Genomic DNA, 113,429 nt, shown 5'->3' with positions numbered 1-113,429 from the left:
GGAGCTCTGTGCTGGCCGGTAGTGCAATTGCCCTGGTGACCTACCTGGTGCTCAGCGTGCTGGGCACGGCCATCGGCGCGAGCGCGGTCGACCCGATGCAAGCCGGTAACCCGTTGCGTGGCTTCGGCACGGGCGCCGGGATCTGGCTGTTCGTGTCGACGCTGGTCGCCATTGCCGTCGGTGCGTTTGTGGCGGGGCGTACCGCGCCGGATCGCGGCGGCTTGCATGGCGTGCTGACCTGGACGCTGACCACGCTCTTCACCACCTGGCTGCTGGCGGCGCTGGCCTCAAGCGTGGTGGGCACGGCAGGCAATGTTGTCGGCAAAGGCCTGTCGGCTGCCGGCAGCGGCATCGCCGCCGCAGCGCCAGGCATCAGCGACAGCGTCAAGCAGCAGCTGGACGAGCAGGGCATCCACCTGGATTGGAACAGCCTGCAAGGCCAACTCGACACCTTGCTCAAGCAAAGTGGCAAGCCTGAACTGGACCCGGCCAACGTCGAGCAGAAAACCGACCAGGCTGCCGCCGATGGCAAGCAGACGGCCACGGATGCCGCGACCAACCCGGCCCAGGCCGGTGATCAGCTCAAGCAATGGTTCGAGCGCGTGAAAGCCTCCGGTGAACCTGCGTTGAATGCGGCGGATAAAGACGCGCTGGTCAACATCGTTGCGGCCCGTACCGGCAAGAGCAAAGAGCAAGCCACGCAAATCGTCGACAACTATGCGCAGGCTTATCAGCAAGCCATGCAAAAGGTCGATGAGCTCAAGCAACAGGCCGAGCAGAAGGCCCGTGAAGCAGGCGAAGTCGCCGCCAAACAGCTCTCGCGTGCAGCCTGGAGCACCCTGGCCATGCTGCTGTTGGGCGCGGCACTGAGCTTCTTCGTCGGCCGCACGGCGTTGACCACACGCCGCGTACCTTTGGCTTAACCGTGTCAGCGGCAGGGACGCCGCCTTCCACTGACACCAAACATGCGAGTGTCAGCGCTCCATTCCCGTGCAGTGCCTGAGCATGGCGTGTTGGGCTTCAAGGACGAAGACAGCGGGCGCAGCACGTCGGTGCTCGACCGCCAGTTCGTGTGCGTGCCGCCGCAACGCAGCCATTCCTCCTCGTCACTCACTGCTGCGGCATACGCGCACGTCGGTTCTGGAGATCGCCAACAGCGTCGGCTATGAATCACCGTCGCACCTGGCCCATGTGTTTCAGTGTGTGCTGGGTAGGTCGCCGGATGAGTGGCGGCGCTGCTGACATGCCTGGGTCACACTCGCCCCCACAGTTGATTGGGTTCCTTCAGTTCGATTGCCAATCTTTCATGGCCCGATTCCGCGCATGATCCGGCCGTCGCAGATTTCCCTGCGGTTTCGCCGGGACGCGGCGGGGCAGGTTCAAGGGGGCTGGCTGGGTGGGTCGGTGGGATTTGCCGAGGCGCATTTGTGAACATTCGCGACGACATCACTGCTGTGGGCCAGGTGTAGTCCGCTCCCACAGGTTAAAGGGCGAAGCCGATAACCTATGTGCCTGAATGAATGCGTAAAATAGCGGCCTTTTACGCGAATCACGCAAAGGTGCCCCTTGAGCGCAGGCAAAGCCGTCGGACTGTTACTCCTCACCTCAATGCTGGCGGCGTGCGGCACCTCGCCGCCACGCACGCCGAATGACCTGTGCGGCATCTTCCGCGAAAAGGACGACTGGTACGACGCCGCCAAAGTCACGCAAAAGCGTTGGGGTGTGCCGATCCAGGTGCCGTTCGCGATCATGTACCAGGAGTCCGGTTTCCATCAGGACGCCCTGGCGCCGCGCAAATACCTGTTGTGGATCATCCCCTGGGGCCGCGTCTCTACTGCCGCCGGCTATGCCCAGGCCAAGGATGAAGTGTGGAACGACTACCGCAAAAGCACGGGCCGCAGCGGCGCCAGTCGCCAGGACTTCGACGACGCTATCGATTTTGTCGGTTGGTACATGGACAAGACCTACACCATCAACGGCGTGTACAAATACGACGCCTACGGCCAGTACCTGAACTATCACGAAGGCTGGGGCGGTTACCGCCAGCGCACTTACGCCGCCAAAGCCTGGCTGCCGCCGGTGGCCAGCAAAGTGCAGGCGCGCTCGCAGATGTATGCGGCGCAATATGCAGGCTGCAAGGATGATTTGGGGCGGGGCTTCTGGAGCCGGTTCTGGCATTGGCTGTAAAGCACGCCGCGGCCCTGCCACTCAGATAAGGTTCAACGATATCGCCGTGGCGCGGGAACACGCGCCCTCGCCACTATCTATCTAACACCGCGCGTACCGGCCGTTCTCCATGCTGATGCCTCTTTCATCGCATGGAGCCACGACCAATGAGCACCGCCATTTCTGCCACACCCGTTCCTTCTTTCAGCGAGATCAAGGGTTACCTCAACCAGATCGGCCACCACGTGTTCGAGCAGCCGGCGCCGCTGTTGCCCGAGCAACCTGTCGGCGCCGAGCAGGCGTATTTGCAGCGTATGCACCGCATGCTACGAAGCCACTGCGAGGCGCTCGCCGCCACGCTGCGTGCGCTGTATCAGCCCTTGGAAACCGCCGACCTGCAGCATGCCGACGGCAAGGCATTGCTGGCGCGTCTGCGGCGCGAGTTGAACGCTCAAGTGCAAGCGATGCAAGGGCACAGCGTGATCAACGGCAAGGGGCTGCGCAGTTTCCTCAGCAACGAGGCGGGCATTACCGCGTTGGAACAGGAGGCACAGCGTGACCTCAACGACCGGCTGCTGCACCCGGAGATGGCGCGCCAGATCACGCAAATCTCGCTGGGTCCGGCGTTTCGTCCCGGCCTGTATGCGCTGACTTTTACCTACCAGGCGCGGCGCATTGAGTTCGCCGGGGCGTTTGTGCTGACCACGCTCAAGCATCCGCGCGTGAACACGCTGACCGGCGGCGAATCGGTGGGCAGCGTGCTGATGTTCAACCCGCTGCGCGGGATCGAATCCTTCAACTCGCTGGAAGAACTCGACCGTTACCTGCTGAACGCCATGGACAACGCGGCGTGGCGCAGCGAAATCATGGCGTTGCTGCCCAGACGCTACCAAGCCCTGGGCCCGGCCGGCATCTGGCCGCTGGCGCTGGAACCGATCGACGCTGAGCCGCTGTTCGAGCACACGGTTGACGCGTTGACGGCCAAGCGTGAGCAGGATATCGACTGGGCGCTCGACCTGGTGGGGAACCCGGGGCGCACGGCACGCGAGGTGGTCGCTGACCTTGATCTGGCGATCCAGACGACGCTGCCCGACCTCGGCCCGTGCCTGGCATTGCACGCCCAGCGCTTGCTTGACCGCTGCTTGCGCTACAGCGCCCCGGATTGGTATCGCAGCGCCAATACTGCGCAACGAACCCTGCTGGCCCAATTGCTGGCCAGCTATAACCAGGCGCGCGCGACGATGCTCGACCTGCTGGGCCCGGCCGCCACGCCGTCGGCGCTGGCGCGTTATCAGGTGGTCGAGCACTTGGCCGACGAGCTGCAAATCCACGACCTGGACCCCGATCTGCTGCAGGTCAGCACCGGGCGTAGCGTAGCGGGTGTGGGCGACTACGAGCAGCAACAAAGCCTGACCCTGCTGGCCTTGCGCGGGTTGCACAAGGGCGATGAGGCGCCGGGGTCGGACTTCCTGACCAGAACCACGCTGACCTATGACCAGACGCCGCTGGATGCTGAGTATCAGGACCTGACGCCGGCCTACCTGGCGAGCTTGCTGGGCCGCCTGCAACCGCGCCTGGCATTTGCCACGGTGCTAAAAGAAAGCCACAGCAGCCCGGTGGTCAAGCAGGCGATCGAATCGATGTTCGACCACCGGCTCAACGCCCTGGCGTACACGGCAGTGTTGCAACACCATTTGAGCGAGGCCGACTACGCATTGATTCAAGCTCTGCGTGAGGGCCGCGGCGAAAACCTCAGCGCCGCTACCGTGTCGCTGCATGAGGCACAGCTCAATGGGTTGTGGCTGCTGCGTCAGACGGACGCCAAGGGTGAAGTCAAACGCCTGTTGCTGTGCACGCCCGAGGCCCCCAGCGCGACGCAGTTCCAGGCGTTTGACACCGAGGCCAGCTGCAAGGCGCACCTGCTTGGCTGGTGCACTCAGCCCGCCATGAAGGGGTATGTCCTCAGTACACTGTCGCTGCGTTTTCGCCCCGCCATGCAACGGATTCTCACGGGCCTGAGCCTCAAACCGCATGCACAGGAGTACCACGAGGTCAGGTTCACCTTTGTTGCCGATTACGCCGCCGGTCTCAAAGCCCTGGCGCAACACATGCTGGCTACGATGGGCGACGATCTCACGTTCGCCACGCCGCTGTGGTTCAGTTCGGCCAGCCAGGCGCAGCGCCAGACGCTCACCGGCCTGGCGCAGGACACCGAGGGCGCCTTGCGCACTTACCATGCCGATCCGCACGGCCAGGCGCTGTTCCCGACCTTTGCGAGCTTTGTGCATGAACAGGCCAAAATTCGCCTGAACGCGCTGCTCGGGCGTGCCGCGCAGGACGTCGACCCCAACACGGTCCACGTCCATTACCCCCAGGCGTTTCCCGGGCTTACGACGCCGGACTCCGTCACGTACACCCGATTGTTGCGCGACGGTTATCACGACAGCGTAGGGTTTTTGGACCCCAAGTTTGAAACCTCGGCGACCTTTATCGGCCCAGCCGGCGTCGACCTCAGCCGCTTGACGCCTGAAGCGGTGTCGCGCTCGGTGCGGGGCGTGTGGATCGGCCAGCGCTATGTCGACCACGTGCGCAACACCCTGCAAAGCCCCAGCAGCCCCGGCTATGTGTTCCGACGTAACGCAACGCTGGCCATCAGCCAATTGCAGATGCGCAACGCTGCCCTCGAATCACGCTTGCAAGGCCACATCTCCCAGGCTGACCTGGACTGGCTGGACACCTGCCTGCAGAGCCTGGGCAATACCTCCGACCAGGTGCGCGAAAGTTACCAGGTGCACCGGCTGTTTGTGGACGGCGAATGGGTGATCGACACCTTCCTGTTCAAGCGCGGGCATGACCCGGTGCTGCTCTACACGCCGAATGCGCCGGATGGCGTCACCTTTCGCCACGCGCGGCTGTTCAACTATGTGTTGAAACACGTGGATGGCATGGTCGGTTACCTCGCCGAGCGGGTGGGCGCGCAGGCAAAGGCCCGCGTGCATGGGTTTCTGGAGAACGCCAGAAAGCAACTGCCGCAGACCCTAAACCGCAGCCATCCCAGCCCTGGCCGGTATGACCCGATCAGTCGCGAGACGGTAGTGCTCAACCTGCGCCAGGCGCTGTACGACGCCAAGCTGCAGCGCAAGATAGACGACGTCGAGGCAACCTCCGTCAACCGTGCGCACATGATCATGGACCTGGTGTGGAGCGTTATCGAACCCCTCGTTGCCATCGCCACCGCGCCTTACCCGGTGCTGAGCCTGAGCCTGGGCATGTCGCTGGCTTTCAAGGATGGGATGCTCGCCCTGCACGCGTACAACCAGGGGCAGATGGGTGAAGCCTTCGGGCACTACCTTGGCTACCTGCTCAATAGCGCCGGCGCGGTATTCACTGATTTGCGCCCGGCGCTGATCAGCCCGTTGGGCAAGCCGATACGTCCGCTGCTGCATACCGCGCCGCAGGAACAAGCGTTGTCGTTGATCAAACAACTGGAGGCGCCAACGCCGGCCTTCGATGATCTGCAAGCGGTGATGTTCCAAGGCCAGGCGTTATGGACCCGCAAAACGCCCGACGCTCTGGGGCGTTTCCTGCTGCTCAGGCAGGATGCTGCAACCGGGAAATTGCAGTCCACCGGCCGGCTGGTCCATCGTAATACTCAAGGCCAGTGGATGCGTGCCGGTGTTGCGGGTGGCGCACCCAAATATGAAAAACTGCCCGTCGCCGTCAGCCCGCTGGAGCGTTACGAAACCCCGCAGGCGTTGTTGAAAGACCTGGAGCATGTGGTGACCCCTGGCGCCGTGGAGGCGGCCTTCGCGCGCATCGCCGACCCGTATGGCGAGCAGATCGCCAGGGACATCATGGGCAAGCAGCTGTTCCACCTGCGCGCGCCGTATGGCACGGCAGTGGACAACCTGACCCGTGACGCCAACGCTTACTTTGATGCCTTGGCCCCGATTGTTCCCCGGGCCGATGTACTGAGTGTTGAGCCTGACGCCCTGCATGAAGTCATCCTGCAAAAACTGCTCAGTGAAAGCAAAGGGCTGGTGATCGGCGCGAGCGTGGATTCGATTGCCAGCAAGCAGTTCCTGATCGACACCCTGCAAGCCTTGCACGACCACGGCGTGCGGCGTCTGTACATCGAGTACCTGCCCGCCGATGTGTTTCGGGCCAAGCTGGAAACACGCCACGCCGCCAAGGCGTCGAAGAGCATCGACACGCACCTCAAGAGCGTCGATAAAGCGTTGGGCATGCCCAAGGACAGCGCCTATTCCTATCAGGCGCTGGTGCAGGCGGCGTCTGACCACGGCATCGAGGTGAAGGCGCTGGATGCGTCCACCTCCTACTATCTGGACGATGCATTGGCGGGGGGCACCACCTCGGTGCTCACGCCTCGCGAGAACCGTCTGCGCAACTTCTACTCCCACAAGGTGATCGCCGCCGACGTGGCGGCCAACCCTGACGACGCTTGGGTGGCGCTGGTGGATCACCGACGCATGAATACCCATGAGCAAGTCCCCGGCCTGGCCGACCTGCACGGCGCCGTGAGCCTGCGTGTCGAGGATGTCAGCGTCGGCACGCCGGTCGGGGTGTGGAAAGACACGCCCGGCTCGATTCCCGACGATGCGTTGGCCAAGGCTGATTTCAAGATCACCCTGCAGACCGCTTACACCCAACCCCAGGCGCAGGCGTTGCCGCCCCCGGCGCAGCACCGCTACAGCGTGTTCGAAATGCCCTCTGCGCTGCGTGAAGCATTGCGCACGCTGAAAGATTCGCCAAAGGGTCTGGATTCGCGGTATTTCCCCGGCAACCCGGCGCTTCGACCGGCCTACACGGCCTTCCAGCGGACTCGCGAACGTCTCGACGCGGCGGCCGGCGCGCATTTCAAAGACCACGTGCCACCCGCTGCGCCGCCGCAGCCACAGCTGTCGCCCGGCCTCACCGCGCGTGAGTTCTTCGAGCGCGCCTATGCCCATTCAAACGGGGTATTGATCGGCGAGGCGCACAGCATGCAATCGAGCAAGGCGCTGTTGATCAAGGAACTGAAGACCATGAAGGTCAAGACGCTCTATGTTGAGCACCTGCTGACGGACCTGCATCAGGCGGACCTTGATGCCTTGTACCAAGGCAGTCCGATGTCCAAGGCGCTCAAGGACTATCTGCGGATACAGGACCGTGGGCACATGTTGGGCTATAAAGGGCCGCACACTTACACCGCGGTGATCGAAACTGCCGCCAAGTATAAGATTCGCGTGCGTGCGCTGGATTGCTTCGCCAGTTACTGCGTCGATGGCATGCCGGATAAAGGAACGTCGCGCACGGCGATGTTCAGCTATTTTGCCAATGAGGTCATCACCCAGGATCAAGCTGCACATGGCCCGCATCGCTGGGTGGCGTTGATGGGCAACACCCACACCGACACGTTCCTGGGCGTGCCTGGCCTGGCAAGGTTGCAGGGCGCCATCAGCCTGCATGTCAACGATGTGGCGCCCGGCCAGCCTGTTGGCTTGCGGGCGGGAAAATGGGAGGCGGCCAACAGGCCCCTGCGCCCTGATGAATGGGTGGCCATGCGCAGTGACTTTGCCCTTGATGTGGCGGTGGCCGGCCGCAAGCCGCCGGAGGCGTTCAAGCCCGCCGACCGCTCACGCCTCACGCACGCCGGGCATTTTTTGATCGAGCGCCCGGCGCCCGACCAGACGCTGCTGGTGCATCGTTCGCGCAGCGGCGACATTGTCACCACGCCGATTCAAGTGGACGAGCGCGGGCACTTCTTTATTGATCGGTGGGAGCCGCTCCAGCACGAGCGCTATCTTTATCAATTTCATTTGATCGAGGCGCTGCAACTCCACATGGGCTTGCGCCCGGCGCCTTGAATGGCTGCGAGCGGGCAGGGGGGCATTGCTGTCCGCACTCCGTTGGGCCGTGCGCAGGTGCTTGCCAAACGCCGGTGATTCTGGGAAAACGCCCACCTTCTGGTATTCAACGAGCATCCCATGAGCAACCAAGACCTTCAGATCACTGACATCCGCGTGGGCGACGGTAAAACCGTGGTCAAGGGCGCACTGATCACCACTCAATACACCGGCACCCTGGAAGACGGTACGGTGTTCGATTCGTCCTGGGAACGCGGCAAGCCGTTTCAGTGTGTGATCGGCACCGGGCGCGTGATCAAAGGCTGGGACCAGGGCTTGATGGGCATGCGCGTCGGCGGTGTACGCACATTGTGTGTACCGGCGCACCTGGCGTATGGCGAGCGTTCGATGGGCGCGCACATCAAACCCAACAGCAACCTGCGCTTTGAAATCGAGTTGCTGGAAGTGCTGACGCGCGATGACTGAAGGAAAGTGAACATGGACGTTGATGTTGGGGCGTTGCCGGGCTGCTCCGTCGCGGGCATCCGGGTGGTTGGGTTGCATGGCAGCGATGCGGCTGAGCTGCAGCATTTTTTCGAACAGGCGCCGGCCTATTTCATCGCGGTCAATGGCGAGCCGGCCGGGCCGACTGAAGCGCGCGAAGAACTGCAGGGCTATTTGCCGGCAGGGTGGCGCTGCAGCCGGATGTACTGGCTGGGTTACCGCGATGCGCAGGATCAGTTGGTCGCTGTGGTGAACATTGCCGCGGATTTGCTCGCTGCCGGGGTTTGGCATATCGGATTGCTGCTGGTGCATACGCGTTTGCACGGCACCGGGCTTGCGCGACAGTTGCATGCCGATCTCGAATCCTGGGCTGCGAGCAAAGGCGCCCAATGGCTGCGGCTGACGGTGGTGGTCGGCAACACCAGGGCCGAGCGGTTCTGGCCCAAGCTTGGGTATGTGCCGGTGCGCACCCGCGAGGGAATTACGATGGGGCGGCAGGTGAATACGGTGTCGATTCAGCTCAAGGCGTTGGCGGGTGGGCGGATGGATGAGTACCTGGAAAAGGTCGAGCGTGATCGGCCGGGTACGCCGTCATAACCGATGTACATAGACCTGATCTGCAGTGACCATTTCCCTCCCACCTTTGATCGGGATGACGCCTCGAAAACGCTTCCTGAACTCGCGCTGAAGAAGCGGCCTGTTGGTCTTCGGTAAACTTTCCTACGGTTTACTCACGCGAAAACGCGGCGTAAACTCCGCGCGTTTTCATCAATAGCGGAGACCCTCAGTGGGTACTTGTTCGAGTGACAGTTGTCGGCCGGTTTCAGTAACCGGCACATCCTTGGCAAGATAACGCGCATTCTTCCTGTGCCGTTGTCTCGCCTGAAAAAAGCGAGAAGCGGCATCCCGGCAGCGGCCAGTCCTGGCACCTGCCTGCATCCCTCTCATCGACGCTGACCAGCACCTGAAAGCATTCAGGCTGCTACGGACGCGCCTGCCTTTTACGGTGGGCGGGCCAAGGGTATCTGTATCCGTCAGTTTGGCTGGCAATAAACAGGGAGGATTTCCTATGCAAGCAATCAACAACATCAACCTCAATTCTTTGGTCGATACTGTCGTCAGCCTCAGCGCGGCGTTTATCCTCGGTGGCTTGATCGGCTTCGAGCGTCAGTACCGCCAGCGTACGGCGGGTTTGCGCACCAATGTGCTGGTGGCCGTGGGCGCGGCGATTTTTGTCGACATGGCCAACCGGCTGGGCGGCGCGGAAGGCGCGGTTAGGGTGGTCGCGTACGTGGTCTCGGGCATCGGCTTTCTGGGGGCTGGCGTGATCATGCGCGAAGAGGGCAACGTGCGCGGGCTCAACACTGCCGCCACCCTGTGGGCCTCGGCAGCCGTGGGCGCTTGTGCGGGCGCCGACCTGATCCTCGAAGCGCTGCTGGGCACGCTGTTTGTACTGGCGGCCAACACGCTGCTGCGGCCGATCGTCAACAACATCAACCGCCAGCCTCTGGACGTGGTGTCGGCGGAGGTGACCAACATCCTCTATGTCATCGCGCGGCGCAGCCAGCAACAGGCGGTGATGGTGTTGCTCGAAGCCGAGCTGGCGCGCTGCAACTACCCGGCGAGCGACGTTGACGTCCGGCCGTTTGGCAGTGAAGAGGTGGAGATCGAGGCCACCCTGGTCGCGACCTCGGTAGACGGCGACGAACTGGATGCGCTGGTAGCGCGTATTTCCACATCTACCCTGGTGGTGCAGGCCTTCTGGAGCCCGAGCACCACTGATTAACCGGCGCGCCTCACGCATGACCAAGCGCTGGCTTGGTCATGTTTCGTGAGGAAAAGTCCTACATACGCTTGGGACTATCCCTTCGGATGAAACGTCATTTCGTTGCTAAGGTTGCGCGCTTGCAGCTAGCCGGCGGCATTGGTTTGGCTGTACGTGTTCGGCCGGTTTCAATCGAAGGGACCAGGAACAGCCTGGTTATTGTCCTGAGTAGGTGCAGCACCGCTGGTCGGCACTGTCATTTCTCACAGGTACCTGTGTCCCGTGTGATGTGTAAGGGTACTTATCCTCTCAGGGGAGTTTTATGACTAAAGCGCTAATAGTTGATGATCATCCGTTTATCCGTAAAACCGTCCGGCATCTGCTGACGCTGGAAGGTTTCACCGAAATCGATGAAGCGGGCAACGGTGCGGACGCTGTGCAGAAGGCCAGAGAGGGGCGTCCGGCGTTGATCATTCTTGATTTGGCGATCCCGAAGCTGGGGGGGCTTGAGGTGATCAGCCGGGTCAAGGCGTTGGGCCTGCCGTGCAAGATTCTGGTACTGACCTCGTACCTGCCGGAGTTTTTTTCGGCGCGTTGCATGCGTGCCGGCGCCATGGGGTTCGTGGCCAAGACCGGTGAGCTGGATGAGCTGCAAAAGGCTATCAAAGCGGTGATGTCCAACTACAGTTGCTTCCCCAGTTTGCCGAGCAGTTCGGTGCGCCGTGACGATCTGCAGTCCACGGAGCAGGAACTGGTGCAAGCCCTGTCAGATCGCGAGTTGGCGGTGTTGCAGATGCTGGCCCTGGGCTTGGGCAATAACGAAATTGCCAATCAGATGTTACTCAGCCACAAGACCATCAGCACCTACAAGACGCGACTCAAGGAGAAGCTGCGCATGTCGTCTGTGGTCCACATGGCCAAGTTTGCACAGCGTAATCATCTGATCTGATCAGACATGATCCTTGCGCCGATGCGACGGTTCATCATCACGCTGTTGATGGGCTTGCTGCCGATGATGGCCAGTGCCCTTGATCAGCCGCAAAATCTGCGCCTGCTGGGGCACTCCAGCCTCAATGGCCACTCCGTAACGCTGGGCGAGGCTGACTGGCAGTGGTTGCGGGGGCGGCGTGTGTTGTTGATGGGGGTTTCCGCGCCCGACTACGGGCCCTTCGAACTGACCAACAACAACGACGAAATCGAAGGTATCACGGCGGACTATGCCGGGTTGCTCGCCCAGGCGCTGAACATCAGCGTTGAGGTGCGGCGCTACGATACCCGCGATGAAGTGCTCGAAGCCCTCAAGCAAGGCGCCATTGACCTGCTTGGGACGTCCAATGGTTTTGAGGCGGGCGACCCGCAATTGGTGCTTTCGCGTTCCTACGCCAATGACCAGCCGGTGCTGGTTACCCGCACCGGCGACAGCCAATCCTTGAGTGTCGGCCTCGCAGGCAAGCGCATCGCGATGCTCTATCACTACATGCCGCCCGACGTGGTAGAGGCTTTTTACCCCAAGGCCCACGTGGAGCTGTTTCCATCTATTTTCGAAGCCATCGGCGCCGTCGCGTTCGGTCGCGCCGATGTCTACCTGGGCGATGCCATCTCTGCCAATTACCAGATCAACCGCAACCACTTGAACAATGTGCAAATGGCGGATTTTTCCACGTTGGAATCCAATTCCTTCGCCTTTGCCGTGCTCAGGGACAACACCCGCTTGCTGCGCATCATCAACACTGCGCTGAGGGCGATCCCGGCGAACGAACAGATGGAAATATTGCGTCGTTGGAACGGTGACAACCTGGGCCTGCTCGGTGCCGAGCGGTTGCACTTGAGCACCAGTGAGCAGCGTTGGCTGGAGAAACACCCGCGGGTCAGGGTGGTGGCGTCCGAGCAGATGCTGCCGTTGGCGTCCTTTACGGCGCAAGGGCGACTGGAGGGCTTGAGTGCCGATGTTCTGTCGCGGATCAGCCTGCGTACCGGCTTGAAGTTCGATGTTGTTTCCGGCGGCTCGATGCCTCAGCAGATTGACGCGGTCAGTACAGGCCGCGCCGACATGATGGCGGTGGTGACGCCCAGTATCGAAGGCTCTGATCAGGTGCGCTTTACCCGGCCTTACCTGACCAACCCGGTGGTGCTGGTCACCCGCAATGACGACCCCGGCACGATGACCCTGGAGGACATGGTCGGCAAGCGCCTCGCGATCAGCAGTGGCAATGCCGTGCGCGACGTCATCCACCGCGATTACCCAGGGATTAACTTTGTGGCGGCGCGCAACCCCACCGAAGCCATGGCGCTGGTGGCCAGCGGGGCTGCCGAAGGGGCAGTCAACTCATTGATCAATGCGCGTTACCTGATCGCCCAGCAGTACCGCGACCGCTTGCGCGTGACCAGTACTGTCGGCGCCGAGCCGGCACGCATGACGTTCGGGGTCAATCGCGGCCAGTTGGAGTTGTACTCGATACTCGACAAAGCGTTGCTGAGTATCCCTCCGCAGGAGATGGATGAGCTGGTCAGCCAATGGCGCACGGATGTGATCATTGAGGACCATTGGTTGCGTCACCGCAGTGCGATCATTCAGGGCTTTGGCCTGGCGGCGTTGTTGCTGCTGATCACTTCCGGCTGGGCTATTTACCTGCGCAGCCTGATCCGCAAACGCGCGCAGGCGGAACGGGCCTTGAGCGACCAGATGCGTTTTATGGGTGTATTGATCGACGGCACGCCGTATCCGATTTACGTGCGCGACCGCCAGGGCCGGCTGATGGCGTGCAACAGCGCTTATCTGGACGTGTTCGGCTTCAAGTCCGACGCAGTGATCGGCAAGACGGTGATAGAAGCCGACAGCGGCAACCCTGCGCAGTCGCGGTCCTTCCATGAAGATTACCTGCGGTTGATGGAACGCGGCGAGCCGCAGATCAATGACCGGCTACTCACGTTGCCGGGTGGCAAGGTGCTGACCATTTACCACTGGATGCTGCCGTACCGCGATGGGGACGAAAACGTGGTGGGCATGATTGCCGGCTGGGTGGATGTGAGCGAACGCCAACGGCTATTGGGCCAGTTGCAGGAAGCCAAGGAAGACGCCGATGCCGCCAACCGCGCCAAGACCACGTTTCTGGCCACCATGAGCCATGAGATTCGCACGCCGATGAACGCGGTGATCGGCATGATTGAATTGGCGCTTGCCAATGCCGAGCAGGGGCGCGTCGACCGCGATGCCCTGGAGGTCGCCTCGGTTGCGTCGCGCGGCATGCTCGAGCTGATTGGCGATATTCTGGATATTTCCCGGATCGAATCCGGTCACTTGTCGCTGACCCTGGCGCCGGCCAATCTGCATGAATTGCTCACCTCGGTGGCGCGGGTGTTCGAGGGGCTGGCGCGGACCAAAGGCCTGGCGTTGCAGGTGGAACTCGACCCGCTGATTGATTATCCGGTGCTGATCGACTCCTTGCGGTTCAAGCAGGTGGTGTCCAACCTGCTGAGCAACGCGATCAAGTTCACGGCCCAGGGCCAGGTACGTCTGGGCGGGCGCAGTGCACCGGGGTCTGACACTGGCCATCTGGAACTGGTGTTGTGGGTGGAAGACACCGGCATCGGCATCAGCAGTGAAGACCAGCAGCGTCTGTTTAACCCGTTTTTCCAGGGCAGCAACACCGAACAATCAGCGCGCAGCGGCTCGGGGCTGGGGCTGGTGATCAGCCGCAGTCTGTGTGAAATGCTGGGCGGCACGCTGCAGTTGAGCAGTGCGCCCGGGCAGGGCACGCGAGTGGACATGACGTTGACGTTGGCCAGGGCCACCGCAGTGCCGGTCGAGCGTGCTGGGCCGGCGCCTGTGGTCCGGCCGGGCCGTGTATTGAGCATTTTGGTGGTGGACGACTACCCGGCCAATCGCTTGCTGCTGGCGCGCCAACTGCGCTTTCTGGGGCATCGCATCACCCTGGCCGAAGACGGTGTGCAAGGGCTTGAATGCTGGCAAGCCGAGCAACCGGATGTGGTGATCACCGATTGCAACATGCCCCTCAAGAATGGCTACGCCCTGGCGCGTGATATCCGCGCGCAGGAGCGTGCGCAAGGCTTGGTACCGTGCTTGCTGCTGGGCTTTACCGCTAACGCGCAACCGGAGGAAACCGAGCGCTGCCGACAGGCAGGCATGGATACCTGTTTGTTCAAACCTGCCGGTCTTGAGGACTTGCGCTCGGCACTGGCCGCGCTCGCGACCAGCCCTGGGGTATCTGAGGTTGAGCAGACATTTGATGTGAGCGCCCTGATCACGCTGACGGGTGACGATGACGCGGCGCTCAATGAACTGTTGATACCGTTGCTTGAAAGCCTTGAGGCAGACCGCGCGCTGCTGCCGGTGCTGCACCGCCAGTTGAATTTTCACGAGCTGCATGACCTCGCCCACCGCGCCAAGGGCGGCGCACGGCTGGTCAAGGCGCAGACGCTGATAACCTGTTGCGAAAGGCTTGAGGAGGTGTGTCAGCGCCAGGAGCGCGACGCACTGGGCATGGCGATTGAAGCGGTAAGCGAAGCCCTCGACGATCTGCATCGGCGCTTGAGCAGCTTTACGCTCGGCGCTGAGCGCGGTTGAGCGCCGTTCAGTGGATTTGGGAGAACTCCTACATGAAGGAGGAACATACCTGATTTTGTCTTCGGGATATGTCTGGAAAATGGGCCACGCTCACTGACGAGCACAGCCTGCCCAGGGGTTTGCCATGCCGAACAAAGCACTGACCATCCTGATTGCCGATGAACAGCACCTGCAGCGGCTGTACATCGAAAAAATGCTCAACCAGCTGGGGTACCACCGGATTGTTCCGGTGCAAACCCTTGAAGAAGTCCAGATTCTTACCGCCATCCCGGCCGAGCCATTCGACGTACTGATCATTAATGCGGGGTTGACCGCCCAGGCCGACGGGCCGCAGCCCCAGGTGCATCATGTACTGGTCTATGACCACCAGGACCTGGATATTCAAGGCGGTGTACCGCCGACGTTGCTGGTCCGGCTGCCGGGCATGCCGGACACCGTCAACCTCGAGCACTTCATGGACATCATCGACCCACCCGAGGCCCACCGGGGCCTGCGGGTATTGCCGTGGCTGCGGGAGTTATCCCGCACGCCGGCGGCCGGGGTTTAGTCCCACTTCGGGGCGATGCCTTTAGGGCTGGTCAGGCGATGGCCGCGCTCCAGGCCGGCGATCTGTGCCATGTCGGCAGCGCTCAAAGTGAGTTGCAGGGCCTTGAGGTTGCTGTCCAGATTGGCACGTTTGGTGGACGACGGAATCACCGCATAGCCCAATTGCATGGCCCACGCGAGGGTCACTTGCGCCGCCGTGGCTTGGTGGCGTTCGGCGATCTGCTGGATTACCGGGTCTTTGAGCACTTCGCCGTAGGCCAGGGTCATGTACGACGTAATCTGAATACCGTGGGCGGTGGCGAAATCCACCACCTTCTGGTTTTGCAGGTAGGGGTGCAGTTCGACCTGGTTGGTGGCGATGTTTTCGGCGCCCACCGCGGCAATCGCCTGCTTCATCAGGTCGATGGTGAAGTTGGAAATACCGATCTGGCGCGTCAGGCCCAGGCGCTTGGCTTCCAGCAACTGGCCCATGAATTGGGCGACGGGCACCTGGTCTTCCGGCGACGGCCAGTGGATCAGGGTCAGGTCCAGGTAGTCGGTCTTCAGTTTGCGCAGGCTTTCACGCAGGCTGGGAATCAACTGGCCTTCGGCGAAATTGGCAATCCAGATTTTGCTGGTGATGAACAGTTCGTCACGCGGCACGCCGCTGTCGGCAATGGCTTGGCCGACATCCGCTTCGTTCTCGTAGATCTGCGCGGTATCGATGACGCGGTAGCCCAGTTCCAGGCCCGTGCTCACAGAGTCGATTACCACTTGGCCTTGCAGGCGGAAGGTGCCAAGTCCGAAGGCGGGAACGTTTTGCATAGGGATAGACATCTGTAACTCCTGAAGGGGTGTGAACAGTGGAGTCGAGTATCCCCTCGACGTTCCTTCGGAAAAACCGTCGAACCCGAAAAGGACTCTTTACCAGAAGTCACGAGTCTCGCCCGCCATAAAAAATGCGGCTTCACTTGCCACAGACAGCTGCCGCACGGTATTCCAGAACACCCACTGTCAGCCCGGAACATGCCATGACCCAACACTTGACCGAATACGCCGACGCCAGCCCCGAGGTGCGCGCGGTGTATGACGACATCATGCAGACGCGCAAGGTTGACCAGGTGAATAACTTCTGGAAATGCCTGGCCGCCCACCCGCCGACCCTGCGCCGCACCTGGGAAAGCCTCAAGGAAATCATGGCCCCCGGCGCACTGGATCCGCTGACCAAGGAGTTGCTCTACGTGGCCGTCAGCGTGACCAACAATTGCCCGTATTGCATCGCCTCCCACACGGCCGCCGCGCGCAAGGCCGGTATGACTGACGCGATGTTCGGCGAGTTGCAGGCGGTGGTCGGCATGGCCAATCAAACCAACCGCCTGGCCACCGGTTATCGCGTGCCGGTCGATGAGGTATTCAAGTGGCCGTGAGATCGCTCAGCGGTCGAACCACGCCATCCACCGGCGCAAGCGGCTCAAAAGGTTGGCGGCGTAATCACCCAGATGACTCGCGTCTCTACCTTGCCCGGGTTCGGGCAAGTCGATGTGATCGATAAAGTCGACCTGAAAACCGTGGCGTTGCTCAAGCGCAACCCAGGTTTGGTTATTGAAGAAACCAAGGGCGCCCAGCACTACACCTTCCCGATGCTGTGCGACAGCAACGAATTCAACAACAACGACATTCGCATGGCCATGAAGCACGCGATCAACCGCGAAACCCTGCTGGCGTCGGTGCTGCACGGTTATGGCCTGGTGGGCAACGACCACCCTATCCAGCCGGGCAGCCGCTTTATCAACGCCGCGCTGGAGCAGCGCCGCTACGACCCGGACAAGTCGCGCTTCTACTTGCGCGAGGCCGGGGTGGAGTCGTTCAAGGTGCGCCTGCAAGCTTGCGACGCTGCTTACACCGGCGCGGTGGACGCCTCGGTACTGTTCAAGGAACAGGCGTGCCAGGCCGGTATCGACATTGACGTGGTGCGCGAGCCGGCCGACGGCTACTTCTCCAATGTGTGGATAAAGCAGCCGTTCACCACCTCGTTCTGGTACAGCAGCCTGACCGCCGACCGCATGTTCAGCATCGGCTACGCCAAAGGCGCGGCCTGGAACGAAACCCTCTGGGACAACGCGCGCTTTAACCAACTGCTCACGGCGGCCCGTGGCGAGATGAACGCGCGGCTGCGCCAAGAGATGTACAACGAAATGCAGGCCCTGTGCCGGGACGATGGCGGCGCGTTCGAACCGCCTCAGCCGCGGGCCGCTGACCGCGCCTTATGGTGAGTTGGATGGGCTGCGGCTGATCGAGCGGTGGTGGCAGGCCTAGGGATCGACCAGCCAATGAGCATCCAGTGTGGGAGCTGGCTTGCCTGTTCATCACCCACGACGTCGCCACGGTGCGCGCGATTGCCGATGAGGTGGTGATGCAGTGGGGCAGCGTGGTTGACCAGGGCAGCTGCAGCGCGATTTTTACCCCGCCTTACCAGGACTACACCGGCCTGCTGTTTTCATCGGAACCGGAAATGGACCCGGGCTGGCTCGATCATTTCAGTGACTTGTACGCCATGCAGTGGAAGCCGGTAGCGTCGGCGGCGGATTTTTCCACGCGCGAGAACCCTGACTATCTGGTGTATGCCCTGGAGCAACGGCTGGGGGTGAAGAAGCAATCGATTGCAGCGGCGGGATTTTCTGCTGGGGTATGCGCAGAGACTGCAAGGGCTGGCGAGTGAGCAGCCCTTGGTGTTTGCGAAACTGGCGCAGTTTGATGAGGCGTTGTATCCACTTTCCCGACCCAAACACCGTACAAGTGTGGGAGGGGGCTTGCCCCCGAATGCGGTCTATCAGTGCCAGGTTTTCTGACTGATCCACCGCCTTCGCAGGCAAGCCAGCTCCCACATTTTGATCTCCATGCGTCAGTCAGCTTTGTGGTGTTCCCGCAACCGCTCAGCCGCACCACGCAACAGATGCTCGGTGCCACTCCAGCCCAGGCAACCATCGGTCACTGACACGCCGTATTTCATCGACGCGCTCAACGGCTGGCAACCTTCGAACAGATGGCTTTCGAGCATCATGCCGATCAGCGAGGTGTCGCCTTGCAGGCGTTGTTCCAGCACGTCGTTGAACACTGCCGGCTGACGCAACGGGTCTTTGCCGCTGTTGGCGTGGCTGCAATCGACCATGATCCGCGCCGCGACTTTGGACTTGGCCAAATCGTGTTTTACCTGGGCCACACTTTGCGCATCGTAGTTTGGCCCACGGTGGCCGCCGCGCAGCACCAGGTGCGTGTCGGGGTTGCCTGGGGTCTGGATGATTGCCGGATGGCCCTGGCTGTCGACGCCGAAGTGGCGGTGCGGGTGTGACGCCGAGCGCATCGCGTCACAGGCAATCGCGACGCCGCCGTCGGTGCCGTTCTTGAAGCCGACCGGCATGCCCAGGCCGCTGGCCATTTCGCGGTGGATCTGCGATTCGGTAGTGCGAGCGCCAATGGCGACCCAGCTGAGCAGGTCATCGAAGTAGCCGGCGGCCATGGGTTGCAGCAGCTCGGTGGCGACCGGCAGGCCCAGGCGCAGCATTTCACGCATCAGTTCGCGCGACAGGGTCAGGCCTGCGGCCATGTCATCGCTGCCGTCCAGGTGCGGGTCGTAGGCCAGGCCTTTCCAGCCGATGGTGGTGCGCGGTTTTTCCACGTAGGCGCGGATCACCAGCAGCATCTGGTCGCTGACTTCAAGCGCGAGTTTCTTCAGATTGCGTGCGTATTCCATGGCCGATTCGGGATCGTGGATCGAGCACGGGCCGACAATCACCAGCAAACGGGCGTCTTCACCGTTGAGGATGGCGCGCACGGCTTGGCGATGGGCGTGGATCTGTTCGTTGAGGAACGGGCTGAGGGGCAACTGGTGCTTGAGTTCAAGCGAGCTGGGCAGGCGCTGGGTCAGGGCTTCATTGGCGCTGGACAGGTTGGCAACAGGCAAGGCGGCGGTGGCAGAGTTCATATTCAAGGCTTCCTGGGCAAGCGGCGGGCGATTCCCGCGCGCTCTGCCCTACTGGGGTGTTCGACAATTGGCCGTATTGGCTACGTGTGTTGGCTTGCCACCAATAGGTGACCGATCGGAGGCGGCAGGCTGTCCCGAACGGAGCTTGCTAAATCGCCATGCAGTGGATGTGTCGTAGCGGTAATAGGTGGCGTAGTTCATGTCGTGAGTCCTTTTAGTGTTCGGTGTGAAGCAAAATGAGTAAGGGCTGAAAAAACAAAACCCCCGGTCGGGGAGCCGACCGGGGGTTAGATTTCTCTGGCAGGCGACCCCTTGAGTAGTGGGCGCCGATTTCAGGTATCAGGCGCGCCAGTGGCTAAACCAATACCCAAAATAAAAGCTGACCAGTGCGCTCAAACCGTTCACGCGGGTAGCCGACACCGAGCGCGAGGCGCTGGCAGCAGGGCAAACCTGAGTGTGGGTGAGTTGCAACATGGTGTGTCTCCAAATGATGCGGGGAGCTTACTAGAGGCACGCGGGTGGATTCAATCAGTAATTTCTATCGCCTGAGGTACTTACGGCTATGGGGTGAGTATCGATATGCTGCTGACACTTAGATATTGATGGCTTGGACGCGACCATGACTGCCTTGACCCTTGCTGCTGCTCAGACCACTTCAATCGCAGGCGATGTGCCGGCCAATATCCAGCGGCACCTGGCGTTCATGCAGGCGGCGGCGGAGCACGGTGTGCAGTTGCTGGTGTTTCCAGAGCTGTCTCTGACCGGCTATGAGCCGGCGCTGGCCGCTGAACTGGCGATGGCGCCAGAGGATGCACGGCTTGCGCCACTGCGTGAAAAGGCGCAGGCGCTGCAGTTGACGGCGGTGGTGGGGATGCCGATCCGTTTGGCGCCCGAGGCGGGCGTGTTGATTGGCGCGCTGGTGTTGGCGGCGGACGGGTCGCTGGCGGTGTACACCAAGCGGCATTTGCATCCGGGTGAAGACGTGGCGTTTGTCGCAGGGCAGGGCGGGGCCGCCCTCGAATGGGCGGATGACCGTATTGCGCTGGCGGTTTGCGCAGACTTTTCCCACGCCAGCCATCCACGTGAGGCCGCGCAGGCCGGCGCCAATGTGTACGCCGCCGGCGTGTTGATCAGCGAGGGTGGCTACGCCGCGGACAGCGCGCTGCTCCAGGGTTATGCCGCCGAGCATCGCATGCTGGTGTTGATGGCCAACCATGGCGGGCCTTCAGGCGGCTGGGCCTGCGCAGGGCGCAGCGCCATCTGGGCCACGGACGGCAGCGTGCTGGCCGCCGCACCGGGCACTGGCGACGCGTTGGTGCTTGCCCGCCGCGATGGCGGCCACTGGTCTGGCCACGTGGCTGCGCTGTAAATGACGTTTCACCTGCGCGCCGCGACTGGCGATGACTTGCCATTCGCGCGGAGGCTGACCCACCAAGCCATGGGGGGTTACTACCTGCAATACGGTCTTGTGTGGTCTGACTATGGCTTTGACGTGGGCTGGGGCAGCCGCGAGAACTGGATGATCTGCAAGGGCGACGCGGTGTTGGGGTTTATCAGCCTGAGCCGTGACAACAGTGCTCTGTACATTCGCGAATTGCACTTATCCGAAAACTACCGCAAGCAGGGCGCAGGCAGCTGGGTTCTCGAGCAGATGGCGCTCAAGGCGCGCGCACAGGGGCTGGGTCTTTTACGCTTGACGGTGTTCAAAACCAATCCGGCGCGCAGGTTGTATCAGCGCCTGGGGTTGAGCATCGTTGGGGAAGAGGGTTGCTTCTGGCGCATGGAGCGCGAGTGTCCGGCTGGTCCATCGGGCTAAACAGGCACGTCTTGCCACTAGGCGCAGACTGCGGTCAGGAAACGATTTCCGGGTCGCGGTTCAGGGCTACCGGCTCATCTACGATAATTCCTTCTTTCATGCCCAACAGGACCGCCACCTTGTGGGCTTCCCCACGCCGTCCTTTTTTACGCCCGGCGAGCACTTGATAGGTTGTGGCCGGATCAACGCCGTGCTCACGGGCAAACGCTTGAACTGACTTCCCTTGATGTTCCAGCCAGGCCTTGGCTTGTGCAGCAGTGCGAATACCGGGCATAGTTCAAAACCGTTCAAGTTTGTTTAAAACGAGATGAGTGTGTCACCTCTTGGGGTGTGCCAGACAGGATCATACATCCAAATGAGTGGAATCGGTTCGCGTTTAAGACAGGAAAGAGAACGTCTTGGCCTGTCGCAGAAAGTTTTTGGTGAAATCGGCGGCGTCGAGGCAAATGCCCAAGGCAAATACGAAAGCGGCGGCCGCGCACCCAAGGCGGACTACCTGTCACGCGTGGCTCAGCGTGGTGTAGATGTTTTATATGTGCTGACGGGAAGCCCGACGCCTATGCAGCTGGAAAACCTCAGTCAGTTGGAAGAAAAAATCCTGGAAAATTACCGGGTCATGCTCAAGGAAGATCAGGACGCTATCCGCCGACTGACCTCCACACTGGCGGAACACTCCGTGTCGCAGAACGGAAAACACAAGTCGGCTCTCACGCAAAGCTGACCTTTTGCTCAGTAAAATCGGCTGTCCGGCGCAAGTCGGGCACCGATAGCGTGCGTAAACTCTATATATATGACGCTTGCAGCTAGGTCTGCGCCATGGTTTTTTGCTAAGGTGTTCAGCAACCTATAAGACCATATCGCGAGGTGTCTGCTTGATTAGGGTGCTAGTAGTCGATGACCATGATCTCGTTCGTACAGGCATTACACGAATGCTGGCTGACATCGATGGCCTGCAAGTAGTCGGTCAGGCCGAGTCAGGGGAGGAGTCCCTGATCAAGGCCCGGGAGTTGAAACCCGATGTGGTTTTGATGGACGTCAAGATGCCTGGGATCGGCGGTCTTGGTGCCACTACCAAATTGTTGCGCAGCCATCCGGACATTAAAGTCGTGGTGGTGACCGTGTGCGAGGAAGACCCTTTTCCTACACGTCTGCTACAGGCAGGCGCGGCCGGTTACCTGACCAAAGGCGCAGGCCTGGCGGAGATGGTGCAAGCCATTCGCCTGGTATTTGCCGGCCAGCGTTATATCAGCCCGCAGATTGCCCAACAGTTGGCTATCAAATCGTTCCAGCCCACCAGCGACTCGCCGTTTGATGCGCTGTCGGAGCGGGAGATCCAGATCGCCTTGATGATCGTCGGCTGCCAGAAAGTGCAGACGATTTCCGACAAGCTCTGCCTGTCGCCCAAAACCGTTAACACCTACCGCTATCGCATTTTCGAGAAGCTCGCCATCAGCAGTGATGTTGAATTGACCCTGCTCGCGGTGCGCCACGGCATGGTGGACGCCAGCGCCTGACATGACCACACCGTTTGATCCAAGTGCCTTTCTCTCAACCTGCAGTGGCCGCCCCGGCGTGTACCGCATGTTCGACAGCGAGGCGCGCCTGCTTTATGTGGGCAAAGCCAAGAACCTGAAAAACCGTCTGGCGAGCTACTTTCGCAAGACCGGCCTGGCGACGAAAACCGCTGCCCTGGTGGCGCGCATCGCCCAGGTTGAAACCACCATCACCGCCAATGAAACCGAAGCGCTGCTGCTTGAGCAGACGCTGATCAAGGAGTGGCGGCCGCCCTACAACATTCTGCTGCGCGACGATAAATCCTATCCCTACGTGTTTTTATCCGACGGCGACTTCCCGCGGCTGAGCATTCACCGCGGCGCGAAGAAGCAGAAGGGCAAGTATTTCGGGCCGTACCCCAGCGCCGGTGCAATCCGCGAAAGCCTGAGCCTGCTGCAAAAGACCTTTTTTGTGCGCCAGTGCGAAGACAGCTTCTACAAGAACCGCACACGGCCTTGCCTGCAGTACCAGATCAAGCGCTGCAAGGCGCCTTGTGTCGGCCTGGTTGATCCGGCGGAGTACGCCGAGGATGTGCGCCATTCGGTGATGTTCCTCGAAGGGCGCAGCAATGCGCTCACCGATGAGCTCTCCGGCGCCATGGAGCAGGCTGCCAGCACGCTGGATTTCGAGCGGGCCGCTGAATTGCGCGACCAGATCTCTCTGTTGCGCCGTGTTCAGGACCAGCAAAGCATGGAGGGCGGCAACGGCGACGTCGATGTGATCGCCGCGTTCGTCAACCCGGGCGGCGCCTGTGTGCATTTGATCAGCGTGCGTGGCGGGCGAGTGCTGGGCAGCAAGAACTTCTTCCCGCAAACCGGGATCGACGAGGAAGTGGCTGAGGTCATGGCCGCTTTCCTTGGTCAGTACTACGTCAGCAGCCCGGAGCGCGATCTGCCCTCGGAGTTGATCGTCAACGTGGTGCATGAAGACTTCCCCACACTGATCGAGGCCATCCACGAGCTGCGCGGCCGTGAGCTGGACATCAGCCACCGCGTGCGCGGTACCCGTGCCCGTTGGCAGCAACTGGCGGTCACAAACGCCGAGCAAGCCCTGAGTGCGCGTCTGGCCAATCGGCAACATGTGGCCGCACGCTTCGACGCCTTGGCTGAAGTGCTTAACCTGGACGAGCCGCCGCAACGGCTGGAGTGCTACGACATCAGCCACTCCAGCGGCGAAGCCACCGTGGCGTCCTGTGTGGTGTTCGGGCCGGAAGGGCCGATCAAATCCGATTACCGGCGCTACAACATCGAAGGCGTTACCGCCGGCGATGACTACGCCGCGATGCACCAGGCCCTGACGCGACGCTTCAGCAAGTTGAAGGACGGAGAGGGCAAACTGCCGGATATTCTTCTGGTGGACGGCGGCAAGGGCCAGTTGTCCATGGCCCGTGACGTGCTCAACGAACTGGCCGTACCCGACCTGATCCTGCTCGGCGTGGCCAAGGGCGCCACGCGCAAGGCCGGTTTCGAGACGTTGTACTTGAATGATGCCGCCCATGAGTTCACCTTGAAGGGCGACTCACCCGCGCTGCACCTGATTCAACAGATCCGTGACGAGGCCCACCGTTTTGCCATTACTGGCCACCGTGCCCGTCGCGGCAAAACCCGTCGAACCTCAACCCTGGAAGGGGTGGCGGGCGTTGGCCCGACACGCCGGCGCGACCTGCTTAAACATTTTGGTGGCTTGCAGGAGCTGTCCCGTGCCAGCATTGACGAAATAGCCAAAGCACCCGGTATCAGTAAAAAGCTCGCTGAGTTGATTTATGCAAACCTGCACAGCGAATAGAATGCCTTCTCACCTCGTAGCCAGTTGTGCCGATGAATATCCCTAATCTGATTACCGTTCTACGTGTCCTGCTTATTCCGATTTTCATTTTGTTGTTCTATTTGCCGTACGAATGGAGCTATGCAGCCTCCAGTTCAGTGTTTGCCTTTGCAGCCGCAACCGACTGGCTTGACGGCTACCTGGCGCGTCGCCTGGAACAGAGCACGCCCTTTGGTGCATTCCTTGATCCGGTGGCCGACAAACTGATGGTGGCCGTGGCCCTGGTCCTGTTGGTGCAGGAGCACGGCAACCTGTGGCTGACGCTGCCGGCCGCCGTGATCATCGGCCGCGAGATCGTCGTCTCGGCCCTGCGCGAATGGATGGCCGAAATCGGCGCGCGCGCCCACGTGGCGGTGTCCAACATGGGCAAATGGAAAACCGCTGCGCAAATGCTCGCGTTGGTGATCCTGCTGGCCAATCCGTCGGACTTCTCCTTCTGGGTGCTCACCGGCTACGCCTTGCTGCTGATCGCCGCGGGCCTGACGTTGTGGTCCATGCTTCAGTATTTGCGTGCTGCCTGGCCGCATCTGCGCACCACCGTTGAAAAGAAATAAAACTTTTTTGAATCAAGGGGTTGACGGGGGTTCTGGATTCTATAGAATGCACACCACCAAGACGCGGGAATAGCTCAGTTGGTAGAGCACGACCTTGCCAAGGTCGGGGTCGCGAGTTCGAGTCTCGTTTCCCGCTCCAAACACAAAGAAAAAGCCACTCTAACGAGTGGCTTTTTTTTGCCTGGGATTTACGCATACGTCGGCGCTTGGCCCGCTATTTGTCGTGCCTGGCCAAGCACTGTCCAGGGGCACCTGGTGGTGCCGTGGTCACTCGGTCAGCAGGTTTTTGCCGAGTACGTAGCTTTTTCGCCAACGGGTGATCTGTACGTTGAGAAACAGCCCTGCCTGGTAGAACGGGTCGCCCTCGATAAACGCCTGTGCCTGTTCGCGGGTATCCAGTTCGACGATGTAGAACCCACCGCCCAGGTCGCTGGCATCGTCATGCAACTTGGCGCCACACGCGATCAACAGCGCCGCGTGGCGCTCCAGGTACTCCAGGTGGCTGGGCCGGTGGCGGCTGCGGACCGCCTGGCTGCCAGGCTTGTCCCATGTTTCGATTACAAATGGCATACGCAGACTCCTGAAAATGATGAATCGGGATTCACGGGTGGCCCAGGTATCCCCACAGCAGAACGGTGCCGATGTAGATGGCACCGACCCAGAACATACAGATCACGGTGTAGCCCATCACATCCTTGAGTTTCAGCCGTGACAGGGCGAGGGCCGGGAGGATCCAGAACGGCTGCACCAGGTCGTTCCAGGCGTTGCCCAGCATCACCGCCATGGAGGTCTGGGCCAGTGAGCTGTTCAGGGCACGGGCAGCTTCGATCATGAAAGGGCCCTGAATCGCCCAGTGGCCGCCGCCGGAAGGGGCGAAGAAGTTGATCAGGAACGAGCTGAGCAAGCCCCAGAAGGGCAAGGTCTGCTGGTTGGCCACGTCGACAAAGACCCTGGAGACACTGTCCACCAGGCCCGAACCGGCCATGATCGCCATGATCCCGGCGTAGAAGGGGTACTGGAGAATGATCCCGGTAATGGTCTTGATGCCCTCATTGAGCTTGGCTATGTACTGGGCCGGGGTGCGCAGCAGCAGGATGCCGAGGAACAGGATCAGAAAGTTGACCTTGTTCAGATCGAGGTTGGCTCCGCGGAAAAAACTCACGGCGACGTAGCCCAGACCCAACAGGCCCACCGCCAGGCTCAGCAGCCTACTGTTGTTGAGCCGAGTGGCCACGGTGTTGTCGGCGAACAGCCCGTCCACGCCCTGGCCGCTTTCATCCTTGGCGATGTACTGGCTGGCGTCGATCTCGGTCACCTGTTCCCCCTGCCGGGGGTGCAGGGCTGCATTGAGCAGAGGCAACGTCACCAACACCACCAGAGCTGTGAGCAAGATCGGCCAGGAAAAAATCGTTTCGCCCAGGCCTATCAGGCCCATGCTTTTCTGCATCGGATGCCCGGGAGTGGAGATAAGGACCGGGATGGTCGCCGACAACCCCAGGCCGTAGTCCCAGATCGCTGCCGGCGATGCCGCAAGCCACCGAGGCGGCGGCAAAGCCAAGCATGCCAAGCATGAAAATCCGCCGTGGCCCGTACCTGTCCCCTAAACGCCCGCCGAGGATCAGGAACAGCGCAAAGGCTGCGGCGTAGATCGACACCGACGCCTGCATCAGGCCATCGCTGGCTTTCAGGTCGGCCTTGATAAAGGGCAGGGCGATATTGACGATGAAGTAATCCAGGGGCGACAGGAACGATCCACCAGCAGGATCACCAGGCATACCCAGCGTCTGGCCCCGGTCTGGGTTACGGGCGGCTCCGGTGTCAGCATTGGCGCGCCTGCTGTCCGATATTTTCCCGAGCGCTGGCGCCCAGCTCAAGCAGGCTCAGGCCCATGGGGCTCAATGGCTCGAAGAACGCTCGCCCCGGATGAGCGCCCAGGCGTTGCTCGACTTCGGCATGCAGGGCTGGGTCGGCCAGGCCGAACCAGTCGGCGCTGCCCAGTTTGAGCGTCGCTCCCTGGTGTTCTCGTCGATGCCGTCGCTAAAGCGGATCCGCAGGATCACGGTAGTTTGGGTTTCGATGGTATGCATCGCCAGCCGGTGTGGCCTAAGGGTCGGCAGCTCGACGAGGTGAGCTTCGACCCGTTCAATAGAGATGGGGTGCATGGAGGCGGTCATTCCTTGAGCTGCGTGCCGATGGGGTCCTGATGAACTCAATGGTGTTGCTTTGGTTGGGAGAGGTCAAATACCCAGGAGGTGGTGACCAATACTTAATGGGTATTGTGGCCTGGGTACTGTTGCGTCCTGCCTGAGCTAGAACTCGGTCACAACCGTTACGCCAGCCGTCTCGAAGCGATCCATGTTCATCAACGCGTCGATGGACTGCTCCAGGCTGATGGTTTTACCCACGAGTTTTTCCGGGGCGAGTTTTCCGCCGGTGATCATCTGGACCATGGCGTCATAACGATGGGCTTGCATGCCGTGGCTTCCGTAGATCTCAAGCTCGTGCGCGATGACTTTGCTCATGGGGATCGCCGGTGTGGCGTGGTCGGCGAGCATCAGGCCTACCTGGACGTGTTTGCCTCGACGGCGCAGGTTGTTGATGGAGTTGAAGCACGTGGTGGGATGGCCCAGCGCATCCAGTGAGACGTGGGCGCCACCCTGGGTGATTTCCAGCACGGCTTCGGTGACGTCCGCAACGGCTTGTGCGTTCACGGTTGCAACGGCACCGAGCGAGCGCGCCAGCTCTAGTTTTTCCTGGGAAATATCGATGGCGATGACGTTCGCGCCGAGGGCGTTGGCGATCATCACTGCGGACAGGCCGACGCCTCCGCAGCCGTGCACCGCAACCCACTGTCCGGCGCTGACTTTGCCTTGGTCAACGACGGCGCGAAATGAAGTGGCGAAGCGACAACCCAGGCTTGCAGCGGTGGCAAAGTCCATGCTCTCAGGGAGTGCCACGACGTTCAGGTCGGCCTGATGGATACCGACGTATTCAGCAAACGAACCCCAGTGGGTAAAGCCCGGTTGAAACTGCGTAGTGCAGACCTGCTGGTTACCGCTGTTGCACTCGGGACACGCGCCACACCCGCCTACGAAGGGCACCGTCACCCGGTCGCCGACCTTCCACCGGGTAACGTCGCGGCCAACCTCGGCCACGATGCCGGCAAGCTCATGCCCGGGAACATGCGGCAACTGGATGTCCGGATCATGGCCTTTCCAGCCGTGCCAGTCGCTGCGGCAAACCCCCGTGCCCCTCACCTGTATCACCACACCGTGACGCTCCGGCGTCGGGTCTTCGACGTCCATCAAGCGCGGCGGTTTGGAAAAGGCTTCGTAGACAACTGCTTTCATGAAAGTAACCTCTACCTGGATAGACACGGCGCTGTATTCAATGGCGTTCTTGCGCGGGGCTGCTCGAATCAGCGGTGATCCATTATGTGCAAATGGGGTGAAATTGCTTTTCAGATTGCGATTGATAGTTTGCGCCGAATGAAATTAATCTCCGTGAGCTGGCACATAATTGAAAGGATCAACCATGCTCGAGCGTTTGGATAAGGTGGACATTGCAATATCAGAGCGATTGCAGCGAGATGGGCGACTGTCGAATGTCAAATTGGCGGAGCAACTTTCCCTCAGCGAAGCATCCTGTTGGCGTAAACAAAAGCGCCTTGAGGAGTGCGGGGTGATTGAGGGGTATCAAGCCATCCTGAATCGCAGAAAGCTGGGCCTGGGGGTGATGGCTTTTGTTCAGATTTCCTGCAGTGATCACAGTGAAGAGGCCACGGAAAAGTTTGAAAAAATCATCGCCTCGGCGCCTCAGGTACTCAGTTGTCACAACACAACGGGCGAGGCGGATTTTTTACTTCAAGTCGTCGCCAGGGATTTGGACAGTTACAGCAGATTCGTCGAAAAGGTGCTGCGAAAGCTCCCGGGCGTTTTGAGTATTCGCTCGAACCTGTCGCTGCGAGAAATGAAGACCACGCAGCGTTTTCCGCTGGCCGAACTCCTGAGTATCTGAGGGCCTGCGGCGCCCGGCCTCGCCTGCGCGCACAGCCATAAGACGCGAAAGTTGAATACCCAGGTAAACGGCGATAGCCGGGGAAATCAGACGCTTCTTTGACGTCTTGGAGCCGGTATTGCTCGAAGCCCTATGCGTTGAAAATGTCGAGGATTAAATCGTGGGGCGCGATCCGAAATAGACGCACCGAGGGGCTTGCCCAGACATCGCATTCACGCCAAGGCCTTCACCTCGACGGGGCCTCAGGCGTCGGCAAGCTGAAACCGATAGCCCACGCCATACAATGACTCGATGGGCGTTTCTCCAGGGCACGCCTGCTCCAGTTTGCGTCGCAGGTTGCGAATATGGCTGTCCACCGTACGGTCGGTGACCACGCGGTGGTCGGAGTAGATCTTGTCCAGCAGTTGGTCGCGGGAAAACACCCGCCCGGCGGAGCGTGCAAAGGTGCTGAGCAGTCGCAGCTCAAGGGGGGTGAGGTCCAGTGCGATACCGTCGAGTGAGGCGCGGTACTGCGTTTCGTCGATCAGCAGGCGCGGTGGGGCGCTGGTCAGCAGTTGGGGACCGCGGCGCAGGATGGCCTTGATCCGGGCAACCACTTCGCGCGGGCTGAAAGGCTTGCAGATGTAGTCGTCGGCGCCCAGGTCCAGCCCCAGCAGGCGGTCCACCTCTTCGACGCGGGCGGTGATCATGATGATGGGCACGGCACTGAACACCCGCAGGTCCTGGCAAACTTGCATACCGTCACGGCCGGGCAGCATCAGGTCGAGCAAGATCAGGCGCGGCGTGTGGGCGCGCACGGTCGGCACCACCTGCAAGCCGTTGTCCAGGCACAGGGTCGGGTAGCCTGCCGCAACCACATAATCCTGCATCAATGCGGCCAGCTTCGGTTCGTCTTCGACAATCAGGATCGGGCTTTCGTCGTTCATGAGTCAGATGTTCCTTGGCAGACGCAGGGTCAGCCAAAGCCCCCCAAGCGGGGAGTGCGCGGCGTCAAGGCTGCCGCCGTGGGCGAGGGCGATGCTGTGACAAATCGCCAGCCCCAGGCCGGCCCCGCCACTGCTACGGTTGCGCGACGATTCGCCACGATAGAAGCGCTCGAACAGGCGCGGCAGTTGCTCGGCCGAAACACCAGGGCCGGAGTCGAGGAGCTCGAGGCACACCTCGGCGCGATCCTGGGAGGCGCGGATGTGTATGACCCCCCCCGGATCGGTGTAGCGCACGGCGTTCTCCAACAGGTTGGAAAACAATTGCTGCAAGCGATTGGCGTCGGCGAACAGCTCCAGCGGTTGGGACGGCAAGTCCAATTCGACGCGCAGGTACCGGGTATTCAAACGCTCCTGGAACATCGACACGCTGGCTTGCAACAAGTGATCCAATGAACACACGCTCTTGCGGTAGGTCAGTGCGCCGATATCCGCCAGGGACAACTCATACAGGTCATCCACCAGTTTGCTGAGCATGCTGACCTCGCCTTGCAACGACTTCATCGAGCCTGGGTTCAGGGTGCGTACGCCATCCTCGATGGCCTCCAGCTCGCCACGCATTACCGACAGCGGGGTGCGCAGCTCGTGCGAAACGTCGGCCATGAACTCGCGACGCATCTGTTCATTGCGCTCCAGGGTGTAGGCGAGCTGGTTGAAGTCACGGGCCAATTGGCCCACTTCGTCATTGGAGGCCACCGCCACCCGACTGCTGTAGTCACCGCTGGCCAGACGGTGGGTCGCTGCGGCCACCCGTTTGACCGGTTCCAGCAACGTTCGGGCGATCCACCAGGCAATCAGCATCGCCAGCAACAGCGAAAACGCGCCCATGACCAAACTGGTGCGTAACTGGTATTGCTGGAACCGTTCGCCGCCGGCCTCGGTCACGCTCTGGAACGGGGTCACGGCCAGCCAGCCCACGGTTTCGTCGGCCACGACAACCGGGCGCAACAGCGCGTCGTCGCCAATATCCGGGTAACCGTTCACGCGTTTTTTGTGTTTATCCAACAAGGCGATGCGAAATAGCGCGCCTGTCAGGTCGGAGGCCAAAGGCGTGCGCAGGTCGTTCTTCGCCGGATCCTCGCCAAGTTCGGGCCGCATGATGTCGAACCAGCGGTCCGGCTGGTTGCGCAGGAACTCCCAATTGCCTTCGCGCGCGTAGGCGCTGGCCAGGCGCGGCAGCACGGGCGCCATGCGCTCCAGCGCCTGCTCATTGAGGTACCCGAGAAAGCCCCGCCCGAAGCTCCAACTGGTCGCCAGGCCCATGCTCAGGATGACCAGCAACACACCGGCCAGTACCGCAATAAACAGCTTGGTGGAGATACTCAACTTCATGGAGGCGGGCCGTCGGGAATGGATGGTGACCATTTAGGCCCTGGCGAGCGAAAGATTCAACCCGGCGGGGCAATCTTCAATTTTCCTGCACATTTGCCTCGCAGCATGGCGCTGACTCAAGTCATCCCGTCTTGCAGAGGCTGCTATGTCGACGAAAATAATCGCCAAATTCCTGGTCACCGCCGCGGTGCTCCTGTCCTTGATCATTTTGGTCATGCTGGGCGGCTGCTCCGGCGGCGAGCCACTTCCTGAGGCGGTCACCCCCAAGGTCTCGGTGATCAGCATAAAACCCCAGAGCCAAGTGCTGACCACCGAGCTGGCGGGGCGCACCCAGGCCTTCATGGTGGCGCAGATTCGTCCGCAAGTCGGTGGCATCGTCCAGCGGCGGCTGTTTGTCGAGGGTGCGGATGTCAAGGCCGGGCAAGCGTTGTACCAATTGGATGCGGCCTCCTACAACGCCGCACTGGCGCAGGCCCAGGCGAGCCTGGCCAAGTACCGCGCCACGCTTAAATCGGCGCAGGCCACTGCCAGGCGCGACGCCGAACTGGTGAAGATCAATGCCATCAGCCAGCAAGACAACGAGGACGCGCAGGCGACGTTGCTCACCGCGGCCGCCGACGTGCAAGTCGCCGCAGCTGAAGTCGAGACCGCCCGGATTAACCTGGCTTACACACGTATTACCTCGCCGGTCAGCGGGCGCATTGAAACGTCCACTGTGACCCCCGGGGCGCTGGTGGTGGCTGATCAGGACAGCGCGTTGACCACGGTGCAACAACTCGATCCGATCTATGTGGATGTCACCCAATCGACTACGGAACTGCTGCGGCTCAAGCGTGACCTGGCCAGCGGGGCCTTGCAGTCCAACGGCGAGGGGCAGGCACGGATCAGTCTGAAGCTGGACGACGGCACCGCCTACAACCATGAGGGGCGGCTCAAGGTCAGCGGCGTCAGTGTCAACGAGGGCACGGGCACCGTGACCCTTCGCGCAGAGTTCGCCAACCCGGACCACCTGCTGCTGCCGGGCATGTATGTGCGCGCGGTGCTGGAGCAGGCGCGCAATGATCAGGCCATTCTGATTCCGCAAAAAGCGGTCAACCGTAGCGCCAGTGGTGTGACCACCGCGTTGCTGGTGGTTGACGGCAAGGTTGAGCAACGCGAGCTGACCATCGATCGCGCGGTGGGTAACCAGTGGTGGGTCACCGCAGGCCTGAACGCGGGGGACCAGTTGATCGTCGAAGGCGGGCAAAAGGTTCGTGTCGGCGCCGCCGTAAACGCGCAAGACGCCACTACCCAGGCGGCTACGACGCCGACTCCTGTGAAGGCGGGTTGAACATGGCGCACTTTTTTATTGATCGACCTATCTTCGCCTGGGTGATCGCCATCGTGATCATGCTCGGTGGTGGCTTGTCCATCAGCCAGTTGCCGTTGGAGCAGTACCCGGACATCGCGCCGCCCACGGTCACGATTTCTGCCACCTACACCGGGGCCTCGGCCAAGACCGTGGAGGACTCGGTGACCCAGGTCATCGAACAGCAGATGAAAGGCCTGGATAACCTGACCTATATGTCGGCCACCAGCAGTTCGGCAGGCAGTGCCAGCATCAGTTTGACCTTTACTGCCGGCACTGACCCGGACGTCGCCCAGATGCAGGTGCAGAACAAGCTGCAACAAGCGGAGTCGAGACTGCCGCAAACGGTACAAAGCGAAGGCCTGACCGTGACCAAAGGCGGCTCGGACTTCTTGATGATTGTCGCCCTGGCATCGGATGACCCCAGTGTCACCGGTACCCAGATCGGCGACTACATTTCCACCACCTTGCTGGACTCCATCAGCCGAATAGACGGCGTTGGCGATGTGCAGACGTTGGGGTCGGGCTACGCCATGCGTATCTGGCTGGATCCCGCCCTGTTGGAAAAGTACGCGTTGATGCCCTCGGACGTCAGCAGTGCCCTGGAGGCGCAGAACACTGAAGTCTCCGCCGGGCAGCTCGGCGCCTTGCCGGCGATCAAGGGGCAGCAGTTGAACGCCACGATCAGCGCCCGCAGCAAACTGCAGACCGTTGAAGAGTTTCGTAATGTCGTCGTCAAGTCCAACAGTGATGGAGCTGTCGTTCTGCTGGGCGACGTCGCAACCCTGGAGTTGGGCAGTGAAAGCTACGACATCAGTTCGGCCCTCAACGGCAAACCCGCCGCAGCCATGGGTGTGCAACTGGCGGCTGGCGCCAATGCGCTGAATGTCGGTGAGGCAGTCAAGGCCAAGCTCAAAGAGATGGAGCCGTTCTACCCGACAGAAATGCAGCTTAAAAACGTGATTGCCTACGACACCACGCCGTTTGTCAGCCTGTCCATCGAGGAAGTGGTCAAGGCCCTGGGCGAGGCCATCGTGCTGGTGGTGCTGATCATGTTCCTGTTCCTGCAGAGCCTGCGCGCAACGCTGATACCGGCGATTACTGTGCCAGTGGTGCTGCTGGGCACGTTCGGTGTGCTGGCGCTGTTCGGCTATTCGATCAACACCTTGACCATGTTTGCCATGGTCCTGGCGATCGGTTTGCTGGTGGACGACGCCATTGTGGTGGTGGAAAACGTCGAGCGGTTGATGGGCGAGGGGCTGTCGCCGGTGGCCGCCACACGGCAATCGATGAGTGAAATCAGCAGTGCACTGGTCGGTATCACCCTGGTGCTGAGTGCAGTGTTTATTCCCATGGCGTTTTTCGGTGGTTCCACCGGGATTATCTATCGGCAGTTTTCGGTGACCATTGTCTCGGCCATGGTCCTGTCGGTGTTGGTGGCGATGACCCTGACACCCGCGCTCTGCGCGTCGTTGCTCAAGGCGCGTGGCGGCCAGGCGCATACGGCTCAGCGCGGGTTCTTCGGCTGGTTCAACCGCACCTTTGAACGGGCCAGTGCCGGTTATGAGCGCTGGGTGGGGGCGGTGTTGCTCCGTTGGGGACGCAGCCTGCTGCTTTACGGCGTGGTGCTGGTGGTCATGGCGGTGGGCTACATGAGCCTGGCCACGTCGTTCCTGCCGGATGAAGACCAGGGGATCCTCCTGGCACAGATCCAGTTACCGGTCGGCGCGACGGACAGCCGCACACAAGCCGTGATCAAGCAGTTCGAAGACTACATCCTGAAACAGCCCGAAGTCGAAGCGATGATCAGCATCAGCGGGCTGGGCATGGGCGGCAACAGCCAGAATACCGCGCGGGCGTTTATTCGCCTCAAGGACTGGTCCGAACGCGGTGGCTCTGGTGAGGGTGCAGCCGCTATCGCCCAGCGGGCGACCATGGCGCTGTCGAGCATCGGCGATGCCGATGCGTTCGTCATGCAGCCGCCGACCGTGCGCGGCCTGGGCCAGAGCTCGGGGTTCGACCTGCAACTCAAGGACCTCGGTGGCCTGGGCCATGATGCGTTAGTGGCGGCCCGCGAACAGTTCCTGGAGTTGGCCAGGAAAGATCCCCGCTTGCTGGGCGTGCGCAGCAACGGCCTGGACGATGCGCCGCAGCTCAAGGTCAGCATTGACGACCGCAAGGCCGGGGCCTTGAGCTTGAGTACCAGTGACATCAACACCACATTGTCGACGGCGCTTGGCGGTACTTACGTAAACGACTTCCTCAACCAGGGCCGGGTGAAAAAAGTCTATGTACAGGGCCAGGCATCCTCGCGCATGCAGGCGGCGGACCTTGATCACTGGTTTGTGCGCAACAGCAACAATGAAATGGTGCCGTTTTCGTCCTTCGCCAGCAGCTCCTGGAGTTACGGCTCGCCGTTGCTGGAACGCTACAACGGTAACGCCTCCCTGGAAATTGTGGGTGACCCTGCACCAGGGGTGAGCTCCGGGGACGCGATGAACGCGGTGGAAGCCATTGTTCGGCAACTGCCTCAGGGCATCGGCTACGAGTGGACGGGGCAATCCTATCAACTGCGCCTGTCGGGCTCCCAGGCGCCGCTGCTCTACGGCGTCTCCGTGTTGTTTGTATTCCTGTGCCTGGCCGCGCTCTATGAGAGTTGGTCGGTGCCGTTTTCGGTGATCCTGGTAGTGCCCCTGGGGGTGATCGGTGCGGTGCTGGCGACCCGTGTCGCCGGGTTGAGCAACGACGTGTATTTCCAGGTCGGGTTGTTGACCACCGTGGGCCTGGCCGCGAAAAACGCGATCCTGATCGTTGAGTTTGCCAAGCACTTGCAAGAGCAGGGCAACAGCGTGATCGACGCGACGCTGATCGCCGTGCGCCAACGCCTGCGGCCGATCCTGATGACCTCCCTGGCGTTCATGTTCGGCGTGTTGCCGCTGGCCTTGAGTACGGGCGCAGGCTCCGCCGGGCGCCAGGCCATCGGGACCGGGGTGCTGGGCGGCATGTTCAGCGCGACGGTGCTGGGGATTTTCTTTGTGCCGCTGTTTTTCGTGCTGATCCGCCGCCGTTTTGGCCGCGTGCACAGCGCTAACCAATCTGCCCCGACAGGTGATGCATGATCAAGTCACACTGGCCTTTGCTGGCCGCCATGGCCCTGGGCGGTTGCGTCAACCTGGCACCGCAGTATGAGCGTCCCGCTGCACCGGTGTCCGAGCAATGGCTGCCTGCAGCCAGCCTGCCAAAAGGGCAGGCTGGGGCTGATATCAAATGGCAGCAGTTCTTTACCGACAGCCGCCTGGCGCAGTTGCAGGTATTGGCGCTGGCCAATAACCGCGACTTGCGTTTGGTCAGCCTGAACGTTGAGAAGGCTCAGGCGCAGTACCGCATCAAGCGCGCAGACCTGTTTCCCACTGTCGACGCGAGCGTCAGCGGCACCCATAGCCGTACACCGGGGTCGCTGTCCAACTCCGGCGCGGCGGCCACCACTCACGATTACAGCGCTCAATTGGGGCTGAGCAGTTATGAGCTGGACGTGTTTGGCCGGGTTCGCAACCTGCGGGATGAGGCGCTGGAAGACTACCTGGCGCTGACGGAAACCCGGCGCAGCACGCAAATCAGTCTGGTGGCCGAAGTGGCCACGGCCTGGCTGACCCTGGCCGCCGACAACGAACGGCTGCTGCTGGCCCAGGAAACCTTGACCAGCCAGTTGGCCACCTACGACCTGACCCAGCGCAGCTACACCTTGGGCGGCGCTTCTGCGTTGTCCGTGGCGCAAGCCCAGACCACGGTCGAGTCGGCACGGGGCGATGTGGCGTCCTACGAGAGCCAGATCCTGCAGGACCGCAATGCCTTGCGCCTGTTGGTCGGCAGTGATCTGCCCGAGGCGCTCTTGCCGGGGACGCACCTGGAATCGGCGGCGGTGCTGGTGGAGATTCCGGCGGGCCTGCCCTCCAGCCTGCTGCAACAACGCCCGGACGTGCTCTCGGCCGAACATACGCTCAAGTCCGCCAACATTGATATTGGCGCGGCCCGTGCGGCGTTTTACCCGAGCATCAGCCTGACCGCCAACGCCGGCTCGTCCAGTGCGGCATTGGCCGGCCTGTTCAAGTCCGGCAGCGGTGCCTGGACCTTTGCCCCGAGCATCAGCGTGCCGATTTTTGACGGCGGCAGTAACCGCGCGACCCTGGATTCGGCCAAGGTAGAACGCGAGATCCAGGTGCAGACCTATCAGCAAACCCTGCAGACCGCCTTCCGCGAAGTGGCCGATGCGTTGGCGGTGCGCAGCACCCTGGATCGCCGTATCGCCGCGCAACAGGCGCTGACCGACGCCAGCCGCAAAAGCTTCGAACTCTCGGATGCCTTGTATCGGGGCGGTTCGCAAAGCTACCTCGAAGCCCTGGATGCGCAACGCTCGCTCTACAGCGCACAGCAGGACCTGATCACGCTGCGCCTGACCGAGCAGAGTAATCGCATCACGTTGTACAAAGTGCTGGGGGGCGGTTGGAATTAATGGCCCTGCCACGTGCACACATCACCGCAGCGAAGGAACGGCTTGCGCGCATCAAATCAGATGACTTCTTTGAGTGGGGAATAACCATGTGTGCCTTTCGTTCCAGTGTAAGCCGTTGCGTCCAGGTGCTTGCCTGCGCCTGCTTCATCACGATCTCACCGCCTTCGCGTGCGGACGCCGACGCAGATCCATGGGAAGGTATTAACCGACCTATTTTCTCATTCAACGACACGTTGGATACCTATGCACTCAAACCACTTGCCCAGGCCTACCAATTCGTCACTCCCCGGGTTGCTCAAGACGGCATTCATCATTTTTTCAATAATCTGGGGGAGGTCAAAAATCTGTCCAACAACTTACTTCAAGCCAAGTTTCATAGTGCCGGCGTGGATACGAGTCGCTTTTTACTCAACAGCACGATTGGCCTGGCGGGGTTGTTTGACGTCGCGACGCCCATGGGGCTGCAGCGCAGTGACGAAGATTTCGGTCAAACCCTCGGTTACTGGGGGGTAAATAGCGGCCCTTACCTGGTACTGCCGCTCCTGGGGCCAAGCACACTGCGCGATGCGCCTGCCATCCTTCCCGATGCCTACACCAATCCGGTCCGCTACATCGGCGACGTTCCTACCCGTAATAGCCTTTACGGCGTGAGCCTGATCGACGGACGGGCTCAATATCTGACGTCCGAAAAGCTCATTACGGGCGATAAGTACAACTTCATTCGAAGTGTCTATCTGCAAACCCGAGCGTTCAAGATCAACGGGGGAGCCGTAAAGGACGACTTTTGATCGGGACGTGACCCACCAGGTCGTGATAACCCTGCATCCGGCTTGTTACACATTGGCAAGCTGGACTTGATCACGACCCTTTGATTTAGCACTGTACATAGCGCTGTCCGCGCGCCGCATGAAAGCATCAAATGACTCCGATGGCACCCACGCCGCGACGCCGAAGCTACACGTTACCTGACCCGCCTCCTCAAAGGGCAGGGCGCTGACGAGGGCTCGAAGCTTTTCCGCCAGCCGCTTTGTGTCGTGCAGTTCGCTACCCGGGCAGATCAAGGCAAACTCTTCGCCACCTGTTCTGCACAGTAGATCGGATTTGCGCGTTGCCGAACGTATTCGTGTACACAATGCCTTCAGCACGTTGTCACCGCACTGATGCCCCCTGCTGTCGTTGATGCGTTTGAAGTGATCAACGTCGAACATGATCAGCGATAGAGGCTGGTAGTGGGTGTCAGCCTCAATGAGCAGGCGCTCCATCAGCTCTTCGAAGTGCCTGCGGTTATACACGCCCGTCAGGTGGTCGGTAATGTTCAATAAGCGCAGGGCTTGCGTGCGTTCTTCAACAAGAGACAGGGCCCGCGCGCGCTGCGTGATCAGCAAGTACACCATCAACGTCATCAGCAGCGTCAATCCTGTTCCGAACACGGCAATCAGACTGATAAACGATGCGTGACTGTTGGAGCTCAAAAAGGCTGAGGTTGGCCGAAACCGCATCAAGTAGTGTTGGTCGGCTACTTTCAACACGCGCTGAGCGTAAAGCGGCGATGGGGCAGCCGGCGATAAGCTCTGATAAATGTTGTCTTCCTGATGCTGTGTGTCGGTCAATGACAGCGTCACGTTCAGTCGTTGCAGACTGGGTAACGGAATGCTTTGTTCCATCAAGGAGGCCAAGCGCATTGTCGAGATGATGAAGCCCTGCAAACCTTCATCGTTCATTGGCGCCTCGGAGGACTCTTTGAATACGGGAGCGACAAAGAAAACCCCGGCCTGGCCATTGCTCATTTTCAACGGTTGCGACACGACCATTTGATGTGTTTCTCGTGCCTTGTTCAACAGGGCCTCGCGATCCGGGCGGGCGATGACATCCATGCCAGGGGTAACCTTCACGTCATCGCGCTTGGATAAATAGAGCAAGACCATGTGTTCCGGGCGGCGGGTGAGGGGGGCTTCGGCACCGGTGATTGGATTGATCTCATGATACGCAAAGTCACTCGTACCATTGAGCAGCGCCTTGGTGTGAAACACTTGTAGATCCTGCTCGAGAATCCTCGGTACCCAACCGTACGTTTCGCCCTCTTCGACGAGAGGCGTGACGAACCCCATAAACTCCTTTTCCGTGACATCGTCGGCGTTGATGAAGAAACGCCTGACGGTGTCCAGTTTCAAGTCTTGAACAGTAAAACGTCGCTGCAAGCGACTGAATCGTTCGTCAACCTCCAGTTGGAACGCAACGGCAACGGTGCGCTGCTCTGACCCGTGGTAAAGAATCAGTACCAAGCTCGTTACGGCCACCCCGGCCAGGCACACAAGAATGCAGAGGGTCACGTCGGATGCTTTAAGGGCGCTCTTACGAAAAGGCATCATTTCGTGTTCCTTACTCATCGCCAAAACGAACTGCAACCGCCTGAAGGGCTTTCTCGATTATCGGCACACCTGCCAATATCTTTATAGATCAGGTACGGCAATACGGCGTTTATAGAGTAAGCGAGGAGCCCACACATCTGCACAGATTGTCGGTGGCAGGTGATTGAGTCTAGAACGCGGTCACGACGGGAACGCCGGCTGTGCGACGAGGTTCAGGTCGGCCTGGTGTATACCGACGTACTCGGCAAACGACCCCCAATGAGTGAAGCCCGGTTGAAACTGGGTAGTGCAGACTTGCGGGTTACCGCTGTTGCACTCGCGACACGCGCCACATCCGCCTGCAAAGGGCGACCGTCACACGGTCGCCGACCTTCCACCGGGTGATGTCCCTGACAACTCCAGGGCTCTGCGCTGGAATTCCGAGCGGCTTAGCACAACACTCGCGCCGTGCTGTACACACGTAGCCGCTCCCTACGGCCCTGGCCTTATTTGTCGAGCGCCTGCTGCCTTGCCATTTCCTGGCTGCGCAGAATGAACCGCTGCAGTTTGCCACTCGGTGTCTTGGGCAGTTGTTCAACGAACTCGATTTCCCGTGGGTACGCATGTGCGGCCAGGCGCTGTCGCACATGCAGGCGCAAGACTTCAGCCAACTCGGCGCTTGGCAGGTACTGACGGTTCAGTACGACAAACGCCTTGATCAGCTCGGTGCGTTGCGGGTCGGGTTTGCCGATGACGGCGGTTTCAACCACCGCCGGGTGTTCGATCAGCGCACTTTCCACATCGAAAGGCCCGACGCGATAACCGGACGTGGTGATCACGTCGTCGTTACGGCCGACGAAGCTGATACTGCCGTCGTCATTGAGCTCCACGATATCGCCGCTCAAGTAATAACGGTCGACAAAGGCCTTGGTGTGCATACCGAAGTAGCCGTTGAACCAGCACAGGGGCGAGCGCTCGCGATCCACCGCCAGCACGCCTGGCCGGCCAGTCGGCAATTCGCGATGTGCGTCATCGAGCACGACAATCCGGTACCCCGCAACCGCATAACCGGCCGAGCCCTCACGTACCGGGTGGCGCAAGCCGTGGTGATTGCACAGCACCATGCCGATTTCAGTCTGGCCGTAGTGGTCGTGGATGACCACACCGAGTTCTTCGGCAAACCACCGAATGACTTGCGGGTTAAGCGGTTCGCCGGCGCTGCTGATGACACGCAGGTGGCCACGCACGGCGTCGGCGAACTCAGCCCCTGCTGCGATCAGCAGACGATAAGCCGTCGGCGAGCCGGCCAGGTTGCTGATCGCATACTTGGCGATGATTCGGCAGGTACTGTCCACCGCAAAAGGCCCGTCATAGAACAGCGTGGCACGGCCACACGCCAGCGGGCCGGTCACTGCGTAGTACAAACCATAGGCCCAGCCGGGGTCGGCGAGATTCCAGAAACGGTCGTCCTCTCGCAGGTCAATCGAATCACGCATATAGCCCTTGAAGGCCAGAATGGCGCTTAACGGTACCTCCAGTGGCTTGGCCGGCCCTGTGGTACCCGACGTGCACATCAGCAGGAACGGTGCGCTGGCGTCCAGCAACTCAGGCGCGCAATCCGCCTGTTGACGACTCAGGGCGGCCCAGAAGTCGTAATCACCCGGGCGCCGTGGATCAGCGCCGGTCACGATGATAGGGGGGCAGTCAGTGACCTCGTCGAGCTTGGGGCGATTATGAGCATCGGTCACGATCCAGCGTGCCCCGGAGCAGCCCAACCGCTGCTCGATCGCCTTTGGGCCGAATGCAGTGAAGAGCGGTTGGTAGACCGCGCCGATACGCCAGGTACCCAAAATGGCAATCAACAGTTCAACCGTGCGTGGCATCAGGCCTGCTACACGCTCGCCCGGCTTGACCCCTTGCTCTCGCAGAAAGTTGCCGAAGCGCGCAGCCTGTGCCTGCAGTTCGCTGAAGGTGTAGTGCGTGGCGTGGCCATCCCGGGTTTCGCAATACAACGCCACGGCATCACCGTCGGCGTGTCGGTCGCAGCATTCGATGCATGCGTTCAAGGCATCCAGGTCGCCGTGCAAGTCCTGGGCGGCCAGTTGTAGATAATCGAAAGATCTCACTGCTGAGTCGTAATCGCGCATAAGTACCTGATTGTTATTGTTGGAATATGCCCTGTGTGCACTGGTCCAGTGCACGCGCTTTCATGGTGTTAGCTGTCCATCATTTCGGCTGCTTGCTGCGTGGCCTGGCTGGTTCGGGTGGCCAGCTTGCGCACTTCATCGGCGACCACGGCAAACCCGCGCCCGGCCTCGCCTGCGCGCGCCGCCTCAATGGCGGCGTTCAACGCCAACAGGTTGGTTTGGCTGGCAATGCCCTGGATGGTGGCGACAATCTGGGTCAACTTGCTGAGGGTTTCCTGCATCACCCGATGTTGTTCCGCCTGAGCCTCACGCATCGTGCTTTCTTCATGGTGGGCATGGATATCGGTGATGGCGCCCACCACTCTTTGCGGTGAGCCGTCCCGCGCGCGGCGCGTTTGCCCCCGGCCGCGAAACCAGCGGTAAGCGCCACTTTTATGTTTGAGTCGATAATCCACATCAAACGGGGTCTTGCCGCTGCGGTCATCAACGTGGGCGACAAACGCTGCGATTGCCCGCGCGCTGTCGTCGGGATGCAGGCGCGAGGTCCAGCTTTCCAGGGTGTTGGGGAATTCTTCAACCGTGCTGCACCCCAGCAGCCGGCGCATTTGCGAAGACCACCAAATGGTATTTGTCGGGTTCGCAGGGTCGCTAGCCACGACCTCGATGTCCCAGAGCCCGTCATGCAGCATCTCCCGGGAAATGTCGAAACGTGTGGCCGCCAGTTCGAGCGCTTCGGTGTGCAGGTGCTGGTCGTGAATGTCACGCAGGATCCCACCGATGGCGAGCGGTACGCCTTGCGTATCGCGACATGAATCGCCGCTGATCCTGCACCATCGATAGTCACCGTCTGATGCAGACTTCATCCGCACCTCGAGCGCAAAGGGCGTCCGCCCGTTGCGGTCGGCAAGATGCCTGGCAAGCGCCTCCAGGTGCGGTTGCCGATCAGCCGGGTGTAGCTGTTCGCTCCAACGGCCAAGCTGATCAATACCTTGGGCCTGGATCGATGCAGACCCCGTCCACTCCATCCTGGACTCCGCCGCGGGTGCGGCGGCGCCCTCCAGGTCCAGCGACCAGAACAGTTCATCTGCGCCCCGGGTGATCAGTGCCCAGCGTGCTTGCAACTGGCGCAAATGTTTGTCGCGGTCAGCCAGGCGCTCGTCCAATTGGCTGACGTGCAAGGTCAGTGCGCGCGTTTGCTCCTTCAGGGCTTGTCGCTCCTGCAGCAGTTGCTCGACGCCTGCAAGGATGCGGCGCAATAACGGGTGGTTCGACGATAACGGCGTGCTCGCCTGGTCAGGCTGCTCCAGCCTGTCGGCAAGTGGCGCCAGTACCCAGCGGGTGGTTCGGCTGAAAAAAAGCATGGAACACCTCTACCTCGATCAAATGGGTTCAGCCTGCAAGCGAGGGCGTCGGGCATGTCGACAAGGCCCGGGCGTCGAAGGCTGTCGCCCCCGGCAGGGCTTGCCAGGCCGACGGGCCGGCGGCGATTTCCTGAGCACTCAGCAGGCAGTGGTCGAGTTCGCGCTGCAACGTGTGGGTATCCAGATCCTGGCCGATGAAGACCAGCTCTTGCCGGCAATCCCCGACAATGCTGTCCCACTTGGCCATGATGCTTTGCAACCGATATTCATCCCGCGGCCATTGCGACGGCTCGATGAAGTTCCACCAGTGGCCGACATAGTCCCACTGGAACTGCTTGCCGCTCTGCACCAGCAGGCCGGTTTCCCGGTGTCGGCTGGCGAGCCAGAAGTAACCTTTGCTGCGCAGCAGACGCCCGTTGCACCAGGGCCGCTGGAGAAAGTCGAACAATCGCTGTGGGTGAAAAGGCGCGCGCTCGCGGTACACCCAGGACGTCACGCCATAGGTGTCCGACTCTGAGGCCGGTGCGTCGCCGGCCTCCATTTTCTTCATCCAGCCCGGCGACGCTGCAAGGCTGGGCAAGTCAAACAGATGGGTATCGAGGATGCTGGATAACTCAACGTTACCCTCAACCATCGGCACGATCCGCGCGGTCGGGTTAAGGCCGGCGAGGATCGCGTGCACGGCCTGGTAGCCAGGCTCATCGAGCAGGTCCAGTTTGTTGACGAGAATGACGTTGGCGTATTCCACCTGCTCGATCAGAAGGTCCGCCAGAGGGCGCTTGGGTGTGTCCTCCTGCGCGTCGTCGCGGGCCACGGTGTCCGGCGACGCCAGCAACGCCTGAAAACGACTGCCATCGACCACCGTCACCAGCGTATCGAGCCGTGCCAGTTCGCTGAGGCTGAAGCCCTGTGCGTCCAGGAAAGCGAACGTCTCCGCCACGGGCATGGGCTCGGAGATCCCGGTGGATTCAATCAGCAGGTAATCGAAACGCTGCTGGCGTGCCAGGGCACTGATCTGTTCGAGCAGATCGGCGCGCAGCGTGCAGCAGATGCAACCATTGCTCATCTCGATCAACTCATCGCGGCCACGGTGCAGTGATACGTCGCGCTGCACCTCTTCGGCATCGATGTTGACTTCGCTCATGTCGTTGACGATGACCGCCACCCGCAGGCCTTCGCGATTGCGCAGGATATGGTTGAGCAGAGTGGTTTTGCCGGCGCCGAGGAAGCCGGAAAGTACCGTTACCGGCAGTCGGCCCGCCTGGGCGCCGTCAATCATGTGTTCACCGCAGGTTGGCTTGCGGCCTTATCCAGGTAGCTTTCGAACAGGTCGACCACCACCAAACCCTCATCTGCGGCGTCCCCCCACAGGTCCTGAGTGCGAAACTCGACGTGGTAGGTGGGCTGATGCGCCGCGCTCAGGTCGCCATGGCCAATCGCGTCCGGGAATGGCCACTGCACGGATGTGCGGTGCAGGACCACGCCTTCCTTGCCACGCACATAGGCGGGCATGCGGGTATGCCCGGCCACATACTCGTCTCGCACGAGCACTCGGTCGCCCACCTCAAAGTGCGCTCGACCGGTGATCGCCGGGCGACCTTCAGCATGAGCGGGATTCGCCAGCTTGAAGTGAGCACCCAGGGCCTGATCGAGTTCCGCCTGGGTGATGACGCCTGTTTCGACCAGCAGGGTGGCGGTCGCGATGACATAGCGTTCGTAGTATTGGGTGCCGACATGTTGACGAACATCCAGGCGTTCGACGGCGTGGCGTATTTCGTCCACGCTGAACTTTTTCAAGTGATCGGCACCGACAAACATCAGGCTGTAGGCCAGGTGCTCCCAGTCCTGCTTGAACACCTGTTTGTAGCTCAGGCTGTTGATGGTATGAGGGACCTTGCCAAAGCCTTGAAAACCACCGAGATCGTGAAAACCATCCATCGTGAATACCTCTGAAAAGTGAAAGAAACAAAGCGCCCCGGTTACGCTACGTGCGGTAGCGCCACGCCGATAAGGACATCCTTGGTGATCAATTTTCGAAGCGCTTCTTCATCCATGGATTCGCTCCCCTGCGGCCGCACAGGCAGCACCAGGTAGCGGCTTTCGGCGCTGGTGTCCCACACCTTGATGGTGACCGAGGCCGGCAGGTGCGTGCCCAATTCCCGCAGGACGGTGCGCCCTTCGCGAACCAGCCGCGCACGGAATTCGAAGCCCTTGTACCACTCCGGCGGCAAGCCGAGCACAGGCCAGTTGGTGCAGGAGCACAGGCTGCACACAATCACGTTTTTCACGCTGGGCGTGTCTTCCAGGGCAACGATGTATTCACCCTGCGGGCCGGTGTAGCCAAACTGGGCGCACGCTGCGGTGCCGTCCTTGAGCAGCAGTTCACGAAACTGCGGGTCCACCCAGGCCTTGGCCACAATCCGAGCACCATTTTCCGGGCTCCATTCGTGCGCCATCAGCTGTGTCATGTGCTCGATGTAACCGTCGGGGATCAGGTCCTTTTGCTTGAGCACTTGCAGTAACGCCTGTGCTCGTTCGCCCGGGGTTGACGTGTTTTTTTCAGGTGTGGTCATGGGTTGATTCCTCATCGTTGATCTTCCAGGCAGCGCCTGACGGCTTATTCTTTTTGCGCTGCTTCTTTTGGCGCTGCAGGACCGGCTAAGAGTTTTTCCAGTCAACAGACGCTTCGAACGCCGCGGCAGCCTGGTAAATCGTGCCTTCGGCATAGTGCTTGCCCACCAGCATGAGCCCGACAGGTAAGCCGTCTACCAGGCCGCAGGGAATCGACATGGCCGGATGGCCGGTGATGTCCTGGGCGGAGGCGTTGCCGATCATTTCCAGGGCTCGGGCCACATACTCGGTGATCGAGCAACCCGGCTCCGGGTGGGGCTGGGCAATGATCGGCACGGTAGGCATCACCAGCAGGTCATAGCGCGCCAATGCCGCGTCATAAGCGGAGCGTGCCAGGCGCCTGAGGTTTTGCGCCTTGGCGTAGAAACGGCCGTTGTAGCGCTCGACACCGTATTGACCGACGAACATGCACAGCTTGAGAGAGGCCGACAGGTCATTGGCCTGATCGCGCCATCCGGCTTGCTTGTCCAGCAACCCGACGTCATACAGCCCTTGCCAGTTAAAGCCGGCCCCATTGCCGTGCATCATCTGCATCGTCAGGCCCTCACAGCCGATGGGGTGCCACAGCGAACCGGCAATCTTGTGTTCCGGTACCGACACCTCCTCGACCTGCGCGCCCAGCTGCGAAAACCGTGCGATGGCATTGCGTACAGACGAAGCCACACGCGGGTCCTGGTTGGCCAGTTCGAAGCCTTCGCGCAGGATGCCGATCCTGAGACCGCTCACGCCGCGCTCCAGGTAATCGCTGTACGTGTCGACCTGCGGGGCGGCTTGTCGCGGATCGAGCCCGTCCGCGCCGGCCATCACCTCCAGCATCAAGGCGTTGTCGCGCACATTGGCGGTGATGGGGCCGGCATGATCGATGGTCGCTTCGATGGCCATGATTCCGGTGTAAGGCACCAGGCCGTGGGTCGGCTTCATGCCGTAGGTGCCGCAGAATGCGGAAGGAATCCGGATGGACCCGCCCTGGTCGCCGCCGACTGCCAGGTCGACCTCGCCCGCGGCAACCAGCGCCGCGCTGCCGGAAGACGATCCACCCGAGGCAAACCCATGGCGATAAGGGTTGTGCACCGGTGCGGGGTCGGAGGTGTGACTGCCACCGGACAGGCAGTAATGCTCGCACGTGGCCTTGCCGAGGATGGTTGCGCCCGCATCCAGCAATCGGGTGACGACGGTGGCGTCGAACGCTGGAACGTGGCCCTCCAGCGGCTTGGCACCATTCATCATGGGCACGCCAGCCAGTGAAATATTGTCCTTGAGCGCGACCGTTTTACCGGCCAGTTTGCCTTCACGGGCGCCGCTGACTTCCGTGCGCAAGTACCAGGCGTTCAATGGGTTGTGTGCGGCCGATGGACGATAGCCCGAGCTGCGTTCGTAACGTACAGGCGGGATAAAGTCGGGCAACTCGTCAATCAGGTCGTAAGCGTCGAAGCTTGACTGCATAAGAAGCAAGTATTCATCAGCTTGCTCGGGGCTGAGCTGCATGTGCAGGCTGCTCGCGATATCCAATAGCTGCTCAAGGGTGGGGCGAACGATTGCCATGGTGGGGCGGTCCTTATCGTCAGTGGCCGAAGAGCACTGTGTACTCGTCAATATCGGTGGGCTTGGTGCTCAAGATAGTCCGCGCCTGCGGTCGCAGGCTTGGTTGGAAAAGACATCGACTTGGCTGAGCCGGACAGCCCTGCGCCAAGGCAGCAGAGGTCTGCGATGGCTGTCCGGTGGACGCTGCGTCAAAAGATGCGGGCGTAACGCAGGTTCATGCGAAAGTCTTCCTTGGCGCCGTAGTCCACCGAGAGATCCTTGCCCAACTGCAGTTGGATCTGGTCCTTGGGGGTGACGAATTTGGTGGCCGTCAGACGGAAGTTGGTTGTCCCCAACTCGTTATCCTGATTGACGTGCTCGACGTTCGTCTCGCCTCCCCAGGTGCGCCCGAAGCCGATAGCAAATGCGGTGGTGGCGTCCGGCATGTAACGGCCCATGATCTGTGCTGCGTAGGAAACGTCTTGCTTCATACGGTCGGCATTCGCACCATAATCAGTGTTGTCGCCATACCAGGTAGCGCCGCCGACCAGGTCCATTGCCCATTGTTCTGTGAAGTGCTTGACGTAGGCACTCTGCAGTTCGAACTTCCAGCGGTTCTCACCGATATTCAGCGCGTCATTCTTGTCGTAGGTGCCGGTGGGTACGTACAGATAGGGGGCGATACTGAGGGTGTCGCGGGCTTCGTTGAGCCGCCACTTGACCGGCGCGGTCAGGATCAAGTCGCCGACGCCACGGGTACTGCCCAGCGTCGAGGCATCACCTGCACTGGAGACGTGCCCGAACGGCAAAAGGAATTGCGGGTCGATGGTGACCGTGTCACTGAGCGCGTAGACATGGAGCAGACGCAGAATGCCGACGTCTGAGCTCAACCTGTAGTCAGAGCTGACCTTGTGCCCGTTGGCGTAAGCCGAGTCCGTGGTGGAGTGCTGGTAATAAATCGCACCGATGGTCGCGCCGACCGGGTATTGCTCATAGTCGCCAGGGGCTACTTCACCGGCGTTCGCGTGAAGTGCGGGCAACAGGGTGGAGAGTGTCAGCAGGCGAATCTTATTCATCTTTATTCCTCGCACAGGGAGACCGGGCCACCCGGGGAGGGTGGCAAGGAAGCCGAAATTGGGCTGTAAGCGCCGATGGCGCTCAGGCGGTTGGCGACAGCGCGTCGCGCAACATGCCGGTCTGCGAGTGACAGTTGATGTACTCGAATACCTGGCTCTTGGCGTCTGACACGGACACTTCGTGGTACAGCCGTAACTTTTTCAAACCCGCGGCCACGCGGAAGAACGTCACGAAAATACGCAGGTGGGTAGGGTGGGATTCGGCCCAGCGTTCGAGTTTTTCCACCGAGCGCCAATGGCCGATGTTGTAGCTCAGGTCGAGAAAGTTGCCGTCCATGTCGATATTGCGCACAAACCTGTTGCTGTAGCAGCCCAGGGGTTGGCCGTTGTCACGCAGGAAGTCCATGCCGTCCTGCAAGGTCGGCAAAATTTCGTCGAGGTACAGCGAGCGTTCGTCCGCCTCGGCATCCGCCCAATCCTGGCCTGAACGAATCAGGGTGAGGTTGTCATGCCCCAGCACCACGACCCGTCCGCCTTTGGCAGGGTCACCCGCGACCACTTTCAGCTCAGTGGTGGGCTTCATCCAGTCGGTCTGGGAGATCGGGAAGCGGTCGCGCATCGAGCCCCAGTAACCGTGTTCTTCGATCTCGCCACTGGTGGTATCCATGACTGCGCCGACACCGGGCAAGTTTTCCTGGAAGGCGTACAAGGTCTCGAACTGCTCGGCGCGCGGGGCGGTGATTTCGCGGAAATAGCCCAGGCCGTCACTGAGCCGATCCGGCGAACTCCACCAGTCATTGACCTGGGATGAGCGCAACCAGCGACAGTGGGCGCCAGGGTCTTTCCAGTACCCGACCACAATCAAATTATCAAAACCGCTGCTGTCGGTGTGGTGGGTCAAATCATGGGTTTGCGGGCCATCGGCCAGGCTGAAGCTGCCGACGATATGGCGCATTGCCTGCAATGCAGCCTCGCGCTGGGCCTCGCTACGATATTGCACGCCGAGATAGGCCATCACCACCTGTTCCAGCTGCTCGTCAGCGCGCGCGACCCACATCGGGAACGGCGGTTGATACTCGTCGGGCACGCGGCGGGACAGGGTGCGTGGGCATTTGAGATGTGTGTCGATTGCAGATTCCATGTTGAGCTCCTCGTTATTTTCGTTCAGGCCTACGGGTGGGCGTCAGCGCTTCGGCGGCAGGTCGCGCTTGGCGACCTGCCATCGGTGCAGCAGCGTCATGGCCCACCATTCAATCAACCAATAAGCCGACTCTTCAGGTGCGAGGTCGCGCCTTTGCAGAAGCCAGGAGGAATCAGCCATTCGTTGTGAATAGGGTCGATGCATGGCATGCCTCATCAGCGGTGGGGTGAGCTGCTGTGAGGTGGAAATTAGGCTGGGCGGCGAGGGCGCGCTTTGTTCGACGAGACAACCGTTTGGTTGGAAAAGACAATGCTGAACTGCAATTGCACCTGTGGTCCGCGTTGGTGCACGTGAGCCAACCGCGTGACGTGCGGTGCTTCTAAATGGGGATGACGGCGAAGGCGACAGCACCGAAGCCTGGCGAACGTCTCGATGGAAATCGCACGGCAGCACCTGAAGAGGCCTGCAGCTGCGCTTGGCCTGCTAATTGCTTTTGATGGCTGGATATTGGCCGCAAATCAAAACCTATCGAGCGTCAATTGCATCGTTGTTGAGGTCAGTGCCATGAACCCAAGCACGCAGTATTCGACCCTTGCCGTAGCGGCGCCCCGTCGCTTTGATTACTGGAAAGAGGTGGTCTGCCGCCATTGCCTGTCGGCAGATAGCAAACCCTTGTCCCAGAGCAGTTTTGACGGAGCGCTTGCCATCAACACTGTGGGCGATCTGGACATCTGTTCGTTGTCATCGCCGCTGCATTACTGGGAACGCTCCGAGCGGCACCTGCGCAGCGGACCGGCTGAAGATTTATGGTTGGGCTTCTCCCGAAATGGCCATGGACAAATTGAGCAAGGCGGAAGAAAAGCCAACCTGGCAACCGGAAATTTGTTTCTTTATGACGCAACTCAAGCGTTTCGATTCAGCTTCGGTGGTACCGAAAACCACCTGGTCCGTATTCCGCGAGCCTTGCTGACCGAGCGTCTGCCACGGATCGCCGATTACACGGCGATGGTCCTCGACGACCGGCGCCCCGGTGTCATTCCACTGCGTGAAATGTTGCGACAGGCTGCGAGCGCACCGACGTCGTTGCAGGATGAGCACATCTCGAATCGTTATTCAGGCGCATTGATTGACCTGCTGGTGATCAGCCTGGAACTCCAGGACCTGAAGACAACCCACCAGGAGCTGGACCTCTACGGCCGCATCATGAAGTACATTCAACGGCACCTGACCGAGCCGGACCTGTCGATTGAAGTCATCGCGCAAGCCCACAATGTGTCCACGCGAACCGTTACGCGCGCCTTCGCGCGGTACCAGAAAACCCCGGTTGCAGAGATTTGGAAGGAGCGTCTGAATGCCAGCCGTGAGGCGATCGAGCGTGGCCAGGTGCGCAGCGTGTCCCAGGCGGCGCTGGACTTCGGGTTTTCTGACTTCTCCCATTTCAGCCACGCGTTTCGCAAGGCCTTTGGTGTTGCGCCCAATACCCTCTTGCGTCGAAGTTGAGGCGCTTGATGCGCAAACGGCTGGCGACTAACCCCGGCTTTCGCTGGCCGTTTCCCGGAACAATCGGGGCGACATGCCAAATGTCGATTTGAAGTGCCGGCTGAAGTGCGAGCTGCTGCCATAGCCCCACGCATAGGCGATCTCGGTCAGGGAACGATGGGCTTGTTCGCGGTTACGCAGGTCTTCGGCGCAACGGGACAGCCGACGCTGCCAGATGTATTCGCTGACACTGCACCCCAACTCATCCTGAAACGCGCGGTGCAAACTGCGCACCGAGCACTGCTCTGCGTTGGCGATGCGCTCGGTGCTCAGGTCGCGGTCGGCCAGGTGGCGCTCGATATAGGCCTTGAGGCGGTTCTGCTTGAAGAAGCGGAAGTCATGTTCGAGTTGTTTTTCGTCCTGCTTGTTCTTCAGCGCGTTGTCCAGCAGCCCGGCGATACTGTCGCCGATCAGTGCGGCCGAGTGGCTGTTGAGCAACGGATAGTGCTGGTAGGCGTCGCTGATCAGGTGCATCAGCATGCGGCCCAGCCCATTGCGGGCGTTCAGGTGCATGTCGCCGGGGTGTTTCAGTTGCCCGTTGGCGCCCTGGAACAGTAGCAGAAAGTGCTCGCAGCCCTGGGGGCTCGTGACGCTAAAGGGTTTGCCGCAATCGACCAGCAGCATTTCGTCCGGCGCGACGGTGCTGTGTTGCTGGCCTTGGTCGAAATGACTGACCCCGGCGATTTGCAGGATCAGCATGCGCGGCGTGTCGAGCACGTCGAGCGCCTGGCTCAGGTGGCGTGAGTAACGATGGGCGCTGGCGGTCATGCGGCAAAAACGCAGTTGGCCCAGGTCACCGTATTCCAGCCGGCCCTGGAAGTTGCCGTCCTGCAACGGGTCGATGCTGGTGGATTCCAGGCGCTTTATATACTCCGGCGTGCGGCCCAGGTGATCACTCATGAACTCTTTCCACTTCATCAGCCGGTCAGAACAAACGACCTGTTCGGTGGACACACAGGCTAGATTATTCATTGTTTCGCCCTTTTTATTTTTGGTGTTGGCTGACCGGGCGAAGGCTGAGCCTTGCCCGATCCTGGCACGCGATCAGAACGGGTAGTGATGGCCCCCGGCTTGCCAGGTGACCCAATGTGCACGGGTAAATTCGTCCAGAGCATAGTGGCCGTTGAAGCGCCCCAGGCCGGAGTTCTTTTCGCCGCCAAAAGGAGCATTCGGCTGATCATCGACGGTAATGTCGTTGATGTGGGTCATGCCCGCCACAATCCCACGGGCAAAACTCAAGCCGCGCGCCATGTCACGGGTAAACACCGCACTCGACAGACCGTACTCGCTTGCGTTGGCCAACTCCAGGGCATGCGCCTGATTTTCTGCCACCATCAGCGGCAACAACGGCCCGAAGGTTTCATCCCGGGCCAGGGCCTGGTCGGGGCCCACTTCGCCGAAGACATGGGCCGGCAGCACCAGGCCGCGCGCCTGGCCGCCGCACAGTTGCTTGAGGCCGGCGCGTTCGGCGGCGTCGATTTTACCCAGCAGGCCATAGAGCTGACTCTGGTTGACCACCGGCCCGATCACTGTGTCGGCCAGGGCCGGGTCTCCGGTCTTGAGGTTGCGCACGCGCTCGACCACCAGCGCCGCGAAGTCGGCATACAGCGAGCGGTCGACAATAACCCGGTTGACGCTCATGCAGATCTGGCCCTGGTGCAGGAAACGCCCGACCACTGCGGCATGTGCCGCTATCTCGATGTCCGCATCCGCCAGCACCACCAGCGGCGCGTTACCGCCCAGCTCCAGCGCCACGCGCTTGATGTGCTTGCCGCCGGTGGCGATACGTCCGACATTGCGGCCCACATCCGTGGAGCCGGTGAAGGAGATCAGGCTCGGTATCGGGTGCTCGACGAACGCATCGCCTATCTCCGAACCTGCGCCGACCACCACGTTCAGCGAGCCCGCCGGGAAACCGGCTTCTTCGAACAGATGGGCAATCAGCAGGCCGCCGGTGACCGCCGTATCGCTGGCCGGCTTGAGTACCACGGTATTGCCCAGCGCGAGTGCCGGGACCACTGAGCGCATGCTCAGGTACAGCGGGAAGTTCCACGGGCTGATCACACCGACCACCCCCAGTGGCTCGCGAAACACGAAGCTCTGTTCGCCAGGCTTGTAGCTGGTCAGGATCCGGCCCTCGACCTGCATCGGCAGCGTTGCGCACTCGCGCACCAGGCTGAGGGTGAATTGCCATTCCATGCCCGCCTTGATACGGGTGCTGCCGGACTCATGGATCAGCCAGTCGATGATTTCTTCGCGACGGTTCTGGATGACCTGGGCGAGTTTTTCCAACTGCGCGCTGCGTTGGGTCGGGTGCAGCGCTGCCCAATCGGTTTGCGCGCGCCGGGCGGCCTGGTAGGCGTCGTCCAGGTCGGCCACCGAGGCCAGGGGCATTTCCAGCAAAGACTCGCCGTTGAAGGGGTTGCGGTCGTCCAGGCGTCGTGCAGAACGACCTGCACGCCAGGTGCCGTTGATGTACTGGTCGCCGTTGATGGCGTAGGGCGCGATGATTGGAGTTGTCATTGTCTTACCTTAGAGGCAGGTAGCCGCGTCAATTTAAGGGGAGGAGAGGGCAGGCCCTGTGGTTGAACGTATTCAGCTTCGGATCCAGGCGCGCCCCCAGGAATTGAGGGTGTATTCCTCTTGTGGCCAGACCCCGGGTGGACGGCTGGCTTCGGTGATTTCCAGCTCGGCAGAGAACTCCAGGCGGTTGCGGTCAGCGTCGACCACCATGAAGAACAGATTGTTGCCGGGACCGTGGCGACCCGGGCCGAAGAACAGGGTGATGCGCTCCTTGGCGAAACGGTCGCCCCAGTCGCGAATGTCGTTCCATTCATTGGTTTCGTAGCAATGGTGGTCCCATTCGTTTTTCGAACCGCGGAAAAACGCCAGTGAATGGTGCTCATCGTCCGAGCGCAGGAAACAGGTGGTGAGCTGGCCGCTTTGCTCGTCCACGACATTGTCCGAGACGGTGAAGCCCACTGTGTTGACGTAGAAGTCGATCATCGCTTCCAGTTCGGTGGTCTGGAACACCACGTGCTGCAGGCGTCCCGGCATGCCCTTGGGGTTGGCCGTGGATGCGTTGCGGGCGACGCCAAAGACGGTTTGCCGTCCCTGGGGATCACGGATTTGAAAGGCGCCCGCTTCCAGCAACGGCGAGTCGAGCGGTTCGACGCTGCACCCTTTGGCTACCAGGCGCGCGTGCAGCTCGCTCAAGCGCGGCTGGCTGCCCAGGTCGTACGCCGCGGCGAGCAGGCCGCTGTGGTCGGCGGGCGAAATCAGCATGGCGCGCTGGGGTCCCTGGAGCAGCCAACTGCCGTCGGCTTGCGCCAGGCCGTCCATGTCCAGCAGACGCCGATAGAACTCGACTTGCTGCTGGGGATCTTTGCTTGCCAGGTGCAGATAGCACAGGCGTGCGGGTGTGGAAGTCTGCAAGGTTTGCATAAACACCTCTGGGGCTGAAGGTTCAGGGGTAGACGGGCGCCATGCGTGGCTCAGCCGCGCAGTTGTTCGTCAGGGTGATGCCGAACAGCGTCTGCAATGATTCGGCGGTCTGGTCTTGGGTGGCCATGTCGAAGATGGCGGCGATATAGCGATCCGGGCGTAGCAGCAAAAACTGTTGGCTGTCGCCGAGCACGCCCTTGAGCGCCTCTTCGCAGTCTTGCAGCACGGTGCAGCCCGGGAGCAAGGGCAGTGTCTGCCAGTGCGCGGGCAGGATCAGGATGCGCTTGGCTTCCAGGTGGTCCCAAAGACCGTGGTGCAGTTGGTCAAGACGCTGGTGGGCAGGGTCGCCATATTGAATAAGGGCGAAGCCGTCCCCGAGGCTCGCGTCCAGCAGGTGGGCATGGCCTTGGGCGTCGGTCAGCAATGGCTGAGGAAACATTTGCCCACAGGCCAGCTTTCCCGCTTTGCCTTCGGGCAGCACCAGGCCTTTGGTAAACCGCGGCTTGGGCTTGAAGCGCATTTGCAGGAAATAATCGCGCAGCGGTGGCACCAGGCCGATCAATGCGAAGGCCGCGCTGATCAATCGAGCCCGCAGTACGGTGGCCGGGGCCATGACCACGCCCAGGTTCAGGGCCAGCTTGATCAAGGCCCAGGCATGGTCGCGCCGCTCGCTTTCGTAGGACAGCAGGGCGGTCGCGGCCATTTTTCCCTTGATGACGCCGATCAGCTTCCAGCCAAGATTGTGGGCATCGCGAACGCCGCTGTTCATCCCTTGCCCGGCGTAGGGCGGGGTCAAGTGTGCGGCATCGCCGGCCAGAAAGACGCGGCCAACCTGCCAACGCTCGGCAACGCGGGCATGAAAGGTGTAGACCGTCTTGCGCACGATGGACACCGGGGCATCCCCCTTGAACGGACGAAGCAGTGTGTGCAGGCTCTCGGGGCTCAGTGCCTGCGCATCGGCTTCCCCAGGCTTGAGCTGGAACTCGAAGCGCCGTGTGCGGTGCGGGCCGGGTACTTCCACGACCGGGCGTCTGGCATCGCAGTACACGCGGGTCTGCCAGAACGGATCGTCGTCCTGGTCGGTATCGACCACCAGCCAGCGTGAGGCGAAGCTGGACCCGACCATCTCGATCCCCAGTTGCTTGCGCACCGGGCTGCGCCCGCCGTCGCAGGCGACCAGGTAGCTGGCTTTGACCTCGAGCAGTTGGCCATCGGCGTCCATGATCAACGCGCGCACGCCGTGCTGATCTTGAGTGAACTCCAGCAGTTCGTGATTGAAGCGTGCTGTCAGGCTCGCAAAGCGCTCAAGGCCGTTTTTCAGCGTGCTTTCAAACAACGGCTGGCGAAAGGCGTTACGTTTGGGAAACCCATACACCTTGCCGGTGGGCTCGACCTTGCCAAAGCAACGACCGCCCGGGCGGGTAAAGTAGTGCACGCCGTAGCCGGGCACCACGTCGCGCAGTACGGCGTCATCCAGCCCGATCGCCTGCATGGTGCGCAGGGATTCATCGTCGATCGAGACGGCGCGGGGTTCGGTCACGGTACCGGCCTTGCGGTCGATGATCAGCGTGTCGACATTGGCCTGGCCGAGCAGGTTGGCCAGGGTCAGCCCGGTGGGACCGGCACCGATGATCAGGACTTGAGTGCTGAAGCTGTTGAGGGTTGTCATTGTTATTCCCTTCCAAAGGTTTCAGTCCGGCTGTCGGGGGGCGTGGGTGAGCGCCGCCATGCGTTGCGAAAGCACCTGCGCGAGGCTGAGCATCTGTGCCCCTTGTTGCGCTTCCAGGGTGTTGTCGCGCTCCTCGATCGGGCGAACGCAACTGATGCTGCCAACCACCTTGCCGTCGCTGTCGAGGATCGGCGCCGCCAGGCCGTAGACACCGGGATCAATTTCAGCCGCGCTGGCGACATACCCCTGGCGGCGTAGTTGCTGCAGTGAGCGGCGGAACTGTTCCCAGGTGTGGCCCAGGTTGCTGGCGCGGACTTCGTCGGGGTTTTCCAGGAACAGTTGGTTGTGCTGGCGCGAAGTCATGTTGGCGAGGATCGCTTTCGAGGTGGCGCCGAGGAACAGCGGCCTGGGTGAACCACGGGAATAGCTGACCTCACTGAACAACTCGCCCTGTTGGTGGATGCACACCACCTGGTCCTTGAACAGCCGGCAGATCAGCCACACTTGCTGCTCGCTCCAGCGCGGCAGGTCCTGCTCCAGGGACTGTGCCGCGCGCACCAAGGGGTCGCTGAGGCGCAATTGGCGGTCCCAGGTGATAATCCGCGCGCCCAGCGCGTAACGTCCGGCCTCGACTTGAAACAACAGGCTCGCCTCGGCCAGTTCGCGAACGTAGCGGTAGATGGTCGAGCGGGTATAACCGAGTTCCGCGCCCATTACGTCGACCGCCCAGATCGGGCTGGCTTCGGTGAATAAATCCAGGACCCGCAGCATGCGTTCCAGGCTCGAGCCTTTGTTATCGGCGTCCTGTTCCGGCGGGGCTTGTGATTCAGACAATGGCTTCATGGCTTACTGCTCGTCGGCGATGCTGTTGCGCAGGATGCCGATACCGGATATCTCGACCTCGACGGTATCGCCAGGCTTCATCCAGACCGGCGGTTCGCGGAAGGCGCCGACGCCACCGGTGGTACCGCTGACAATCACATCGCCGGGCGCCAGTTCGGTGAAGGTGGAGCAGTACTCGATCAATTGGCGCACGTCGAAAATCATGTCGCTGGTGCGGGTGTGTTGCATCACTTCGCCGTTCAGGCGCGTGGTCAATTCCAGGTCCTGGGGGTCGCCGATTTCATCGCCGGTCACCAGCCAAGGACCGAAACCGCCGGTGTTCGGAAAATTCTTGCCAGGCACGAACTGGATCGTGTGCTTCTGCCAGTCGCGGACGCTGCCATCGTTGTAGCAGGCATAGCCGGCCACATAGTCCAGTGCATCCGTCGCTTTGACGTGCCGTGCGGTTTTGCCGATGACCACCGCCAGTTCGCCTTCGAAATCCAGTTTGTGCGAAGCCTTGGGGCGAATGATCGGTTGCAGGTGGGCCACCTGGCTGTCGGCGAAACGCGTGAAGATCATCGGGTAAGTCGGCATTTCACGGCCGGTTTCACGCACGTGGGTGGCGTAGTTGATGCCGATGCACAGCACTTTGCCGGGGTTCGCGATAACCGGCAGGAACGTCACGTCTGCCAGTGCCACGCGTGGCAGTGGCGCGAGCACGGCCTGGGTCAGTTCTCCCAGGCGGTTGGCGGCAATCGCCTGCTTGAGGTCGGCGCCAAAGGTGGCTTTGACCGATTCCAGGTCAATTATCTGATCACCGTCAACCACACCGTAAGTCGTGCGGCCTTGAACAACGAAGCTTGCGAATTTCATGAAGCGTCCTCTCGGAAAGGGGAACGGGAGCGGGGCAGTAATGGGATTAATCTAGGCTTATGCATTAATCCTGTAAAGTGGGATTTATGCATAAATCTCGTATTGCGAAATAAGTGTGGGTTTTGTGTTCGATCATCGAATCGAGATTTCCAACGCCAAGCAACCCGTGCCATTCCAGGGGGGTGGATGGCGACGGGTGTGGCTATTGGAGGAGAGGGGAATGCCAGGCCGACTTAACGTGGCACCCAGCAGCCGTGCAGCGACATGCGCATGCGAAACGGGATTTTGATGCGTGCGATAGGGCCCGCTGACATGTCAGCCGAGTCCAGTACCACCAGTTCGCTGCGGCCTTCGGCAATCAGGTTGAGCAGGCAGACCACGTAGCCATCACCTTCCGGTGCCTCAGCCGAGCGTGGAATGAAAATGGGCTCCTGAAAGCATCCGCTGTCACCGGGGAACCAGGCATCGGTGACGCCGGTTGTGAGGTTGAGGTGCGCCAGCAGGTTGAAGAACTGAAACGGCATCGGCCCATTCGCCGGGTTATAGGGCCGCTGCGGATCGAAGGCGAGCAGGAACCCGTGTTCATACTGGCGGCCTATGTAGCGGTCATCGCAGCGGGGAAACTCGCAGGGGTAGTCCGTCAGTGCCTGGGGTTGCAGCTCATCCTGCGAGCTGTGGAGGTCGAACACCCAGCGCATCAGGCTGGCTGCCAGGGTTTCCGGCGGTGGTACGAAGCCGTCCGCCTGGGGGAAGAAATAGAAAATATTGCCGCCGGTGACCGGCATGTCCAGGTAGATTTTTCCGTCTGCGTCGAAGGCATTCAGGGTATGGCCCTGGAAGCCGTCTTTGGGCCCCTTGAACCAGCGCACGTCCCGCGCGTGCCCATGGCGGGGCACCACGGCAAACAGCTGGGGCAGCTCGGGCTGCCACTGGAAATGCTGGCCGCCGTTTTTCATGCGTTCGACGTCCACCGTCAAGGGGATCAGTGGGAACACCACGTAATGCTCGGTGACCGCGAAGTCGTGGACCATCGCGGCGTAGGGCGCCTGGAACCAGATCTCATGCAGCAGTTTCCCCTGCGGCGAAATCTCGAAATAGGCCATGTCGGGTGTGCCGTCGCCTTTGGCTTCGTAACTGAAGGCCAGCAGGTTTCCGGTGACCGGGTCGAGCTTGGGGTGGGCCGTGAAGGTCGCAGCGTCGATTTGCCCGTCGAAATTCCACTCGCCAAGGGTCTCCAGCGTCTGCGGGTCCAGCGCCCAGGGCATGGCATCCTCCTTGAGTGCCAGCAGGACGTTGTTGTGCGCGATCACCGAGGTGTTGGCGGTGGTGTTGTTTTTTGCCGCGAGCGGGTCGTTGGTGTAGGCGTTGCGGTACACACCATTGAGCGAACGTCCTTCACGGCGTTGAGCGACCAATCGGTCGGTCAACACGTAGCGGCGGCGCAGCGAGACCTTGCCATCGGCAAAGTAAAAGCCGCTGACCAGGGCGTCGCCGTTGAAGAATATGTCGGTGCCCAGCATGGGCGGGTACTGCGGGTCCGGTGACACCTGGTAAAAGGTGCCACGGATCGCCTCGGGGATCGCGCCTTCAACCTCAAGGTCATACACCTCGCCTTCTACGCGGCTGGGTGTGTACAGCGCCCCGGAAAATTCGGGGGTGTTGGGGAATGGAGTATTCATCGCTTCATCTCATGGATCGGTTTCGTTAATGACATTCAGGCCGATTGCGTCGAGAGCGCCTGCCCACAAGGCTTCACGCCTCGACGGAAGCGAGCCACCACCAGGCACGAGATGATCAAGGCCAGCACATAAGCGCAGGCGGCCAGCCAGCCCACCGCGCGAAAGTGTCCATCACCCACCACCAGCGCGGCGCCAAAGGGGCCAAGCCCTTGGCCGACGAAAATCGCGGCGTTGCCCAGGCCCGCCAATCGACCGGAGGGGTCCAGTTCGGCGGCCATCGAAAGCAGATACGGCAAGCTGAAAAACCACACCATATGAATCAGGCAAGCCGTGGTGGCGAACGCAACGGTACTGTCGCCGTAGACCATTATCAGCGTCGCCAGCAAGGCGGTGCCAAAGCTCAACAGTTGTGGGAACAACAAACCCAGGCGTCGTCCGATCATCCCGGAGAGTCCCGCCCCCAGGGCGCCGGCCAGGATGCTGCCACCGAGGATGGCGCCGATCTGCTGGGGCTCCAGGCCCAGACTCTTGCCGATTCGCTCCTGATACACCCACAGGGCGGAATGCCCGAAAAACAGCAGCGCAAACAGTGCGATCAGCAGCATGGAGGTCAGCCCGAACGGCCGGGCTGCACCGTGGGCAATGCGATGGGCGTCTGAGTAGTGCCTGGGTATTCTCCAGCAACCCAGTGCGGCAAGCAGGCTGGTGATGGCCAGCAGGAAAAAGGCACCTTGCACGCCAAACGCCTGCAAGAGCAGGGGCATGGACGTCACCAGCAGCATGCCCCAGAGCAGGTTGCCGATATTGATCACGGCAAATGTCGCGTCTTTTGACCTGCGCAGCGCAGCGGTTGCATACACCACCGCCATGACCGCGCCACCGCTGGCACCGCAGATCACCCTGAAAACCACCAGCCACGCCTGGCTGTGAAGCTGGGTGCTGACCAGGTTGCCGGCGGCCAATATCAACAAGGCAACCAGCGCAAAGCGGCGGCGGTCGACACGTGCCATCAGCAGCGCACATACGCCGCAGGCGATGGCCATCGCGATCAGCTCAGCGGCGAAAATCACGCCGATGGCATTGAGCGGCACACCCAGCTGATCAATCAACGCGCCACCCAGGATCGGCTGGATCTGCAGTGTGCCCAGGGAAATGACCATCATCAGGCAAATAGCGCCCAGTGATTTCTTGCTGTCGATGGAGTTGAGCGCATTCATCAAACATCACCTCAGTCAGAACTTGTGAACGTAGCGAACCTGCACGGCGTAATCGGTTTTGCTGCGGTTTTCCACGCCGGTCTCTTTATAGGTATTGAGCCAGAAGGCCTTGTCCTCGGTTATTTTCCAGAACAGGCCGGGGCCGATGCCGAGTACCTTCTCGCGAGAATTGCTCAGGCGATCGCCGTTGGCCTGGTCATCTGAAATCTGCCTGAAGTAATAGCCGTTGATCCCGACCGAGACCTTCGGGAACACCTCGTACGAGGCTGTGAAGTTGGCCCAGGCCGACTGCCCTGCCTGGGTGTCGCGCACCGGTCGCCCTTCATAGAACTGTGCCGAACTGCTGGCCGGGTCGTCGTTCTTGAAGTTGTACAGGTAGTTCAAGCGCCAACTCACTTCCCAACGCGGTGCCGGCATCAAGGTGGCGGCCCAGTAGGGGTTGAAGGAGAAGTAATTGGAGCCGGGGTTCAAGTCCTTGTGTTTGTCGTACTTGCCGGTGGGCAGGATCGTATCGAAGGCCACGCGCTGCACGAACACGGGCCGGCCCTCGGCGTTGACGATCGGGTCGAACTGGATCTGCGGGCCGACGGTGACGTCACCCAGACCGACCCCGTTGTCCTTGAGCTTGACACCGTTGTCGCCAAAGTCGCCGTCCAGGGAGACCACCGGGACCAACAGGCTCCAGCCCAGGTGCGCGCCGCCACCGATGGTGTTGGGTGAGTAATAGCTGAATTGGTTGATCAGGGTAATGACATTGATTTTCGGGTTATCGAAGTTGCGGTTGTCTTTGCCGGCATTGTCACGAATGCTGCTGGACGTACTGAACTTCAGGTAGGTCTGATGCGTCAGCCCGGGTGGCCCGGCGAAGCCGTCGTAGAAGCTGGTGCCGCCCAGGTTGATACCGCTGGGCTGGCTGACGGAAGGCGGAGGAGGGCCCTCAGCAGCCTGGGCGGCAAGTGATACGAAGCTGAAAGCCAGGCACGCTGGCAAGGATGCGTTCAGTTTCATTGACGTCGCTCTATTATTGGAGTTGTGAGCTGGGGTTGCTTCCCCTGGCGCTTCAACTTTAATTCTTGAGCTTTGCTGTTGCTTGAACGCAGCGGTCAGAGTTGACTGAGAGCGCCAGGTTGATGGCGCTATGGTTTGTGGCGCACGTGACGCCTGGTGTGCCTTATGGCATTCAGGAGGGCAGTGATAACAACCAGGCGCTGACTGTTTTGAACGCCGCAAGGCACAGCGCTCAATGCGCCCCACTGGGACCGACTTCGCCCAAAGCAGGGCCGACACCGGAAGTTCGAGGCCCCGGGCTCGCTATCGTTGTCCTGGGGCCATCCGATCATTTCAGCGGTGGTCTTATTACCTGCGGTTCTCGCTTACCACCACTAACCCCATGATGACGGCCGCCGCCAGCATGCCTGCGGTCATGAAAATATAGGCCGCTCCCGGATTGCCTGTCAGGCCGATGAGGTAGCCGACGATCCACGAACCGAGAAATGCGCCCAGCGCGCCACAGGCATTGATCAGCCCGATGGCGCCACCGAATACGTTGGCCGGCAGCAACTCCGGAATCAACGCAAAGAAGGGACCGTAAGGTGCGTACATCGCCGCCGCCGCAATGGTCAGCAGGGTGAATGACAGCCAGAAGTGCGTCGAACCCAGCAAGTAAGAACCCAGAAAAGCCAAGGCGCCGAGGGCCAGCAGCGGCCAGACGAACAGTTTACGCTGCCCGGTTTTGTCCGAGGCCCAGGAGACCGCCAGCATGGTCACTACTGCGGCCACGTAGGGCACGGCACTCAGCCAGCCGGTGGTGACGATGTCAGACGCCGAGGCCTGCTTGATGATCGACGGCAGCCACATGATGAAGCCGTACACGCCGATGCTCCACAGTGCATGCACCAGACACAGCTTGATCACCAAGGGTGAGGTAAATGCCTGACGGTAGTTGCGCATCACCTTCATGTTTTTTTGTTCGTCGGCCAGTGTGGCGGCCAGTCGGTCTTTCTCCTCGCGAGTCAGCCAACTGACTTCCTCGGGTTTGTCCCGCGCCAGACGCCACCAGACAAACGCCCAGAGCACCGCCGGTGCGCCTTCGATAATGAACATTTCTCGCCAGCCCCAGGCGTGGATCAGGTAGCCGGAAACCACCGACATCCATAACACGGTGATCGGGTTGCCGAGGATCAGAAAGGTATTGGCGCGTGAGCGTTCCTTGCGGGTGAACCAGTTGCTGATGAAGATCAGCATCGCCGGCATCACTGCCGCCTCCACCACCCCCAGTGAGAATCGAATGATCATCAGCATCGGGATATTGGTCACCAGGCCCGTGGCCATGGCGCAGAAGCCCCACAGGATCAGGCTGCAGAACACCAGTTTGCGCACGCTGTAGCGTTGGGCATAGATGGCGCCGGGCACCTGGAAGAAGAAATAGCCTAGAAAGAACAGCGAACCGATCAGCGAGGACGTGCCCTTGCTGATGTTCAGGTCTTGCTCGATGCCGGAGGCGGCGGCGAAGCCGTAGTTGGCCCGATCGAGATAGGCCAGGCTGTAAGTGATGAAGATCAGCGGGATCAGGTAGAGCCAGCGTTTGATCGCAAAACGCTCGGACTTGGACCCGCGGGTGGCACGGGTGTCTCCTGCCGAGAGAGCAGTCTCTTTGATGGTGTTCATGAATAGCCCTTCATTATTGTTGTAATCGAGGGTGTTGCATTCAGGTGCAGCGGATCAGCGCCGGGGCCTTGGCGCAGACGCCAGGCGAGGGGTGACCGACGTCGCCCCCGGGACCTTTCAGGGACGCGCCGCCGTGCCGTCCGGCAGGCGTGCATTGGTCCAGCTTGGAATGCCGCCCTGGCACGGATAGCGCTTGGCTTTCTCCTCGTCGATGTCCACGCCGATACCCGGCCGGTCACTGAGGTAGGCGTAGCCACGGTCGATTTCCGGGCAGCCAGGGAAGACGTCCAGCAGATTGTCGTTGAGCGGGGTCCATTCCTGGATGCCGAAGTTGGTGGTGCTCAGGTCCAGGTGCAGGTTGGCGGCCACGCCGACCGGCGAGATATCGCCCGGGCCATGCCACGCCGTGCGCACACCGTGGAACTCGGCGAAGGTGGCGATTTTTTTCGCCGGTGTAATGCCGCCGACCGTGCTGACATGGCAGCGGATAAAGTCGATCAGGTTGTTCTGGATCAGCGGCTTGAATTCGTTGACGTTGGTGAACAGTTCACCCATGGAAATCGGGGTCGAACTCTGTGCGCGCAGGGTTTTCAACCACTCGATGTTTTCCGGTGCAACAGGGTCTTCGAGGAAAAACAACTGGTGTTGTTCGAGGTTCTTCGCCAATTGCACGGCGGCGATCGGCGACACGCGTTCATGCACGTCGTGAATGAACTCGACACCGAAACCCAGCTTGTCGCGCAGGTGATCGAACAGTTTGGGCACGGCACGCAAGTAGGCATCCGGATCGAAGTAGATACCGTGGGTCTTGTTGCGCGGTGAGATTTTCGGTTGGATGTTTTTCGCCCTGGCCAGCTTGCCGGCAATCAGCTTCAGGTCCTCGGTGCCAGAGCCTCCGTACATGCCCATCTGGCAGCGCACGTGCTGATAGCCTTCTTCCATGGCTGCGCGAATGCTGTCTTCCACTGCGACTTCATCTTCACCGTCACAGTGGCGGTACAACGGCACGCCATCGCGGCAGCGGCCGCCGAGCATCTGGTAGACCGGCAACCCGGCGACTTTGCCCTTGATGTCCCACAGCGCCATGTCCACACCGGACAGTGCGTTGTTCATGATCGGCCCGGAGCGCCAGTAACCGCTGACGGCCGCCGACTGACAGATGTCTTCGGTGCGCAGCGCATCCTTGCCGATCAGGAAGGGTTTCATGTACTGCTCGATGGCCGCCTCGACCGCGAAGATACGCTGGGTAAACGTTGCACAGCCCAGGCCGTAGAGCCCCGGCTGGTTGGTTTCCACTTTTACCACCACCAGATCAATGCCGCCTGGCGCGGTGAGAATCGTTTTTACATTTGTGATTGTTATGGATTCCATCTCGCTCTCCCATTGAGCTGTCGTTTGCTTATGTCTTGAATCCGTCGCCGGCATTGCTGCGTGACTCGATGAGCCGTGCCTCGTTGATCGCGTCTACGTTGTTGGCCATCGCCTCGTTGAGGGTCTCGGCCGCAGCCACGGCGTCATGGTTTTTAATCGCCATGTAGACCTTGATGTGCGCATTGACACTTTCCAGGGTGATCCCCAGTACGCGATTCAACTCTTCGAGGTAATACAGGTAGATGTGCCGGATCGAATCCATGGCATGGATGAAGATCTTGTTGTGCGAGGCCTTGACGATGGCGTAGTGGAAGTCAAAGTCGGCCTGGGAATAGCGTTTGTAATCGTCCTTGTTCACCAGCATCCGGTTCAGGGCCGCTTCCAGCAGGGCGATGTCGTCGCTGGTGGCGTGCTTGACTGCCAGTTCCATGCAGCGAAACTCCACGGCCTCGCGAAACACCCGCATGTCTTCGAATTCTTCCTGGGACAGATGCATGATCGGCTGGCTGTCATTGAGCACGCCGTGCTGCTCAAGGTCCTTGATGACGAAGGTGCCCTTGCCTTGATGCGTTACCACGATGCCCAGGCCGCGCAACCGCTGGACCGCGCTGCGCACACTGACCCGACTCACGTCGAAGGTGGCGATCAGCTCGGATTCGGAGGGCAGCTTGCTGCCGGGCGGCCAGAGACCCTCCAGAATGTTGTGCTTCATCTGCTCGTAAACAGCGTTGACGGTGTTTTGCGTTTTGACGATTTCACGGTTCATTTTTGTGGTTTTCAACTCGTCACATAAGTTTGATTCTTTTAGCACCTTCCGCCAATAAATCTAAGAAGTAAATACATTGAAGGGGAGAAAGTGGATTTTTTTCTTGATTATTGCGCCGATTCGAGATCAGGATAGCCTCAGGTTGTCCCATGAGTTCGTATTTTTACGGCCAACTTATTAGTTAAGTTGTGGCGTCGCCAGGCGTATCGGGGCTTTGTTCCAAGAATAAAAAACGCTGAACACCGAGGAAATCATGTCATCACTTTTCGATTTGAGCGGACGCACCGCACTGATAACCGGTTCCACTCGCGGCCTGGGTTTCTCCTACGCACTTGGGCTCGCAGAGGCGGGTGCCACGGTGATCCTCAATGGCACCGACGCGGCGCGTCTGGAAGACGCCGTCGGCCAGCTCACTGCCAAGGGGTATCGCGCCACGGGTCATCTGTTCAATGTCGCGGATGAAGCGGCGGTGGAGGCGATGTTCCGCGAACTCGACAGCCAGGGCGTGCTGGTCGATATCGTGATCAACAACGCAGGTATCCAGCACCGTCAGCCGATGCTCGAGTTGGCGCTGGCCGATTGGCAGCGAGTGCTGGACGTCAACTTGACCAGTGCCTTCATCGTTGGCCGGGCGGTGGCCAAGCGTCTGGTGGCCGCTGGGCGTGGCGGCAAGATCATCAACATCGGCTCCCTGACCAGCGAAGCGGCCCGCGCCACGGTTGCGCCTTATACGGCTGCCAAGGGTGGCATCAAGATGCTGACCAAGGCCATGGCCGCTGAATGGGCGCAGTTCAATATCCAGTGCAACGCCATCGGGCCGGGTTACATCCTGACCGAAATGAACGCGGCCCTGGTGGACAATCCGGACTTCGATCATTGGGTTAAAAGCAGCAACCCGACCCAACGCTGGGGGCGCCCCGATGAGTTGATCGGCACGGCGGTCTACCTCTCATCCCAGGCCTCTAACTATGTGAGCGGCCAAATTATTTATGTCGATGGAGGCTGGCTGGCCACGCTCTGATCGGGGCCGTTCGATAAGGCGGGCATTGCCTGTTCGCCATGCCCGCGGGCGCAAGCACTTACCTGATAAATACAAATAAATAGGTAGAGCGATGAAACCCACACGCGCAAGACTTTCGGTCTTGGCCATGCTGTTTGTGGTCACGGCAATCAACTATATGGACCGCGCCAACCTGTCGGTGGCCGGCTCGGCGATTCAAGGCCAGTTCGCCTTGTCACCGACCCAGTTGGGCCTGCTGTTTTCGATGTTCACCTGGTTCTACGCCATGAGCCAGGTGCCTGTCGGCTACGTACTCGACCGCGTGGGGCCACGACGCTTGTACGGCAGCGCGATTATCCTGTGGAGTGTGTTCACATTTGTCATGGGCTTCGCTTCCCATCATATGTTCGCCACCGCGTCGGCGTCGTTTGTGATGCTGCTGGTCTGCCGCGCGCTGATCGGCGTCGCTGAAGCCCCATCGTTTCCTTCCAACACCAAGATCATCGCCAACTGGTTTCCCGACCATGAGCGGGCGCGAGCCACTGCGGTCTATTCGAGCGCGCAGTACATTGGCCTGGCGGTGCTGACGCCGGTGCTGTCTTACATCGTCGCCACCTGGGGCTGGGAAGCGTCCTTCTACCTCTCTGGGGCAGTGGGCATCGTCTTCGGCATCTATTGGTTGATCGCCTATCGCGATCCCCAGCACAGCACCAAGGCCAACCAGGCAGAACTGGACATGATCCGCGACGGTGGTGGCTATGGTTCGGCCAACCAGCGAGGCAACAGCACCAGGGTCAACTGGCCGGACGTACGCCACGTGCTGCGTCAGCCGACGGTGTGGGGGTTGTTTATCGCTCAGTTCGCCGCGTCCTCGACCCTGTATTTCTTCCTTACCTGGTTCATCGTTTATCTGGAAAAAGGCCTGGGCCTGTCGATTGCCACCGCCGGGATCGGCGCCATGTTCCCGTATCTGATGGCCATGTGCGGCGTGCTGTGTGGCGGCGTACTCAGCGATATGCTGCTCAAGCGCGGTCATTCGCGCACCAAGGCGCGCAAGATTCCGGTGATGTGCGGGCTGGCGGTAACGACCAGCATTTGCCTGGTGAATTTTTTCGAAGACCAGCCGGTGATTGCCATCGCGATTCTGTCCGTGGCGTTCTTCGCCAATGCCTTCTCCAATCTTGGCTGGGTGGTGTGCAGTGACGTCATTCCACGGCACCTGATCGGCACGCTGGGTGGTTTTTTGAATATCTTCGGCAATTTGTCGGGGATCATCAGCCCGATTGTTATCGGGGTGATTCTGGAGCGCACCCACAGCTTTCAGTACGCCATGTTTTACATCGCCGCCGTGGCATTGATGGGGCTGCTCGCTTACACCTTTCTGGTGGGTAAGATCGAAGTCGTCGAGCTGCCAAACAAGCAATCCAAATCCGCACCTGAATCTGACCGCCCGCTGGGCAAACCTTCCCAGGCATGAGGTAAATCGCAATGGCCATTCAAACAATCGAAAACCGCGCCTGTGTCGCCTACGGGATCAAGGACGTACGCCATACATCGCTGCCCCTGGCGTACTCCGACGAGGAGCAGGTCCTGGTCAAGGTCAGTCGCGGCGGGATCTGCGGCTCCGATATTCATTATTACCAGCATGCCAAGGCGGGCATGTCGATCCTCAAGAACCCGCTGGTGCTGGGGCACGAGTTCATCGGGGTGATTGCGGCCGTGCCCACGGGCAGCACACTGAAGGTGGGGCAGCGGATCGCAGTCAACCCGTCGCAGCCGTGCAACCGCTGCGCACTGTGCCTGGAGGGCAAACAGAATGTCTGTCGCAGCATGAAGTTCATGGGCAGCGCGCAATTCAACCCCCATGTGAACGGTGGTTTTTCTGACTACGTCGCCGTGACTGAGCAGCAATGCGTGCCGTACGCCGACAGCTCCAAAGACAGCGTGATGGTGTTCGCCGAGCCGTTGGCTGTCGCCATTCACGCGGTGCATCAGGCCGGTGACCTGGTGGGCAAAAAGGTCCTGGTCACCGGCTCCGGCCCGATCGGGTGCCTGGTGATGGCGGCCGCGCTCAAAGCGGGTGCCGCCGAAGTGGTTGCCACCGACATGAGCGAGCGCTGCCGCGAACTGGCCCTGCAAATGGGCGCGACGCTCGCCGTGGACCCGACCGACACCGCACGCACCGCGCCATGGGCCGAGGAGGGTGGGTACTTCGATGTCTGCTTCGAAGCCTCCGGTTCACCGGCAGCCATCGCCTCCACGGCAGCGTTCACGCGTCCCAAAGGCACGGTGGTGCAAGTGGGCATGGGCCACAACACGGTCGAGATGCCGCTGGGCCTGCTGCTGGTCAAAGAAATCAAATTGGTCGGCTCGTTCCGTTTTATCGACGAATTCACCACATCGGTGCGTTGGCTGGAGAGTGGCCGTATCGATCCGCTCCCGCTGCTGTCCGCTGAGTTCAATCAGCACCAGGTGGTTGAGGCACTGGAGCTGGCCGGCGACAAAAGCAAAGCGGCGAAGGTGCAACTGATCTTCGCTTGAACACCGTTTTATGCCTCGGCCCTTCCCGTGCGAGGGGCTGTTTATGAACTGCATCGGATAATTGAACGTCATGACTTTCATTGCGCCGCCCCAAGCGGCTCTGCGTATTGCCCTGATCGGCGAATGCATGATCGAACTGCAACAACGCTCTGATGGCCAGCTAAACCAGAGCTTTGGCGGCGATACGCTGAACACGGCCGTTTATTTGCGTCGCCTGCTCGCTGCCAAATGGCAGGTGTCTTATGTCACGGCGCTGGGCGATGACAGTTTCAGCGATGCCATGTGCGCCGCCTGGGCCAGTGAGGGGCTGGACCTGTCGCTGGTGCAGCGTCTGCCGGGACGCCTGCCGGGGTTGTATTGCATTCAGACTGACGCCCAGGGCGAAAGGCGTTTTTTGTATTGGCGCAACGAAGCCGCCGTCCGCGAGTGTTTTACCCAGGCTGCGGCTGCGCAAGTATTGACGGCGCTGGACGACTATCGCGTGTTCTATCTGAGCGGCATCACACTGGCCGTGCTCGGTGAAGCGGGACTTGATCGCGTGTTGCCGCGATTGATCGCGGCGCGCGCGCGCGGCGCCAAACTGGTATTCGACAATAACTACCGGCCCCGCCTGTGGCGCGACCGTCAGCAGGCGACAGAGACCTATCAACGCCTGCTGCCTCATCTGGATCTGGCCTTGTTGACCCTTGACGATGAGCAGGCCCTGTTCGAGGAGGCCGACGTCGAGTCGATCTTCAAACGCTACCGGCAAATGGGGGTGAATGAGGTGGTGATCAAGCGCGGTGCGCAGAGCTGCCTGCTTCAGTACCAGGGGGCGTTGCACGAAGTCGCTGCGACCAGGGTTGCCAGGGTGATTGATTCTACCGCCGCCGGTGATGCGTTCAGTGCCGCTTACCTGGCCTGTCGGCTGCAAGGAGGCATACCGCAGCAAGCAGCTGCCGAAGGTCATCGACTGGCCGGGCAAGTCATTCAGTACCCGGGGGCAATAATTGCACGGGAGGCAAAGCCTGGATTTACGCAATAGACGCCTCGGCGTGTTTTTTCGTTTGGCGCGTGGTTGACCACCACTGGTGCGGTTGAACGGCCGACGCCGGGAACGACCCACTACGCCTGCAAGTCTACCTGTATCTACTCATCGGTAAGGTACAGCGCTATGGATAAGACAATCACCGTGGATCAACTGGCGACGGCCGACCTTGGATCAATCAACGAGATATGGCTGGGCGAGACGCATACCCAGCTGTGCCTATGGCGTGGTGAACAAGTCTTCACTCACGAAATGATGAGCGAGGGCACGCACGACCAGAATGTCCAACGCCTGTGCTTGCAGTTGGTCAACCCTGACGATCAGGCGGCAGTGGCCAGCGTTGAGTTGATCGTGCGCGAACGGTTGAAAAAGATGGGGAAGGAGGGCGAGTTTTATCCGGCTGAAGAGGCGGACACTCACCAATAGTCAGTATTTGGCGTTTGCATTATGGTCACTACGCAGAAGGTCATGGGCGTTCTGGATGCAATCAACGGCCGGTGGAGCAGGGGGACGATGCGCTTGGCCGGCGTGCCTATCGATCCGGATTGGGGCATGCGAAGAGAGATGATTGAGCCAACGTTTCACGACCCGTGTCGATCAGCTTTGGACTGTTTAATGCCGGTAGGTACGGTCCAGGCACGGGATTTCTATTCTCCCGGTAGCTGAACTTACTCTTTCTATGGGATTCAATTCATGACCCCGGATGCGTGTCGACAGGTTTACCAGTTCATGCACATGTCTTTTTTGGTGTAACGTAACAACACATCTAGAAGAGGTTTCCCATGTCTAAACTCGCAGAATTTCGTCAACTCGAAAAACACCTGGCTGAGCAACTTCAAGCGCTCGAAGCGCTTAAAGGCGACGCCGGTCTAAAGAAAGAAATTGAATTTGAAACCAAGCTTCGCGATTTGCTCGCAAAGTATGGCTATAGCCTCAAAGACGTGATCAACCTGCTCGATCCACAATCCAAGGGCCGCGCTACTGCACCGGCGCCAAAAGCGGGCACCCGCAAAGCTCGTCAGGTGAAGGTTTATAAAAACCCGCACACTGGAGAAACCATTGAAACCAAAGGTGGTAATCACAAAGGCTTGAAAGAGTGGAAAAGCAAGCACGGCGCTGACACGGTTGAGTCCTGGCTGACCAAGTAAACTTCGCTTGAACACAAAAAGGGCTTAAAGGGCCCTTTTTTTTATTCAGGATTTGAGTGATTTGCCGCGTCTGCAGCGCTCCGAGCAATAGCGTACTTCGTCCCAGCAACGGGCCCATTTCTTTCGCCATGTGAAAGGAAGCCCACAGGTAGCACAGGTTTTGACTGGAAGCTCTGACTTTTTCAAGAGACGTCCTTGATATTAAATTCGTATGCCCCTACCTGATCAACCCGTGAAACGGTGCGCATCTTAAGCGCAGATCAGCAGTCCTGAAACTCAAGGCAATAGCTATCTTTTCATGAACTTACTTCGAGCGTCTTACATAAGTCCTCCAAGACAAGAGGAGAGAGGTCGTGTCTAAGCTTCATCCAGAAAATCGTGAGAATAACTCGACATTCAAAAACTTTAAAATCCAGTGGGCGTTGATGAGCGCCTATGAACGCTTCGAGCAACTGGTGGTGCTGACGCTGAGCCTGATCATAGCGCTGGTGATCGTTATCGCCGTGTTGCAACTCTGCAGGAATGTAGTGCCCCTTCTGATAGGGGGAGCCATTGATCCGCTGGATCACAACGCATTCCAAGCGTTATTCGGCTCCATTTTCACGGTATTGATTGCCTTGGAATTCAAGCATTCGATAGTGCGACCCGCCCTCAGGCGAAACAGCGTCGTGCAGGTCAGAACGGTACTGATGATTGCATTGCTGGCCCTGAGCCGAAAATTTGTCATCCTCGATTCGGCCGTCACTCCGGCTTCGACCATCGCGGCGCTAGGTTTCGCGACGCTGGTACTGGGCCTGCTTTGCTGGCTTTTGCGGCACCGCGACCTGTCTGAGTAGCAAGCGCCGCCCTCAAGCAGCTGACGCATTCGCTCGCTGCAGGCGCGTTCTGGCGAGAGAAAATCGCTTCAGACCTGCGCCTGCGCGGCACGCTGTGCGCAAGGTTTTCACCCAAGATTTTGAGTTGGAAAATTTTTTTCGAGATGCCCTTGAAAATGTTTTGGTAGTACCTATTTTCGGTTTTACGCGATGCCGCAAACGGGTCGCGTCTTAAATCACTTGGAGAAAACTCAGGAGATTTTGCTATGGCTACTACTCTCTCTTTGGCCCCTCTGTTTCGTCAGTCTGTGGGTTTTGATCGCTTCAACGACCTGTTTGAATCGGCGCTTCGTAGCGAGGCCGGTAACACCTATCCACCTCATAACGTCGAGAAACACGGTGATGATCAATACCGCATCGTGATTGCAGTGGCGGGTCTTACTGAGGAGGACATAGACATTCAGGTTGAAAATGGCGTATTGAACGTTTCTGGTGGAAAACGTGAAAACGACGAGAAGGTGACTTACCTTCACCAAGGGATTGCGCAGCGGGCGTTCCGCTTGTCCTTCCGGCTGGCTGACCATATCGAGGTGCAGGGTGCATCGCTCACCCATGGTCTGTTGGCAATCGAGCTGCTTCGAGTGATTCCCGAAGAAGCCAAGCCAAAACGCATCCAGATCGGTACCGCCGGCAAGCCAGACCAGCGTCAAGTAAGCCTGCAATAATTCCTTTTAAGGCGCTCTTCGGAGCGCCTTTTTCTTATTGGCGTTTAATGCGCGATGACGTCAGTGCTGATGCGGCGTGTTCGTCGGATCAACGATCTGGAAAACCTTGCCCTGACGCCACCCATCCGCGCCTGGCGCAACGGCCGGGGCCGGTATGTCCACTCGCGCGTTCTTCTTTTGCGCGCTATCGACGCCGAATCGACGATCCCGATCTGCAACCATCTGAGGGTCTGCCTGCCCATCTGCTGTGAAACCCATCATGAGCTGGGGCACGCCCAGGGGCAGGTCTTTATTGAGATCGGTATGCCAGGTATGCCACGTCTTGCCATAGGTATGGACGAGTTTTTCCATCAATGCATGCTCGGCTACTTCAGGGATGCCGGGCGCTATGAGCTGACCTGATTTCACTTCGTGAACATGACTGTGCCAAAGCGCTTGCTCGGCTTTGGGCAGACCGGCAAACAATTGTTCGCTGATGATGTACTCGACCCCCATCAGTTTGGCGTCCTTGCGATTGCCATCGTAGATCACACACTGGATGACTTCCTCGTTGAGGATGGCGCAGTAATGGTGGGCCTCCATCTGGGCATTCATATGGCCGTTATAAAAATGGAAGCCATCCAGGTAGGCATTCAATGCGTCTATCGGCGGGCGTGATTGAAGCAGTGCGGCGCCTGCATCCAGAGACTGCGTAGTGGGCGATTTGGTATCCCCCGGCGCGACGACATTAGAGGGCGAGTTGTTGCCCGCACAGGCGGCGAGCAATGGAGCCAATACCGCCGCGCACAGCGTGTTGATCCCATAGGGTTTGCAGATTGCGCTCATTGGAGAGTCCCTTCAGTCGATTTCATTGTGTGCCTGCCAGGCTGCTTGAATAGGGTTTTGGCACACCATTCGATTACAGCGCTTTGGATATCCATCGGGCAGCGTCATACGGCTGTTAAAAACCTGGATGGGTTGTGGGAAATCACGGCCTGGAGGCGACTTCCTCTAAATGCTGCAAAAGATCTTGCGGGTCCTCGTACACCCTCAGCGCTCCGGCTCTTTCAAGCTCGCTGATATCGTAGCCACCGGAAAGCAAGCCGACGCCTGTCGCCTTGCAGCGCCTTGCCGCAAGCATGTCCCATATGGCATCTCCCACTACCACACAATCCTCAATCGGCACGTTGAGCTTGCGCGCTGCGGCAAGGAAAAGATCTGGATCCGGCTTGCCGTATTTAACATCGTCGCGGGTGATTATATTGATCTCGTTAATATCCAAGCCAAGCGCTTCTAAATTGATCTTGGCAGTAGACAAACCGCCGCTGGTAGCGATGCACCACTGTTTATTTTCTTCAGTCAGTGTTTTTAATAACTCGACTGAACCTGGAAGTGCCGTTATCTGGCCTTTGAGGGCCTCGTAGGCAGCGGCATGTTTTTTACTTAACGTCGCGCCTTGCGCTGCAGTAATGGTTACACCCGTTTCACGCGACAGGGTCTTTAACATGAGCCCTCCGCTCATGCCGATCTTGCGATGAATACGCCACATAGCCAGCGGGATGCCCTCGGAATCAAGAGCCTCTTTCCACGCCGCCACGTTTTGGTAAACGCTGTCGGTGAGCGTGCCATCGAGGTCGAATATAAAAGATGTTTGAGGTCGCATGGCGTGTCTCCAGGTTGATAGCTGTAATGTTCGTGACGGGTAGTTCGTTGGCGGTTTGAGATTAAGCGGTCATTGTTTTTTCAATTCGCTCATCATCAGCGGGCCCGCTGTAACGCGACCCCCATTGCCTATCTCCCGTCAATCAAAGCTTGGCGCATACCGTTCTGAAACGTGAGGCCGCCACGCGTTCATTATTTCGTCGGCGACGGGGGCGTTCACACCACGCCTGTTGCCAACCAGAAGGGATTGCTCGCCGTTGTGCCGTACGGTCCCGATACAAGATTGCTGAAAACCTGGATCTGCAAAGGCGACACCCAATCGGTCAGTCGATTTCGACACAGCAAAAATTTGAACCGCCGCTGAACACGCTTACCTAACGATTAGCTTGTGACGAATTGCACAGGCGATTTGCCAATATCGGCATACTCCGAGAGGTGGGCAACGTGGCTAAAGACGAGAAGAAAAGCAAAGGTGACGCTTCGAAAGCCAGCAAGGAATTGAAAGACAAAAAGTCCTCACCCGCAAAAAAATCCGCAGCAGCATCGGCTCTTTCAAAGTCTTCCGAGAAGAAAGACAAGAAAAAAGAGGCCGAACCGAAGAAATCTGTAAAAGCCGAACCAAAGAAGTCTGTAAAAAAAGCGGATAGCAAGCCAGAAAAGGCGAAGAAGTCAGAAAAAACCGAGAAGTCAGAGAAATCGCCGAAAAAGAAAAAGTGATACCTGCTAGGGCTTTATGCCCTAGCTTCTTCACGCGGGTTTGTCTTCGATAAAGGCGGCGGCTCAAAAGGCCGCGCGCCAATCCCGAGTTGCCATCCCATCACGCAGGGCTCCCTGCAAAAAACGGCCTGCGTTGCAGCGTCCGTTTAATGAACGCCATCAACCCATCCACGGCAGTCGATAACAGGATGACCAGCCGAAAATCCCGCCTGCATCGCTATTCACCTCTGAGCCCATCGCCTCGATGGCCACCTTGTTTTTTGCTAGGCCGCGTTGAATGACCTCAACGCCTGGTAAGGCAATGTCGAATCCGTTTTTTCAAACGACCTGAAAGCCTTCCTCATATTGAAATGTTTAAAGTGGTTTAATGTTTATGTCGACCCGCGATGGAATCGCAACGGTCGGCTTTCCATTGACCTCTGTCATTGATTCACCCAAGGAGCTACACCATGCAAGGAAGTATGAAGTTCAAGCACCTCGCGTTTCTGTTGATCCCGCTCGTTGCCGCCTGTACCACACCGGATAGAAACCGCGAATCGGCAGTCATTGCCCAGCCTCAGCCACAGCAGGCGTTGCAGTTCGACAACTGCGCGGTGGGCTGTCCGGCCGGCGGCAGCCCTCTGACGTTGAACCGTCAGGCCTACACGCTGAACAACAACGGCTCGACCAAGTTTGCCAACTGGGTCTCGTACAAAATCACCAAGGACACCCCGGCGAGCGGACGCCCGCGCGATTGGAAGACGGATCCGGACATTCCGGCCGGGGAAACGCTCGACCCGGTGGATTACAACGGCGCGAATGTCGCGCTCAAAGTCGACCGTGGCCATCAGGCCAACCTCGCCTCCATGGCGGGCGTGCCTGACTGGCAGACGCTCAATTATTTGTCCAACATCACCCCGCAGAAGTCCGACCTCAACCAGGGGCCCTGGGCGCATCTTGAAGATCAGGAGCGCAACCTCAGCAAGCAGGCGGGCGTCGACCAGGTGTATGTCACCACCGGGCCGCTGTATGAGCATTTTGTCGGCACGCTGCCGGGCACAAACAAAGTGCACACCATTCCCAGTGGCTACTGGAAAATCATCTTTGTCGGCAGCTCGCCCGAAAACGGTGTGTACGCATCGTTTGTGATGAACCAGGAGACGCCCAAAGGCGCCAACTTCTGCGACTACCAGGTCACCGTGAGCCAAATCGAAGAGCGTTCGGGGCTGACCTTCTGGAGCAATTTGCCGCAGCCGGTGCAGGCTGCGCTGAAGGCGAAGCAGGGCCAGTTGCCGGGCCGTATCGGCTGTAAATAACCCTCACACAAAGCGCCTATGCGGAGCAAAACGCGTAGGCGCTTTCGCAGGGCAGACCGAACCGTTGGTCTGCATAACCCAACACCCACTGAACCCCGGGTTGCCGACAGTCCTCCACACCCCTGTATGTTCTGAAAAGACAATGAGGTGTGTGGCATGAAAGCGATCAGGATTGAGCGGTTCGGCGGCCCCGAGGTCATGCAGCTACGCGATGTCGAAGTGCCGGAACCGAAAACGGGCGAAGTGCTCGTGAAGAATTTTTTTGTGGGTATCAACCCGGTGGACTACAAGATTCGCCAGGGCCAATACCCCGAGGTCAAGCAAGACAAACTGCCGTTGACCCTGGGCCGCGAAGTGGCCGGTGTGGTCGAGAAGGTCGGGCAGGGTGTGAGTGATTTCAAACCGGGCGACCGGGTCTTTGCAATGATCGGCGCCGATGGCGGCTACGCCGAATATGCCCGCGTGCCTGCCGCGCATCTGGCGCGCATTCCGGCCGCGCTTGATTGGCCGGTCGCCGCCGGTGTGCCACTGGCGGGCCATACCGCCTGGCAGGCGTTGGTGGAGCATGGCCACATCGAGCAGGGGCAAAAGGTCCTGATCCACGGTGGCACCGGCGGTGTGGGGCACTTCGCCGTTCAATTTGCCAAGGTCAAGGGCGCGCAGGTCTACGCCACTGCATCCACCGACAGCCTGGCGTTTTTGCGTGAGCTGGGCGTGGACCGTGCGATTGACTACAAGACCGAGCGTTTCGAAGACATCTGCCAGGACTTTGACCTGGTCATCGACCTGATTGGCGGCGATACGCAAGCGCGCTCATGGCAGGTGCTGGGCGAGGGCGGGCGGCTGGTGTCGACCCTGACCCAGCCCGATGCCCATCATCCGCAGGCCGCGGGCAAGACCGGTACGCGGTTTACGGCGGCGCCACGTGGCGAAGAGTTAACCGAGATTGCCGGGTTGATCGAGGCCGGCAATGTGCAGGTCTATATCGCCAGGCAGTTCGAGCTGGCGGCGGCAGTAGAGGCATTAGACTTTCTGGCCAACGGGCATGTGCACGGCAAGGTTGTCCTGCACGTGAGCGATTGAGGAGGCTGCATGAGCGATCAGTTGAAGCGACCTGAAGGCGCCCCTACCGGGCAGAAAGTACGCCCCGAGACGGCGAAACGAAGTGACAAATCAGAAGACCCGAATGTCGCCCGGCCGTGGGAGCCTGATGTCAATCAAGGCGCGGTTGCCCCCGGCGGCCCGTCGAAGGATCCAGAGTCGGGTGCATGAGGCCAGCAAGCAAGCCAGCCCTGCCGTGACAGGGCTGGCGGCTGACTAGTTGCGCATCGCCCGCTGTATTCGCATCCATTCTTGATGCGCGGCGGCGCGTTGTCTGTCGGCGGTCTGCTTGGCCTGGCTGAAGCGTGCCCAGGTCGCCGTGTCACCGCTGTAGGATTCGATGATGTTGTAGGCCGCCGCTTCGAGTCGATCGGCTTCGAAAAACATCTCGGTGGTGTGCGCGATTTGGTCATCCCACGCCTGTCTCGTGGAGTATTGAAGGGTTTGACGGGTCATTGCGTGAGTTCCTCCATCCATTGAATCTCTGCCGCGCTGTTCCAGCGCACGTGAGTAATTCCATATTGCTCGGCCATCGGCTTGGAAACGCGCTTGAGCGTGTTCTGGCCAAATTTGGGTATCACTGCGACGCCGGCGTCGCAGCTGGCCCAGTGCCAGGCCTGGGCGTTGTCCATCTGCGGCGCGCGAACGATGAAAGACTTCGGCACCCCGTGAAGCTGATACTCGATGGTAAATAGATCGCTCGCTTTCATGAGGCCTCCTGTTGCTCATGAAGTACAGATATTTGGCGTCAAAGAAGATTCAAAAAAGTTGTCTGACAATTCGATGGCCGTGCTGGCGACACTCGCACGTGTCAGTCGTCCACGGTAAAAGTCACCCAACCCGGGCCGTCATTCGCTCTTTCGATTTCCATAATGACGCCGCCAATCGAGGTGCCGTCCGGCAGGTTGACCGCGACAAAGTTGGGGTGACCGGGCCATTGCAGGGGCTTGTCGAAGCTCAGGCGCGCAATCGTCGGCTTGCCGCTGCTGGTCAATTGGATGTTCACCGACTCATTGAGGTGTTCGTCTGAGCCGGTTCCCAGGTGACGTGATGCAGTAATGACGCTGGCAATACCTTGATAATCGTAGGACATAACGGGCTACCTTCTGTGGTGACTGCGAATTCAACAGTGTCGATTTTTGACCCTGCTGTTCATTCGATAGTTGCGCGCAAGGCAGACCAATGTGCACACACGGCGCCCGCGTCGCCCTGAACCGGGTCTTGCTGTGGAAACGCCAGGCCGGCAATGCTCTGCAGCTGCGCGTCGCTCGGTGCCTCGCGGCCTATATCTGCGTGCTGGCCGGGCGGGTAGGCGCCAACCACCTGAAAGTCTTCACTGCAACCGAGATTGCAATGACCGGTACCGGCGGGAAGCAGCAACACGTCGCCTGGCTTCACCGACACCACGTGGCCATTGGGCCCGCCGAGCATCAGGCGAGCATGACCACGGGCGATGCCCAATACCTCATGCCCTTCGCAATGGTAGTGATGGTAGTCGTAGACCCCGTCCCGCCATTGTGGCGGCCAGCCGTTTGCCGAAAACGTCTGTTCAAACAGCGCCGCCGGATCACGTCCTGTTACGGGGATGGCGTTTGGGTAAATGATCACCGGCAAGCGCGGGTTGTTCGGCACCCAGCCGTTGCGTTCGAGCAGCAAGGTTTTGACCCTGCCCGCAGATGGATGCGCGTCTTTCATGCCGTGTTCTCCTGCACGCAATAACAGTGCAAAGCCGCTGAGCGCCAGTGTGGCGCGCCGATAAACTATCTGAGCGGCCACGGCCTAAGGACGTTCCAGAAACTTTAAACCTTCGTGATAAGCGAGGTGTCGATAGCTGGAGACACTTCGCCAGGTAGAGGGAACGTCAATGATAGGGATTGTGATACCTGCCCATAACGAGCAAAGGCACATCAGTGATTGCCTGGCTTCGGTGCTGCTTGCCATTGAACATCCGGCATTGCAAAACCAGCGCGTCGAGGTCCTCGTGGTGCTGGACGACTGCTCGGACCAAACCGGCGCGCGGGCAAACGCACTGGGCGTGGCAACACTTGACGTCTGCTTTAGAAACGTCGGCCAGGCCAGGGCCGTCGGTGCAGAGCGACTGCTGGAGGCCGGTGCTCAATGGCTGGCCTTCACCGATGCCGATACGCTCGTGCCGCAGGATTGGCTGGTGCGCCAGCTCGCGTTCGGCGCCGACGCGGTGTGTGGCACCGTCGAAGTGGACAGCTGGAGCGAGTACGACGAAGTCGCACGCTCTCGATACCTCGCCCTCTACCAGTTTGTCGAAAACCATCGGCATATCCATGGCGCCAACCTGGGCCTGAGTGCAGACGCCTATCGCAACGCCGGCGGGTTTCAGCATTTGGTTGCCCACGAGGACGTGCGCCTGGTGGCTGACCTGGAAAGGACCGGCGCGCGGATTGCGTGGACGGCCACCAACCCGGTGATCACCAGTGCGCGGCGTGATTACAAATGTCGCGGCGGGTTCGGCGAATACCTGGCTTCGCTCATGCCTGGCACGGGCCACGTGGTGAGCGAGCCCTGCGCGAGTGCAAACGTCACGCTCGGGGCCGGGTGACCTCGGGTGCTTATCGACTGGGTGCAATGGCCCGCGATGGTCGTGACGGTGATCTCGGCCTGGTTCATCGGCTCTCAACGGCCTCGCCGGCGCATGTTCGCGTTTTGGGGCTTCATCCTCAGCAACGCCTTATGGGTGGCTTGGGGCTGGCACGCGAATGCCTATGCGTTGATCGTGCTCGAGTGCACGCTGCTGGGCATGAACGCGCGCGGCTTCAGGAAAAATCTGCGCACACACCGGGCGTCTGAATGACCCGGATTACTGATTCTGGAAGTTCTTTTTAAACCCGCGCAGGTTCATCAAGCCCAGGCAGATTTGCAGCACGATCAGCGCATAGGCATCAGCGTAAGCGCCCCAGACAACCCACAGAACATTGCTCAAACAAAAGCACACGAACCCCGCCATTCTGCGCGATGGGCGCTGAGAGCCGATCAGCCACGCCGCCAGAACCGTCACCAGCATTGCTGGCCACTGCACCCAATCCAGATTACTCAAACCCGCTTCCTTAATTGCCAGACCTTTAAATAGGAAGAGGGCGGGTGGGATGAATGATTCAGTTTTTTTAACCCGCGTAACGTCCTGACCACTCGTCAGCTATTGAGCCTAATAGTTGAACGAGCGCGGCTGCGCTCCGGCCAGATAAATCATGTGTGGACCGATAACAGTCTGACGCCTGGCAAGGCCTTGCGCTTTCACCCCCCTCACTAACAGGTAAACGATGATGAAGACGTTATATAGATGCTTGGGGCTGTGCAGTGTGTTGATGCTTCACGGCTGTTTTGACAGCGCCAATAACACCACCAAGGACAACACCAGCGGTAGCAAGTCCTCGGTGCAGATGCAGGAAGGCAAGTCACAGGAAAGTCAGTAAACCCGTGAGGGGCCGGGCTGTCGCGAGCAGCCTGGACTGCACCGCTTACAATGATAAAAAGGGTGATCGCGATGAATTGCCTCATTTGTGTGGGAGTGGCCGAACGGGTTTCCTGTGACGGCCCGTGGGAAGAACGCGACTGCCCGGACTGCGGGCGTTATCGGGTGGCAGACGAACTGATCCTGGCGTTGATGGACAACGGCCAGATCTTCGATATTGCCAAGACGCGTGACTGGCTGCACAGCCGGCGTGCCGAGGGCACTACACCGTGCATTCAATTGCATGAGGCGCTGCTTGTGTTGTGAGGGCGACGGGCTTTAGTCGCTGTGGTCTTGCCCCGTATCGCAGTCTGATTACAGGCCGCTTTGCCGTGCCCGCCGGAGCAGGTCGCGCGCATGGTCCACACGCAACAGCAGGTTCATAGGGTTCTGGTCGATGATAATTTGCGCCACGATCAGCCCACTGATCATCGGCGCGGTCACCCGCCGGTACCTGCCAGCCACCCACGTGCCGCTTCAGCACGTCCAACAGCAACAGGTCAGTTTGAGTGCCAGCTGCACTTGCAGCGCGCGGCGTTATTGTGCGCAACCCAGATACAGTTTCATGGGAGGTTTTGTTTAGGAACGATGGAGGCGGGCGTTTTTTTCCTGAAGGGACGGCGGATTGACGTGTGATACGTAAAAGTCCAGTATGGAATTATAAGTACAAAAAAATGCGTCAACCCTGCTTTTATTTCTTCACGCTTGCCAAACCGACAATAACTTGCGAGACCTCAACCATGAAGAAACACACGCTTATCACCGCCCTGGCCTTTAGCCTGCTCGCTTCCAGCCATGTGCTGGCGGCCGAAAAAACCTTGCGCATCGGCATTGAGGCGGCGTATCCACCGTTCGCCTCCAAGACTCAGGATGGCAAGATCGTCGGGTTCGACTACGACATCGGCAACGCCTTGTGCGCGCAGATGAAAGTCAAATGCGTGTGGGTCGAGGGTGAATTCGACGGTCTGATTCCTTCCCTCAAAGTGAAGAAAATCGACATGGCCCTGTCGTCCATGACCATCAATGAAGACCGCAAGAAGTCGGTGGACTTCACCCACAAATACTATTTCACCTCCTCACGCCTGGTGATGAAGGACGGCGCAGCCGTGGATGACCAGTACGCCAGCCTCAAGGGCAAGACCGTCGGTGTGCAGCGCGCCACGACCACCGACCGTTATGCCACCGAGGTGTTCGAGCCCAAGGGCATCAACGTCAAGCGCTACAGCAACAACGAAGAAATCTACATGGACCTGGCATCAGGGCGCCTCGATGCGATCTTTGCCGACACCATCCCGCTGAGCGACTTTCTGTCGATGCCACGTGGCAAGGGCTATGCCTTTGTCGGCCCTGAACTCAAGGACCCGAAATACGTGGGCGAGGGCGCCGGGATTGCGGTACGCAAAGGCAATACCGAACTGGTCGGCGAGCTGAACGCGGCCATCGACGGTATCCGCGCCAATGGCGAGTACCAGAAGATTTCACAGCAGTATTTCAAGTCCGACATCTACGGCGACTGACGCCTCAAGCCGGCGTGCCGACTCCCCGCAGGGGCCGGCACGCCGGCTCGTGCGACGGGTCAGCCCTTCAATTCCTTGAGGTGTTTGTAAACCGTCGCCCGTCCCATGCCCAGCACATTCGCCACATAGTTCGACGCGCTCTTGCCCTTGAACGCGCCTTCGGCATGCAGCGCCAACACCAGCTCGCGCTTGTGGTCGCGCGTCAGCAGATTCAGGCTCAACTGGCGTTCGCGCATCCACGCATGCAGGAAGGTGTTGATCCGTTCCTGCCAGTCATCGCGAAACAGCGAGTCCGGCTGCGGGATCAGCTTGCTCGGCGACAGAAACAGGTCCAGCGCCGCCTTCGCGTTTTCGAACAGCGAGATATTCAGGTTGATGCACAGCACGGCAAGCCGGCGCCCTTTTTGGTCGTGCAGCACGGTGCTCAGGCTGCGGATTTTCTGACCGTCCCAGTTGAGCTTTTCGTACGGGCCGATGTTCACTTCGCTGACGTCATCGCTGAGCATCTCCTCCAGCGACGAGTCGTCACCGATAGCGCGTTTGGACAGGTTGTTGGCGATGTAATCGACCTTTTGCGTGCGCAAGTCATGCAGCACCACTTCGGCATGGGGGAAGAACAGCGTGGCGATCGCATCGGCGATCGCGCGAAAATTCTGCATGACTTTTTCTTGCTCGGCGGTGTTCATCAATGCGGCTCCAGGCGGACGGGCGAGAGCATACCAGCGTCCAGGCCGAACCGCGTCAGTGGCTCCGGCAACGGGTTACCGCGCACCAGGGCCGCGCTCGCCTGGCCCATGGCCGGTGACGTCTGGATGCCATAGCCGCCTTGCGCCGCCACCCAGAACAGCCCCGGAACCTGCGGATCGAACCCCGAGAGCAAATCACCGTCGTGGACAAAGCTGCGCAGGCCGGCCCAGGTGCGGGTCGGGCGGCGGATGGTCAGGGTGGTGGCTTCTTCGATCTGGTAAATGCCCATGGCAATGTCCAGCTCCTCAGGCTGCACATCCTGTGGCTCGACCGGGTCGGCGTTGGCCGGTGAACCCAGGAACATCCCGGCGTCGGGTTTCATGTAGAAGGCTTCGTCCAGCGCCACCAGCATCGGCCAGTGGTGGGTGTCCACACCCTCGGGCCCGGCGAAGATAAACGCCGAGCGGCGCTTGGGTTGCAGGCCGATGGACGCCGCGCCGGCCAGCCCGCCGATATGATCAGCCCAGGCGCCGGCGGCGTTGATGATGACTGGGGCGGTGTAGGTCGCGTCCTGGGTGCGCACATGCCACAGGCCGTCGGCGTCACGGCTCAAGCCCAGTACGTGGCTGTCGGTGCGCACGTCGCCGTGGTTGCGACGGATGCCGCGCAAATAGCCCTGGTGCAGGGCGTCGGTATCGATGTCGCTGGCGGTAGGGTCAAAGATCGCGCCATGGACTTTCTCCCGCCGCAGGATTGGCAAGCGTGCGCAGGCCTCGTCGGCACTCAGCCGCTCGACTTGCGGCACGGTGGCCTTGGCGCTCAGGTATTGGCTGTTGAGTTCCACCGGGTCGCCAATGAAATCCACGGTCATTTCACCGCGGGGCGTCAGCAGTGGATGTTCGCAAAAGCCAGGCGGCGGGTTGTCGAAAAATTCACGGCTCGCCAGGGTCAGCGCGCGCACTTGCGGGGTGCCATAGGCGGCGGTGTAGAGGGCTGCCGAGCGCCCGGTGGAGTGATAGGCCGGGTGGTTTTCGCGCTCCAGTACCAGCACCTTGCCGTGCTGCGCCAGCCAGAAACCGGTAGAGGCGCCAGCAATGCCGCCGCCGATAATGATGAAGTCTGCAGAGTTCATGATCGTTTCCTCAAAAGGCGGTTAGCGCTGGATCTGATACAGGGCATTGGCCAGTGCAATGTCTTCCAGGCCCAGGCCGATGGAGCGGAAAAACACAGGGCGGTCGTAGTCCGGGCGCTGCGCCATGTCGCTGAGCAGCTCAGGCAAGTCGCCGACGATGGTGCGCTTGTCCCAACCGTGCCGTTCGCCGGCGATCAGCATTTCACCGGCTGCGCCTGGGGTGGTCTGGCGATAGTCGCAGAACACGTGCATGTGCTCCAGGCATTCGGGCGGCACTTCATGGGCGCGCGGCGCGTTGGTGCTGATGGAGGTGATCAGCGCGGGTTTGCGCAAGCGTGTCGGGTCGATCACAGGTATTGCCGAGGAGGTGCAGAGCAGGATGACGTCGGCGTCTTCCAGGGCGGCTTCACAGCTCGTGGCGAGGGTCAGGCGCGGGTCCAGGCCCTTGAGGTGGGCGAGGGTGTCGGCATTCGCGCGGCCAAGGCGTGGCGAATACAGGCTGATGTGCTGCCAGTCGCGCAGGTTCTGCACATAGCGCACGTGCGCCTGCGCAACCTTGCCGCTGCCGATAATCGCCAGGCGCCGCGCGGCCGCCGGTGCCAGCGCGTCCACCGCCAGTGCTGTGGTAGCTGCGGTGCGCGCGGTGGTCAGTTCGGCGGCATCGCAAAGCAACAGAGGCTGGCCGGTGCGCATCGACATCAACAGCGTCCATGCGGTCACCAGCGGCCCTTGCTCGCGCACGATGTAGGGCGAGGTCTTGACCCCGTAAACCCCGTCTTCGGCCAGCACGCCCAGGTAGTTGATAAAGTCGCCGGCGCCCTGAGGGAACTCCACCAGCTGTTGCGCCGGCTGTACCGCAAGCCCTGCGGCCAGGTCGCGAAACAGCTTGCGCAGGATGTGAGGCACATCGATTTGCGCAAGTAATTCGTGGGCCTGGGCCTGGTTGATCACGTGAGGCGTGCTGGGCATGGCTATCTCCGCGGATAAACTGATTTGTCCATTATGGACTTATAATTCTGTTGAGCAATATCCACCCGCAAAAAAGCGAGCGCACCGTAGCGGCAGGTACACGCCCATGCCTCTAATGAGCGCCTGGCCGACCGAGGGGTGGTTGGCCCGCTGATTCATGCGAAAGGGTGTTATGGAGATTTTGAGTAAGGAATGTATTGCCAGCGTCACGCTGTTTGATTTGAAGGTCTCAGAGGGCGAGCTGATGGTGTTTGCCGATTGCATGAGAATTGATGGAGCACTGCACCGATTCCCAGATTGCCGACATGACGGTGTGTGAATCGAAGGAAGAGCTTGCGTACTTTCTTTCAGGGGTGACGGATGTACTGAAGGCGATGCAGAGGCAGGAATATTTGCCTGATCGGTTTAAATCCTAGCGGGTGTGTGGGCGGCCAATACCCGAGTGAAGTTTAAGGTGGACTCATGTGGGAGCAGGCGAGCCAGCTCCCACAGTTTTACTGAATTCAGGCAGGCGATTTGGTGGGGTTCAGGCACTCGATGGAGCGGTCTACGGTGGTCTTGGCCATTTCCAGCAAATGCCACACCGCCAGAATTTTCGCCCGCTCGGGGCTGGGCAGTAGCTCACTGCAATTGAGTGTTGTGGCCGAAGCGCTGTCGAGCAAGCTGGAAGTGTAGAGCAGGGCGTCCTCGAAGCTCAGGTCTTCGATTTGAACGCCTTGGGCTGGCAGGTAATGGTCGATGGCGCGGTTGAAGGCGGCGCGGTCTTTAGTGGCGTTGTGGGGTGGATCGGGGACGACTTTTTTCATGGTGTAACTCCACATGATTGGAGCTGACATCCGTCGCGACTAAACGAGGGTGGCGGCTGTACGCAGGTTAGTCGACCGGCCACATGGAAAACCGGCGCACCCGGAGGTGCCCTACGCACAGCCACCATAAAACTTCACGGAGGACCATGCGCCATATGAGACCCGAGCGACTAAACCCGATCACTGATAAGCAGTGACGGACCGCAGACTAGCCATCGATTCGAGCAGGCACAAGGCGGCAGGAATTGTCTAGGAAACGTCCTGCAATTTAAAGAGACACGCCCTGCTGGCCCTTCAAAAACCATGACTGAATGCCACTAACCCGCCCATCAACGGTGGTGGTGAATAGCTTTTTGTAGGTGCTTTTCCCCTGCGACGTAGGCAGCTTCTGAAATATCACTCAGCCTACCCAGGCTTGTGTGCGGGGCGTATCCGCTTGCTTATATTCCGACGCCAACTTCATTGCATCCAGGGATGTGAGGCATGGCGCAGGGCTATATCAACGACCGCACCACGGACTACAACGGCTTGAAATCCCGGTTGATGGGCAGTGCCCCGAGTCGGCAGCGTTCCGATCATTTCGACGTGCTAAACAGGCACCTGCGTCCTGGGCTGGTGATGCCTGGGCAGTTGGTGATCGTTCCCGATCCCTACAGCGTGACCTGTTCGATGGAAGAGGCCTGGCTGGTACGCCGGGCCGAGGCAATTCGTCGGGAGTTGGACGCTCGCGCCGGACCCCAAGTAGTCAATAACTATGACCTGCTACAGAGTTTTTTGGGGTACGGCTCGTTGGGCGTGGGCAGCGCGACGTCAGCGTGGGCCCGGCATCTGGATGAAGTGGCGCAGACCCTGGAGGCGATTGAGCAGCTGTATCAGCGCCTGAAAAACACTGGTTTGGACCGTGAGGCGTTTCTTCGCCAGCGTAAGGCATTGTTCGGGCTGCTGGACGCCCAGCTGCAAGGTGCGGCGCGATTTGGCACCGGGTTGCAGGGCAATCAGGCGCTGAAGAAGGTGTTGGGGATTTCTACCAAAAGCTATCTGCAAAAGGGCGAGATCGCCGGGTATGCGCAGCGGATGCGGGATATTGCGCAAACGTCGAAATGGTTGGGCAAGGGCGCGTATGTGGGGTTGGCACTGGACGTGGGCGTGGCTGGGCTGGAAATCAAGGAGGCGTGTGTGGCGGGGCGGGAGGCGCAGTGTCGGCGGGCGAAATATGTGGAGACGGGGAAGTTGATGGGCGGGGTGGGAGGGGCTTATTGGGGAGGGAAGATAGGTGCGAGATTAGCCCGACATGGGTGTGAGGTTTTTTTGGGCGTCGCGGCTAAAGGTAACGGCGCGCTGGCCTGTGCAGTGATCGGCGGCGCTGCGGGAGGGTACGCAGGGGGCAATGCAACGGGCGAATTCGGAGCGTTTCTGGGCGGGAAGATCGAAGAGATCGACGGTGATTTGATCTTTCAGCCAGAGGGGGCTTAAGCATGGACTTTCAACTCATCCTGGCAATCATTTTAGCTGCCGGGACACTGATTTTCGCAGGGCTGACTATATACGCTGAGTACACAAAGCTCGAAGCCCTGGAAAGCTACTTCAGCCAGAACAAAGTGATCTGCGACAACAAACGCTTTTGGGGCAGAAATCAGCATATCGACAGGTTTCATCGCATGCTCGTGATCAATGGCCTGTTGGGAATGCCTAAATTTCACATCAAAAGAGGGGAGGTAACCGAGGCTGAACTGGCGTCCGTGCCCTTGTCCCTAAAGCGTTGGGCGTTGTGGCCGTATCGTTTTGGAATGGTGTGGTTTGCCGGCTGTATGCTTTGGTCCATTTTGTATGGCTGGTAGCCCGGGACGCACGGCGTTCCGGGCTGCGTTCCCACGGGTGCTGGTCACTGGCGTCGTGTCTAAAGGAAGCGGTGCGCTGGCCTGCGCAGTGATCGGCGGCGCTGCAGGAGGCAACCTATTCGGCACTGGCGGTGCGTTTCTGGGCGGGAAGATCGGAGAGATCGACGGTGATTTGATCTTTCAACCAGAGGGCGCTTAAGCATGGATTTTCAACTCATCCTGGCAATCTTTTTATTTGCAGGGGCGTTTGTTGGCGCGGGACTCACTTTATATGCTGAGTGCACAAAGCTCGAAGCCCTGGAAAGCTACTTCAGCGAGAACAAGGTGGTCTGCGACAACAAACGCTTTTGGGGCAGAAATAAACACATCGACAGGTTTCATCGCATGCTCGTGATCAATGGCCTGTTGGCAATGCCTAAATTTCACATCAAAAGAGGGGAGGTAACCGAGGCTGAACTGGCGTCCGTGCCCTTGTCCCTCAAGCGTTGGGCGTTGTGGCCGTATCATTTTGGAATGGTATGGATTGCCGGCTGTATGCTTTGGTCCATTTTGTATGGCTGGTAGCCCGGGGGCACACCGCGCCCCGGGCTGCATTCCCACGCGGGAGCGTGGGAGCCCTCTCTCAGCGCATATGCAAAATAATCGGGCTGCTGCTCGCCGGGTCCGTATGCCCGCGCAGCGTGTTCACCGCCGCGGCATCGACTGCGCCGCCATTGTTGCCCCACGTACCCCGCACGTAAGTCAGCACCTGCGCAATTTCCTCATCCGACAACTGCTCCCTGAACGCTGGCATCCGGTAAGCATCCGGCACACCGGCGGTCACGATCCGTTGTGAGCCATTAAGCGTGATGTTGATCGCCGACGCGTTTTCCTTGGCCAGTGCCGAAGTCGCGCCCGCCAGCGGTGGCATCCACTCCGGCTGGCCCTTGCCGTCCAGGCCATGGCAGGAAGCGCAGCGGGTCGCGTAGGTGTGGGCACCCGGTACGTCCGCAACCGCGTTGACCGCCTGATACTGCCACGGCGAACCGTCGCGCTGCGGGTCGCCGGGCAGGGATTTGAGGTAGCGGGCGATGGCGTTCAAATCCTCATCGCTCATGAACTGCGTCGAGTTGTTGAACGCTTCGGTCATCGAGCCATACACCACCGCGTGCTGGTTACGCCCGGTCTTGAGGAACCGCACGATCTCGTCCTCACTCCAGCGGCCCAGCCCGGTGTTGTGGTCCTGGCGCAGGCTCGGTGCATACCAGCCATCGAGCAGGCCGCCGGCCAGGTAGGGCGCGCCGGACTCGTCCAGCGCCTTCTCGTTAAAGGCCAGGCCGCGCGGCGTGTGGCAACTGCCGCAGTGCCCCGGGCCTTGGACGATGTAGGCGCCACGGTTCCACAGCGCGTCCTGGGCGGGTTTGGCCGCGTAGGTGGCGGTGGGTGCGAACACGCCGTTCCACAGGGCGATGGGCCAGCGCATGTTCAGCGGCCAGGGAATGCCGCTTTCGATGTTGGGCTGATTGGCCGGCTCCACGCCTTGCATGAAAAACGCGTACAGCGCACGCATGTCGTCGTCGTTGAGCTTCACATAAGAGGGATACGGCATGGCCGGGTAGAGCCGTCGCCCACCGGGTGCCACGCCATGGCGTACGGCGCGGTCGAAGTCGGCGAGGCTGTAGGTGCCAATGCCGACATTTTTGTCAGGCGTGATGTTGGTGGCGTGAATTGCCCCCAACGGCGTGGCCATCTCCAGGCCGCCAGCGAACGGCGCCTTGCCCGGCAAACTGTGGCAGGCCACGCAGTCACTGACGCGGGCGACGTACTCGCCGCGGCTGACCAATGCCGGGTCGGCTTTGGCGGCAGGTTGTTGATCAAAAGGCGAGGCGGGCTCGCGGGTCACGTACCAGGCCAGTACGCCTGCGGCGACCGCGCCGGCCAGCACCAGCCAGCCTGCGGTTCTAGCCAATCGTTGGTTGTTCATGCGCGTTCCTTGTCGGTCAGGCGAAAGTGTATCGGCTCAAAGGCAGGCTACGAATGCGCTGGCCGGTCAGGTGCGCGACTGCATTGGCCACGGCCGGCGCCACTGCAGGTAACGGCGGTTCGCCGATGCCGCCCATCTTTTCGCCACTCTCGACAATCTTGACGTGCACCTGCGCCATCCGCGACAGCGGCAGGATCGGGTACAGGTCGTAGTTGCGCGCCCGTGGTTTGCCGTCCACGTACACCGCTTCCTCCAGCAAGGTTTGCGACAAGCCCAGGGCCACCGCGCCATTCACTTGCGCTTCAACAATCGCCGGGTTGACGATGCTGCCCGGGTCGATGGCTTCCCAGATGTGGTGCACCTTGACCTGGCCGTTTTCGATCGACACCTCGGCGACCACCGCAGCGTGGGAGCCGAACGGTGAGGCCATGGCCACGCCGCGCGCGCGGCGGCTGCCGTCTTCTGCGGTGTAGGGGCCACGCTTCCAGCCGCCGGACAACTCGCCCACCGCCTGCAGCAGCGTAGTCAGCCGCGGGTTATCGCGCAGCAAATGCAGGCGCAGCTCGTAGGGGTCTTGGCCGCCTTTGTCGGCCAGCTCATCGAGAAACGCTTCATAGAAGAAGTCATTCAGCGAATTGCCCACCGAGCGCCAGTAGCCGAGCATGGTCGGGCCTTTGACGTAGATCTGCGCGATGCGCTTGTTGGGGATCGCATAGCTTTTGCCCGACAGCCCTTCGAGGGCCGTGGGGTCGATTTTGTCGCCCTGTTTACCGGCGATGGCTTCGCTGGGGCCTTCGGTGGCACTCACCGCTTCAATGGCTACCGGCAACCCTTGTGCGTCCAGCGCGGCGCGGAACTTGACCACCGCCACCGGGCGCAGCACATCGCGCAGGAACTCCTCTTCACGGCTCCAGATCAGCTTGACCGGGCGACCGACTGCCTTGGCCAGCGCGATGGCCTGCGGGTAAGGGTTGGCCGAGTCATACAAAAAGTGCCGGCCGAAAAACCCGCCCAGCAGCGGTGAATGCAGGGTGATCTTCGCCGGGTCGAGGCCGGTACGTTTGGCGATATCGGCGCGGAACATATCCGGCGCCTGGTTCGGCAGCCACACCTCCAGCGTGCCGTCGGGGTTGAAGCGTGCCAATGCCGACGGCGGCTCCAGCTGGGCGTGGTTGACGTACTGGTTATGGTAGGTGGCTTCGACTTTGGTTTTGGCGTTGGCCAGCGCGCCGGCCACATCGCCTTCGTTCTCGTCGTCACGCGCCGGGCCTTGCTGGGCGGCGAGGAAGTCACGGTACTTGTCGCTGGAAAAATCCGCCGGCATCGCGCGTACGGTCGAATCTGCAGCGGCTTCCAGCCATTCGACCTGGATCGCCTCCACCGCGCGCTTGGCGTGCCACCAGCGCTCGGCCACCACGGCCACGGCGCCGGGCAGTTGATGCACCGAGTGGACGCCCTTCATGGCTTCGACCTGCGCCTGATTGCGCAGGCTGCCCACGGTCATGCCCAGGCGCGGCGCGTGCTGGACGGCGGCGTGGAGCATGCCGTCAACTTTCAAGTCGATGCTGTATTGCGCCTTGCCGGTGGATTTGTCGTAGGCATCCAGGCGTTTGACCGGCTTGCCAATCCAGCGGAATTGGCTCGGGTCGCGCAGGGTGATGGTGGCCGGGTCGGGCACTGGCATGTCCAGGGCGCGCCCGGCCAGCTCACCGTAGCCCAGCGAGCGGCCGGAGGCGGCATGCACCACGCGGCCGGGTGTTGTGGTCAGTTGCGCGACCGGCACGCCAAGCTGCTCGGCGCCGGCCTGCAGCAGCATCGCGCGGGCCAGGGCGCCGAGGCGGCGCATGGTCGGGTAACTCATGCGCACCGACATGCTGCCGCCGGTGATGCGCATGCCGTTTTCCATCACCACATACGCATCGCCGGGCGGCGCGGCCTCGACGATGAAGGTGGCGGGATCGGCGTCCAGCTCTTCACCGACAATCTGTGCCATGGCGGTGTGAGTGCCCTGGCCGCCTTCCATGAAGGGGCTGAGCAACCGCACGGTGCCATCAGGGCGAATCTCTAAAAACGCCGGCACTTGGGTGCCGCGTTCTGCTGCGTTGGGCGTGGCAGCGTAGGCCCTGGGTGTGCCCAGCGGCAGGCCGAAGCCAATGACCAGCGCGCCCACGGCGGTGCTGGCCAGGAAGCGGCGCCGGGACAGGTTGATCGGTTCGCCCAATGGCGTGTCGAGGACGGCGTTGCGCGTGTTCATCAGGCGCTCTCCTGCCGGGCGGGCTGAACGGCCAGGTCATGCACCGCTGTGCGAATGGCGTTGTAGGTGCCGCAGCGGCACAGGTTGATCATCGCCGCCTCGATCTGCGCATCGCTGGGCGCCGGGGTGTGCTTGAGCAGCGCAGTGGCGGCCATCACTTGCCCGGACTGGCAGTAACCGCACTGCGCCACCTGATGCTCGACCCAGGCCGCGACCACGCGCTTGCCCACGTCATCGGCTTCGATCGCCTCGATGGTGGTGACCTCGTGGCCAACCACACCCGCCACTGGCGTGACGCACGAGCGCACCACGTTGCCGTCCACCAGCACCGAGCAGGCGCCGCACTGGGCCAGGCCGCAGCCGTATTTGGTGCCGGTCAGCCCCAGGTCATCACGGATCACCCAGAGCAGCGGCGTATCGGCGTCGGCATCGACCTCGTAGGATTTCTGGTTGATACGTAATTGCATGGTTCACCTGCTGATCATCGGTTGGTGTGGCTTTTTTTATAAGTTGCCCATCGTTGCACTCTAGACCACGGCGCAACAGCTATCGATCCAGTCATCGACAACTCGGAGGATCAGGCAAGAATTCGACAGGATTGCACCACTGCGCATGCTTTTAGCCTGTAGGCCTTTGCTGATCCAGGCCGGTGCGCCGCACTTTTTTTCATTCTTCTGATCTATCCCTGTCACGACCGCGCTCATTCTGCGCGTGGACAGCAGCCAGACCCGGTGCCGATGGATCGAACGTCAATTGCTTTTATCACCCGCTGGCCGCTGCTGATCGCAGCGGTGTTTATGCTCTGTGCCACTGGCTGCAGCCAGCAACAGGGCCGCGATATCGCCAGGCAGTTGCGCGATGGCAAGCCCGATGAGTTTTTTCAGACCAGCGTCGACCGCATGGCTACCCTGAGCATGCGCGACAACCTGCAAAGCCTGTACGTGCTGATGAACAAGCTCTACCTGCGCAACCCCAACCAGTGGCGCCAATCGGGTTATACCGATGCCGTAAGTGCCGCGCGGGAAATTCGCCGGGCCATTGAGAACCGGCAACCGCTGCCTGCCCTGGGGGACCGTCGGGACCTGGTGGCTTTGAGCTATTCGCTGAGCCCGGAGTTTCGCGGCGACCGGGTCGGGGCGTTTATCTATGCCATCGGCAGCATGCTGGTGACTGCACACGGTGGGCGCACGCAGTTTTATGTCACCGACTCGATCAACCCGCAATTTGTCAGCAATGCCGCGCGCAATATCGAGAAAGCCACCTGGCTGCTCAGCCAGCGTCAGGACGCCAATGGCGTGTTGCTGCTGTTCTCCAATGAAATCTCGGAGGAGGGCAGCAACCTCAGTTTCGCCGTTGAGTTCGGCAAAGTGGTTGCGCGCCTCGACCTGCTTGCCCAAATGCTTGACGAGCGTTACCGGCGCGTTGCACTCAATTACGCGCAGAGCTTGCTGCTGATGAATTTTTTGCCCGTGCAGTGATGCGGGGACCGATCATGCGGTGCGGCATTTCCCTTTCATATGTGGGAAACGGCCTATCTTGCCCCCCTTTGCTTGAAACATACCCACGGTCGGCAATAGCCTCGGACTTTTCTTAACGATGAGTGCCTACCTTGGGAAAGCGCAAAACGGTTTGGCCTACTGATCGCGAAGTCCGCCTGCGATTTATCCTGTTTGCCGTGATCGACGTGGCAAGTGCTCAAGGCGTCCCCGCTGACGTGCTATTGCCCGCCCACAAACTGCTGCGCGACGCGCCGACAGAGGCGCAGTTGCGTGACGCGCTCGCGAATGTTCTGGCGTGTGACGAAATGCTTGGGTTCAGATTTGCGCAGGGCACGGAGGCGGATGATTTGCTGCGCTCGCTGGCGTCGACGGCCGATGAGACCCCAGCAGGGTTTATTTGAAGCGGGTTAGATCGTTTATTTCCTTACGATTGGTCTCAAGAGCCTAATCGCATATCTACAGCGACGTTTATCTGCCTATACAAGAGGCCAAAAACGCCACCGCCTCGCTGTCCGCCGAGTTGCGGTAGCGTTGGGGCTGGTCGGCGTAGAACAGGATCGAATCGCCGGTGGAGGGCCGTGTCGTAGGGGAACTACGCGCGGCTGACAAACGCACCATCGGCACCACCAGGCGTTTGCTCTGCTGCGCCGGCAACACCTCCACGCCTTCAAAGGCGCGGTCTTCTAGAAAGGCCGCCACTGACACCTTCAACCCCTTGGCAATTTTGCACAGCACCTTGATCGACGGCACGCTGCGGCCCGATTCGATCTGCGCCAGCATTGCCCGGACGCCGCAGGCGCGTGCCAGGCCGTCCAGCGACAGGTGGCGTTTGCTGCGCAGGCGCTGCGCGACACACAGGCTGGTGTCGTCGTCATCGGTGCCAGGTTTTGGAAGCGGTTCGGTTGACTCGGCAAGTGCCTGCAGAAAATTCATCGGTCTTACGCCTGGCGCGTATCAATGGAGGGCGCCGCCTGGGCGGTCAACACGGCAAGCCCGGCGCGTGCCGTGTACATCGCCCACATCAGCTCGGCCGTATTTCCTTAAATACTGAGTTTGCATGTGTTAATTCGATTTTGGACTTAACCAACACAGGCCGTCCGAAGCTGTTGTGGGAAGGGTCTGGTCCGTTAATAAGGCGTGACTCGGTAAGCCTGCGTGGCTTCCCACCCCTGTTCGCGTGCTCGGCCCAGGCCTGTCTCGCCCCCAAATTCCAAGGATCTGCCCATGCTGTTGCGCCAACCTCCGCTCCTTTTTGCCGCCTTGACCCTCAGTTCACTGGTGCAGGCCGAAGACCTGCAACTGGCACCGGTCGAGGTCACCAGCAGCGAGGTCAGCGCAGGCGAAGTGGCCCAGGCGCAACTCAACAGCGTGCCCGGTGGCACCAACTACATCGACATGAGCAGCGTGCAGCAGGGCCGGGTCAGCACCAATGAAGACGTGTTCAAGTACCAGGCCGGGGTGTACGCCAAGGCGGCCAACAATGAAGGCGTGAAGCTTTCGATACGCGGTTCGGGCTTGAACCGCAGCCCTGGTTCGCACGCCTCCGGCCTGTATGAAATGTTCGACGGTTTGCCGCTGACCGGCCCAGGCGGCACGCCCTACGAACTCAAGGACCCACTGTGGCAAAGCCGCGTCGAAGTGCTGCGCGGCGCCAATGGCTTTGACCAGGGCGCGCTGGCTTTGGGTGGGTCGGTAAATTACGTCACCCGCACGGGTTACGACGCACCCAAACTTCAGGTGCGTTATGAAGCAGGCAGTCGCGGTTATGCCCAGCGCGAGATCAGCTCCGGCCAGGTGCTGGGCGATGCCGACTATTACATCAGCCTCACCGACTCCGAATCCGACGGCTACCAGCACCAGAGCGCCGGTACCGGCAAGGGCATCGCCGCCAACTTCGGCTACCGTTTCAACCCGGACCTGGAAACGCGCTTCTATTTTCGCTACCGCGAAACCACCAATGACACCCCCGGCAAGCTGACGCGTGACCAGATCAGCCACGATCCGACGGCCGCCAACAGCCTCAACGCCGCCCGCGATTCCAAGCGTTTGCAGCCCGGTTCGACCTGGATCGCGAACAAGACCACCTTGCAGTTGGATGATAATTCCCGCGTTGAAGTCGGGCTGGCCTATCACGACTATCCGATGGACTTGCGCGAGGGCACCAATCGCTTGAAAGTCGCCTACACCGACGTCAGTGGCACGCTCAATTACATCCGCCAGGACCTGCTGTTCGGCCACGACAGCAAGACCACGGTAGGGCTGCGCAGCACCCAGGCGATGCCGAATAACGGTGCCTCGGAATACGTGCGCACGCCTGCCGGCAACACGGCTATTTACGCGCCCGGTACCAAGACCCGCGACTACAGCTATCTCGGCGCTGACACCGTGCTGCATGTCGGCAACGACTTGGAGCTGGTACCGGACCTATGGCTGACCACCGGCCTGGCCGCGATCTACACCCGCCGCGAAACCCAAGTCACTTATCCCGAAGGTCAGGCGCCGTTGAGCCAGCACGACTGGGACTATGCCCCGCGTATCGGCCTGCGCTATGACTTCAACGCGCAATTGCAGGTGTATGGCAACCTGAGTCGCTCGGTCGAGCCACCGCATGCGTGGTCGATGATCTGGGGTTCCAATAAATACTTTCCCACCGGCAGCGGCCCGGCCACCGGCTTGCAGCGTGAAGGCGTGCGCCTGCGCAATCAGACCGCTACCACTGTGGAAGTCGGCGGCCGTGGCGAACAGTGGTTTGGCCAGTGGGACCTGGCGCTGTACCGCTCAGAAGTGCGTCACGAACTGCTTACCGTCGAAACGCAGGCGCAAACCGCCACCACCAACGCGATCGTCGCCGAAGCCAACGCCAGCCCCACCGTGCACCAGGGTGTGGAACTGAGCCTGCTCAGCCCGCTGTGGGACGGCGGCGGCAATGGCCAACTGGCCTTGCGCCAGGCCTACACGTTCAGCGACTTCCACTACCGCGACGACGACCGCTTCGGCGACAACACCCTGCCGGGCATCCCCAAGCATTACTACCAGGCGCAACTGCGCTACAGCCACCCGACGGGGTTCTACACCAGCCTCAACACCGAGCATTCCTCGCGCGTGGCGGTGGACTACGCCAATTCCTACTACGCGGCGGCCTACACCACCCTCGGCGCCACCTTCGGCTACGACGCGCCCAAACAGGACTGGCAAGCCTGGGTCGATGTGCGCAACCTCACCAACCGGCGCTACGCCAATACGGTCACGCCGGGCTATGACGACAAGGGCCTGGATGTGGCACGGTCCACACCGGCAGACGGGCGAGGCATTTATACCGGCGTGTCGTGGAGTTGGCGTTAAGCAACCGTGTGGTGAGCAGACGTCTGTGACTGGCGTGCTTACTGTGGCAAGCGGACTTACTGTGGAGCGCGGGCTCACTGTGGTGGGCAGGCTTACTGTGGCGAGCGGGCTTGCCCCGCGTTGGGCTGCGCAGCAGCCCCAAAACCAGCGACCGCGTTCTATCTGCCAAAACGCGGTGGGCCTACTGGGGCCGCTGCGCGCCCCAACGCGGGGCAAGCCCGCTCGCCACAGGAAGCCACTCGCCACAAGAAGCCTGCCCACCACGGGAAGCCCATTCGCCACAACTACCAGCCTGTAAAGCCCGAAAAGCAGCAGACCTGAGCCCCCTTGCCCTCATACCGTTTTGCTGGCATTGTTCGCGCAATTGGTAATATTTCCCATTTGAGAAGTTTTTGCGCATGCATGACATTCCGGCCGCGCCGGGCGATGGCGCCCGTCAGCAGACCCTCACGGCAATGTACCGCGAGCACCACGGCTGGTTGCACGGCTGGCTGCGCAAAAAACTCGGCTGTTCGCAGCACGCCGCCGACCTGGCCCACGACGCGTTCATCCGCGTCCTGATGCTGGCCGAACCCCACAACATCAAGGAACCACGGGCCTTTCTCGCCACCACCGCCGGGCGTTTGTTGATTGATGGCGCCCGCCGCCGCCGCATCGAAAAGGCCTACATGCAAGCCCTGGTGATTCAGTGCGAAGACGCCGGCATGCCTGATCCTGCGGCAATCCACGTGGCGTTGCAGGCCCTGGAGCGCATCGCCGAGATGCTCGCCGGCTTGCCCGCCAAGACCCGCGAAGCCTTTCTGTTAAGCCGCCTCGACGGGCTGACGTACAGCGAAATCGCGTGCTGCCTGGACGTGTCGCCCAGTACCGTCAAAAACTACATTTCCACGGCGCTGGTGCATTGCTACCACAGCCTGCACGCGGCGGACCCGCTGTCGTGAGCACTGAACACATCATCCAGCAAGCGGCGAACTGGCTGACACGCCTGCACGACGAAGACGTCAGCGACGCCGACCGCCAGGCCTTCAACGCCTGGTGCCAGGCCGACCCGCGCCATGCCGTCGCCATCGAACGCATGCGTGCGCTGTGGGGCAATTTCGACGCCGTGCCCGCGCGCCCGGCGCGCATCGCCCTTAACCGTGCCTTCGCCCCACGACGCTCGCGGGGCGCACAGGTGCTGGGTTTACTCGGCGTATTGCTCTGCGGCTGGGTCGGTCTGGAGCGCGCGCCAGTGTGGATGGCCGATCAGCGCACCGGTGTCGGTGAACGCCGTCAGGTCGCGCTCGAGGACGGCAGCCGCTTGCAGCTCAACAGCAACTCGGCCGTGGACGTGAAATTCGACGGCCACCAACGCGTGATCCAGTTGCTGCAGGGCGAGCTATGGGTCGAGGTGGCCAAGGATGCGCAACGGCCGTTCGTGGTGCGCACCGATCAAGGCACGGCCACCGCCTTGGGCACCCGCTACCTGGTCAAGCGCGCCGCAGACGGCACCACCGTGGTCACGGTGATCGAGTCCAGCGTGGCAGTCAAAGGCGAGGGCGCAGAGGGCGTCAAGGTCGCAGCCGGCCAGCGTGCGGTGCTTGACCATGGCCGCGCCCAGTCGCCGCAGGCGATTGGCAACACCGACCCGGACGCCTGGACGCGTGGCCTGCTCAAGGTCAATGACCAGCCCTTGAGCGATGTGCTGCAAACCCTCGCCAGCTACCGCCATGGCCTGGTGCGGTTTGACCCACAGGCCCTGCAAAACCTGCGGGTATCCGGTGTGTTCAAGCTCGACGACACCGCGGCGGCGCTCGCGGCACTGGCCGATAACCTGCCGATCCAAGTGGAGTACTTCACGGACTTGCTGGTGGTGGTCAAGCCGCGTTAAGTCAAGGTTCATGCTGGCGCAGGCGCTTGTACAACGTGTTGCGGCTGACGCCCAACTCCCGCGCCAGGTGGGAAATATTGCCGCCAGCGGCCTTCAAGCGTTGCGTGAGGTCGATGCCATCTTCCACACCCTGGCTGGCAGGCAACGGCGCTGGCACGTTCAAATCCACAAAAAAATCATCCGGCAGGTGCTCGGGGCGCACCGGCTGCTCCTCGGCCATGGCCAGCGCTACCTGCAACACGCTGCTGACCTGGCGCAAATTGCCCGGCCACGGGTGCTGCTCGAACAACGCCAGCACCTCGGCACTCAGCCCGGCCCATTGAGTTGGTTCGCGGTGCTGCTGCCACAACTGCTGGAACAGCGCCTGCTTGTCGGTGCGCTCGCGCAACGGCGGCAGCTCCAGCGTCAGGCCGCCGATGCGGTAGTACAAATCCTCGCGAAAGCGCCCGGCCTGCACCCATTCGCGCAACGCGCGGTTGGTGGCGGAGATGATCCGCAAGTCCACCGGGAACAGCTCGCTGCTGCCCACCGGCTGCACGCAGCGCTCCTGCAACACCCGCAGCAGTCGGGCCTGGGTGGGCAGCGGCATATCGCCGATCTCATCCAGAAACAACGTGCCTTTGTCCGCCTTGCGAATCAGGCCGATGCTGCCTTTCTGATTGGCGCCGGTGAAGGCGCCTTTTTCATAGCCAAACAGCTCTGACTCGACCAACTCCGCCGGAATCGCCGCACAGTTCACCGCGATAAACGCCTGCGCGCTGCGCGAGCTGGCCTGGTGCAGGGCTTTGACGAACACCTCTTTGCCGACGCCGGTCTCGCCGTGGATCAGCAGCGGAATGTCTTTTTCCAGCAGACGCTCGGCCTGGCGCACGGCTTTTTCCACGCGCGCGTCGCCAAAGTGCAGGGTGTTGAGGCTGATCGAGGTCGGCTTCAGCTCGGCAGGCTTGCCCGGCTTGGGCTCACTGAAGACCCGCGCCTGTATCGGCATCTTCTTCGGCCGTTTCAATAAACACTGAAACCGATTGCGTCCCGCCGCCTGCAGCGAGAACGGCAAGCCTTCCGGCTGGTTCAGCAACTCCAGCAACGAGACCTTGAACAAGCTGTCGATCAGCACCCGCGACAAACTGATGCCCAGCAAGTTGTCCGCACGGCGGTTGGCCGACAGCACTTGCCCGCTCTCATCAAAAATCAGTAGGCCGGCCCACTGGCTGTCGAGGTTGTTCAGGCCGGTGTTGAAGGTCAGCTGGAAATGCTCGCCGCGAAACAGGTTGAGGATCAGCCGGTTTTCTACGGTCTGGCTCATCATCTTGACCATGCCCAGGGTGTGGGAGGGCGGTAGATAGCTGTCGCTGGACACATCCAGCACCGCGATGATTTCGCGCTGGGCATCAAAGATCGGCGCCGCCGAGCCGGTCATGAAGCGGTTGGCCTTGAGGAAATGTTCGTCGTGCTCGATATGCACCGCCTGGGCACAGGCCAACGCGGTGCCGATCGCATTGGTGCCGCTGCTGCGCTCCCTCCAGCTGGCGCCGGCGCTGAAACCGCGCGCCAGTTTCGGCTCGATAAAGCGCTGGGTGCCCCACGAGGTCAGGACCTGGCCCTGGTTATCGGCCAGCATGATCAGGCAGTTGGAATTGCTCAGGATGTTTTCGTAGTAGGGCAGCACTTCCTGGTGGGTGGTCTGCACCAGTGAATGCTGGCTTTCCAGCAATTGGCTGATGCCCTCGGCGGGCAGTTGGTCGAAGCTGGGCGTGCTCTGGTGGTCCAGGCCAAACGCGCGGCAGCGGCGCCAGGAATCCTGGATGAGGGTGTCGTGAGCCAGGGGTTCGGCCATGGAGGCGACCTTCTTTTTTATTGTTATTGGGCTTGCACAATCTGGCTGAAGAAACAGGGGCGAAATGTGGGAGCGGGCTTGCCCGCGAATGCGGTGGGTCAGTCAATACAGATGCCGACTGTTCTACCGCATTCGCGAGCAAGCCCGCTCCCACCTTTAATCTGTGTCGCCCATCAATTGTTGTTCACAACTGTTCATTGTCAACCCGCCAGTTGTTCAGTTGTTCAGCTCCAATTGTTCACTTCTGTTGATGCCTGAACAGCCAATCTGGCCCATTTCCTTAGGGATCAAGCACCTGCCGCATCTGGCACGAAACTCGCTCTGAGTCGTTGCCAGATTCACTCCAATAATAAAAAAGGGCGTGTCATGTCATTGACCCTGGAACATGTCTCCCGCGTCGTCGAAGGCCAGACCTGGATCGACGACGCCAACCTGCGTTTCGAAGCCGGTTCCTTCAACGTCTTGCTGGGTCGCACGCTGTCCGGCAAGACCAGCCTGATGCGCCTGATGGCCGGCCTGGACAAGCCCGACAGTGGCCGCATCCTGATGAATGGCGTGGACGTCACGCACAAGCCGGTGCGCCTGCGTAACGTGTCGATGGTCTACCAGCAGTTCATCAACTACCCGACCATGACCGTGTTCGAGAACATCGCCTCGCCGCTGCGCCAGGCCGGTGTGTCCAACGAGCTGATCCAAAGCAAGGTGCTCGAAACCGCGAAAATGCTGCGCATCGAGAAATTCCTGCAGCGCCATCCGTTGGAGCTGTCCGGTGGCCAGCAGCAACGCACGGCCATGGCCCGCGCGCTGGTTAAAGACGCCGAGCTGATCCTGTTTGATGAACCGCTGGTGAACCTGGACTACAAACTGCGCGAAGAATTGCGTCAGGAAATGCGCGAGCTGTTCAAGGCCCGCCACACCATTGCCCTCTACGCCACCACCGAGCCTAATGAAGCCCTCGCCCTTGGCGGCACCACCACGATTCTGCATGAGGGCCGGGTGATCCAGAGCGGCAAGGCTGCCGAGGTGTACCATCAGCCGCAGACCGTGCTGGCCGCCGAATTGTTTTCCGAGCCGCCGATCAACCTGATGCCGGGGCGGATCAGCGGCAATGAAGTCAGCTTCGCCAATTTTGTGCACTTCCCGCTCAACGTCGACCTGCGCCCCATCGGCGAGGGCGAGTTCCGCTTTGGCGTGCGCCCCAGCCATATCAGCCTGGTGCCGAGCAACGACGATGACCTGGAACTGGCCGTGACCGTGGAAGTGGCCGAAATCAGCGGCTCGGAAACCTTCCTGCACGTGCGCAGTGAGCATTTCCTGCTGGTGCTGCACCTGCCGGGCGTGCACGAGTACGACGTTGATGCGCCGATCCGCGTGTATATCCCCACCCATAAACTGTTTGTGTTCGATGGCCAGGGCCGCTTGGTCCAGGCCCCCGGGCGCCGCGTAGCGAGGGTTGCCTGATGGCCGAGATCCATTTGCAGAACCTCGCGCACAGCTACAGCCCTACACCCGCCGGCCCTGAAGACTACGCGATTCGGGAAATGAACCACGTGTGGGAGCAGGGCGGTGCCTACGCCTTGCTCGGGCCGTCCGGGTGCGGCAAGTCGACCTTGCTGAATATCATCTCCGGCCTGCTCAACCCTTCGGAGGGCCAGGTGCTGTTCGACCACAGGGTGGTCAACGAACTCACTCCGGAACGCCGCAATATTGCCCAGGTGTTCCAGTTCCCGGTGGTGTACGACACCATGACGGTGTTCGACAACCTGGCCTTTCCGCTGCGCAACCAAGGCATGCCCGAGGCGAAAATTCACAGCAAGGTGCAGGAAATTGCCGAAGTCCTCGACCTGCAAACCCTGTTGAGCAAAAAGGCGCGCAACCTCACCGCCGATGAAAAGCAGAAAGTCTCCATGGGCCGTGGCCTGGTGCGTGATGACGTGTCGGCAATCCTGTTCGACGAACCGCTGACGGTGATCGACCCGCACCTGAAGTGGAAACTGCGGCGCAAGCTCAAGCAGATCCACGAGCAGTTCAATATCACCATGGTCTACGTGACCCACGACCAGCTTGAAGCCTCGACCTTTGCCGACAAGATCGCGGTGATGTACGGCGGGCAGATCGTGCAGTTCGGCACGCCGCGCGAGTTGTTTGAGCGGCCCAGCCATACGTTTGTCGGCTATTTCATTGGCAGCCCCGGCATGAACCTGATTGAAGTGCAGGCCGAGGCGGGCGGGGTGCGGTTTGCCGGCACGCTGCTGCCGTTGCCCGAGGCGATGCAGCAGCGCATCCGCGACACCGACTACAAAAAACTGCAGGTGGGCATCCGTCCGGAATTTATCCACGTGTGGGACGAGTACAACCCTGACGCGCTGCAGGCCGATGTCACCCATGTCGAAGACCTTGGCACTTACAAGATCATGACCCTCAACCTCGACGGCGCGCCGTTGAAAATACGCCTGGCCGAAGACAAACCGGTGCCCCGGGGCAGCGCCTCGATCAGCTTCCCGGCCCAGTGGCTGATGGTCTACGCCGATGACTACCTGCTGGAGGTGCAGCCATGAACAAGGTGCAGAACAACAAGGCCTGGTGGCTGGTGTTGCCGGTGTTTCTGTTGGTGGCGTTCAGTGCGGTGATCCCGATGATGACCGTGGTCAACTACTCGGTGCAGGACATCTTCGACCAGTCCAGCCGATACTTTGTCGGCGCCGACTGGTACAAGCAGGTGCTGCTCGACCCGCGCTTGCATGACTCTTTGCTGCGCCAGTTCATCTACTCGGCCTGCGTGCTGCTGATCGAAATCCCGCTGGGTATCGCCATCGCCCTGACCATGCCGACCAAGGGCCGCTGGTCGTCGCTGGTGCTGATCATTCTGGCGATTCCGCTGCTGATTCCGTGGAACGTGGTAGGCACCATCTGGCAGATCTTCGGCCGTGCCGACATCGGTTTGCTCGGTTCAACCCTCAACGCCATGGGCATCAACTACAACTACGCGGCCAACACCATGGACGCCTGGGTCACGGTGCTGGTGATGGACGTGTGGCACTGGACTTCACTGGTGGCGTTGCTGTGTTACTCGGGGCTGCGCGCGATCCCGGACGTGTACTACCAGGCCGCGCGAATAGACCGTGCATCGGCCTGGGCGGTGTTCCGGCATATCCAGTTGCCGAAGATGAAAAGCGTGCTGCTGATCGCGGTGATGCTGCGGTTCATGGACAGCTTCATGATCTACACCGAGCCCTTTGTCCTCACGGGCGGCGGCCCGGGAAATGCCACCACCTTTCTCAGTCAGACCCTGACCCAGATGGCTGTCGGCCAATTCGACCTGGGCCCGGCGGCGGCGTTCTCGCTGGTGTACTTCCTGATCATCCTATTGGTGTCCTGGCTGTTCTACACCGCCATGACCCACTCCGACGCCAACCGCTGAGGCCGCCAACATGAGCAAACGCAAGGTCATACCGCTGCTGATCTACGTCCTTTTCCTGCTGGTGCCGATCTACTGGCTGCTGAACATGTCCTTCAAGAGCAACACCGAAATCCTCGGCGGGCTGACCCTGTTTCCGCAGGCTTTCACCCTGGCCAACTACAAGGTGATCTTCACCGACCCGAGCTGGTACACCGGCTATATCAACTCACTGTATTACGTGAGCCTGAACACGGTGATTTCCCTGAGTGTGGCGCTGCCGGCAGCCTACGCCTTCTCACGCTACCGCTTCCTGGGCGACAAGCACCTGTTCTTCTGGCTGCTGACCAACCGCATGGCGCCGCCGGCGGTGTTTCTGCTGCCGTTTTTCCAGCTGTATTCGTCCATCGGCCTGTTCGACACACACATCGCCGTGGCCCTGGCACATTGCCTGTTCAACGTGCCGTTGGCGGTGTGGATTCTGGAAGGCTTCATGTCCGGCGTGCCCAAGGAAATCGACGAAACCGCCTACATCGACGGCTATAGCTTTCCCAAGTTTTTTGTGAAGATTTTTATCCCGCTGATCGGCTCAGGCATCGGGGTAACCGCGTTTTTCTGCTTCATGTTTTCCTGGGTCGAGCTGTTGCTGGCGCGCACGTTGACCTCGGTCAACGCCAAGCCCATCGCGGCGGTGATGACCCGCACGGTCTCGGCCTCGGGTATCGATTGGGGCGTGCTGGCGGCGGCGGGGGTGTTGACCATCCTGCCCGGCATGCTGGTGATCTGGTTTGTTCGCAACCACGTGGCCAAGGGCTTTGCCCTGGGCCGGGTCTGAGGAGTCGATGATGGAATGGATGGCCTGGACCACTCCCACCGCGTTGTTCTTTGCGGCCATCGGCGTGCTGCTGGTGGGCATGACCACCTGGGAACTGCGCTCGCCGAGCATCCCTCGGCGCGGTTTTTTACCGATCAGCACCACCCGTGGTGATCGCCTGTTTATCGGTCTTCTCGGCAGCGCCTACCTGCATTTACTGGTTATCGGCGTTACCGACTGGAGCATCTGGGTGGCGTCCGCGCTGTCCCTGGTATGGCTGTTGAGTGTGATGCGTTGGGGCTAGTGCCCTTGTGAATAAACCACCAGGAGGTCTCTATGTTGAATAAAAACAATAAGCTGCGACATAGCATTTCATTGGCCGGCGTACTGGCCCTCAGCGGTTTGAGCGCCACGGCCTGGGCCGATGCGTACGAAGACGCGGCGAAAAAATGGATCGGCAGCGAGTTCAAACCGTCCACCCTCACCCAAGACCAGCAGCTCGAAGAGTTGAAGTGGTTTATCAAGGCGGCAGAACCGTTTCGTGGGATGAAGATCAACGTGGTGTCGGAAACCCTCACCACCCACGAGTACGAATCCAAGGTGCTGGCCAAGGCCTTCAGCGAAATCACCGGCATCAAGCTGACCCACGACCTGCTGCAGGAAGGCGACGTGGTGGAAAAGCTGCAAACCCAGATGCAGTCCGACAAGAACATCTATGACGGCTGGGTCAACGATTCGGACTTGATCGGCACGCACTTTCGCTATGGCAAGACCGAGTCGATCACCGACCTGATGGCCAACGAAGGCAAGGACTTCACCTCGCCGACCCTGGACATCAAGGACTTTATAGGCCTTTCGTTCACCACCGCGCCGGACGGCAAAGTCTACCAACTGCCCGACCAGCAATTCGCCAACCTCTACTGGTTCCGCGCCGACTGGTTCGAGCGGCCGGAGCTGAAAGCCAAGTTCAAGGAAAAATACGGCTACGACCTCGGCGTCCCGGTGAACTGGTCGGCCTATGAAGACATCGCCAAATTCTTCAGCGAAGACGTCAAGGAAATCGACGGCAAACGTATTTATGGGCACATGGACTACGGCAAAAAAGACCCGTCACTGGGCTGGCGCTTCACCGATGCCTGGTTCTCCATGGCCGGCGGCGGCGACAAGGGCCTGCCCAACGGCTTGCCGGTGGACGAGTGGGGCATTCGCGTGGAGGACTGCCACCCGGTGGGCTCCAGCGTGACCCGCGGCGGCGACACCAACGGCCCGGCCGCGGTGTACGCAACGCAGAAATACGTGGACTGGATGAAAGCCTACGCGCCACCGGAAGCGGCGGGCATGACCTTCTCCGAATCCGGCCCGGTGCCGTCCCAGGGCAACATCGCCCAGCAGATCTTCTGGTACACCGCGTTTACCGCCGACATGACCAAGCCGGGCCTGCCGGTGGTGAATGCCGACGGCACGCCGAAATGGCGCATGGCGCCATCGCCGGTCGGGCCTTATTGGGAAAAGGGCATGAAGAAGGGCTATCAGGACGTGGGCTCCTGGACGTTCCTCAAGTCGACGCCCGAGAAGCAGAAACTCGCGGCCTGGCTCTACGCGCAGTTCGTGACCTCGAAAACCGTCTCGCTGAAGAAAACCATCGTTGGCCTGACGCCGATTCGTGAGTCCGACATCAACTCCCAGGCCATGACCGACCTGGCGCCCAAACTCGGTGGCCTGGTGGAGTTCTACCGCAGCCCGGCACGGGTCGAGTGGACCCCGACCGGCACCAACGTGCCGGACTACCCACGCCTGGCGCAACTGTGGTGGAGCAACATCGCCGCCGCCGCCAGCGGCGAGAAAACCCCGCAGCAGGCGCTGGACAACCTGGCCAAGGAGCAGGACGCGATCATGACGCGCCTGGAACGCTCCAACGTGCAGCCAATATGCGGCCCGAAAATGAACCCCGAGCGTGATGCCCAATACTGGTTCGACCAACCCGGCGCGCCGAAGCCGAAACTGGCCAATGAGAAACCCAAAGGCGAAACCGTGAGCTACAACGACCTGCTCAAGTCGTGGGAGGCAGCGCGTAAGTAACACAGCATCCGTGGCGAGCGGGCTTACCGTGGCGAGCGGGCTTGCCCCGCGTTGGGCTGCGAAGCAGCCCCAAAACCTGACGACCGAATGCTGTCTGGGTGAACTCGGCGTCTTTTATGGGGCTGCTTCGCAGCCCAACGCGGGGCAAGCCCGCTCGCCACAACAAACCCACTCGCCCCAATGGGCCGCTCAGCCCACAGGTTTTGTGTCTACTGCCCCCCCTTTGTTCGCTGCCAAAATCCGCGCCGTGTCCCGCGCGGGCGGCAGCCCGAACACCCGCGCATAGTCGCGGCTGAACTGGGTCGCGCTTTCGTATCCGGTTCGGCAAAATCCTGGCGAATCCATTGGATGGCCTGGCTGATGCGCGACATGGCAGTGTCCGGCGCGGCGATGTCGCGCAACATCCAGCCATGGGCGCCTTGCAATACGAGGAAGAGAATCTCCCGTTCGTACGCAGCCAACGTAGTCGTAAAGCCTGGAGTTGGTCTACAGCCCCCTGGCATCTGTCGAGTGGTGCCGAATAACCGCTGATCCGCAGCCATGCAATGCCGATTGAATTTTCCCCACAGCCAGATGCTCTGCACTTTAGAAGCGCGCGTTTTGAGCGCTCTTGCGGGGCTTTCTGGTGAGAAAGCCGAGTTGTATCGGACTTTGTGGAAACTGCCATCATGACGCTTCTTACAGCGCTGTCGGGCCAACCGGCCACCCTGACTGACTCGGCCGACGGCCGCCATCAACGCGTGTACCAGCAGCTGTACAACGAGACGGAGGGTTGCGAGGCGCTGGCACGGGAATTCTTGCTGGCGCAATTGGCCCAGGTGCAGGACGTGCCCTGCGAATTGCCCGACACGCCCGAACAACTGCCCGCGTGGGTCGAACAGCGCTGCGCCGCCGTGGCCCGCGACTACGCCGACTACCTGGAGCAACGCCAGCAGGGTCAGCCACGGCGCTACTTCCAGAACAAGGCCCACGCCTTGTACGTGTTGCAATGCCTGGCGCCGACCAAACAGGTCGATGGCGCCTGGCTGTACGGTTTACTGCGCTATTGGCAGGACCAGCGCTTCGATGGGCTGCTGACCACCTACCTCGAAGAACTGGGCGACGGCGAAGCGGCGCAAAACCATGTGGTGATCTATCGCAAGCTGCTCAGCGAGCACGATGCCGACAGCGAAGCCGGCCTCAATGATGACGACTACCTGCAAGGCGCCTTGCAACTGGCGCTGGGCCTGTGTACCGAGGAGTTTCTGCCAGAGGTGATCGGTTACAACCTGGGCTATGAGCAATTACCCCTGCACCTGCTGATCACCTCGTACGAGCTGAGCGAGCTGGGCATCGATCCCTATTACTTCACCCTCCACGTCACCATCGACAACGCCAGCAGCGGCCATGCCTGCAAGGCCGCGCAAGCGGTGTTGAACCTGCTGCCGCTGGGCGAGGGCAGGGAGCAGTTCTACCGCCGCGTGGCCCGCGGTTATCAGCTCAATGACCTCGGGCCGGGCACCACGGCCGTGATCGAGCGCTTCGACGTTCAGGAGCAAGTGGTGGCCATGCTTGAGCGTAAGCGCACGTACGGCCAGCACATGCATTCCGATTACTGCCGCTTCGAGGGCAAAACCGTCAATCAATGGCTGGCACAGCCTGGGCAGATCGCTGAGTTCCTTCAGGCGCTGCAAGACAAAGGCTGGATCAAGCGCAACCAGGACCCTGCCGACAGCCGCTTCTGGCAACTGATCGAGGGCGCCGGTGCAGCGATGTTCGGCGTGTTCAGCGGCGCTGAAAAGCAGCTGCTGCACGACTGGATTGCCGGTGACTGGGTCAGCGGCGAGCGCGTGCCGCCTGCACGGCCGGGGCGCGGCAGCCGTTTCTCCCGGGAGCAGCATCGCCCGGCCGATCCGGACACCCAGGCGTTGGTTGAGTCGCTGTGCAAGCTGCCCGATGAACAGCAGCTCGATGCGCTGATTCCGTGGATGTCGGCGCGGCGCCATTGCGCCCCGGCCGGGCTTTACGCGACGCGGCGCTTTATCCAACTGCGCGCGCGTCTGCGCTGAGGAGTGTCGTTCATGTCAGCACAGCAGCTCGTTGATCGCACCTTGTTGAACCTGGGCCGCGGATTGAAGGAGAACGGCTACCGGTTTATCACGCCGACGCCCCTGACCCATCAACGGGTGTGTCAGCGCCTGGCAACGCCGCTGGCGATGACGATGCGCGATGTGTTCGGCTGGTCGCTGCCATTTGATAACGCGTTGTTGCCTGAGGCCTTTCGCGAAGAATTGCAGCAAGCGCAGGTGATCGAAAAACACGACGCCCTGTGGCGCAGCACCGTGCGCTGGTCGAGCCTGGACGAGTTGCTGTTCGCCCACTCGCCGTACCCGACCACCCAGGCCGACGCGGTGTTTTTCGGCCCAGACAGCTACCGGTTTGCCCACGTGATCCAAGCCTATCTGCAACAGCGTTTCGACCCTGTGCGGCGGGCGGTGGACATCGGTTGCGGCGCGGGTGTCGGTGCATTGGTCATCGCCCGCGCCCGGCCTGACGCTGACGTGCTGGCGGTGGACATCAACCCCCGCGCTTTGCGCATGACCGCGGTGAATGCCGAGCTGGCGGGCCTGGCGAATGTCAGCGCGTACCACAGCGACATACTGGCCAGCGTCGACGGCGAATTCGACCTGATCGTTGCCAACCCGCCCTATATGAATGACCAGCATCAGCGCGCCTACCGCCATGGTGGCGGTGCTCTGGGGGCGCAGTTGTCGGTGCGTATCGTCAGCGAATCCCGCGAGCGCCTGGCTCTGGGCGGCAGTCTGGTGCTCTACACGGGCGTGGCGATGGTGGCCGGCGCCGATGCCTTTCTGGAGGTGATCAAACCGCTGGTGGCCAGTGCTGACTACGGCTGGACCTACCGCGAAATCGACCCTGACGTCTTTGGCGAAGAGCTGGAAAAACCCGGCTATGAGGGCGTCGAGCGGATCGCCGTGGTGGCGCTCACCGTCACCCGACTGCGCTGAGCTTGGCGCGCATCAGCGGCGACCACTGATCGGCTGTGGCCCTACCTCGACGGAACGCTCGCAGGTGTCGCGCCCCTTAATCAATAACCCTTTCAACACCTTCTCAACAACAGGAGTGCAGAGCATGCGAGCGATGACTTTCCAGGGCGCGCACAAAGTGCAGGTCGATACGGTGCCCGATCCGATCATTGAGCAACCCGACGACATTATTTTGCGCGTCACCGCCACCGCCATTTGCGGCTCGGACTTGCACCTGTACCGCGGCAAGATCCCGACCGTCGAGCACGGCGACATCTTCGGCCATGAGTTCATGGGCATCGTCGAGGAAACCGGGCCGGCAGTGACGGCCGTGCAGCGCGGCGACCGCGTGGTGATTCCGTTCGTGATTGCCTGTGGCGACTGCTTCTTCTGCCAACTGCAACAATTTGCCGCCTGCGAAACCACCAACGACGGGCGTGGCGCGATCCTGAATAAAAAGGCGATCCCGCCGGGGGCCGCGTTGTTCGGCTACAGCCGTCTGTATGGCGGCATTCCCGGCGGCCAGGCCGAGCTGGTGCGGGTGCCGAAAGCCAATACCGGGCCATTCAAGGTGCCTGGGTTGCTGTCGGATGAAAAGGTCCTGTTCCTCTCGGACATCCTGCCCACGGCCTGGCAGGCGGTGACCAACGCCGGCATCGGCAAGGGCTCCAGCGTTGCGATCTACGGCGCCGGCCCGGTAGGCCTGCTCAGCGCGGCGTGCGCGCAGATGCTTGGCGCCGAGCAGATCTTCATGGTCGATGACCATCCCTATCGCTTGGCCTACGCGCAAAAAATGTACGGGGTGATCCCGATCAACTTCGAAGAAGATGACGACCCCGCCGACACCATCATTCGCCAGACCGCCGGCATGCGCGGGGTCGATGGCGTGGTGGACGCCGTGGGGTTCGAAGCCAAGGGCAGCACCACCGAGACCATCCTCACCACGCTCAAGATCGAAGGCAGCAGCGGCAAGGCCCTGCGCCAGTGCATCGCTGCCGTGCGCCGTGGCGGGGTGGTCAGCGTGGCCGGGGTGTATGCCGGGTTTATTCACGGGTTCATGTTTGGCGACGCGTTCGACAAGGGGCTGACGTTCAAAATGGGCCAGACCCATGTGCAGCGCTTCCTGCCGGAGTTGCTTGAGCACATCGAGCTGGGGCATCTGAACCCCGAGGCGATCGTCACGCATCGGTTGTCGCTGGAGCAGGCTGCGCGCGGCTATGAGTTGTTTGACAAGGCCGAGGAGGAGTGCCGCAAGGTGATCCTGCTGCCGGGCATGGATGAGCGGCCGATTGTCGAACCGCTGGAAGAAGTGACGCCTGATTTACGCCTGCAGGGCGTTCCAGGCTTCTAAACCAAACACAGCGCAAACCGGGAGGGGGCAAGCCCCTCCCGCATTCACGTCAGGCTGCCGCCTGCGGTTGGATCTGCAGCACGCCGTCCACGTTCTTGACCAGGCCACTGGCCACAAACAACGGCGCCACGCGCTTGTGCAACTGCGGCTCGACGAACTCCTTGACTGTGTCCAGCGACAGCTCACCACTGAGCGGCAGCTCGGCCTTGGTGTACGACAGCCAGGCTTTTTTCAGCATCGTCAGCACATCACTGCCCGCGGTCGAGGCAAAGCGGCGGTGGCTGGGTTTGCCGTCGAAGTTGAAGCTGTGCTGGAACGCGTAGCCGGTTTCGTCACCGTTGCTGGCGGCGCAGCGTACGCAGGTGCATGGGCCGTCGCCGAACGCGCTGCGCAGGTAGGCGTTGAAGTCCACCACGGGCTTGAGTGACAGGCGCTTATCCACCTCGAACAGGTCCCCGGTCATTTTATCGTCAGTGTTCAACGTCCATTTCCTCGCAGGTCGGCAGGTGCATTTCAAAGCGCGGCACAATACCAGCCGAGCGGCGCCCATGGGGATTTTTTGCGCGAAAGGTACTCGCTTCAGGGTCGACGTCCATTCGCCAATAGCCTTGTTAGCGTTTCCCCAATCAACCCCCGTCGATGGCGACGCAGCGCAAACGCGTAAAACCCTGGAAAACCTCGACCACGTGCTGGCAGGTTTTGGTGTCGGACGCTCGAACATCGCCGCCGTTCAGAGCTGCTGATTTATTGCATAAGAATAGAGCTATATATTCTTTTCGTGTCTTAAAAAACGCCGCTAGGCTTCATCACCTTCCCGAAAACGCGGCAGATTCCCCCATGACTTTCAAGCGTTCCTCCCTGACCTTATTGGTTGCGTCGCTGGCCGCTGCTGGCAGCTTGCTCAGCCCCGGTGCCCAGGCCGAAGGCAAAATCAGCATCGCCCAGCAGTTCGGCATCGGCTACCTGATCCTCGACGTGGTGCGCGACCAGCACTTGATCGAGAAACACGGCAAGGAGCAGGGGCTGGATATCAAGGTGGAATGGAACAGCATCTCCGGCGCCACGGCGATGAATGAATCGCTGCTGGCGGGCGCGCTGGACGTGGTCTCGGCCGGTGTGCCGCCGATGCTCACCCTGTGGGACCGCACCAAGGGCAAGCAGAACGTCAAGGCCATCGCCTCCCTCGGCTCGATGCCCAATTACCTGCTGACCAACAACCCTAACGTGAAGACCCTCAAGGACTTCACCGAGAAAGACCGCATCGCCGTGCCCGCTGCCGGTGTGGGGTTTCAGTCGCGCACTTTGCAGATCGAAACCGCCAAGCAGTTTGGCGATGCGAACTACAAGAAGTTTGACGATATCTCCATCAGCCTGGCTCACCCTGATGCCACGGCGGCGTTGATTGCCGGTGGTTCGGAGATTAACTCGCACTTCTCCAGCCCGCCGTTCCAGTACCAGGAGTTGCTCAACCCTAACGTGCACAAGGTGCTCAGTTCCTACGACATCCTTGGCGGGCAGGCTACGTTCAACGTGCTTTACACCACTGAGAAATTCCACGACGAGAACCCCAAGACCTATAAGGCGTTTTACGACGCGCTGGCTGAGGCCGAGACGATCATCAAGGCCGATAAGCCGGCCGCGGCGAAGGCGTATATCCGTGTGGAGCAATCCAAGCTGCCGTTGGACCTGGTGGAGAAAATTGTCCAGGACCCGGAGATCGATTTCACCATCGTGCCGCAGCGGACCTATATCTATGCCGAGAAATTGCAGGAGCTGGGGGTGTTGAAGAACAAGGCGGCGAGTTGGAAGGATTACTTCTTTGAAGAGGCTCATGGTGGGGATGGGAGTTGAGTGGTTGCTGATGGCGGGCGTTTTTTAGGGGGCATATCCGTTGCTGCGGTAACGGCGGCTGGCGGTTCCGCTCTTACAGCGGGTCACTTTTGGCAAACGCCCCAAAAGTAACCAAAAGGTCTT

Annotated in this window: 104 protein-coding genes, 1 tRNA gene and 11 pseudogenes (1 of these 116 running past the window's edge); 62 read left to right on the top strand and 54 right to left on the bottom strand. The window is 60.5% G+C overall.

The window, feature by feature from the left end:
- The 11 genes from NTD89_RS01610 to NTD89_RS01560 all read left to right on the top strand — a co-directional run.
- Nucleotides 1–923: the 3' portion of a hypothetical protein gene (locus NTD89_RS01610; protein ID WP_106579945.1), read on the top strand. Its footprint begins 46 nt before the window's first position; the window shows 923 of its 969 coding nt (coding positions 47–969); its start codon lies off the left edge, out of view; its stop codon occupies nt 921–923.
- Between the two features lie 42 nt (nt 924–965).
- Entirely contained in the window at nt 966–1,169 is a 204-nt protein-coding gene (locus NTD89_RS01605) for a hypothetical protein (protein WP_242201039.1), read from the top strand.
- Nucleotides 1,114–1,242 (top strand): AraC family transcriptional regulator, encoded by a 129-nt coding sequence (locus tag NTD89_RS01600; RefSeq protein ID WP_262206301.1) that lies wholly within the window; start codon nt 1,114–1,116, stop codon nt 1,240–1,242. The genes NTD89_RS01605 and NTD89_RS01600 overlap by 56 nt, the downstream gene beginning before the upstream one ends.
- Before the next feature lie 324 nt (nt 1,243–1,566).
- A complete protein-coding gene (locus NTD89_RS01595; RefSeq protein WP_262206229.1) occupies nt 1,567–2,187 on the top strand; it encodes a hypothetical protein in 621 nt (206 codons plus the stop codon).
- A gap of 146 nt (nt 2,188–2,333) precedes the next feature.
- Complete coding sequence (locus NTD89_RS01590; protein WP_262206228.1) at nt 2,334–8,033, top strand: membrane-targeted effector domain-containing toxin; 5,700 nt, start codon at nt 2,334–2,336, stop codon at nt 8,031–8,033.
- A 120-nt stretch (nt 8,034–8,153) separates the two neighbouring features.
- A complete protein-coding gene (locus NTD89_RS01585; RefSeq protein WP_262206227.1) occupies nt 8,154–8,498 on the top strand; it encodes an FKBP-type peptidyl-prolyl cis-trans isomerase in 345 nt (114 codons plus the stop codon).
- 12 nt (nt 8,499–8,510) lie between these two features.
- Nucleotides 8,511–9,113, top strand: a complete 603-nt coding sequence (locus NTD89_RS01580; protein ID WP_262206226.1) for a GNAT family N-acetyltransferase — start codon at nt 8,511–8,513, stop codon at nt 9,111–9,113.
- A gap of 472 nt (nt 9,114–9,585) precedes the next feature.
- Nucleotides 9,586–10,302: an MgtC/SapB family protein gene (locus NTD89_RS01575; protein ID WP_119735498.1), complete on the top strand. Its 717-nt coding sequence runs from the start codon at nt 9,586–9,588 to the stop codon at nt 10,300–10,302.
- Between the two features lie 301 nt (nt 10,303–10,603).
- A complete protein-coding gene (locus NTD89_RS01570; protein WP_106579958.1) occupies nt 10,604–11,230 on the top strand; it encodes a response regulator transcription factor in 627 nt (208 codons plus the stop codon).
- Between the two features lie 6 nt (nt 11,231–11,236).
- Complete coding sequence (locus NTD89_RS01565) at nt 11,237–14,866, top strand: transporter substrate-binding domain-containing protein (protein WP_262206225.1); 3,630 nt, start codon at nt 11,237–11,239, stop codon at nt 14,864–14,866.
- A gap of 124 nt (nt 14,867–14,990) precedes the next feature.
- The gene (locus tag NTD89_RS01560; RefSeq protein WP_262206224.1) at nt 14,991–15,413 is read left to right on the top strand and encodes a chemotaxis protein CheY; all 423 of its coding nucleotides are present in this window, start codon (nt 14,991–14,993) and stop codon (nt 15,411–15,413) included.
- Here the strand turns inward: NTD89_RS01560 and dkgB are convergent.
- The gene (gene dkgB, locus NTD89_RS01555) at nt 15,410–16,228 is read right to left on the bottom strand and encodes a 2,5-didehydrogluconate reductase DkgB (protein ID WP_262206223.1); all 819 of its coding nucleotides are present in this window, start codon (nt 16,226–16,228) and stop codon (nt 15,410–15,412) included. The two genes, NTD89_RS01560 and dkgB, sit on opposite strands and share 4 nt — an antisense overlap.
- Before the next feature lie 194 nt (nt 16,229–16,422).
- On the opposite strand from dkgB, the gene NTD89_RS01550 reads away from it, so the two are divergent.
- The 4 genes and pseudogenes from NTD89_RS01550 to NTD89_RS01535 form a co-directional block, all read left to right on the top strand.
- Nucleotides 16,423–16,818 (top strand): carboxymuconolactone decarboxylase family protein, encoded by a 396-nt coding sequence (locus tag NTD89_RS01550; RefSeq protein WP_106579962.1) that lies wholly within the window; start codon nt 16,423–16,425, stop codon nt 16,816–16,818.
- A gap of 102 nt (nt 16,819–16,920) precedes the next feature.
- Nucleotides 16,921–17,707: pseudogene (locus tag NTD89_RS01545) on the top strand (ABC transporter substrate-binding protein); the annotation flags it as partial.
- Nucleotides 17,708–17,741: 34 nt separating this feature from the next.
- Nucleotides 17,742–17,927: pseudogene (locus tag NTD89_RS01540) on the top strand (ABC transporter); the annotation flags it as partial.
- A gap of 3 nt (nt 17,928–17,930) precedes the next feature.
- A pseudogene (locus tag NTD89_RS01535) lies at nt 17,931–18,059 on the top strand (flavodoxin family protein); the annotation flags it as partial.
- Nucleotides 18,060–18,293: 234 nt separating this feature from the next.
- Here NTD89_RS01535 and NTD89_RS01530 read toward each other — a convergent pair.
- Nucleotides 18,294–19,373 (bottom strand): 3-deoxy-7-phosphoheptulonate synthase, encoded by a 1,080-nt coding sequence (locus NTD89_RS01530; RefSeq protein WP_262206221.1) that lies wholly within the window; start codon nt 19,371–19,373, stop codon nt 18,294–18,296.
- 619 nt (nt 19,374–19,992) lie between these two features.
- On the opposite strand from NTD89_RS01530, the gene NTD89_RS01525 reads away from it, so the two are divergent.
- Both NTD89_RS01525 and NTD89_RS01520 read left to right on the top strand, forming a co-directional pair.
- Entirely contained in the window at nt 19,993–20,742 is a 750-nt protein-coding gene (locus tag NTD89_RS01525) for a carbon-nitrogen hydrolase family protein (RefSeq protein WP_262206220.1), read from the top strand.
- On the top strand, nt 20,743–21,189 hold the full coding sequence (locus tag NTD89_RS01520; RefSeq protein WP_262206219.1) for a GNAT family N-acetyltransferase: 447 nt from the start codon (nt 20,743–20,745) through the stop codon (nt 21,187–21,189).
- Between the two features lie 34 nt (nt 21,190–21,223).
- Here the strand turns inward: NTD89_RS01520 and NTD89_RS01515 are convergent, their stop codons facing one another.
- A complete protein-coding gene (locus NTD89_RS01515) occupies nt 21,224–21,463 on the bottom strand; it encodes a DNA-binding protein (protein ID WP_106579986.1) in 240 nt (79 codons plus the stop codon).
- A gap of 81 nt (nt 21,464–21,544) precedes the next feature.
- On the opposite strand from NTD89_RS01515, the gene NTD89_RS01510 reads away from it, so the two are divergent.
- The 5 genes from NTD89_RS01510 to NTD89_RS01490 all read left to right on the top strand — a co-directional run bounded on the left by NTD89_RS01510 (nt 21,545) and on the right by NTD89_RS01490 (nt 25,260).
- Nucleotides 21,545–21,910 (top strand): helix-turn-helix domain-containing protein, encoded by a 366-nt coding sequence (locus NTD89_RS01510; RefSeq protein ID WP_145163455.1) that lies wholly within the window; start codon nt 21,545–21,547, stop codon nt 21,908–21,910.
- Nucleotides 21,911–22,061: 151 nt separating this feature from the next.
- Complete coding sequence (gene uvrY, locus NTD89_RS01505) at nt 22,062–22,703, top strand: UvrY/SirA/GacA family response regulator transcription factor (protein ID WP_003190387.1); 642 nt, start codon at nt 22,062–22,064, stop codon at nt 22,701–22,703.
- Between the two features lies 1 nt (nt 22,704).
- Nucleotides 22,705–24,528, top strand: coding sequence for an excinuclease ABC subunit UvrC (gene uvrC, locus NTD89_RS01500; RefSeq protein WP_145163457.1), 1,824 nt, complete (start codon nt 22,705–22,707; stop codon nt 24,526–24,528).
- 32 nt (nt 24,529–24,560) lie between these two features.
- Nucleotides 24,561–25,121: a CDP-diacylglycerol--glycerol-3-phosphate 3-phosphatidyltransferase gene (gene pgsA, locus NTD89_RS01495; protein ID WP_003232771.1), complete on the top strand. Its 561-nt coding sequence runs from the start codon at nt 24,561–24,563 to the stop codon at nt 25,119–25,121.
- 63 nt (nt 25,122–25,184) lie between these two features.
- A tRNA-Gly gene (locus NTD89_RS01490) sits at nt 25,185–25,260 on the top strand.
- A 128-nt stretch (nt 25,261–25,388) separates the two neighbouring features.
- Here NTD89_RS01490 and NTD89_RS01485 read toward each other — a convergent pair.
- The 5 genes and pseudogenes from NTD89_RS01485 to NTD89_RS01465 form a co-directional block, all read right to left on the bottom strand.
- Nucleotides 25,389–25,691, bottom strand: coding sequence for a YciI family protein (locus NTD89_RS01485; protein ID WP_145163459.1), 303 nt, complete (start codon nt 25,689–25,691; stop codon nt 25,389–25,391).
- Between the two features lie 31 nt (nt 25,692–25,722).
- The gene (locus tag NTD89_RS01480) at nt 25,723–26,613 is read right to left on the bottom strand and encodes a TIGR00366 family protein (RefSeq protein ID WP_262206216.1); all 891 of its coding nucleotides are present in this window, start codon (nt 26,611–26,613) and stop codon (nt 25,723–25,725) included.
- A 91-nt stretch (nt 26,614–26,704) separates the two neighbouring features.
- Nucleotides 26,705–26,896: pseudogene (locus NTD89_RS01475) on the bottom strand (MFS transporter); the annotation flags it as partial.
- A 252-nt stretch (nt 26,897–27,148) separates the two neighbouring features.
- A pseudogene (locus NTD89_RS01470) lies at nt 27,149–27,283 on the bottom strand (muconate cycloisomerase); the annotation flags it as partial.
- A 147-nt stretch (nt 27,284–27,430) separates the two neighbouring features.
- Entirely contained in the window at nt 27,431–28,471 is a 1,041-nt protein-coding gene (locus tag NTD89_RS01465) for a zinc-dependent alcohol dehydrogenase family protein (RefSeq protein ID WP_145163470.1), read from the bottom strand.
- Between the two features lie 184 nt (nt 28,472–28,655).
- Here NTD89_RS01465 and NTD89_RS01460 point away from each other — a divergent pair, with 184 nt between their 5' ends.
- On the top strand, nt 28,656–29,138 hold the full coding sequence (locus NTD89_RS01460) for an Lrp/AsnC family transcriptional regulator (protein WP_242200169.1): 483 nt from the start codon (nt 28,656–28,658) through the stop codon (nt 29,136–29,138).
- A gap of 242 nt (nt 29,139–29,380) precedes the next feature.
- Here NTD89_RS01460 and NTD89_RS01455 read toward each other — a convergent pair whose 3' ends face one another.
- Together NTD89_RS01455 and baeS are read right to left on the bottom strand one after the other, a co-directional pair.
- Nucleotides 29,381–30,064, bottom strand: coding sequence for a response regulator (locus NTD89_RS01455; RefSeq protein WP_262206215.1), 684 nt, complete (start codon nt 30,062–30,064; stop codon nt 29,381–29,383).
- A 3-nt stretch (nt 30,065–30,067) separates the two neighbouring features.
- Nucleotides 30,068–31,453, bottom strand: coding sequence for a sensor histidine kinase efflux regulator BaeS (gene baeS / locus NTD89_RS01450; protein ID WP_262206214.1), 1,386 nt, complete (start codon nt 31,451–31,453; stop codon nt 30,068–30,070).
- A 145-nt stretch (nt 31,454–31,598) separates the two neighbouring features.
- On the opposite strand from baeS, the gene NTD89_RS01445 reads away from it, so the two are divergent.
- The 4 genes from NTD89_RS01445 to NTD89_RS01430 all read left to right on the top strand — a co-directional run bounded on the left by NTD89_RS01445 (nt 31,599) and on the right by NTD89_RS01430 (nt 38,099).
- The gene (locus NTD89_RS01445) at nt 31,599–32,783 is read left to right on the top strand and encodes an efflux RND transporter periplasmic adaptor subunit (protein ID WP_262206213.1); all 1,185 of its coding nucleotides are present in this window, start codon (nt 31,599–31,601) and stop codon (nt 32,781–32,783) included.
- 2 nt (nt 32,784–32,785) lie between these two features.
- Nucleotides 32,786–35,920, top strand: coding sequence for an efflux RND transporter permease subunit (locus tag NTD89_RS01440; protein ID WP_262206212.1), 3,135 nt, complete (start codon nt 32,786–32,788; stop codon nt 35,918–35,920).
- Nucleotides 35,917–37,311 (top strand): efflux transporter outer membrane subunit, encoded by a 1,395-nt coding sequence (locus NTD89_RS01435; protein ID WP_262206211.1) that lies wholly within the window; start codon nt 35,917–35,919, stop codon nt 37,309–37,311. The genes NTD89_RS01440 and NTD89_RS01435 overlap by 4 nt, the downstream gene beginning before the upstream one ends.
- An 86-nt stretch (nt 37,312–37,397) precedes the next feature.
- Nucleotides 37,398–38,099: a VacJ family lipoprotein gene (locus NTD89_RS01430; RefSeq protein ID WP_315975597.1), complete on the top strand. Its 702-nt coding sequence runs from the start codon at nt 37,398–37,400 to the stop codon at nt 38,097–38,099.
- Nucleotides 38,100–38,144: 45 nt separating this feature from the next.
- On the opposite strand, the gene NTD89_RS01425 is transcribed toward NTD89_RS01430, so the two are convergent.
- The 12 genes and pseudogenes from NTD89_RS01425 to NTD89_RS01370 form a co-directional block, all read right to left on the bottom strand.
- Nucleotides 38,145–39,680: a sensor domain-containing diguanylate cyclase gene (locus NTD89_RS01425; RefSeq protein ID WP_262206210.1), complete on the bottom strand. Its 1,536-nt coding sequence runs from the start codon at nt 39,678–39,680 to the stop codon at nt 38,145–38,147.
- 195 nt (nt 39,681–39,875) lie between these two features.
- Nucleotides 39,876–40,077: pseudogene (locus NTD89_RS01420) on the bottom strand (alcohol dehydrogenase catalytic domain-containing protein); the annotation flags it as partial.
- An 88-nt stretch (nt 40,078–40,165) separates the two neighbouring features.
- The gene (locus NTD89_RS01415) at nt 40,166–41,806 is read right to left on the bottom strand and encodes an AMP-binding protein (RefSeq protein WP_262206209.1); all 1,641 of its coding nucleotides are present in this window, start codon (nt 41,804–41,806) and stop codon (nt 40,166–40,168) included.
- A gap of 77 nt (nt 41,807–41,883) precedes the next feature.
- Nucleotides 41,884–42,165: pseudogene (locus NTD89_RS29425) on the bottom strand (methyl-accepting chemotaxis protein); the annotation flags it as partial.
- Between the two features lie 3 nt (nt 42,166–42,168).
- Nucleotides 42,169–43,167: pseudogene (locus NTD89_RS01405) on the bottom strand (PAS domain-containing protein); the annotation flags it as partial.
- Nucleotides 43,168–43,195: 28 nt separating this feature from the next.
- Nucleotides 43,196–44,446, bottom strand: a complete 1,251-nt coding sequence (locus tag NTD89_RS01400) for a GTP-binding protein (RefSeq protein WP_145163489.1) — start codon at nt 44,444–44,446, stop codon at nt 43,196–43,198.
- A complete protein-coding gene (gene nthB / locus NTD89_RS01395) occupies nt 44,443–45,105 on the bottom strand; it encodes a nitrile hydratase subunit beta (protein ID WP_145163491.1) in 663 nt (220 codons plus the stop codon). Before nthB ends, NTD89_RS01400 begins: the two co-directional genes overlap by 4 nt.
- A gap of 41 nt (nt 45,106–45,146) precedes the next feature.
- Complete coding sequence (gene nthA / locus NTD89_RS01390) at nt 45,147–45,740, bottom strand: nitrile hydratase subunit alpha (RefSeq protein WP_145163493.1); 594 nt, start codon at nt 45,738–45,740, stop codon at nt 45,147–45,149.
- A gap of 85 nt (nt 45,741–45,825) precedes the next feature.
- The gene (locus tag NTD89_RS01385; protein ID WP_262206208.1) at nt 45,826–47,340 is read right to left on the bottom strand and encodes an amidase; all 1,515 of its coding nucleotides are present in this window, start codon (nt 47,338–47,340) and stop codon (nt 45,826–45,828) included.
- A 188-nt stretch (nt 47,341–47,528) separates the two neighbouring features.
- Nucleotides 47,529–48,395 carry a transporter gene (locus NTD89_RS01380; RefSeq protein WP_262206207.1) on the bottom strand — a complete coding sequence of 289 codons (867 nt, stop codon included), beginning with the start codon at nt 48,393–48,395 and terminating at the stop codon, nt 47,529–47,531.
- A gap of 82 nt (nt 48,396–48,477) precedes the next feature.
- A complete protein-coding gene (locus NTD89_RS01375) occupies nt 48,478–49,536 on the bottom strand; it encodes a phenylacetaldoxime dehydratase family protein (protein ID WP_262206206.1) in 1,059 nt (352 codons plus the stop codon).
- A 42-nt stretch (nt 49,537–49,578) separates the two neighbouring features.
- A complete protein-coding gene (locus NTD89_RS01370; RefSeq protein ID WP_178119716.1) occupies nt 49,579–49,740 on the bottom strand; it encodes a hypothetical protein in 162 nt (53 codons plus the stop codon).
- A gap of 360 nt (nt 49,741–50,100) precedes the next feature.
- Between NTD89_RS01370 and NTD89_RS01365 the strand changes: the two genes are divergently transcribed.
- Nucleotides 50,101–51,036, top strand: coding sequence for a helix-turn-helix domain-containing protein (locus NTD89_RS01365; protein ID WP_145163500.1), 936 nt, complete (start codon nt 50,101–50,103; stop codon nt 51,034–51,036).
- Between the two features lie 27 nt (nt 51,037–51,063).
- On the opposite strand, the gene NTD89_RS01360 is transcribed toward NTD89_RS01365, so the two are convergent.
- The 12 genes from NTD89_RS01360 to NTD89_RS01305 form a co-directional block, all read right to left on the bottom strand.
- On the bottom strand, nt 51,064–52,047 hold the full coding sequence (locus NTD89_RS01360; RefSeq protein ID WP_145163502.1) for a helix-turn-helix domain-containing protein: 984 nt from the start codon (nt 52,045–52,047) through the stop codon (nt 51,064–51,066).
- A gap of 72 nt (nt 52,048–52,119) precedes the next feature.
- Nucleotides 52,120–53,598 (bottom strand): aldehyde dehydrogenase family protein, encoded by a 1,479-nt coding sequence (locus NTD89_RS01355; protein WP_262206205.1) that lies wholly within the window; start codon nt 53,596–53,598, stop codon nt 52,120–52,122.
- Between the two features lie 72 nt (nt 53,599–53,670).
- Nucleotides 53,671–54,519 carry a VOC family protein gene (locus tag NTD89_RS01350; protein ID WP_242200150.1) on the bottom strand — a complete coding sequence of 283 codons (849 nt, stop codon included), beginning with the start codon at nt 54,517–54,519 and terminating at the stop codon, nt 53,671–53,673.
- A gap of 22 nt (nt 54,520–54,541) precedes the next feature.
- A complete protein-coding gene (locus NTD89_RS01345; protein ID WP_262206204.1) occupies nt 54,542–56,188 on the bottom strand; it encodes a bifunctional 3-(3-hydroxy-phenyl)propionate/3-hydroxycinnamic acid hydroxylase in 1,647 nt (548 codons plus the stop codon).
- 21 nt (nt 56,189–56,209) lie between these two features.
- Entirely contained in the window at nt 56,210–57,031 is an 822-nt protein-coding gene (locus NTD89_RS01340) for an IclR family transcriptional regulator (protein ID WP_262206203.1), read from the bottom strand.
- Nucleotides 57,032–57,034: 3 nt separating this feature from the next.
- Nucleotides 57,035–57,886, bottom strand: coding sequence for a fumarylacetoacetate hydrolase family protein (locus tag NTD89_RS01335; RefSeq protein ID WP_262206202.1), 852 nt, complete (start codon nt 57,884–57,886; stop codon nt 57,035–57,037).
- Nucleotides 57,887–58,119: 233 nt separating this feature from the next.
- Complete coding sequence (locus NTD89_RS01330; protein ID WP_262206200.1) at nt 58,120–59,565, bottom strand: carotenoid oxygenase family protein; 1,446 nt, start codon at nt 59,563–59,565, stop codon at nt 58,120–58,122.
- A 35-nt stretch (nt 59,566–59,600) separates the two neighbouring features.
- The gene (locus NTD89_RS01325) at nt 59,601–60,782 is read right to left on the bottom strand and encodes an MFS transporter (RefSeq protein WP_145163516.1); all 1,182 of its coding nucleotides are present in this window, start codon (nt 60,780–60,782) and stop codon (nt 59,601–59,603) included.
- Between the two features lie 15 nt (nt 60,783–60,797).
- Nucleotides 60,798–61,790, bottom strand: a complete 993-nt coding sequence (locus NTD89_RS01320) for a transporter (protein WP_145163518.1) — start codon at nt 61,788–61,790, stop codon at nt 60,798–60,800.
- A gap of 348 nt (nt 61,791–62,138) precedes the next feature.
- Entirely contained in the window at nt 62,139–63,449 is a 1,311-nt protein-coding gene (locus NTD89_RS01315; protein ID WP_145163520.1) for an MFS transporter, read from the bottom strand.
- Between the two features lie 117 nt (nt 63,450–63,566).
- Entirely contained in the window at nt 63,567–64,820 is a 1,254-nt protein-coding gene (locus NTD89_RS01310) for an enolase C-terminal domain-like protein (RefSeq protein ID WP_262206197.1), read from the bottom strand.
- 28 nt (nt 64,821–64,848) lie between these two features.
- Nucleotides 64,849–65,586 (bottom strand): FadR/GntR family transcriptional regulator, encoded by a 738-nt coding sequence (locus NTD89_RS01305; protein ID WP_262206195.1) that lies wholly within the window; start codon nt 65,584–65,586, stop codon nt 64,849–64,851.
- A 253-nt stretch (nt 65,587–65,839) separates the two neighbouring features.
- Between NTD89_RS01305 and NTD89_RS01300 the strand changes: the two genes are divergently transcribed.
- The 7 genes and pseudogenes from NTD89_RS01300 (at nt 65,840) to NTD89_RS01270 (ending at nt 71,302) form a co-directional block, all read left to right on the top strand.
- Nucleotides 65,840–66,607 (top strand): SDR family oxidoreductase, encoded by a 768-nt coding sequence (locus tag NTD89_RS01300; protein WP_145163526.1) that lies wholly within the window; start codon nt 65,840–65,842, stop codon nt 66,605–66,607.
- A gap of 91 nt (nt 66,608–66,698) precedes the next feature.
- Nucleotides 66,699–68,063, top strand: a complete 1,365-nt coding sequence (locus NTD89_RS01295; protein WP_262206193.1) for an MFS transporter — start codon at nt 66,699–66,701, stop codon at nt 68,061–68,063.
- Nucleotides 68,064–68,074: 11 nt separating this feature from the next.
- A complete protein-coding gene (gene idnD, locus NTD89_RS01290) occupies nt 68,075–69,127 on the top strand; it encodes an L-idonate 5-dehydrogenase (RefSeq protein ID WP_262206191.1) in 1,053 nt (350 codons plus the stop codon).
- Between the two features lie 70 nt (nt 69,128–69,197).
- Entirely contained in the window at nt 69,198–70,151 is a 954-nt protein-coding gene (locus NTD89_RS01285; RefSeq protein WP_262206189.1) for a sugar kinase, read from the top strand.
- A gap of 129 nt (nt 70,152–70,280) precedes the next feature.
- Complete coding sequence (locus NTD89_RS01280) at nt 70,281–70,580, top strand: hypothetical protein (RefSeq protein ID WP_262206187.1); 300 nt, start codon at nt 70,281–70,283, stop codon at nt 70,578–70,580.
- 33 nt (nt 70,581–70,613) lie between these two features.
- A pseudogene (locus NTD89_RS01275) lies at nt 70,614–70,770 on the top strand (DUF4113 domain-containing protein); the annotation flags it as partial.
- Nucleotides 70,771–70,936: 166 nt separating this feature from the next.
- The gene (locus tag NTD89_RS01270) at nt 70,937–71,302 is read left to right on the top strand and encodes a histone-like nucleoid-structuring protein, MvaT/MvaU family (RefSeq protein ID WP_145163538.1); all 366 of its coding nucleotides are present in this window, start codon (nt 70,937–70,939) and stop codon (nt 71,300–71,302) included.
- 45 nt (nt 71,303–71,347) lie between these two features.
- Here the strand turns inward: NTD89_RS01270 and NTD89_RS01265 are convergent, their stop codons facing one another.
- Nucleotides 71,348–71,488, bottom strand: a complete 141-nt coding sequence (locus tag NTD89_RS01265) for a DUF2256 domain-containing protein (protein WP_242200127.1) — start codon at nt 71,486–71,488, stop codon at nt 71,348–71,350.
- Between the two features lie 239 nt (nt 71,489–71,727).
- Here NTD89_RS01265 and NTD89_RS01260 point away from each other — a divergent pair, with 239 nt between their 5' ends.
- Entirely contained in the window at nt 71,728–72,138 is a 411-nt protein-coding gene (locus tag NTD89_RS01260) for a phosphate-starvation-inducible PsiE family protein (protein ID WP_124528285.1), read from the top strand.
- 245 nt (nt 72,139–72,383) lie between these two features.
- The gene (locus tag NTD89_RS01255; protein ID WP_145163542.1) at nt 72,384–72,842 is read left to right on the top strand and encodes an Hsp20 family protein; all 459 of its coding nucleotides are present in this window, start codon (nt 72,384–72,386) and stop codon (nt 72,840–72,842) included.
- Between the two features lie 60 nt (nt 72,843–72,902).
- Here NTD89_RS01255 and NTD89_RS01250 read toward each other — a convergent pair whose 3' ends face one another.
- Nucleotides 72,903–73,667 (bottom strand): OBAP family protein, encoded by a 765-nt coding sequence (locus tag NTD89_RS01250; protein ID WP_242200124.1) that lies wholly within the window; start codon nt 73,665–73,667, stop codon nt 72,903–72,905.
- A 142-nt stretch (nt 73,668–73,809) separates the two neighbouring features.
- A complete protein-coding gene (locus NTD89_RS01245) occupies nt 73,810–74,484 on the bottom strand; it encodes an HAD family hydrolase (RefSeq protein WP_145163545.1) in 675 nt (224 codons plus the stop codon).
- Nucleotides 74,485–74,918: 434 nt separating this feature from the next.
- Here NTD89_RS01245 and NTD89_RS01240 point away from each other — a divergent pair, with 434 nt between their 5' ends.
- From NTD89_RS01240 to NTD89_RS01230, 3 genes are all read left to right on the top strand, one after another.
- Complete coding sequence (locus tag NTD89_RS01240) at nt 74,919–75,200, top strand: hypothetical protein (protein WP_262206181.1); 282 nt, start codon at nt 74,919–74,921, stop codon at nt 75,198–75,200.
- 449 nt (nt 75,201–75,649) lie between these two features.
- Nucleotides 75,650–76,495: a DNA/RNA non-specific endonuclease gene (locus tag NTD89_RS01235; RefSeq protein ID WP_262206180.1), complete on the top strand. Its 846-nt coding sequence runs from the start codon at nt 75,650–75,652 to the stop codon at nt 76,493–76,495.
- A 156-nt stretch (nt 76,496–76,651) separates the two neighbouring features.
- Nucleotides 76,652–77,578 (top strand): NADP-dependent oxidoreductase, encoded by a 927-nt coding sequence (locus tag NTD89_RS01230; protein ID WP_262206179.1) that lies wholly within the window; start codon nt 76,652–76,654, stop codon nt 77,576–77,578.
- A 234-nt stretch (nt 77,579–77,812) separates the two neighbouring features.
- Here the strand turns inward: NTD89_RS01230 and NTD89_RS01225 are convergent, their stop codons facing one another.
- The 4 genes from NTD89_RS01225 to NTD89_RS01210 form a co-directional block, all read right to left on the bottom strand.
- Nucleotides 77,813–78,052 (bottom strand): hypothetical protein, encoded by a 240-nt coding sequence (locus NTD89_RS01225; protein WP_145163554.1) that lies wholly within the window; start codon nt 78,050–78,052, stop codon nt 77,813–77,815.
- Entirely contained in the window at nt 78,049–78,306 is a 258-nt protein-coding gene (locus NTD89_RS01220) for a DUF6555 family protein (protein ID WP_145163556.1), read from the bottom strand. The genes NTD89_RS01225 and NTD89_RS01220 overlap by 4 nt, the downstream gene beginning before the upstream one ends.
- Nucleotides 78,307–78,407: 101 nt before the next feature.
- Nucleotides 78,408–78,689 carry a hypothetical protein gene (locus NTD89_RS01215; protein WP_145163558.1) on the bottom strand — a complete coding sequence of 94 codons (282 nt, stop codon included), beginning with the start codon at nt 78,687–78,689 and terminating at the stop codon, nt 78,408–78,410.
- A gap of 59 nt (nt 78,690–78,748) precedes the next feature.
- Nucleotides 78,749–79,291 carry a cupin gene (locus NTD89_RS01210; protein ID WP_262206177.1) on the bottom strand — a complete coding sequence of 181 codons (543 nt, stop codon included), beginning with the start codon at nt 79,289–79,291 and terminating at the stop codon, nt 78,749–78,751.
- A 169-nt stretch (nt 79,292–79,460) separates the two neighbouring features.
- On the opposite strand from NTD89_RS01210, the gene NTD89_RS01205 reads away from it, so the two are divergent.
- Both NTD89_RS01205 and NTD89_RS01200 read left to right on the top strand, forming a co-directional pair.
- Nucleotides 79,461–80,171 carry a glycosyltransferase gene (locus NTD89_RS01205; RefSeq protein ID WP_242200120.1) on the top strand — a complete coding sequence of 237 codons (711 nt, stop codon included), beginning with the start codon at nt 79,461–79,463 and terminating at the stop codon, nt 80,169–80,171.
- 36 nt (nt 80,172–80,207) lie between these two features.
- Entirely contained in the window at nt 80,208–80,423 is a 216-nt protein-coding gene (locus NTD89_RS01200) for a hypothetical protein (RefSeq protein WP_106580020.1), read from the top strand.
- A 6-nt stretch (nt 80,424–80,429) separates the two neighbouring features.
- On the opposite strand, the gene NTD89_RS01195 is transcribed toward NTD89_RS01200, so the two are convergent.
- Entirely contained in the window at nt 80,430–80,666 is a 237-nt protein-coding gene (locus tag NTD89_RS01195; RefSeq protein ID WP_262206176.1) for a hypothetical protein, read from the bottom strand.
- A gap of 447 nt (nt 80,667–81,113) precedes the next feature.
- On the opposite strand from NTD89_RS01195, the gene NTD89_RS01190 reads away from it, so the two are divergent.
- Nucleotides 81,114–81,347 (top strand): hypothetical protein, encoded by a 234-nt coding sequence (locus tag NTD89_RS01190; RefSeq protein WP_262206174.1) that lies wholly within the window; start codon nt 81,114–81,116, stop codon nt 81,345–81,347.
- A gap of 48 nt (nt 81,348–81,395) precedes the next feature.
- On the opposite strand, the gene NTD89_RS01185 is transcribed toward NTD89_RS01190, so the two are convergent.
- Nucleotides 81,396–81,524: a hypothetical protein gene (locus NTD89_RS01185; protein WP_262206172.1), complete on the bottom strand. Its 129-nt coding sequence runs from the start codon at nt 81,522–81,524 to the stop codon at nt 81,396–81,398.
- 296 nt (nt 81,525–81,820) lie between these two features.
- Between NTD89_RS01185 and NTD89_RS01180 the strand changes: the two genes are divergently transcribed.
- On the top strand, nt 81,821–82,597 hold the full coding sequence (locus NTD89_RS01180) for an ABC transporter substrate-binding protein (protein ID WP_242200118.1): 777 nt from the start codon (nt 81,821–81,823) through the stop codon (nt 82,595–82,597).
- A gap of 59 nt (nt 82,598–82,656) precedes the next feature.
- Here NTD89_RS01180 and NTD89_RS01175 read toward each other — a convergent pair whose 3' ends face one another.
- From NTD89_RS01175 to NTD89_RS01160, 4 genes are all read right to left on the bottom strand, one after another.
- A complete protein-coding gene (locus NTD89_RS01175; RefSeq protein WP_262206170.1) occupies nt 82,657–83,283 on the bottom strand; it encodes a transcriptional regulator in 627 nt (208 codons plus the stop codon).
- Nucleotides 83,283–84,416 (bottom strand): NAD(P)/FAD-dependent oxidoreductase, encoded by a 1,134-nt coding sequence (locus NTD89_RS01170; RefSeq protein ID WP_242200117.1) that lies wholly within the window; start codon nt 84,414–84,416, stop codon nt 83,283–83,285. Before NTD89_RS01170 ends, NTD89_RS01175 begins: the two co-directional genes overlap by 1 nt.
- Nucleotides 84,417–84,437: 21 nt before the next feature.
- A complete protein-coding gene (locus tag NTD89_RS01165) occupies nt 84,438–85,385 on the bottom strand; it encodes an ornithine cyclodeaminase family protein (protein ID WP_262206166.1) in 948 nt (315 codons plus the stop codon).
- 503 nt (nt 85,386–85,888) lie between these two features.
- Nucleotides 85,889–86,191 carry a DUF6124 family protein gene (locus NTD89_RS01160; protein WP_169366366.1) on the bottom strand — a complete coding sequence of 101 codons (303 nt, stop codon included), beginning with the start codon at nt 86,189–86,191 and terminating at the stop codon, nt 85,889–85,891.
- Between the two features lie 483 nt (nt 86,192–86,674).
- On the opposite strand from NTD89_RS01160, the gene NTD89_RS01155 reads away from it, so the two are divergent.
- The 3 genes from NTD89_RS01155 to NTD89_RS01145 all read left to right on the top strand — a co-directional run bounded on the left by NTD89_RS01155 (nt 86,675) and on the right by NTD89_RS01145 (nt 88,593).
- Complete coding sequence (locus NTD89_RS01155; RefSeq protein WP_262206165.1) at nt 86,675–87,664, top strand: hypothetical protein; 990 nt, start codon at nt 86,675–86,677, stop codon at nt 87,662–87,664.
- A 2-nt stretch (nt 87,665–87,666) separates the two neighbouring features.
- Nucleotides 87,667–88,029 (top strand): hypothetical protein, encoded by a 363-nt coding sequence (locus tag NTD89_RS01150; protein ID WP_106580610.1) that lies wholly within the window; start codon nt 87,667–87,669, stop codon nt 88,027–88,029.
- A 201-nt stretch (nt 88,030–88,230) separates the two neighbouring features.
- Nucleotides 88,231–88,593, top strand: coding sequence for a hypothetical protein (locus tag NTD89_RS01145; RefSeq protein WP_169366369.1), 363 nt, complete (start codon nt 88,231–88,233; stop codon nt 88,591–88,593).
- A gap of 58 nt (nt 88,594–88,651) precedes the next feature.
- On the opposite strand, the gene NTD89_RS01140 is transcribed toward NTD89_RS01145, so the two are convergent.
- From NTD89_RS01140 to NTD89_RS01130, 3 genes are read right to left on the bottom strand one after another with little or no spacing between them, the layout of a single operon-like run.
- Nucleotides 88,652–89,992 (bottom strand): c-type cytochrome, encoded by a 1,341-nt coding sequence (locus NTD89_RS01140; protein ID WP_262206163.1) that lies wholly within the window; start codon nt 89,990–89,992, stop codon nt 88,652–88,654.
- Nucleotides 89,993–90,008: 16 nt separating this feature from the next.
- A complete protein-coding gene (locus tag NTD89_RS01135; RefSeq protein WP_262206162.1) occupies nt 90,009–92,246 on the bottom strand; it encodes a xanthine dehydrogenase family protein molybdopterin-binding subunit in 2,238 nt (745 codons plus the stop codon).
- Nucleotides 92,246–92,713, bottom strand: a complete 468-nt coding sequence (locus NTD89_RS01130) for a (2Fe-2S)-binding protein (protein WP_262206161.1) — start codon at nt 92,711–92,713, stop codon at nt 92,246–92,248. Before NTD89_RS01130 ends, NTD89_RS01135 begins: the two co-directional genes overlap by 1 nt.
- A 270-nt stretch (nt 92,714–92,983) precedes the next feature.
- On the opposite strand from NTD89_RS01130, the gene NTD89_RS01125 reads away from it, so the two are divergent.
- Together NTD89_RS01125 and NTD89_RS01120 are read left to right on the top strand one after the other, a co-directional pair.
- Nucleotides 92,984–93,724 carry a hypothetical protein gene (locus NTD89_RS01125; RefSeq protein ID WP_262206160.1) on the top strand — a complete coding sequence of 247 codons (741 nt, stop codon included), beginning with the start codon at nt 92,984–92,986 and terminating at the stop codon, nt 93,722–93,724.
- A gap of 131 nt (nt 93,725–93,855) precedes the next feature.
- Nucleotides 93,856–94,146, top strand: coding sequence for a hypothetical protein (locus NTD89_RS01120; RefSeq protein ID WP_145163598.1), 291 nt, complete (start codon nt 93,856–93,858; stop codon nt 94,144–94,146).
- A 67-nt stretch (nt 94,147–94,213) separates the two neighbouring features.
- Here NTD89_RS01120 and NTD89_RS01115 read toward each other — a convergent pair.
- Nucleotides 94,214–94,678, bottom strand: a pseudogene (locus NTD89_RS01115) (helix-turn-helix domain-containing protein).
- Nucleotides 94,679–94,969: 291 nt separating this feature from the next.
- Between NTD89_RS01115 and NTD89_RS01110 the strand changes: the two are divergent.
- The 3 genes from NTD89_RS01110 to NTD89_RS01100 all read left to right on the top strand — a co-directional run bounded on the left by NTD89_RS01110 (nt 94,970) and on the right by NTD89_RS01100 (nt 98,957).
- Nucleotides 94,970–97,087 (top strand): TonB-dependent receptor family protein, encoded by a 2,118-nt coding sequence (locus tag NTD89_RS01110; RefSeq protein WP_262206159.1) that lies wholly within the window; start codon nt 94,970–94,972, stop codon nt 97,085–97,087.
- Between the two features lie 398 nt (nt 97,088–97,485).
- The gene (locus NTD89_RS01105) at nt 97,486–98,028 is read left to right on the top strand and encodes a sigma-70 family RNA polymerase sigma factor (RefSeq protein WP_262206158.1); all 543 of its coding nucleotides are present in this window, start codon (nt 97,486–97,488) and stop codon (nt 98,026–98,028) included.
- A complete protein-coding gene (locus tag NTD89_RS01100) occupies nt 98,025–98,957 on the top strand; it encodes a FecR family protein (protein ID WP_262206157.1) in 933 nt (310 codons plus the stop codon). Before NTD89_RS01105 ends, NTD89_RS01100 begins: the two co-directional genes overlap by 4 nt.
- 1 nt (nt 98,958) lies before the next feature.
- Here NTD89_RS01100 and NTD89_RS01095 read toward each other — a convergent pair whose 3' ends face one another.
- Complete coding sequence (locus NTD89_RS01095) at nt 98,959–100,791, bottom strand: sigma-54-dependent Fis family transcriptional regulator (protein ID WP_145163605.1); 1,833 nt, start codon at nt 100,789–100,791, stop codon at nt 98,959–98,961.
- A 366-nt stretch (nt 100,792–101,157) separates the two neighbouring features.
- On the opposite strand from NTD89_RS01095, the gene NTD89_RS01090 reads away from it, so the two are divergent.
- Genes NTD89_RS01090 through NTD89_RS01065 form a run of 6 tightly spaced genes read left to right on the top strand, consistent with a single transcriptional unit; the run spans nt 101,158 to nt 107,081 of the window.
- The gene (locus NTD89_RS01090; RefSeq protein ID WP_262206156.1) at nt 101,158–102,252 is read left to right on the top strand and encodes an ABC transporter ATP-binding protein; all 1,095 of its coding nucleotides are present in this window, start codon (nt 101,158–101,160) and stop codon (nt 102,250–102,252) included.
- Nucleotides 102,252–103,349, top strand: a complete 1,098-nt coding sequence (locus NTD89_RS01085; protein ID WP_262206155.1) for an ABC transporter ATP-binding protein — start codon at nt 102,252–102,254, stop codon at nt 103,347–103,349. Before NTD89_RS01090 ends, NTD89_RS01085 begins: the two co-directional genes overlap by 1 nt.
- Nucleotides 103,346–104,212, top strand: coding sequence for a carbohydrate ABC transporter permease (locus NTD89_RS01080; RefSeq protein ID WP_017137728.1), 867 nt, complete (start codon nt 103,346–103,348; stop codon nt 104,210–104,212). The genes NTD89_RS01085 and NTD89_RS01080 overlap by 4 nt, the downstream gene beginning before the upstream one ends.
- Nucleotides 104,213–104,222: 10 nt before the next feature.
- Complete coding sequence (locus tag NTD89_RS01075; RefSeq protein WP_145163611.1) at nt 104,223–105,023, top strand: carbohydrate ABC transporter permease; 801 nt, start codon at nt 104,223–104,225, stop codon at nt 105,021–105,023.
- A 10-nt stretch (nt 105,024–105,033) separates the two neighbouring features.
- Nucleotides 105,034–105,306 carry a DUF2160 domain-containing protein gene (locus tag NTD89_RS01070; RefSeq protein WP_106580628.1) on the top strand — a complete coding sequence of 91 codons (273 nt, stop codon included), beginning with the start codon at nt 105,034–105,036 and terminating at the stop codon, nt 105,304–105,306.
- A 32-nt stretch (nt 105,307–105,338) separates the two neighbouring features.
- A complete protein-coding gene (locus NTD89_RS01065) occupies nt 105,339–107,081 on the top strand; it encodes an ABC transporter substrate-binding protein (RefSeq protein WP_145163614.1) in 1,743 nt (580 codons plus the stop codon).
- A gap of 189 nt (nt 107,082–107,270) precedes the next feature.
- On the opposite strand, the pseudogene NTD89_RS01060 reads toward NTD89_RS01065, so the two are convergent.
- A pseudogene (locus tag NTD89_RS01060) lies at nt 107,271–107,533 on the bottom strand (AraC family transcriptional regulator); the annotation flags it as partial.
- Between the two features lie 216 nt (nt 107,534–107,749).
- Between NTD89_RS01060 and NTD89_RS01055 the strand changes: the two are divergent.
- The 3 genes from NTD89_RS01055 to NTD89_RS01045 all read left to right on the top strand — a co-directional run bounded on the left by NTD89_RS01055 (nt 107,750) and on the right by NTD89_RS01045 (nt 111,455).
- Nucleotides 107,750–109,129, top strand: a complete 1,380-nt coding sequence (locus NTD89_RS01055) for an iron-containing redox enzyme family protein (protein ID WP_262206154.1) — start codon at nt 107,750–107,752, stop codon at nt 109,127–109,129.
- A gap of 12 nt (nt 109,130–109,141) precedes the next feature.
- On the top strand, nt 109,142–110,086 hold the full coding sequence (locus NTD89_RS01050; RefSeq protein ID WP_262206153.1) for a class I SAM-dependent methyltransferase: 945 nt from the start codon (nt 109,142–109,144) through the stop codon (nt 110,084–110,086).
- A gap of 124 nt (nt 110,087–110,210) precedes the next feature.
- Nucleotides 110,211–111,455: a zinc-dependent alcohol dehydrogenase gene (locus NTD89_RS01045; RefSeq protein WP_262206152.1), complete on the top strand. Its 1,245-nt coding sequence runs from the start codon at nt 110,211–110,213 to the stop codon at nt 111,453–111,455.
- A gap of 49 nt (nt 111,456–111,504) precedes the next feature.
- Here NTD89_RS01045 and NTD89_RS01040 read toward each other — a convergent pair whose 3' ends face one another.
- Nucleotides 111,505–111,936: a hypothetical protein gene (locus NTD89_RS01040; protein WP_262206151.1), complete on the bottom strand. Its 432-nt coding sequence runs from the start codon at nt 111,934–111,936 to the stop codon at nt 111,505–111,507.
- Nucleotides 111,937–112,292: 356 nt separating this feature from the next.
- Here NTD89_RS01040 and NTD89_RS01035 point away from each other — a divergent pair, with 356 nt between their 5' ends.
- Nucleotides 112,293–113,306, top strand: coding sequence for an ABC transporter substrate-binding protein (locus NTD89_RS01035; protein WP_262206150.1), 1,014 nt, complete (start codon nt 112,293–112,295; stop codon nt 113,304–113,306).
- The last annotated feature ends 123 nt before the right edge of the window (nt 113,307–113,429 follow it).

Origin of the sequence: Pseudomonas sp. 14P_5.3_Bac1, from assembly GCF_025466135.1 — a bacterium.
Classification (GTDB): Bacteria; Pseudomonadota; Gammaproteobacteria; order Pseudomonadales; family Pseudomonadaceae; genus Aquipseudomonas.
Note: the sequence above shows the minus strand (reverse complement) of the source record. Positions and strands in the feature narration are given on the sequence as shown.

Bases quoted from the DNA above. Each gene is read 5' to 3' on its own strand.
- NTD89_RS01605 (WP_242201039.1), top strand. From the start codon at position 966: ATGCGAGTGTCAGCGCTCCATTCCCGTGCAGTGCCTGAGCATGGCGTG.
- NTD89_RS01590 (WP_262206228.1), top strand. From the start codon at position 2,334: ATGAGCACCGCCATTTCTGCCACACCCGTTCCTTCTTTCAGCGAGATC.
- NTD89_RS01585 (WP_262206227.1), top strand. From the start codon at position 8,154: ATGAGCAACCAAGACCTTCAGATCACTGACATCCGCGTGGGCGACGGT.
- NTD89_RS01580 (WP_262206226.1), top strand. From the start codon at position 8,511: ATGGACGTTGATGTTGGGGCGTTGCCGGGCTGCTCCGTCGCGGGCATC.
- NTD89_RS01575 (WP_119735498.1), top strand. From the start codon at position 9,586: ATGCAAGCAATCAACAACATCAACCTCAATTCTTTGGTCGATACTGTC.
- NTD89_RS01570 (WP_106579958.1), top strand. From the start codon at position 10,604: ATGACTAAAGCGCTAATAGTTGATGATCATCCGTTTATCCGTAAAACC.
- NTD89_RS01565 (WP_262206225.1), top strand. From the start codon at position 11,237: ATGATCCTTGCGCCGATGCGACGGTTCATCATCACGCTGTTGATGGGC.
- NTD89_RS01560 (WP_262206224.1), top strand. From the start codon at position 14,991: ATGCCGAACAAAGCACTGACCATCCTGATTGCCGATGAACAGCACCTG.
- dkgB (WP_262206223.1), bottom strand. From the start codon at position 16,228: ATGTCTATCCCTATGCAAAACGTTCCCGCCTTCGGACTTGGCACCTTC.
- NTD89_RS01550 (WP_106579962.1), top strand. From the start codon at position 16,423: ATGACCCAACACTTGACCGAATACGCCGACGCCAGCCCCGAGGTGCGC.
- NTD89_RS01530 (WP_262206221.1), bottom strand. From the start codon at position 19,373: ATGAACTCTGCCACCGCCGCCTTGCCTGTTGCCAACCTGTCCAGCGCC.
- NTD89_RS01525 (WP_262206220.1), top strand. From the start codon at position 19,993: ATGACTGCCTTGACCCTTGCTGCTGCTCAGACCACTTCAATCGCAGGC.
- NTD89_RS01520 (WP_262206219.1), top strand. From the start codon at position 20,743: ATGACGTTTCACCTGCGCGCCGCGACTGGCGATGACTTGCCATTCGCG.
- NTD89_RS01515 (WP_106579986.1), bottom strand. From the start codon at position 21,463: ATGCCCGGTATTCGCACTGCTGCACAAGCCAAGGCCTGGCTGGAACAT.
- NTD89_RS01510 (WP_145163455.1), top strand. From the start codon at position 21,545: ATGAGTGGAATCGGTTCGCGTTTAAGACAGGAAAGAGAACGTCTTGGC.
- uvrC (WP_145163457.1), top strand. From the start codon at position 22,705: ATGACCACACCGTTTGATCCAAGTGCCTTTCTCTCAACCTGCAGTGGC.
- pgsA (WP_003232771.1), top strand. From the start codon at position 24,561: ATGAATATCCCTAATCTGATTACCGTTCTACGTGTCCTGCTTATTCCG.
- NTD89_RS01485 (WP_145163459.1), bottom strand. From the start codon at position 25,691: ATGCCATTTGTAATCGAAACATGGGACAAGCCTGGCAGCCAGGCGGTC.
- NTD89_RS01465 (WP_145163470.1), bottom strand. From the start codon at position 28,471: ATGAAAGCAGTTGTCTACGAAGCCTTTTCCAAACCGCCGCGCTTGATG.
- NTD89_RS01460 (WP_242200169.1), top strand. From the start codon at position 28,656: ATGCTCGAGCGTTTGGATAAGGTGGACATTGCAATATCAGAGCGATTG.
- NTD89_RS01455 (WP_262206215.1), bottom strand. From the start codon at position 30,064: ATGAACGACGAAAGCCCGATCCTGATTGTCGAAGACGAACCGAAGCTG.
- baeS (WP_262206214.1), bottom strand. From the start codon at position 31,453: ATGAAGTTGAGTATCTCCACCAAGCTGTTTATTGCGGTACTGGCCGGT.
- NTD89_RS01445 (WP_262206213.1), top strand. From the start codon at position 31,599: ATGTCGACGAAAATAATCGCCAAATTCCTGGTCACCGCCGCGGTGCTC.
- NTD89_RS01440 (WP_262206212.1), top strand. From the start codon at position 32,786: ATGGCGCACTTTTTTATTGATCGACCTATCTTCGCCTGGGTGATCGCC.
- NTD89_RS01435 (WP_262206211.1), top strand. From the start codon at position 35,917: ATGATCAAGTCACACTGGCCTTTGCTGGCCGCCATGGCCCTGGGCGGT.
- NTD89_RS01430 (WP_315975597.1), top strand. From the start codon at position 37,398: ATGTGTGCCTTTCGTTCCAGTGTAAGCCGTTGCGTCCAGGTGCTTGCC.
- NTD89_RS01425 (WP_262206210.1), bottom strand. From the start codon at position 39,680: ATGATGCCTTTTCGTAAGAGCGCCCTTAAAGCATCCGACGTGACCCTC.
- NTD89_RS01415 (WP_262206209.1), bottom strand. From the start codon at position 41,806: ATGCGCGATTACGACTCAGCAGTGAGATCTTTCGATTATCTACAACTG.
- NTD89_RS01400 (WP_145163489.1), bottom strand. From the start codon at position 44,446: ATGATTGACGGCGCCCAGGCGGGCCGACTGCCGGTAACGGTACTTTCC.
- nthB (WP_145163491.1), bottom strand. From the start codon at position 45,105: ATGGATGGTTTTCACGATCTCGGTGGTTTTCAAGGCTTTGGCAAGGTC.
- nthA (WP_145163493.1), bottom strand. From the start codon at position 45,740: ATGACCACACCTGAAAAAAACACGTCAACCCCGGGCGAACGAGCACAG.
- NTD89_RS01385 (WP_262206208.1), bottom strand. From the start codon at position 47,340: ATGGCAATCGTTCGCCCCACCCTTGAGCAGCTATTGGATATCGCGAGC.
- NTD89_RS01380 (WP_262206207.1), bottom strand. From the start codon at position 48,395: ATGAATAAGATTCGCCTGCTGACACTCTCCACCCTGTTGCCCGCACTT.
- NTD89_RS01375 (WP_262206206.1), bottom strand. From the start codon at position 49,536: ATGGAATCTGCAATCGACACACATCTCAAATGCCCACGCACCCTGTCC.
- NTD89_RS01370 (WP_178119716.1), bottom strand. From the start codon at position 49,740: ATGCATCGACCCTATTCACAACGAATGGCTGATTCCTCCTGGCTTCTG.
- NTD89_RS01365 (WP_145163500.1), top strand. From the start codon at position 50,101: ATGAACCCAAGCACGCAGTATTCGACCCTTGCCGTAGCGGCGCCCCGT.
- NTD89_RS01360 (WP_145163502.1), bottom strand. From the start codon at position 52,047: ATGAATAATCTAGCCTGTGTGTCCACCGAACAGGTCGTTTGTTCTGAC.
- NTD89_RS01355 (WP_262206205.1), bottom strand. From the start codon at position 53,598: ATGACAACTCCAATCATCGCGCCCTACGCCATCAACGGCGACCAGTAC.
- NTD89_RS01350 (WP_242200150.1), bottom strand. From the start codon at position 54,519: ATGCAAACCTTGCAGACTTCCACACCCGCACGCCTGTGCTATCTGCAC.
- NTD89_RS01345 (WP_262206204.1), bottom strand. From the start codon at position 56,188: ATGACAACCCTCAACAGCTTCAGCACTCAAGTCCTGATCATCGGTGCC.
- NTD89_RS01340 (WP_262206203.1), bottom strand. From the start codon at position 57,031: ATGAAGCCATTGTCTGAATCACAAGCCCCGCCGGAACAGGACGCCGAT.
- NTD89_RS01335 (WP_262206202.1), bottom strand. From the start codon at position 57,886: ATGAAATTCGCAAGCTTCGTTGTTCAAGGCCGCACGACTTACGGTGTG.
- NTD89_RS01330 (WP_262206200.1), bottom strand. From the start codon at position 59,565: ATGAATACTCCATTCCCCAACACCCCCGAATTTTCCGGGGCGCTGTAC.
- NTD89_RS01325 (WP_145163516.1), bottom strand. From the start codon at position 60,782: ATGAATGCGCTCAACTCCATCGACAGCAAGAAATCACTGGGCGCTATT.
- NTD89_RS01320 (WP_145163518.1), bottom strand. From the start codon at position 61,790: ATGAAACTGAACGCATCCTTGCCAGCGTGCCTGGCTTTCAGCTTCGTA.
- NTD89_RS01315 (WP_145163520.1), bottom strand. From the start codon at position 63,449: ATGAACACCATCAAAGAGACTGCTCTCTCGGCAGGAGACACCCGTGCC.
- NTD89_RS01310 (WP_262206197.1), bottom strand. From the start codon at position 64,820: ATGGAATCCATAACAATCACAAATGTAAAAACGATTCTCACCGCGCCA.
- NTD89_RS01305 (WP_262206195.1), bottom strand. From the start codon at position 65,586: ATGAACCGTGAAATCGTCAAAACGCAAAACACCGTCAACGCTGTTTAC.
- NTD89_RS01300 (WP_145163526.1), top strand. From the start codon at position 65,840: ATGTCATCACTTTTCGATTTGAGCGGACGCACCGCACTGATAACCGGT.
- NTD89_RS01295 (WP_262206193.1), top strand. From the start codon at position 66,699: ATGAAACCCACACGCGCAAGACTTTCGGTCTTGGCCATGCTGTTTGTG.
- idnD (WP_262206191.1), top strand. From the start codon at position 68,075: ATGGCCATTCAAACAATCGAAAACCGCGCCTGTGTCGCCTACGGGATC.
- NTD89_RS01285 (WP_262206189.1), top strand. From the start codon at position 69,198: ATGACTTTCATTGCGCCGCCCCAAGCGGCTCTGCGTATTGCCCTGATC.
- NTD89_RS01280 (WP_262206187.1), top strand. From the start codon at position 70,281: ATGGATAAGACAATCACCGTGGATCAACTGGCGACGGCCGACCTTGGA.
- NTD89_RS01270 (WP_145163538.1), top strand. From the start codon at position 70,937: ATGTCTAAACTCGCAGAATTTCGTCAACTCGAAAAACACCTGGCTGAG.
- NTD89_RS01260 (WP_124528285.1), top strand. From the start codon at position 71,728: ATGAGCGCCTATGAACGCTTCGAGCAACTGGTGGTGCTGACGCTGAGC.
- NTD89_RS01255 (WP_145163542.1), top strand. From the start codon at position 72,384: ATGGCTACTACTCTCTCTTTGGCCCCTCTGTTTCGTCAGTCTGTGGGT.
- NTD89_RS01250 (WP_242200124.1), bottom strand. From the start codon at position 73,667: ATGAGCGCAATCTGCAAACCCTATGGGATCAACACGCTGTGCGCGGCG.
- NTD89_RS01245 (WP_145163545.1), bottom strand. From the start codon at position 74,484: ATGCGACCTCAAACATCTTTTATATTCGACCTCGATGGCACGCTCACC.
- NTD89_RS01235 (WP_262206180.1), top strand. From the start codon at position 75,650: ATGCAAGGAAGTATGAAGTTCAAGCACCTCGCGTTTCTGTTGATCCCG.
- NTD89_RS01230 (WP_262206179.1), top strand. From the start codon at position 76,652: ATGAAAGCGATCAGGATTGAGCGGTTCGGCGGCCCCGAGGTCATGCAG.
- NTD89_RS01225 (WP_145163554.1), bottom strand. From the start codon at position 78,052: ATGACCCGTCAAACCCTTCAATACTCCACGAGACAGGCGTGGGATGAC.
- NTD89_RS01220 (WP_145163556.1), bottom strand. From the start codon at position 78,306: ATGAAAGCGAGCGATCTATTTACCATCGAGTATCAGCTTCACGGGGTG.
- NTD89_RS01215 (WP_145163558.1), bottom strand. From the start codon at position 78,689: ATGTCCTACGATTATCAAGGTATTGCCAGCGTCATTACTGCATCACGT.
- NTD89_RS01210 (WP_262206177.1), bottom strand. From the start codon at position 79,291: ATGAAAGACGCGCATCCATCTGCGGGCAGGGTCAAAACCTTGCTGCTC.
- NTD89_RS01205 (WP_242200120.1), top strand. From the start codon at position 79,461: ATGATAGGGATTGTGATACCTGCCCATAACGAGCAAAGGCACATCAGT.
- NTD89_RS01200 (WP_106580020.1), top strand. From the start codon at position 80,208: ATGGTCGTGACGGTGATCTCGGCCTGGTTCATCGGCTCTCAACGGCCT.
- NTD89_RS01190 (WP_262206174.1), top strand. From the start codon at position 81,114: ATGAATTGCCTCATTTGTGTGGGAGTGGCCGAACGGGTTTCCTGTGAC.
- NTD89_RS01180 (WP_242200118.1), top strand. From the start codon at position 81,821: ATGAAGAAACACACGCTTATCACCGCCCTGGCCTTTAGCCTGCTCGCT.
- NTD89_RS01175 (WP_262206170.1), bottom strand. From the start codon at position 83,283: ATGAACACCGCCGAGCAAGAAAAAGTCATGCAGAATTTTCGCGCGATC.
- NTD89_RS01170 (WP_242200117.1), bottom strand. From the start codon at position 84,416: ATGAACTCTGCAGACTTCATCATTATCGGCGGCGGCATTGCTGGCGCC.
- NTD89_RS01165 (WP_262206166.1), bottom strand. From the start codon at position 85,385: ATGCCCAGCACGCCTCACGTGATCAACCAGGCCCAGGCCCACGAATTA.
- NTD89_RS01160 (WP_169366366.1), bottom strand. From the start codon at position 86,191: ATGAAAAAAGTCGTCCCCGATCCACCCCACAACGCCACTAAAGACCGC.
- NTD89_RS01155 (WP_262206165.1), top strand. From the start codon at position 86,675: ATGGCGCAGGGCTATATCAACGACCGCACCACGGACTACAACGGCTTG.
- NTD89_RS01150 (WP_106580610.1), top strand. From the start codon at position 87,667: ATGGACTTTCAACTCATCCTGGCAATCATTTTAGCTGCCGGGACACTG.
- NTD89_RS01145 (WP_169366369.1), top strand. From the start codon at position 88,231: ATGGATTTTCAACTCATCCTGGCAATCTTTTTATTTGCAGGGGCGTTT.
- NTD89_RS01140 (WP_262206163.1), bottom strand. From the start codon at position 89,992: ATGAACAACCAACGATTGGCTAGAACCGCAGGCTGGCTGGTGCTGGCC.
- NTD89_RS01135 (WP_262206162.1), bottom strand. From the start codon at position 92,246: ATGAACACGCGCAACGCCGTCCTCGACACGCCATTGGGCGAACCGATC.
- NTD89_RS01130 (WP_262206161.1), bottom strand. From the start codon at position 92,713: ATGCAATTACGTATCAACCAGAAATCCTACGAGGTCGATGCCGACGCC.
- NTD89_RS01125 (WP_262206160.1), top strand. From the start codon at position 92,984: ATGGATCGAACGTCAATTGCTTTTATCACCCGCTGGCCGCTGCTGATC.
- NTD89_RS01110 (WP_262206159.1), top strand. From the start codon at position 94,970: ATGCTGTTGCGCCAACCTCCGCTCCTTTTTGCCGCCTTGACCCTCAGT.
- NTD89_RS01105 (WP_262206158.1), top strand. From the start codon at position 97,486: ATGCATGACATTCCGGCCGCGCCGGGCGATGGCGCCCGTCAGCAGACC.
- NTD89_RS01095 (WP_145163605.1), bottom strand. From the start codon at position 100,791: ATGGCCGAACCCCTGGCTCACGACACCCTCATCCAGGATTCCTGGCGC.
- NTD89_RS01090 (WP_262206156.1), top strand. From the start codon at position 101,158: ATGTCATTGACCCTGGAACATGTCTCCCGCGTCGTCGAAGGCCAGACC.
- NTD89_RS01085 (WP_262206155.1), top strand. From the start codon at position 102,252: ATGGCCGAGATCCATTTGCAGAACCTCGCGCACAGCTACAGCCCTACA.
- NTD89_RS01080 (WP_017137728.1), top strand. From the start codon at position 103,346: ATGAACAAGGTGCAGAACAACAAGGCCTGGTGGCTGGTGTTGCCGGTG.
- NTD89_RS01075 (WP_145163611.1), top strand. From the start codon at position 104,223: ATGAGCAAACGCAAGGTCATACCGCTGCTGATCTACGTCCTTTTCCTG.
- NTD89_RS01070 (WP_106580628.1), top strand. From the start codon at position 105,034: ATGGAATGGATGGCCTGGACCACTCCCACCGCGTTGTTCTTTGCGGCC.
- NTD89_RS01065 (WP_145163614.1), top strand. From the start codon at position 105,339: ATGTTGAATAAAAACAATAAGCTGCGACATAGCATTTCATTGGCCGGC.
- NTD89_RS01055 (WP_262206154.1), top strand. From the start codon at position 107,750: ATGACGCTTCTTACAGCGCTGTCGGGCCAACCGGCCACCCTGACTGAC.
- NTD89_RS01050 (WP_262206153.1), top strand. From the start codon at position 109,142: ATGTCAGCACAGCAGCTCGTTGATCGCACCTTGTTGAACCTGGGCCGC.
- NTD89_RS01045 (WP_262206152.1), top strand. From the start codon at position 110,211: ATGCGAGCGATGACTTTCCAGGGCGCGCACAAAGTGCAGGTCGATACG.
- NTD89_RS01035 (WP_262206150.1), top strand. From the start codon at position 112,293: ATGACTTTCAAGCGTTCCTCCCTGACCTTATTGGTTGCGTCGCTGGCC.